The 97,136-nt window shown below is 70.8% G+C and carries 95 protein-coding genes, 3 tRNA genes and 1 riboswitch (1 of these 99 cut by a window edge); of the genes, 41 read left to right on the top strand and 57 right to left on the bottom strand.

Annotated elements, in window-relative coordinates:
• Positions 1–127 precede the first annotated feature (127 nt).
• Positions 128–1,225, bottom strand: a complete 1,098-nt coding sequence (locus ACFVFH_RS30280; protein WP_383774402.1) for an LLM class flavin-dependent oxidoreductase — start codon at positions 1,223–1,225, stop codon at positions 128–130.
• Positions 1,226–1,461: 236 nt separating this feature from the next.
• Positions 1,462–2,256, bottom strand: a complete 795-nt coding sequence (locus ACFVFH_RS30275) for a decarboxylase (RefSeq protein ID WP_383774400.1) — start codon at positions 2,254–2,256, stop codon at positions 1,462–1,464.
• A gap of 175 nt (positions 2,257–2,431) precedes the next feature.
• Between ACFVFH_RS30275 and ACFVFH_RS30270 the strand changes: the two genes are divergently transcribed.
• The 8 genes from ACFVFH_RS30270 to ACFVFH_RS30235 all read left to right on the top strand — a co-directional run bounded on the left by ACFVFH_RS30270 (position 2,432) and on the right by ACFVFH_RS30235 (position 9,529).
• Positions 2,432–3,391, top strand: a complete 960-nt coding sequence (locus ACFVFH_RS30270) for a D-2-hydroxyacid dehydrogenase (RefSeq protein WP_383774398.1) — start codon at positions 2,432–2,434, stop codon at positions 3,389–3,391.
• Between the two features lie 254 nt (positions 3,392–3,645).
• Positions 3,646–4,548, top strand: coding sequence for an ectoine/hydroxyectoine ABC transporter substrate-binding protein EhuB (ehuB, locus tag ACFVFH_RS30265; protein ID WP_383774396.1), 903 nt, complete (start codon positions 3,646–3,648; stop codon positions 4,546–4,548).
• A gap of 19 nt (positions 4,549–4,567) precedes the next feature.
• The gene (gene ehuC / locus ACFVFH_RS30260) at positions 4,568–5,308 is read left to right on the top strand and encodes an ectoine/hydroxyectoine ABC transporter permease subunit EhuC (RefSeq protein WP_383774394.1); all 741 of its coding nucleotides are present in this window, start codon (positions 4,568–4,570) and stop codon (positions 5,306–5,308) included.
• Entirely contained in the window at positions 5,305–5,946 is a 642-nt protein-coding gene (ehuD, locus tag ACFVFH_RS30255) for an ectoine/hydroxyectoine ABC transporter permease subunit EhuD (RefSeq protein WP_383774392.1), read from the top strand. The genes ehuC and ehuD overlap by 4 nt, the downstream gene beginning before the upstream one ends.
• A complete protein-coding gene (gene ehuA, locus ACFVFH_RS30250) occupies positions 5,936–6,769 on the top strand; it encodes an ectoine/hydroxyectoine ABC transporter ATP-binding protein EhuA (RefSeq protein ID WP_383774390.1) in 834 nt (277 codons plus the stop codon). The genes ehuD and ehuA overlap by 11 nt, the downstream gene beginning before the upstream one ends.
• Before the next feature lie 168 nt (positions 6,770–6,937).
• Positions 6,938–7,696 carry an IclR family transcriptional regulator gene (locus tag ACFVFH_RS30245; RefSeq protein WP_383774388.1) on the top strand — a complete coding sequence of 253 codons (759 nt, stop codon included), beginning with the start codon at positions 6,938–6,940 and terminating at the stop codon, positions 7,694–7,696.
• 72 nt (positions 7,697–7,768) lie between these two features.
• Positions 7,769–7,842: transfer RNA gene (locus ACFVFH_RS30240), tRNA-Lys, on the top strand.
• A 148-nt stretch (positions 7,843–7,990) separates the two neighbouring features.
• Positions 7,991–9,529 carry an MFS transporter gene (locus ACFVFH_RS30235; RefSeq protein WP_383774385.1) on the top strand — a complete coding sequence of 513 codons (1,539 nt, stop codon included), beginning with the start codon at positions 7,991–7,993 and terminating at the stop codon, positions 9,527–9,529.
• 29 nt (positions 9,530–9,558) lie between these two features.
• On the opposite strand, the gene ACFVFH_RS30230 is transcribed toward ACFVFH_RS30235, so the two are convergent.
• The 4 genes from ACFVFH_RS30230 to ACFVFH_RS30215 all read right to left on the bottom strand — a co-directional run bounded on the left by ACFVFH_RS30230 (position 9,559) and on the right by ACFVFH_RS30215 (position 14,934).
• Positions 9,559–11,298, bottom strand: coding sequence for an AMP-binding protein (locus ACFVFH_RS30230; RefSeq protein WP_383774383.1), 1,740 nt, complete (start codon positions 11,296–11,298; stop codon positions 9,559–9,561).
• Positions 11,299–11,324: 26 nt separating this feature from the next.
• Positions 11,325–11,915 (bottom strand): lytic polysaccharide monooxygenase, encoded by a 591-nt coding sequence (locus ACFVFH_RS30225; RefSeq protein ID WP_383774381.1) that lies wholly within the window; start codon positions 11,913–11,915, stop codon positions 11,325–11,327.
• 159 nt (positions 11,916–12,074) lie between these two features.
• Positions 12,075–13,577 carry an SPFH domain-containing protein gene (locus ACFVFH_RS30220; RefSeq protein ID WP_383774379.1) on the bottom strand — a complete coding sequence of 501 codons (1,503 nt, stop codon included), beginning with the start codon at positions 13,575–13,577 and terminating at the stop codon, positions 12,075–12,077.
• 25 nt (positions 13,578–13,602) lie between these two features.
• On the bottom strand, positions 13,603–14,934 hold the full coding sequence (locus ACFVFH_RS30215; protein ID WP_383774377.1) for a peptidoglycan-binding protein: 1,332 nt from the start codon (positions 14,932–14,934) through the stop codon (positions 13,603–13,605).
• 184 nt (positions 14,935–15,118) lie between these two features.
• On the opposite strand from ACFVFH_RS30215, the gene ACFVFH_RS30210 reads away from it, so the two are divergent.
• Positions 15,119–15,192 (top strand) — tRNA-Lys (locus tag ACFVFH_RS30210).
• Between the two features lie 594 nt (positions 15,193–15,786).
• Here the strand turns inward: ACFVFH_RS30210 and ACFVFH_RS30205 are convergent.
• The 13 genes from ACFVFH_RS30205 to ACFVFH_RS30145 all read right to left on the bottom strand — a co-directional run bounded on the left by ACFVFH_RS30205 (position 15,787) and on the right by ACFVFH_RS30145 (position 29,300).
• The gene (locus ACFVFH_RS30205) at positions 15,787–16,419 is read right to left on the bottom strand and encodes a class F sortase (protein WP_383774426.1); all 633 of its coding nucleotides are present in this window, start codon (positions 16,417–16,419) and stop codon (positions 15,787–15,789) included.
• A gap of 124 nt (positions 16,420–16,543) precedes the next feature.
• Positions 16,544–17,110, bottom strand: coding sequence for a hypothetical protein (locus tag ACFVFH_RS30200; RefSeq protein ID WP_383774375.1), 567 nt, complete (start codon positions 17,108–17,110; stop codon positions 16,544–16,546).
• 127 nt (positions 17,111–17,237) lie between these two features.
• Positions 17,238–18,026: an HAD-IIA family hydrolase gene (locus tag ACFVFH_RS30195; protein ID WP_329920907.1), complete on the bottom strand. Its 789-nt coding sequence runs from the start codon at positions 18,024–18,026 to the stop codon at positions 17,238–17,240.
• A 110-nt stretch (positions 18,027–18,136) separates the two neighbouring features.
• A complete protein-coding gene (locus ACFVFH_RS30190) occupies positions 18,137–19,624 on the bottom strand; it encodes an alkaline phosphatase family protein (RefSeq protein ID WP_383774424.1) in 1,488 nt (495 codons plus the stop codon).
• A gap of 153 nt (positions 19,625–19,777) precedes the next feature.
• Positions 19,778–20,839, bottom strand: a complete 1,062-nt coding sequence (locus ACFVFH_RS30185; protein WP_383774373.1) for a 2-aminoethylphosphonate ABC transporter substrate-binding protein — start codon at positions 20,837–20,839, stop codon at positions 19,778–19,780.
• Positions 20,840–20,905: 66 nt separating this feature from the next.
• Positions 20,906–21,703: an ABC transporter permease gene (locus ACFVFH_RS30180; protein WP_383774371.1), complete on the bottom strand. Its 798-nt coding sequence runs from the start codon at positions 21,701–21,703 to the stop codon at positions 20,906–20,908.
• Positions 21,690–22,622, bottom strand: coding sequence for a 2-aminoethylphosphonate ABC transporter permease subunit (locus ACFVFH_RS30175; protein WP_383774369.1), 933 nt, complete (start codon positions 22,620–22,622; stop codon positions 21,690–21,692). Before ACFVFH_RS30175 ends, ACFVFH_RS30180 begins: the two co-directional genes overlap by 14 nt.
• The gene (locus ACFVFH_RS30170) at positions 22,615–23,715 is read right to left on the bottom strand and encodes an ABC transporter ATP-binding protein (protein ID WP_383774367.1); all 1,101 of its coding nucleotides are present in this window, start codon (positions 23,713–23,715) and stop codon (positions 22,615–22,617) included. Before ACFVFH_RS30170 ends, ACFVFH_RS30175 begins: the two co-directional genes overlap by 8 nt.
• A complete protein-coding gene (locus ACFVFH_RS30165) occupies positions 23,712–24,419 on the bottom strand; it encodes a phosphonatase-like hydrolase (RefSeq protein WP_383774365.1) in 708 nt (235 codons plus the stop codon). Before ACFVFH_RS30165 ends, ACFVFH_RS30170 begins: the two co-directional genes overlap by 4 nt.
• Positions 24,416–25,540 carry a TIGR03364 family FAD-dependent oxidoreductase gene (locus tag ACFVFH_RS30160; RefSeq protein ID WP_383774363.1) on the bottom strand — a complete coding sequence of 375 codons (1,125 nt, stop codon included), beginning with the start codon at positions 25,538–25,540 and terminating at the stop codon, positions 24,416–24,418. Before ACFVFH_RS30160 ends, ACFVFH_RS30165 begins: the two co-directional genes overlap by 4 nt.
• 161 nt (positions 25,541–25,701) lie before the next feature.
• On the bottom strand, positions 25,702–26,472 hold the full coding sequence (locus tag ACFVFH_RS30155; RefSeq protein WP_383774361.1) for a GntR family transcriptional regulator: 771 nt from the start codon (positions 26,470–26,472) through the stop codon (positions 25,702–25,704).
• 63 nt (positions 26,473–26,535) lie between these two features.
• The gene (locus ACFVFH_RS30150; RefSeq protein WP_383774359.1) at positions 26,536–27,867 is read right to left on the bottom strand and encodes a hypothetical protein; all 1,332 of its coding nucleotides are present in this window, start codon (positions 27,865–27,867) and stop codon (positions 26,536–26,538) included.
• A 236-nt stretch (positions 27,868–28,103) separates the two neighbouring features.
• On the bottom strand, positions 28,104–29,300 hold the full coding sequence (locus ACFVFH_RS30145) for an ROK family protein (protein ID WP_383774357.1): 1,197 nt from the start codon (positions 29,298–29,300) through the stop codon (positions 28,104–28,106).
• Between the two features lie 56 nt (positions 29,301–29,356).
• Between ACFVFH_RS30145 and ACFVFH_RS30140 the strand changes: the two genes are divergently transcribed.
• Complete coding sequence (locus ACFVFH_RS30140; protein WP_383774355.1) at positions 29,357–30,469, top strand: Gfo/Idh/MocA family oxidoreductase; 1,113 nt, start codon at positions 29,357–29,359, stop codon at positions 30,467–30,469.
• A gap of 156 nt (positions 30,470–30,625) precedes the next feature.
• Here ACFVFH_RS30140 and ACFVFH_RS30135 read toward each other — a convergent pair whose 3' ends face one another.
• The 6 genes from ACFVFH_RS30135 to ACFVFH_RS30110 form a co-directional block, all read right to left on the bottom strand.
• On the bottom strand, positions 30,626–31,486 hold the full coding sequence (locus ACFVFH_RS30135; RefSeq protein WP_383774353.1) for a fumarylacetoacetate hydrolase family protein: 861 nt from the start codon (positions 31,484–31,486) through the stop codon (positions 30,626–30,628).
• A 136-nt stretch (positions 31,487–31,622) separates the two neighbouring features.
• Positions 31,623–32,393, bottom strand: coding sequence for a YidC/Oxa1 family membrane protein insertase (locus ACFVFH_RS30130; protein WP_383774351.1), 771 nt, complete (start codon positions 32,391–32,393; stop codon positions 31,623–31,625).
• 117 nt (positions 32,394–32,510) lie between these two features.
• A complete protein-coding gene (locus tag ACFVFH_RS30125) occupies positions 32,511–32,843 on the bottom strand; it encodes a DUF6412 domain-containing protein (protein ID WP_383774349.1) in 333 nt (110 codons plus the stop codon).
• A gap of 141 nt (positions 32,844–32,984) precedes the next feature.
• Positions 32,985–34,526 (bottom strand): sodium:solute symporter, encoded by a 1,542-nt coding sequence (locus ACFVFH_RS30120; RefSeq protein WP_383774347.1) that lies wholly within the window; start codon positions 34,524–34,526, stop codon positions 32,985–32,987.
• Positions 34,523–34,681, bottom strand: a complete 159-nt coding sequence (locus ACFVFH_RS30115; protein WP_093540511.1) for a DUF3311 domain-containing protein — start codon at positions 34,679–34,681, stop codon at positions 34,523–34,525. The genes ACFVFH_RS30120 and ACFVFH_RS30115 overlap by 4 nt, the downstream gene beginning before the upstream one ends.
• A 55-nt stretch (positions 34,682–34,736) precedes the next feature.
• Positions 34,737–35,558, bottom strand: a complete 822-nt coding sequence (locus ACFVFH_RS30110) for a class E sortase (RefSeq protein ID WP_383774345.1) — start codon at positions 35,556–35,558, stop codon at positions 34,737–34,739.
• Positions 35,559–35,745: 187 nt separating this feature from the next.
• Here ACFVFH_RS30110 and ACFVFH_RS30105 point away from each other — a divergent pair, with 187 nt between their 5' ends.
• The 3 genes from ACFVFH_RS30105 (at position 35,746) to ACFVFH_RS30095 (ending at position 40,643) form a co-directional block, all read left to right on the top strand.
• Positions 35,746–36,747 (top strand): SEC-C metal-binding domain-containing protein, encoded by a 1,002-nt coding sequence (locus ACFVFH_RS30105; RefSeq protein WP_383774343.1) that lies wholly within the window; start codon positions 35,746–35,748, stop codon positions 36,745–36,747.
• 152 nt (positions 36,748–36,899) lie between these two features.
• A complete protein-coding gene (locus tag ACFVFH_RS30100; protein ID WP_383774341.1) occupies positions 36,900–37,409 on the top strand; it encodes a GNAT family N-acetyltransferase in 510 nt (169 codons plus the stop codon).
• 93 nt (positions 37,410–37,502) lie between these two features.
• Entirely contained in the window at positions 37,503–40,643 is a 3,141-nt protein-coding gene (locus ACFVFH_RS30095; RefSeq protein ID WP_383774339.1) for a DUF3427 domain-containing protein, read from the top strand.
• Here the strand turns inward: ACFVFH_RS30095 and ACFVFH_RS30090 are convergent.
• Both ACFVFH_RS30090 and ACFVFH_RS30085 read right to left on the bottom strand, forming a co-directional pair.
• Positions 40,640–41,614, bottom strand: a complete 975-nt coding sequence (locus ACFVFH_RS30090; RefSeq protein WP_383774338.1) for a YDG/SRA domain-containing protein — start codon at positions 41,612–41,614, stop codon at positions 40,640–40,642. The genes ACFVFH_RS30095 and ACFVFH_RS30090 overlap by 4 nt on opposite strands.
• 123 nt (positions 41,615–41,737) lie before the next feature.
• Positions 41,738–42,127, bottom strand: coding sequence for a hypothetical protein (locus ACFVFH_RS30085; protein ID WP_383774336.1), 390 nt, complete (start codon positions 42,125–42,127; stop codon positions 41,738–41,740).
• A 192-nt stretch (positions 42,128–42,319) separates the two neighbouring features.
• Here ACFVFH_RS30085 and ACFVFH_RS30080 point away from each other — a divergent pair, with 192 nt between their 5' ends.
• The 4 genes from ACFVFH_RS30080 (at position 42,320) to ACFVFH_RS30065 (ending at position 46,042) form a co-directional block, all read left to right on the top strand.
• On the top strand, positions 42,320–42,631 hold the full coding sequence (locus tag ACFVFH_RS30080) for an ArsR/SmtB family transcription factor (protein WP_383774334.1): 312 nt from the start codon (positions 42,320–42,322) through the stop codon (positions 42,629–42,631).
• A 99-nt stretch (positions 42,632–42,730) separates the two neighbouring features.
• Positions 42,731–43,993, top strand: coding sequence for an MFS transporter (locus tag ACFVFH_RS30075; RefSeq protein WP_383774332.1), 1,263 nt, complete (start codon positions 42,731–42,733; stop codon positions 43,991–43,993).
• 280 nt (positions 43,994–44,273) lie between these two features.
• Entirely contained in the window at positions 44,274–45,308 is a 1,035-nt protein-coding gene (locus tag ACFVFH_RS30070; protein ID WP_383774330.1) for a hypothetical protein, read from the top strand.
• A 251-nt stretch (positions 45,309–45,559) separates the two neighbouring features.
• A complete protein-coding gene (locus tag ACFVFH_RS30065) occupies positions 45,560–46,042 on the top strand; it encodes a GNAT family N-acetyltransferase (RefSeq protein ID WP_383774328.1) in 483 nt (160 codons plus the stop codon).
• Positions 46,043–46,175: 133 nt separating this feature from the next.
• Here ACFVFH_RS30065 and cpt read toward each other — a convergent pair whose 3' ends face one another.
• Positions 46,176–46,697, bottom strand: coding sequence for a chloramphenicol phosphotransferase CPT (gene cpt, locus ACFVFH_RS30060; protein WP_383774422.1), 522 nt, complete (start codon positions 46,695–46,697; stop codon positions 46,176–46,178).
• A gap of 284 nt (positions 46,698–46,981) precedes the next feature.
• Here cpt and ACFVFH_RS30055 point away from each other — a divergent pair, with 284 nt between their 5' ends.
• Positions 46,982–47,329 (top strand): hypothetical protein, encoded by a 348-nt coding sequence (locus tag ACFVFH_RS30055; RefSeq protein ID WP_383774326.1) that lies wholly within the window; start codon positions 46,982–46,984, stop codon positions 47,327–47,329.
• Positions 47,330–47,620: 291 nt separating this feature from the next.
• Here the strand turns inward: ACFVFH_RS30055 and ACFVFH_RS30050 are convergent, their stop codons facing one another.
• On the bottom strand, positions 47,621–48,481 hold the full coding sequence (locus ACFVFH_RS30050) for an alpha/beta fold hydrolase (RefSeq protein ID WP_383774324.1): 861 nt from the start codon (positions 48,479–48,481) through the stop codon (positions 47,621–47,623).
• 144 nt (positions 48,482–48,625) lie between these two features.
• Here ACFVFH_RS30050 and ACFVFH_RS30045 point away from each other — a divergent pair, with 144 nt between their 5' ends.
• Positions 48,626–49,192 carry a MepB family protein gene (locus tag ACFVFH_RS30045; RefSeq protein ID WP_383774322.1) on the top strand — a complete coding sequence of 189 codons (567 nt, stop codon included), beginning with the start codon at positions 48,626–48,628 and terminating at the stop codon, positions 49,190–49,192.
• A gap of 28 nt (positions 49,193–49,220) precedes the next feature.
• Here the strand turns inward: ACFVFH_RS30045 and ACFVFH_RS30040 are convergent, their stop codons facing one another.
• Positions 49,221–50,051, bottom strand: a complete 831-nt coding sequence (locus ACFVFH_RS30040; protein WP_383774320.1) for a TetR family transcriptional regulator — start codon at positions 50,049–50,051, stop codon at positions 49,221–49,223.
• A complete protein-coding gene (locus tag ACFVFH_RS30035) occupies positions 50,048–51,553 on the bottom strand; it encodes an MFS transporter (protein WP_383774318.1) in 1,506 nt (501 codons plus the stop codon). The genes ACFVFH_RS30040 and ACFVFH_RS30035 overlap by 4 nt, the downstream gene beginning before the upstream one ends.
• A gap of 235 nt (positions 51,554–51,788) precedes the next feature.
• Between ACFVFH_RS30035 and ACFVFH_RS30030 the strand changes: the two genes are divergently transcribed.
• A complete protein-coding gene (locus ACFVFH_RS30030) occupies positions 51,789–52,091 on the top strand; it encodes a hypothetical protein (RefSeq protein WP_383774316.1) in 303 nt (100 codons plus the stop codon).
• Between the two features lie 342 nt (positions 52,092–52,433).
• Here ACFVFH_RS30030 and ACFVFH_RS30025 read toward each other — a convergent pair whose 3' ends face one another.
• The gene (locus ACFVFH_RS30025; RefSeq protein ID WP_383774314.1) at positions 52,434–53,822 is read right to left on the bottom strand and encodes a DUF445 domain-containing protein; all 1,389 of its coding nucleotides are present in this window, start codon (positions 53,820–53,822) and stop codon (positions 52,434–52,436) included.
• A 146-nt stretch (positions 53,823–53,968) separates the two neighbouring features.
• Between ACFVFH_RS30025 and ACFVFH_RS30020 the strand changes: the two genes are divergently transcribed.
• From ACFVFH_RS30020 to ACFVFH_RS30010, 3 genes are all read left to right on the top strand, one after another.
• The gene (locus ACFVFH_RS30020; RefSeq protein ID WP_383774312.1) at positions 53,969–55,219 is read left to right on the top strand and encodes an SGNH/GDSL hydrolase family protein; all 1,251 of its coding nucleotides are present in this window, start codon (positions 53,969–53,971) and stop codon (positions 55,217–55,219) included.
• Positions 55,220–55,619: 400 nt separating this feature from the next.
• On the top strand, positions 55,620–56,498 hold the full coding sequence (locus ACFVFH_RS30015; protein ID WP_383774310.1) for a helix-turn-helix domain-containing protein: 879 nt from the start codon (positions 55,620–55,622) through the stop codon (positions 56,496–56,498).
• Positions 56,499–56,501: 3 nt separating this feature from the next.
• Positions 56,502–56,714, top strand: a complete 213-nt coding sequence (locus ACFVFH_RS30010; RefSeq protein WP_383774308.1) for a DUF397 domain-containing protein — start codon at positions 56,502–56,504, stop codon at positions 56,712–56,714.
• A gap of 129 nt (positions 56,715–56,843) precedes the next feature.
• Here ACFVFH_RS30010 and ACFVFH_RS30005 read toward each other — a convergent pair whose 3' ends face one another.
• The 4 genes from ACFVFH_RS30005 to ACFVFH_RS29990 all read right to left on the bottom strand — a co-directional run bounded on the left by ACFVFH_RS30005 (position 56,844) and on the right by ACFVFH_RS29990 (position 60,373).
• Entirely contained in the window at positions 56,844–57,548 is a 705-nt protein-coding gene (locus tag ACFVFH_RS30005) for a DUF1707 domain-containing protein (RefSeq protein WP_383774306.1), read from the bottom strand.
• 92 nt (positions 57,549–57,640) lie between these two features.
• A complete protein-coding gene (locus ACFVFH_RS30000) occupies positions 57,641–58,627 on the bottom strand; it encodes an ATP-binding cassette domain-containing protein (protein WP_383774304.1) in 987 nt (328 codons plus the stop codon).
• Between the two features lie 32 nt (positions 58,628–58,659).
• Positions 58,660–59,520 (bottom strand): ABC transporter permease, encoded by an 861-nt coding sequence (locus tag ACFVFH_RS29995; RefSeq protein WP_383774420.1) that lies wholly within the window; start codon positions 59,518–59,520, stop codon positions 58,660–58,662.
• Between the two features lie 52 nt (positions 59,521–59,572).
• Positions 59,573–60,373, bottom strand: a complete 801-nt coding sequence (locus ACFVFH_RS29990; RefSeq protein WP_383774418.1) for an ABC transporter permease — start codon at positions 60,371–60,373, stop codon at positions 59,573–59,575.
• Positions 60,374–60,588: 215 nt separating this feature from the next.
• Here ACFVFH_RS29990 and ACFVFH_RS29985 point away from each other — a divergent pair, with 215 nt between their 5' ends.
• Positions 60,589–63,006, top strand: coding sequence for a transglycosylase domain-containing protein (locus ACFVFH_RS29985; protein ID WP_383774302.1), 2,418 nt, complete (start codon positions 60,589–60,591; stop codon positions 63,004–63,006).
• Here the strand turns inward: ACFVFH_RS29985 and ACFVFH_RS29980 are convergent.
• The 3 genes from ACFVFH_RS29980 to ACFVFH_RS29970 form a co-directional block, all read right to left on the bottom strand.
• Positions 63,000–63,320, bottom strand: coding sequence for a DMT family transporter (locus tag ACFVFH_RS29980; protein WP_383774300.1), 321 nt, complete (start codon positions 63,318–63,320; stop codon positions 63,000–63,002). The genes ACFVFH_RS29985 and ACFVFH_RS29980 overlap by 7 nt on opposite strands.
• A 39-nt stretch (positions 63,321–63,359) precedes the next feature.
• Positions 63,360–63,419: riboswitch (guanidine-III (ykkC-III) riboswitch) on the bottom strand.
• Positions 63,420–63,650: 231 nt separating this feature from the next.
• Complete coding sequence (locus tag ACFVFH_RS29975; RefSeq protein ID WP_030923137.1) at positions 63,651–63,989, bottom strand: co-chaperone GroES; 339 nt, start codon at positions 63,987–63,989, stop codon at positions 63,651–63,653.
• Between the two features lie 60 nt (positions 63,990–64,049).
• Complete coding sequence (locus ACFVFH_RS29970; RefSeq protein WP_383774298.1) at positions 64,050–64,370, bottom strand: DUF3618 domain-containing protein; 321 nt, start codon at positions 64,368–64,370, stop codon at positions 64,050–64,052.
• Positions 64,371–64,498: 128 nt separating this feature from the next.
• Here ACFVFH_RS29970 and bcp point away from each other — a divergent pair, with 128 nt between their 5' ends.
• The 5 genes from bcp to ACFVFH_RS29945 all read left to right on the top strand — a co-directional run bounded on the left by bcp (position 64,499) and on the right by ACFVFH_RS29945 (position 68,240).
• A complete protein-coding gene (bcp, locus tag ACFVFH_RS29965) occupies positions 64,499–64,966 on the top strand; it encodes a thioredoxin-dependent thiol peroxidase (RefSeq protein WP_383774296.1) in 468 nt (155 codons plus the stop codon).
• Between the two features lie 143 nt (positions 64,967–65,109).
• Positions 65,110–66,606: a glycine betaine/L-proline transporter ProP gene (gene proP, locus ACFVFH_RS29960; protein WP_383774294.1), complete on the top strand. Its 1,497-nt coding sequence runs from the start codon at positions 65,110–65,112 to the stop codon at positions 66,604–66,606.
• A 184-nt stretch (positions 66,607–66,790) separates the two neighbouring features.
• On the top strand, positions 66,791–67,447 hold the full coding sequence (locus ACFVFH_RS29955; protein ID WP_383774292.1) for an HNH endonuclease: 657 nt from the start codon (positions 66,791–66,793) through the stop codon (positions 67,445–67,447).
• Positions 67,444–68,178 carry an HNH endonuclease signature motif containing protein gene (locus tag ACFVFH_RS29950; RefSeq protein WP_383774290.1) on the top strand — a complete coding sequence of 245 codons (735 nt, stop codon included), beginning with the start codon at positions 67,444–67,446 and terminating at the stop codon, positions 68,176–68,178. Before ACFVFH_RS29955 ends, ACFVFH_RS29950 begins: the two co-directional genes overlap by 4 nt.
• Positions 68,158–68,240: transfer RNA gene (locus ACFVFH_RS29945), tRNA-Leu, on the top strand. Before ACFVFH_RS29950 ends, ACFVFH_RS29945 begins: the two co-directional genes overlap by 21 nt.
• Positions 68,241–68,282: 42 nt before the next feature.
• Here the strand turns inward: ACFVFH_RS29945 and rdgB are convergent.
• The 4 genes from rdgB to ACFVFH_RS29925 form a co-directional block, all read right to left on the bottom strand.
• Positions 68,283–68,885 (bottom strand): RdgB/HAM1 family non-canonical purine NTP pyrophosphatase, encoded by a 603-nt coding sequence (rdgB, locus tag ACFVFH_RS29940; RefSeq protein WP_329198218.1) that lies wholly within the window; start codon positions 68,883–68,885, stop codon positions 68,283–68,285.
• A gap of 20 nt (positions 68,886–68,905) precedes the next feature.
• Positions 68,906–69,298 carry a hypothetical protein gene (locus ACFVFH_RS29935; protein WP_383774288.1) on the bottom strand — a complete coding sequence of 131 codons (393 nt, stop codon included), beginning with the start codon at positions 69,296–69,298 and terminating at the stop codon, positions 68,906–68,908.
• A gap of 181 nt (positions 69,299–69,479) precedes the next feature.
• A complete protein-coding gene (gene rph, locus ACFVFH_RS29930) occupies positions 69,480–70,220 on the bottom strand; it encodes a ribonuclease PH (protein ID WP_383774286.1) in 741 nt (246 codons plus the stop codon).
• Between the two features lie 311 nt (positions 70,221–70,531).
• Entirely contained in the window at positions 70,532–70,765 is a 234-nt protein-coding gene (locus ACFVFH_RS29925) for a glucose PTS transporter subunit EIIB (protein WP_014156020.1), read from the bottom strand.
• 222 nt (positions 70,766–70,987) lie between these two features.
• On the opposite strand from ACFVFH_RS29925, the gene ACFVFH_RS29920 reads away from it, so the two are divergent.
• Together ACFVFH_RS29920 and ACFVFH_RS29915 are read left to right on the top strand one after the other, a co-directional pair.
• Entirely contained in the window at positions 70,988–72,298 is a 1,311-nt protein-coding gene (locus tag ACFVFH_RS29920) for a PTS transporter subunit EIIC (RefSeq protein WP_383774284.1), read from the top strand.
• Positions 72,299–72,567: 269 nt separating this feature from the next.
• Positions 72,568–73,833 (top strand): PTS transporter subunit EIIC, encoded by a 1,266-nt coding sequence (locus ACFVFH_RS29915; RefSeq protein WP_383774282.1) that lies wholly within the window; start codon positions 72,568–72,570, stop codon positions 73,831–73,833.
• 77 nt (positions 73,834–73,910) lie between these two features.
• On the opposite strand, the gene ACFVFH_RS29910 is transcribed toward ACFVFH_RS29915, so the two are convergent.
• Positions 73,911–74,663, bottom strand: a complete 753-nt coding sequence (locus ACFVFH_RS29910) for an MBL fold metallo-hydrolase (protein ID WP_383774280.1) — start codon at positions 74,661–74,663, stop codon at positions 73,911–73,913.
• A gap of 183 nt (positions 74,664–74,846) precedes the next feature.
• Between ACFVFH_RS29910 and ACFVFH_RS29905 the strand changes: the two genes are divergently transcribed.
• Positions 74,847–75,359: a type II toxin-antitoxin system PemK/MazF family toxin gene (locus ACFVFH_RS29905; protein WP_383774416.1), complete on the top strand. Its 513-nt coding sequence runs from the start codon at positions 74,847–74,849 to the stop codon at positions 75,357–75,359.
• Between the two features lie 152 nt (positions 75,360–75,511).
• Here ACFVFH_RS29905 and ACFVFH_RS29900 read toward each other — a convergent pair whose 3' ends face one another.
• The 7 genes from ACFVFH_RS29900 to clpS form a co-directional block, all read right to left on the bottom strand.
• Positions 75,512–76,462, bottom strand: coding sequence for a PLP-dependent cysteine synthase family protein (locus tag ACFVFH_RS29900; protein WP_383774278.1), 951 nt, complete (start codon positions 76,460–76,462; stop codon positions 75,512–75,514).
• Positions 76,462–76,740, bottom strand: a complete 279-nt coding sequence (locus tag ACFVFH_RS29895; RefSeq protein WP_383774276.1) for a MoaD/ThiS family protein — start codon at positions 76,738–76,740, stop codon at positions 76,462–76,464. Before ACFVFH_RS29895 ends, ACFVFH_RS29900 begins: the two co-directional genes overlap by 1 nt.
• A 105-nt stretch (positions 76,741–76,845) precedes the next feature.
• The gene (locus ACFVFH_RS29890) at positions 76,846–76,971 is read right to left on the bottom strand and encodes a putative leader peptide (RefSeq protein ID WP_256088703.1); all 126 of its coding nucleotides are present in this window, start codon (positions 76,969–76,971) and stop codon (positions 76,846–76,848) included.
• Positions 76,972–77,117: 146 nt separating this feature from the next.
• Positions 77,118–77,549 (bottom strand): Mov34/MPN/PAD-1 family protein, encoded by a 432-nt coding sequence (locus ACFVFH_RS29885; protein WP_383774274.1) that lies wholly within the window; start codon positions 77,547–77,549, stop codon positions 77,118–77,120.
• A gap of 99 nt (positions 77,550–77,648) precedes the next feature.
• Positions 77,649–79,088: an amino acid permease gene (locus ACFVFH_RS29880; protein ID WP_383774272.1), complete on the bottom strand. Its 1,440-nt coding sequence runs from the start codon at positions 79,086–79,088 to the stop codon at positions 77,649–77,651.
• 327 nt (positions 79,089–79,415) lie between these two features.
• A complete protein-coding gene (locus ACFVFH_RS29875) occupies positions 79,416–80,000 on the bottom strand; it encodes a DUF2017 domain-containing protein (protein WP_383774271.1) in 585 nt (194 codons plus the stop codon).
• Between the two features lie 46 nt (positions 80,001–80,046).
• Complete coding sequence (gene clpS / locus ACFVFH_RS29870; RefSeq protein WP_124723297.1) at positions 80,047–80,361, bottom strand: ATP-dependent Clp protease adapter ClpS; 315 nt, start codon at positions 80,359–80,361, stop codon at positions 80,047–80,049.
• A gap of 78 nt (positions 80,362–80,439) precedes the next feature.
• Between clpS and ACFVFH_RS29865 the strand changes: the two genes are divergently transcribed.
• On the top strand, positions 80,440–81,768 hold the full coding sequence (locus tag ACFVFH_RS29865) for a nicotinate phosphoribosyltransferase (RefSeq protein ID WP_383774268.1): 1,329 nt from the start codon (positions 80,440–80,442) through the stop codon (positions 81,766–81,768).
• Between the two features lie 185 nt (positions 81,769–81,953).
• A complete protein-coding gene (locus tag ACFVFH_RS29860; RefSeq protein WP_383774266.1) occupies positions 81,954–82,538 on the top strand; it encodes an isochorismatase family protein in 585 nt (194 codons plus the stop codon).
• A 41-nt stretch (positions 82,539–82,579) separates the two neighbouring features.
• Here the strand turns inward: ACFVFH_RS29860 and ACFVFH_RS29855 are convergent, their stop codons facing one another.
• On the bottom strand, positions 82,580–82,915 hold the full coding sequence (locus ACFVFH_RS29855) for a hypothetical protein (protein ID WP_383774264.1): 336 nt from the start codon (positions 82,913–82,915) through the stop codon (positions 82,580–82,582).
• A 124-nt stretch (positions 82,916–83,039) separates the two neighbouring features.
• Complete coding sequence (locus ACFVFH_RS29850) at positions 83,040–85,439, bottom strand: immune inhibitor A domain-containing protein (protein WP_383774262.1); 2,400 nt, start codon at positions 85,437–85,439, stop codon at positions 83,040–83,042.
• A gap of 367 nt (positions 85,440–85,806) precedes the next feature.
• On the opposite strand from ACFVFH_RS29850, the gene ACFVFH_RS29845 reads away from it, so the two are divergent.
• Positions 85,807–86,160 carry a hypothetical protein gene (locus ACFVFH_RS29845; RefSeq protein WP_383774260.1) on the top strand — a complete coding sequence of 118 codons (354 nt, stop codon included), beginning with the start codon at positions 85,807–85,809 and terminating at the stop codon, positions 86,158–86,160.
• An 88-nt stretch (positions 86,161–86,248) separates the two neighbouring features.
• Here the strand turns inward: ACFVFH_RS29845 and ACFVFH_RS29840 are convergent, their stop codons facing one another.
• Together ACFVFH_RS29840 and ACFVFH_RS29835 are read right to left on the bottom strand one after the other, a co-directional pair.
• The gene (locus ACFVFH_RS29840; protein ID WP_383774258.1) at positions 86,249–86,905 is read right to left on the bottom strand and encodes an RDD family protein; all 657 of its coding nucleotides are present in this window, start codon (positions 86,903–86,905) and stop codon (positions 86,249–86,251) included.
• Positions 86,906–87,016: 111 nt separating this feature from the next.
• Positions 87,017–88,825, bottom strand: coding sequence for an RDD family protein (locus tag ACFVFH_RS29835; RefSeq protein WP_383774256.1), 1,809 nt, complete (start codon positions 88,823–88,825; stop codon positions 87,017–87,019).
• A 212-nt stretch (positions 88,826–89,037) separates the two neighbouring features.
• On the opposite strand from ACFVFH_RS29835, the gene ACFVFH_RS29830 reads away from it, so the two are divergent.
• A complete protein-coding gene (locus ACFVFH_RS29830; protein ID WP_383774254.1) occupies positions 89,038–89,514 on the top strand; it encodes an SsgA family sporulation/cell division regulator in 477 nt (158 codons plus the stop codon).
• Between the two features lie 125 nt (positions 89,515–89,639).
• Here ACFVFH_RS29830 and ACFVFH_RS29825 read toward each other — a convergent pair whose 3' ends face one another.
• Positions 89,640–91,007, bottom strand: a complete 1,368-nt coding sequence (locus ACFVFH_RS29825) for an FAD-binding oxidoreductase (RefSeq protein WP_383774252.1) — start codon at positions 91,005–91,007, stop codon at positions 89,640–89,642.
• Between the two features lie 97 nt (positions 91,008–91,104).
• On the opposite strand from ACFVFH_RS29825, the gene ACFVFH_RS29820 reads away from it, so the two are divergent.
• The gene (locus tag ACFVFH_RS29820) at positions 91,105–92,688 is read left to right on the top strand and encodes a tetratricopeptide repeat protein (protein WP_383774250.1); all 1,584 of its coding nucleotides are present in this window, start codon (positions 91,105–91,107) and stop codon (positions 92,686–92,688) included.
• Between the two features lie 36 nt (positions 92,689–92,724).
• Here ACFVFH_RS29820 and hppD read toward each other — a convergent pair whose 3' ends face one another.
• Positions 92,725–93,870, bottom strand: a complete 1,146-nt coding sequence (gene hppD / locus ACFVFH_RS29815; RefSeq protein WP_383774248.1) for a 4-hydroxyphenylpyruvate dioxygenase — start codon at positions 93,868–93,870, stop codon at positions 92,725–92,727.
• A gap of 133 nt (positions 93,871–94,003) precedes the next feature.
• On the opposite strand from hppD, the gene ACFVFH_RS29810 reads away from it, so the two are divergent.
• The 4 genes in view from ACFVFH_RS29810 to ACFVFH_RS29795 are tightly spaced (at most 15 nt apart) and all read left to right on the top strand, a layout consistent with a single transcriptional unit that may run on beyond the window.
• A complete protein-coding gene (locus tag ACFVFH_RS29810; RefSeq protein ID WP_093540567.1) occupies positions 94,004–94,477 on the top strand; it encodes an Lrp/AsnC family transcriptional regulator in 474 nt (157 codons plus the stop codon).
• Between the two features lie 15 nt (positions 94,478–94,492).
• Positions 94,493–95,140, top strand: coding sequence for an ABC transporter permease (locus ACFVFH_RS29805; RefSeq protein ID WP_383774246.1), 648 nt, complete (start codon positions 94,493–94,495; stop codon positions 95,138–95,140).
• On the top strand, positions 95,133–96,404 hold the full coding sequence (locus ACFVFH_RS29800; RefSeq protein ID WP_383774244.1) for an ABC transporter ATP-binding protein: 1,272 nt from the start codon (positions 95,133–95,135) through the stop codon (positions 96,402–96,404). The genes ACFVFH_RS29805 and ACFVFH_RS29800 overlap by 8 nt, the downstream gene beginning before the upstream one ends.
• Positions 96,401–97,136: the 5' portion of an ABC transporter permease gene (locus ACFVFH_RS29795; protein ID WP_383774242.1), read on the top strand. Its footprint extends 164 nt past the window's final position; only the first 736 of its 900 coding nucleotides appear in the window; the start codon lies at positions 96,401–96,403; its stop codon lies beyond the right edge, outside the window. The genes ACFVFH_RS29800 and ACFVFH_RS29795 overlap by 4 nt, the downstream gene beginning before the upstream one ends.

The following is a 97,136-nucleotide window of genomic DNA, read 5'->3' as shown; positions in this document are numbered from 1 at the left end:
CCGCGCGGGCGGGGCGCGCGGGGGCCGGCCGGGGGGCGCCGCGGGGGGGCGGGCGGCGGGGGCCCCCCCGCTGCTGGGGGCGCGGGGGCCCCCCCCCCCCCCCCCCCCCCCCCCCCCACGACCGGGATCAGCGCGTGGGCAGTCCGTAGGCGTCCGCGATCAGCTCGTAGCTGTGCAGCCTGGCCTCGCCGCCGTGGGCGTTGGCGGTGATCATGAGCTCGTCGGCGCCGGTGCGCTTGGCCAGGTCGTCGAGGCCGGTGCGGACCTGGTCCGCCGTGCCGTGGACGATGTTGGCGAGCCAGCCGTCGACGAACTCCCGCTCCATGGGGCTGAAGGCATACGCCTCCGCCTCCTCGGGCGTCGGGACCAGGCCGGGGCGGCCGGTGCGCAGCCGCACCATGGACAGGGCGCCGGAGAGCACCTGGCGGCGGGCCTCGCGCTCGTCGTCGGCGGCCAGGGCCGCGACACCGATCAGGGCGTACGGGGCGTCGAGCACCGCGGACGGGCGGAACGACTCGCGGTAGAGGTCGAGCGCCGGAATCGTGTTCTGGGCCGAGAAGTGGTGGGCGAAGGCGAAGGGCAGGCCGAGCACCCCGGCCAGCCGGGCGCTGAAGCCGGAGGAACCGAGCAGCCAGAGCGGCGGGCGGGCGGGTGGCTGGACGCCGCCCTCGGCCGTGGCCTGGACGGGTCCGGGGACCGCGTGGATCCGGGCGTAGGGGTGACCGTCGGGGAAGTCGTCGTCCAGGAACCGGGTGAGCTCGGCGAGCTGCTGCGGGAAGTCGTCCGCGCCCTCGTTGAGCCGGTCGGTGCGGCGCAGCGCGGCGGCCGTCGCGCCGTCGGTGCCGGGGGCACGGCCGAGGCCGAGGTCGATCCGGCCCGGGGCCATGGCCTCCAGGGTGCCGAACTGTTCCGCGATGACGAGCGGGGCGTGGTTGGGGAGCATCACGCCGCCGGAGCCGAGCCTGATGCGCTCGGTGCGGGCGGCGAGGTGGGCCAGGATCACGGCCGGGGAGGAGGAGGCGACGCCGGGCATGGAGTGGTGCTCGGCGACCCAGTAGCGGTGGAATCCGCGCCGCTCGGCGAGTTGCGCGATGTCCACGCTCGTGCGCAGCGCCTGGGTGGCGGTGCGGCCCTGCCCCACGGTCACCAGGTCGAGCACGGAGAGCGGCACACCGGCCGTCCCTTCCGCCCTGCCTCGGATCTCGTCGCCTCGAATCTCGTCCACGTCCTGGCCTCTTTCGGTGGTGCGCCTGCGTCCGGCTCGTACGTCCTCAGCGCGTAACAGGAGGTGGTCTCCGTTTTATTCCCGGCCGCTTCGTCCCCGGCCGTTCATTCCCGGCCGCTTCGTCCCCGGCCGTTTATTCCCGGCCGCTTCGTCCCCGGCCGCCGCCGCGGGGCCTCCGCCGGGCGGGGTCCCCCGCGCGGGGCCGTTGCGGGGTCGCCCGGACCCGGCCCGCCGGGCTACTTCGCGGGCCGTCCGCGCGGGCGGCCGTGGGCGCGTTCCCGGCCCGCGCCCCAGGCGGCCACCGGGGCGGGCGGCGCCTCCCGGTCGGCGAAGAGCCTGCCCAGCGCCGGGGACCACGCGCGGCGCCCGGCCAGCCGCAGCCCCTCCCGGACGGTGACCTGGTTCCCGGTGAGGACGGGTTTGCCGAGGAGTTCCTCCAGCTCCGCCTGGTGCCCGGCGGTGTGCAGCGCCGTGTCGGGCAGCAGCACCGCGTCCGCCTCCGGCCGGTCGGCGGCCGTGACGAGTTCCTTCACCCGGCCCAGGTCCCGGGCGGCGGCCTCGGTGGCCGATCCGAGGGGTTCGGCATGGACCGCGGCCACCTCGACGCCCCCGGCGCGCAGGAAGTCGGCGAACAGCCCGGTGAGGCGCTCGGGGTAGCCGGAGGCGACGGCGACCCGCCGGGCGCCCAGCTCCCGTACCGCGTGGACGAAGCCGAGCGAGGTGCTGGAGGCGGGCACGCCGACCGCCCGCGCCAGGGTGGCGCCCTGTTCATGGGCGCCCTCCCAGCCGTAGAGGAAGCTGCCGCCGCCGCTCGCCCAGACGACCGACTCGACGCCCGCGCGCTGGAGCTCCTCCACCCCGGCGGCCAGGCGCTCGGGGGCTCCGGTGCGCGTCAGCGCGTCGGCCGTGTAGGCGTCCTCGTCGACATCGGTGCGGTGGACGACCAGCCTGACGGCGTCGAGCAAGACCTCCATCCGCGGGAAGTCGTCCTCCGCGCCATGGCCCGGGTAGAGAATTCCGACGGTCGTCATGTCACCTTCCCGTTCCGTCCGGGGCGCGGCGGAACGGCCCGCGCCCGTCCATCCCGTTCCCTACCAGTATTCCCCCATATGGCATGACTCCCGAGGTGCCCTGTTGACGGCTCCGGGGCCGGGTGCGAGCGTGGTCAATCCGCACATCCCAGAGGCAGCGGAGCGACGGTCCCCCATGTCAGTGCCCACCCTGCTCGTCCTGGACACCGACCCGTCGCCGCGGCTCGGCCGGCTGACCGGGCGGGCCCGGATCCGGTACACGGACGCGGCCGGACTCGCCGCGCGGCTCCCGACGGCCGATGTGCTGCTGGTGTGGGACTTCACCTCCGACGCGGTACGGGCCGCCTGGCCCGGCGACGGACCGCGTCCGGCCTGGGTGCACACGGCGAGCGCGGGCGTGGACCGGCTGCTCTGCCCGGAGCTGACGGCCTCCGGCACGGTGCTGACCAACGCCCGGGGCGTCTTCGAGCGGCCGATCGCCGAGTACGTGACCGGTCTGGTGCTGGCGTTCGCCAAGGATCTCCCCGGCACGCTGGACCTCCAGCGGCGGCGGCAGTGGCGCCACCGCGAGAGCACCCGGCTCGCGGGCAGCCGCGCGGTGGTCGTCGGGGCGGGCCCGATCGGGCGGGAGATCACCCGGCTGCTGATCGCGCTGGGCGTCCAGGTGGCGCTCGTGGGGCGCACGGCGCGGCGCACCATCCACGGCCCCGAGGACCTGGACCGGCTGACCGCCCTGGCCGACTGGGTGATCTGCGCGGCTCCGCTGACCGAGTCGACCCGCGCGATGTTCGACGCCCGGTTCTTCGGGCTGATGCAGCCCTCGGCCCGCTTCATCAACGTGGGGCGCGGACCGATGGTCGTCGAGGACGATCTGGCCGAGGCCCTGCGCAGACGGTGGATCGCGGGCGCGGCACTCGACGTCTTCGAGCGGGAACCGCTGGAGCCGGAGAGCCCCCTGTGGGACGTACCGGATCTGATCGTGTCCCCGCACATGAGCGGGGACACCGCGGGCTGGCGGGACCGGCTGAGCGAGCAGTTCGTGGCGATGTTCGAACTCTGGGCGGCCGGGGAGCCGCTGCCCAACGTCGTGGACAAGCAACGCGGTTACGTCCCCGTGCGGGAGCCCGGCGAGTGACCCGCCCCGGTCCGGTCCGCCGACCGCACCGCCCGCCGGCCACCGTCCAGGCCACTGACTGACCGTCACCACGACGTGTGCGTACGGGCGATGGGCCCGGCGGCAGCCACCCGCCGCACATCCGGACAGAACACGGGAAGGTCACCTTCCGGACACCGTTCTATTACATGCGGCCGTCTCCTGCATAGACGTACCGGATCGGGCAGGCGCTCACCCTGTCCGGACTGTTCGACCCCTCCAGGAGATTGCGAACCATGGCTGACTTCACGAATCTGTCCCGCCGGGGCTTTCTGAACCGATCGGCAGCCGTGGGCGGACTGCTCGTCGTTCCCGGTCTGCTCTCCGCGTGCAGCAAGACCGACGCGGGTTCCGCGGACGGGGCGGGGGCGCTCGACAAGCTCCGCAAGCAGGGCTTCGTCCGGGTCGCGTACGCCAACGAGGCCCCGTACGGCTATCTGGAGGGCAAGCAGCTCAAGGGCGAGGCGCCGACCCTGCACCGGGAGATCTTCAAGGCGCTCGGTGTCGACGAGCTGAGGCCCACGCTCTCCGAGTGGGACGGCCTGATCCCCGGGCTCCAGGCGGGCAAGTACGACGTGGTCAGCGCCGGGATGGCTATCACCCCCGAGCGCTGCGCCAACGCCCTCTTCTCCGAACCGGAGTTCATCTCCCCCACCGCCCTGATGGTCAGGAAGGGCAACCCGAAGAAGGTCACCGACCTGGCGTCCGCGAAGGCCGCCGGGATCACCGTCGGCGTGATGTCGGGCGCCGTCGAGGCCAAGTACGCCGAGGGGGCGGGCATCCCCGGCGGCAAAATCAAGACGTTGCAGAAGCCGCAGGACGGAGCCGACGCGGTCAAGGGCGGCCGGATCGACGCGTTCCTGCTCACCGGGATCTCGCTGCGCTGGCTGGCGAAGACCAACCCGGACACCGAGGTGACCGACGCCTTCCTGCCGGAGCTGGACGGCACCAAGCAGTACAGCCCCGGCGGCGCCGTCTTCCGCAAGGGCAACGAGGACCTGCGGGACGCCTTCAACCGCGAGCTGAAGAAGATCGTCGCGGACCGGTCGCGCTATGTGGGCCTGCTCCAGGAGTACGGCTTCGGGGCCTCCGAGCTCCCCCCGGCCACCTTGAAGACGGCCGCTCTGTGCAAGGGCTGACGGGGACGGACCGCACCGCATGAGTGACTTCTTCTCCGCCTTCGTCGACGATCTGCCGCAGCTGCGCTCCGGGTTGTGGGTGACTCTCCAGGCCACCGTCCTGGGCGCGCTGGCCGCCCTGTTCCTGTCGTTCGTCCTCGGCCTGATGTCGGTCTCCCGGCCGCTGGTGCTGCGCGGGGTGTCGCGCGTGGTCGTGGAGTTCTTCCGCGGCACCTCGCTCTACATCCAGCTGTTCTGGCTCTACTACGCGATGCCGACCCTGACGGGGTACGAGCTGGACCCGCTGCTCTGCGGTGTCGTCGCCTTCGGTCTCAACTACGGCGCGTACGGCGCCGAGGTGGTGCGCGGGGCGATCGGTTCCGTGCCGCGCGGCCAGTACGAGGCGGCCGTCGCACTGAACATGTCGCCGCTGCACCGGATGCGCAAGGTGATCCTTCCGCAGGCCTGGGTGCAGATGATCCCGTCCTTCACCAATCTGCTGATCCAGCTGCTGAAGTGCACCCCGCTGCTCTGGCTGATCTCCGCCGCCGACCTGATGACCGTGGTCCAGCAGCTGCGCGACCGCACCGGTGAGACGCTCACCGCGTATCTCACCCTGCTGGCCGTCTACTTCGTGCTGGCCTACGCGCTGACCCTGCTGATGAACCTGCTGGAGCGGAGCGCCAAACGGCGGCTCGGGCTGCACACCGGCGCGGGCTCGCTGCTGCGCAGCCGCAGCGCCACCGAGGCCGTCGCCTCGACGGCGGGAGGTGCCCGGTGAACGGCTTCGACTGGAACGCGGCCGGGGACGCCCTGCCCCTGCTGCTCGGGGGCTTCCGGACCACCCTGCTGGCGACCGTCCTCGGTACGCTCGTCGCCGCCGTCCTGGGGCTGGCCATCGCGGTCGCCGGACGGGCCCCGAGCAAGTGGGTGACGGTGCCGGTGCGGGTGGTGATGGAGTTCATCCGGTCCACCCCGCTGCTCGTCCAACTGGTCGGCGCGGCCGCCCTGTTCAGCTCGGTCGAGCCGCTGACCATCGGCATCGTGGTGCTGGGCGTCCACTACGCCACGTACACCTCCGAGGTGTACCGCGCCGGGATCGACGGCGTGCCGAAGGGGCAGTGGGAGGCCTGCCGGGCGCTCTCGCTCGGGCCCCGGCGGACCTGGCAGGCCGTGATCCTGCCGCAGGCGGTGCGCAATGTGCTGCCCGCGCTCGGCAACTACGCGATCTCGATGTTCAAGGAGACCCCGTTCCTCGCCGTGATCACGGTGCAGGAAATGGTCTTCGAGGCCCGGAAGTACGGCGCCGACCACTTCGCGTACACCGAGGCATTCACCCTCGCCGGCCTGGCCTTCCTGGTCGCGAGCTACCCCACCTCGCTCCTGATGAGAAAGCTGGAGAAGCGCCTTGGCCACTGAACCACTCCCCCTGGACGCCGTGCCGGCCGTCGTGCCCGGAGCCGCGCCGGAGACCGGCCCGCCGCTGGTCCGCTTCGACGACGTCGTGAAGCGGTACGGCGACCATGTCGTGCTCGACCGGCTGAACTTCTCGGTACGACGCGGCGAGCACGTCACGCTGATCGGTCCCAGCGGCTCGGGCAAGACCACCATCCTGCGGCTGCTGATGACGCTGGAGAAGGTCAGCGACGGTGTGATCTGGGTGGACGGCAGTCCGTTGTCCCACGTCGCGGCGGCCGACGGATCACTGAGACCCGCGAGCGAGAAGCACCTGCGCGAGGCCCGGAAGAAGATCGGCATGGTCTTCCAGCAGTTCAACCTCTTCCCGAACATGAAGGTGCTGCAGAACATCACCGAGGCCCCGGTCAACGTACTGGGCATGGAGCGCGCCGAAGCGGAGGAGCGGGCCCGCGAACTGCTCGATCTGGTGGGGCTCTCGGGGAAGACCGACGCGCATCCGTCCCAGCTCTCCGGCGGTCAGCAGCAGCGGGTGGCGATCGCCCGCGCGCTGGCGATGCGCCCGGAGATCCTGCTGCTGGACGAGGTGACGTCGGCGCTCGACCCGGAGCTGGTGGCGGGGGTGCTGGACCTGCTGAGCGACATCGCCAGGAACACCGACATCACCATGGTCTGCGTGACCCATGAGATGAACTTCGCCCGGGACGTCTCGAAGAAGGTACTCATGTTCGATGCGGGACGTGTGATCGAATCCGGGCCGCCGGAAAAAATGTTCACCGATCCGGAGCACGCACGCACCCGCGCGTTCCTCGACGCGGTGCTGTGACCTCGCCACTCGTCGCCCGACAGTGACGCAGACATATGCCGGACGGATGCGCCCCAGCTCACGTCGGCGGGGCGCTCCGCCGGGTCGCCGCACAGCCGCCCGCGCGGGCGACCTCGGCGGCTATCGTGAGGACGGAGCTTGCGGTCACAACCTGGCAGGGGGGAAGCCGTGGCGTCGAAGCCCGAACCGACCGCACCGTTCCATACGGTGCAGTACGCCCTTCGCGTTCTCGAAACGGTCGCCGAGCACGGCGACGGTGTGACGGCCGCCCAGATCTCCCGGGAGACGGGACTGCCCCTCGGCCCCCTCTCCCCGCTGCTGCTGACCCTGCGCCGCGAGGGCCATGTGGAGCAGGTCACCGACGGCGCGTACGTCATCGGCTCCTCGCTCCTGCTGATCGGTTCCGGACCGGCCCGGCGGCAGGCCCTGGAGGCCAGGCTCCAGCAGACCCTGGCGCAGCTGCGCGACTCGGTCGGCGCGGCGGTCTACATCAGCCGGTACGTGGACGGCGAGATCCGGGTCACGCAGTACGCCGACGGCCCGCGCACCCCCGCGGTCAACGAGTGGGTGGACTTCCGGTCCGCCGCGCACGCCTCCGCGGTCGGCAAGTGCCTGCTGGCCCAGCTCGACCGGGACGGCCGCCGCGACCACATCTCGCGCCACCGCACGCCCCGGCTCACCTCGCGGACGATCACCAACGAGAAGGTGCTCTTCTCCAAGCTGGACAGCCAGCCCGCGACGGTCCCGGTGCTCGATCTCCAGGAGTACGCGGTCGGGACGGTGTGCGCGGCGGTGCCGCTGACCGCCGGGGCGTCGGCGGGCTGCCTGGCGCTGTCGCTGCCCGTCGAGGACGCGCACCGGCTGCGCGCGGCGGCGGAGACCCTGAACCGGCGGGCGGCGCCGGTCCTCCTGTCGATGGCGCTCTAGCCGCGCCGGGGGCCGTCCGGCAGGGGTGTCATCAGCACCCCTCGGGAGCAGGTATTATTTTCGAGTCAGCAGGCGCCGCTAGCTCAGTTGGTTAGAGCAGCTGACTCTTAATCAGCGGGTCCGGGGTTCGAGTCCCTGGCGGCGCACAGACAACGCACTGGGCGGTTCACGTACACACGTGGACCGCCCAGTGCGTTTTGTGCTGCCCTCAGGAACAGACGAGCGTCTTAGACATCCGTATGTTTTACACAGGCGTACTAGACAAGCGTTTTAAACAGCCGTACATTCCTTGGCATGACGAACGCAACGAGCACCACCGCCGAGCGCGGCCCCCTCGCCGGTCGCCGGGAATGGACCGCCTTCACGGTCCTCCTGCTCCCTCTCCTCCTCGTCTCGATGGACATCTCCGTCCTCTTCTTCGCGATCCCGGCCATCGACCGGGACCTCGCCCCCAGCGCCACCCAGCAGCTCTGGATCTTCGATGTGTACGCCTTCGCCCTGGCGGGGCTGCTCATCACGATGGGATCGCTCGGCGACCGGATCGGCCGTCGCAAGCTGCTCCTCCTGGGCGCGGTCGCGTTCAGTGCCGCGTCCGTCGCCGCCGCGTACGCCACCAGTCCCGAGATGCTGATCGGGGCCCGCGCCCTGCTCGGGATCGGCGGGGCGACGCTGATGCCGTCGACCATGGGCCTGGTGCGGAACATGTTCCGTGACGAGCGGCAGCGCGGCCGGGCCGTGGGCATCTGGTCGGGGGCCATGGCGGGCGGGATCGCGCTCGGCTCGGTGCTCAGCGGGGTCATGCTGGAGCACTTCTGGTGGGGCTCCGTCTTTCTGATCAACGTGCCGGCGATGGTGCTGCTGCTGGTCCTGGTGCCGGTGCTGGTCCCGGAGTTCAAGGACCCGGAGCCCGGCCGGTTCGACTTCCTGAGCGTGCCGCTGTCGATGGGCGCCGTGCTGCCGGTCGTCTACGGCATCAAGGAGAGCGCCGCGCACGGGCTCGACGTACGCAACGGCCTGATCATCGCCGCCGGGCTGCTCGTCGGCTGGTTCTTCGTCCGGCGCCAGCGCCGCCACACCGACGCGATGATCAGCCGGGAACTCTTCCGCGACCGCCGTTTCTCGGTGGGCATCGGGCTGAATGCCCTGGCCGCGTTCGCGATGATGGGCGCCTCCTTCTTCACCACGCAGTACCTCCAGTCGGTGCTCGGCATGGGCACGATGGAGGCGGCGCTGTGGAGCCTGGCCCCGTCGCTGGCGGTGGGCGCCGCGGCCCCGACGGCCACGGCGGTCGCCGAGCGGACCGACCGTGCGCGGGTGATCTGCGCCGGCTTCGTCATCGCCGCCGCCGGTTACGCCGTCCTCTCCCTGACCGGTACGGACTCCCTGGCGCTGCTGCTCGTCGGCTGCGCCGTGATGAGCTGCGGCATCGTCACCGTGATGGCGCTCGTCTCGGACCTGGCGCTGGCCACGGCCCCGACGGCGAAGGCCGGTTCGGCGGCCTCGCTGCTGGAGACCGGCCAGGAGTTCGGCGGGGCGACGGGGATGGCCCTGCTGGGCGCGGTGGCCACCGCGATCTACACCGCGGACATGCCGGACTCCGCTCCCGAGACCGCCCGCAAGACGCTGGCCGGTGCGGTGGCCACGGGCGACGGCTCGCTGATCACCGTCGGCCGGGAGGCGTTCGTGCACAGCATGCACTACGCCTCGGTGACGGGGGCCGCGCTGCTCCTGGTGGGCGCGGTGCTGGCCGCGACGCTGCTGCGGAGGTCCGCGGCAGGGGAGACGGCCGCGGCGGAGAGGGCCGCGCGGGAGGAACTGGCCCTGACGAACTAGGACTTCCGTGCGGACCGGGCCGGGTCGGATCAGGTCGTACCTGATCCGGCCCGGCCCGGTCCGTACGAGGCGCCCCGGGAGTCCTGCTCCTTTCGCCCCGTCGCCGCCGCGTCCCCGCCCGGCAGTGGTGTCCCCCGCGCCCCGTACTCGTCCAGCAGGGCGGCCAGCCGCTCGGCGCCGAGCGGGGCGTAGCCGCCGTCCGGGGCCCGCCGCCACACGGGCCCCCCGGACCAGAACCCCTCCCGGCGCAGCCCCACCCGGTGCACCTTGTTCGTCGCCGTCACCGGCATCACCGGGACGATCCGTACGAAGGCGGGGGCCATCTTCGTGCCCAGGTCCGTCTGCGCCGCGAGGAACGCGGTGAAGGCGGCCGGGTCGAAGGCGGCCCCCTCGCGCAGTGCCAGCGCCGCCATCACCTGGTCCCCGGCGACCGGGTCGGGCACCGCGTACACCGCCACGGCCGCCGCCTCGGCCCAGCGGGCCAGGATGTTCTCGATCATCGCGGCGGCCAGGTTCTCGCTGTCCACCCGCAGCCGGTCGTCGGTGCGGCCCGCGAAGTAGAGGAAGCCCTCGGCGTCGCGGAAGAAGAGGTCCCCGGTCCAGTACCAGCCGCCGCGCACCCGCTCCGCGTCCGCCCGCTCGTTGCGCCAGTAGCCCTCGAAGGGGGTGCGCCCCCGGTTGACCAGTTCCCCGATCGCCTCGGCCCCGTTGGTCAGCCGGCCGGTCCCGTCGAAGACCGCGGTGGCCCGTTCCTCGCCGGTCTCCGGGTCCACGACCGCGAGATCGTCACCGGCCGACGCCCGCCCGATCGCCCGCGCCGGGGTGTCCCCGGTCCGCTGGATCGCCGCGCCGCCCTCGGAGGAGCCGTACCCCTCGACCAGCCGCACCCCGAACCGCTCCCGGAACCGGGCCGCGTCCACCGCGCCCGCCTCGGTGCCGAAGCCCAGCCGGAGCGGGTGCTCGCGGTCGTCCGGGCGCTCGGGGGTGGCCAGCAGATACTGCACCGCGCGGCCGACATAGGTGAAGTAGGTCGCGCCGTGCGCCCGTACGTCGTCGAGGAACCCGGAGGCCGAGAAGCGGCGGCGCAGCGCGACGGCGGCCCCGCCGGCCAGCGCGGGCGCCCAGTCGGCGATCACCGCGTTGCCGTGGAACATCGGCATACAGATGTAGTGGACGTCCTCGCGCCGGACGCCGAAGTGGTCGACGAGCGACCGGCCGGCCGCCGCCAGCCGCCCCTGGGTGCAGATCGCGGCCTTGGGGGCGCCGGTGGAGCCGGAGGTGAAGTAGAGCAGCATCCGGGTCGCGGGGCCGATGCCCGGCCGGACCGCGTCGCCCGGCTCGGCCCCGGCGTACGGGGCGAGGAGTCCGGCGTACGCGTCGGTGTCGGTCACCAGCATCCGGACGCCCGGGAGGTCCAGGCCGTCGAGCAGCGGCAGATGGGCGCGTTCGGTGACCAGGACCTGGCAGTCGGTGTGCCGGATGTCGCGGGCCAGCTCGGCACCGCGCCTGGTGGGGTTGATACCGGCCACGGCGGCCCCGGCCAGGGCCGCCGCGCTCAACCAGAGTGGAAATTCAGGGGTGTTGTCCAGCAGCACCCCGATGTGCGGTTCGCCGTCCGCCGACAGCAGATCCGCCAGGAGCGCGGCCCGCGCGGCAGCGCCCGAGGCGACCTGGTGATGAGTGAGGACGGTGTCCCGATGTCTCAGTCCGGGCCGGTGGTCGCCCCATTGGCGCTGTACGAGCTCCGCTACGGTGCCTGCGCTCCTCATGGCGCCGCACGGTAACTGACTATGCGTCAGAACTGAACATCGGAGCAGGCGTAGAACGCGTTCCCCGTGTCGGCGATGTTCCAGACGCTCAGGATGATGTGCTTCCCGCTCTTCTGGGTGGGGATGGTGCCCTGCTGGGTCAGGGTCGCCGGCGGCTGCTTGCCGCCGTACGGCACCGTCATGAAGGGCTGCGACTCCAGGGCGGCCCTGGTGAGCGGCTTGGTGGGGTCCCAGCCGTCCTTGGTGATGTAGTAGCGGAAGTCCGTCGTCGCGTGGCGCGCGGTGAACTGCCAGCGGAAGTTGAAGCCCTGGCCGCCGGTGACCTGGGTGGCGGGCCAGTTGCCGCCGCGCGGGTCGTCGAGCTGGGCGAACTCTCCATGACCGCCGGAGCAGATCGAGCCGTCCGCCGGACCCGCCGCCGGGAAGCCCTTCGGGCCCTCGACGCTCTGCGGCTCCCACTGGATGTTGCCGCAGCCCGTCACGGTGCCGTTGGCACAGAGCTTCTGACGGCTGATGGGGTTGTCGGTGTAGCCGTGGCTGCTGGCACTGCTCGTCGCGAACATCGAGACGCCCGCGATTGCCAGGCCGACCACGGCCGCGCTTGCCCTTTTACGCATTGCTGTCGCTCCTCAAGAACGTGGGGGAGGTTCCATGAGCTGTGCTGCACGCGTGTCCTGCGGTCTAGACCAAGACTTAGATTATTGACGGGATATGAACATGTCCAGACCAATGAGAACTGGATTCCGCTTGACCGGACCGCCCGCCCCGTGCGTCCCTCAGGCCCCCTCTCCGCCGCTGCGTCCGGTGTAGAAGGCCACCGTCAAGTCCTTGACCAGGCACTTGCGTTCGTAGTCGTCCAGCTCCACCAGGCCCCGCGCGGTCAGTCGGCTGACCGTGTCGTCGACCGCGTCGACCACCGAAGTCAAGACACTGTCGCGGTGTTTGGCGTCGATGGCCGCGATCCGGCGGCGCTGCATCGCCGCGGCGACCTCCGGCGCGTACTCGATGCCGGTCGGCTGCGCCGAGTACACCTCGATGCCCACGGGCTCGCAGTCCGCCTTCAGCATCCGGGTCAGCGCGTCGCCGACAGCCTCGGCGTTGCGCAGGGTGTGCGCGTCCTCGTGGAAGGCGTCGGCGGGCAGCTGCGAGAGCACCCTGGCCATCGCCGCCTCGACCTGCTCGCGCAGATACTCCTCGTGGTCGGCGACCCCGAGCGCCGCCCGCGCCGTGTCCGCGATCCGCCACACCACGAGGACGACGACGCGCAGCGCCGTGCCGTTGGCGTCCACGGCGGGAAGCGGCTCGCTGCGCCAGTGCCGCAGCCGTACGTCGATCCGGCGGCGCAGCAGCAGCGGGCTGATCCACATCAGCCCGGTCCGCCGCACGCTCCCCCGGTACTCGCCGAAGAGCGTCAGCACCCAGGCGTACCCCACGCGTCCGCGGCTCAGGCCGCCGAGCGCGAAGAGCACCAGCGAGATCAGCGCGGCGAGCGCCGCCCAGGCACCGAGCCCGATCCCGTCGTACGGGCGGGGAACGATCCCGAAGCGGGCGAGCGCGGCGGCGGGCAGCACACCGGTCCACCAGAGCACGGCGCCGCCCCCGGCGACCCCGGTCGACGCGGTGAACAGCGCCAGCCAGCCGGGGAGCGCGGGCCCCGGCCGCTCGGTGAGGCGCGGGTCGCCGACCGGTGCCGGGCGCGTCGGGGGCCGTACCTGCGGCCCCCTCGGCGAGGGCGGCCGCCGCGCCCCCACCGACGGGCGGCCGCCCGCGGCTCCCCGCCCCGGCCCCCCGGCCGGCAGCGCGGCCGCGTCGGCCCGCGCGGCGTCCTCGCGGAAGAGCAGGTGGACGGGGATGGTCGCGGTCCGCTCGTTGGCGATGACCGCCTGGCGCCGCCCGGTCCCCCACGGCGTGCCGCCGGACCGCCCGCCCCCGTCGCCGCCGGAGACGGGGAGGGAGTCGAAGACGGTCTCGGGGGCCGTACGGGCCGAGGGCGAGGACGGGATGACGGCCGCGGCCCCCGGCACCGACACCGAGGCCGAGGTAGCGCCGAAGACGGAGTCCGGCTCCTCGCCGGGGACCAGGTCCAGCACCAGATCGACCACGGAGTCCGGTCCGCCGCCCGGTTCGGGCCCCGCCCCCGTACCCGGACCGCCGCCCTCCCGTCCGGGCGGCACCACCCGGCCCGCTCCGCCGGCCCCGGCCGGCTCCCGCCCCCGCTCCCCCTTCTCCGGCCTTCCGTTCTCCGGGGTCCCGGAGCTGTCCGACACCGTGGATCGCATACCCGCCTCCGTCATGTCCGTCGTGTCACCCGAAGAGTCGCCGCCAGGTCTCCGGGCCGGGGTAGCCGTCGGCCGCTCCGCCCCGCCAGCCCTGAGCCCGTTGGAAGGCCTCGACATTGCGCCGGTCCGCCTCGGTCCACCGGGGTCCGGGTCCCGAGGTGTAGTACGTGCCGAAACCCTTCTTCACCAACTGCTTGCCGAGCCTGTCGACATGGCTGTTGGACTGTCCGGGCCGGAAAAGACCCCGCCCGGGGAACTTCGCATCCGCGTTCGGATCGCTGTGACCGGCCGGCTTTCCGTTCCTGTCGCCGCTTCCGCCGCCGGGGATGTCACGGCCGGTGCCGGACGCCAGCAGCCGCCAGGTGGCGGGGCCGGGGATGCCGTCCGCCTCCTTGCCCTTCCAGCCCTGGGCCTTCTGGAACGCCTGGGTCGCGCGCCGGTCGGCGTCGCCCCAGCCCGGCCCGGGGCCGACCGTGTAGAAGCGCTTGCCGCCCCGGCCCACGAGCATCCTGCCGAGCTGGGTGACGTAGGCGTTGCTGACGCCGGGGCCGAACTTCCCGGCGCCCGGGAACCCCGTCGACGACGAGCCGCCGCCCGCGCTCGCGCCGCTGAGGCCCTTGTAGCGGTACGCGACATAGCTGCCGGAGTTGCTCCAGTACGCCATGGGCGTCGTCTGCTTGCGGGTGTGCGGCTTCGTCTGCTCGTACGCCGTGTAGTGGGAGTGCGTGTAGTCGGTCCAGCCGCCGAAGATCGTGACGTGCGATCCCTTCGAGGGGTCGGCCGGGTTGTGGAAGAGCAGGATGTCTCCGGGCTGGAGCTCCGCCCGCGAGATCCGCGTCCCGAACGCGGCGAGACTGCCGGTCCACTCGTTGCCCGGAAGGTTCCAGGCCATCGACACGAACCCGGAGCAGTCCTGCCGGTAGCCGTCGTTCCAGTACTTGACCATGCTGTACGGAACTTGCGCCGACACCCACTTCTTCGCGCGGTTGATGATCTCGGCCCGGCTGGTCGTGCGCAGCTTGGGCGTGGTCGTCGTGGTCGAGGGCGGTCCGGAGGCACCGCCGCCGCGCAGCGGTCCGGGCCCGCCCTGCGGGCTGTCCCCGCTCGTGTCCTTCCGGGCGGCCCCGGCCGCCTCCGCGACCCGGTCGCCCGGCGCGCCCACCGCCTCGGCGGCGCCGGTGCTCAGCACCACACCGGCGGCGGTGGCCAGCACCAGGGCGCGGCGTGCGCCGTGTGCGGCCGGATGACCTCCGTACCGCACGGGCAGAGCACCGGCGGCGGTCCGCCGCTGCGCGGCGCACCCCGCACAGGCGCAGTCGATGGCGGGCACGTACTCCTCGAAAGCCGGCACAGTCATGCGATTCCCCTCCGCACTCGTCAAGATCTTTGGGCGCATCTGCACGGGCGCCAGTGTCTCAACTCTCCTGACATATCGCATTTTGACGGACAGAAGTGAAAAAACGACCATCCGACAGGCCGTGATGGACGGTAAATGGTCAGGAGCACTCCCCGTCTTCGGGTAGAGTTCTCCAGGTCAGCAGGCGCCGCTAGCTCAGTTGGTTAGAGCAGCTGACTCTTAATCAGCGGGTCCGGGGTTCGAGTCCCTGGCGGCGCACGCAGAGTCAAAGCCCCCTCACCACGCGTGAGGGGGCTTTGCTCGTCGGTGAGCCCTTCGCGCCGAAGCCTCCCGCACCGAAGCCTCGCGCCGGGCCTGCGCCCCGCGGCGCCTTCCGCGACGCCACCTTGAACCACTACCCGCACGGGCGGCGCACAGTCATCGCACAACTGTCATACAGTCACCAACCGGTCACGGAGCGGCGCGAAGCCCGTTTCCGTACGCTGCCGCGCACGGCTTGCGCAAGGGGGTCGCATACCGCACATACGTCGGGCAACTCACTCTTGGCTCCGCCTCGTCTCCGCGTGACTCTCCCGCGCGAGGCTTCTGCGCGAGTGGGACCGGGCGGGAACCGGGGCCGGGGTGCGGGATCGGCACCCGGTGCCGTGGTCGGCCGCGCCAACCGGGCCTGGGAGAAGTGCAGTTGGGGCCGGGCGCGCAAGCGTTCCGCCGTCCGCTCCGGACCGGGGGTACGCACCGGCCGCGGCCACCGGCGCAGTTGACCGAGGGGGGTGCCCGAGGAGTTACCCGGGGGGGGTGCCGGGCGCGGGCTCGCCCCGCGGCAGCCGACGCCGGGGTCCCTGACCCCGGGTCTCAGCCCTTGTCGCCCGTGGACCTCTCGCCGGTCAGGTAGGCGGAGACGACCACGTTCGCGTCGTACGCGTGCGACGTCCGGTCGAAGGTGCCGCCGCAGGTGATCAGGCGGAGCTCGGCCCGGCCGTCCTGGCGGGGACCGTACGCCTTGTCGGCGTCGAAGCGTGCCCGGGTGAAGACCTGGACGTCGTCGACGGTGAATTCGGCGACGGTGCCGTCCGTTCGGGTGACCTCGACCTTGGCGCCGGGGCGGACCGCGCTCAGTCCGTAGAAGACGGCCGGCCGGGTCTCGGTGTCGACATGGCCGACGAGGAGCGCGGGGCCCTTCGCCCCGGGCTCGGTGCCGCCGCCGTACCAGCCGACGGTCCGGGGCGTGTCGAACGGGGGCGGTTCGATCGCCCCGTTCCCGTCCAGGCCCCGGGCGACCACGGGCGCCCGGACGCCGATCGAGGGGATCTCCACCCGCTCCGGCACGGCGCCCTCGATCGGGTCGTGAGGCGGGGGAAGCGGGACGCCGAGGGGGCGGCCCACTGCGGCGACGTCGCCGGTGATGGGGGCGGAGCCGGCTCCGGAGCCGTCGGTTATGCCGCGCCCCCAGAGCCACAGGCCCAGCAGCAGGACCGCCCAGACCACTCCCGCGAACAGCCTGCCGTGACCCGCAGCGCCGTGGCCCGCGGCGCCCTGGCCCGCGCTGCCCTGGCCCGCAGTGCCGTGGCCCGCAGCCCCCTGGCCCGCGGTGCCGTCCGGGGCGGACATGTCAGTCCGTGGCCGGACGGCGGCGGGAGGTGCGGAACGCGACGGCGACGGCCGCGACGGCCGCCAGGGCCAGTCCGATCACCGCGTGCACGGTGCCGGGGCCCTCCTGCCGGGCGTCCCGGCCGGCGAACAGGGTGGCGCCGCCGCCGCCCGCCGCGACCGGGGCGAGCGGAGTGGCCCGGCCCCGGTCGACGACGGTGAGCGTGCTGGTGGCGGTGGCTCCCGCGGTGCCCGCGCCGTCCTCGCAGTCGACCCGGATGTCGTAGTCGCCCGGGGAGGCGTCCGAGCTGATCCGGGCCTCGGCGAAGAGACCGCCGTCCGCCGCGGGCGAGAAGCGCGCCTCGGAGACGAAGGCGTCGGACCGGCCCGTGGCCGCGCGGCCCTCGCAGCCCTCCAGCCGCAGATCCGTCCCGCCGCCGGGCACGAGGGAGGACGGGGTGGCCGTCAGGGAGACGCGGCCCTTCTCCTGGGCGGACCCGGAGTCGGAGTCGGCCAGTGCGGCCGAAGCCGGCACCAGGGTCGCCGCGACGACCGCGGCGGCACAGAACGTGAGGGGTATGGAACGCATCGTCAACCTCCTCAGTGAAGGTTCACGCCTCCGGGAGGTTTCCGCATCCGCAGAGGCGCGGAGCGCGGGCCCCCGGCGCCGCCCGGCCCCGCCCCTTCGCGCCCTGCCCGCCGCGTCCGGGTGTGGTTCAGCCCGCTTCGACGAGACCGACCAGATCGGCGATCGAGTCGACGACCGTGGACGGCCGGAAGGGGTACTTGTCGATGTCGGCGACCGTGGTGAGCCCGGTGAGGACCAGGAAGGTCTGCATCCCCGCCTCCAGACCAGCCAGCACATCGGTGTCCATCCGGTCTCCGATCATGGCGCTGGACTCGGAGTGGGCGCCGATCGCGTTGAGCCCGGTGCGCATCATCAGCGGGTTGGGCTTGCCCGCGAAGTACGGGGCCTTGCCGGTGGCCTTGGTGATGAGGGCGGCGACGGACCCGGTGGCGGGCAGCGGGCCCTCGGCGGACGGGCCGGTCTCGTCGGGGTTGGTGCAGATGAAGCGGGCGCCGCCGTTGATCAGCCGGATCGCCTTGGTGAGCGCCTCGAAGCTGTAGGTCCGGGTCTCGCCGAGGACCACGTAGTCGGGCTCGTGGTCGGTGAGGACGTAGCCGATGTCGTGCAGGGCGGTGGTGAGACCGGCCTCGCCGATGACATACGCCGTGCCGCCGGGCCGCTGGTCGTCCAGGAACTGGGCGGTGGCCAGGGCGGAGGTCCAGATGTTCTCCACGGGCACGTCCAGGCCCATGCGGTTCAGCCGGGCGTGCAGGTCACGGGCGGTGTAGATGGAGTTGTTGGTGAGGACCAGGAAGGGGAGACCCGAGTCGCGCAACCGCTTGATGAAGGCATCGGCTCCGGGGATCGGGGTCCCCTCATGGATCAGGACTCCGTCCATGTCGGTGAGCCAGGACGAGATCGGCTTGCGCTCTGCCATGTGTGGGACTCCTGCCGTACGCCGTGTGCGGGGACGCCGGCGGCACCGCGTTGTGCAGCGCCGACGCCCCTGATTTTAGGCCGTTCGTTCGACGGGCCGGAACGGCCGGATCACTGCGCCGTGAGTGTCACCCCGTCGATCGCCCAGAACCAGTTGTTGCCGCCGGTGTAGCGGAAGCGGACCTGTGCGGTGGTGGCGCCCGGCGGGACCTGGAGGGTGAGCGACTCGGCCGTCGCGACGGTGTCGGTGGTGTACGTCTTCACGACGACCGGGGCGCCTGTGTCGTAGGAGACGAGCACCTCGCCCTTCTGCGGGGCTTCCTGGCGGTAGTGGGTGGTGTAGGCGAGGGTGGCGGCGCGGCCGCCGGTGACCGGCCAGGCGGGGCTGATCAGGGTGGAGTCGAAGGTGCCGGTGACGCTCCTGTCGCTCCACTCGTCGCCGTCGGCGACCGCGAAGACATTGCGGGCCCGGACGTTGGTCTCGCGCCACTGGCCGCGCTCGGCGGATGTCCAGAACTCGTCGGTGGTGAACGTCCAGCCGCGCCATTCGGTGACGCCGCCGGTGCCCATCGCGCTGTTGTCGACCGACCATCCGGCGGGCGGGGTGTGGGTGAAACCGACGACTCCGGCGCCGATTCCCGTCTCGTCGACGCGGGTGCCGAGCTGCGGGCGCAGCGCGTCGAAGGCGTCGGGGACGGGCTGCTGGAGCGGTCGGCCGTCCAGGCCCCAGGCCGGGTCGACGGCTATGCCGAGGTGGGCGAGGGCGGAGGCGGCGACGTCGGGCATCCTGATGTCGTGGCGGATGGAGCCCGGGGTGACGGTGCCGCCGCTCGCGATGAGGAAGGTCTGCCGCTCGGCCGCGCTGGAGCCGCCGTGGCCGCCCGCGTCGGTGTGCCCGTGGTCCGCGGTGATCATGATGAGCCAGTCCTCGGAGCCGTGGGTGGCCCGGCCCCGTACGGCGGCGACCAGCTGTCCGACCTGGGCGTCCACGCCGTGGATGGCGTCCAGGTACTGCGTGGACGCGGCGCCGTGGCTGTGTCCGGCGTGGTCGACGTTGTCGAGGTGGACGAAGACCGCGTCCCGGTCGCCGCCCGCCAGTTCGGCGACGGCCCTGCTGGTGGTGCCGGTGTCGTACTCGGCTTCCGGGGTGGAGACCCGGGTGTCGACCTTCGCGGAGAAGATCGTGTCGGTGACGGGGTTCCAGGAGGCGACCGCGTACGCGGACAGCCCCGGCTTCGCGGTCTCGATCCGGGTGAGGAAGTCGGGGTACCGCGCGAAGGCGTTGCCGGTGAAGGCGTTGTCCTTGACGCGGTGCTTGTCGGGCCATACGCCGGTGATGATCGTGGACCAGCCGGGGCCGGACAGGGTGGGCGCCATCGGCTCGGCGTAGAGCGGGCTGACCGAGGTGAGCCCGGCGGCCATCAGCGCGTCGAGATGGGGTGCGTCCGCGTCCTTGATCCGGTTGAGCAGGGCGCCGTCCAGGCCGATGACCAGCACCTTGGGCGTACGGGCGGCGGCCCGTGCCGTGGTGGCTGCGGCCAGCGGCCCTGCGGCGGCGGCGAGGGCGGCCGCGCTCATGAGGAGAGTGCGGCGGGACATGCCTGTGGTCACGGGTCCTCCGTCGGGACGGTGGGGGGCACAGATGCAACTCCCCTCCGATCGAAGGGGAGTTGCACCTGGGACTAGACCCGTTATCATTCCGCGATGATCCGCCGGAGGTCCATACCCCTGCGGTGAATCGTCGGGCGTCGGTCAGCTGCCGGTGGCCGACTTCCAGGCCCCGACATAGGTGTCCAGGTTGGTGCCGATGTCCGACCAGTCGGGCTCGAAGACCTCCACGCCGTCCATCAGCTTGGCGAGCTCGATGGCGTTGGCGTCGGTGCCCTTGACGTCCTTGCGGGCGGAGAAGCCGCCGCCGACCGCGCTGACGTCCTTCTGGGCCTGCTCGGAGAGCATGAAGTCGAGCAGCTTCTTGCCGTTGGCGCTGTGCGGGGCCTTGTCGACCAGGCCGGCCGCGTACGGCAGGGCGAAGGTGGTGGCCTTGCCGCCCTGCTTCGCGGGGAACCAGATGCCGAGGTTCGGCATGTCCTTGGACTGCGCGAAGTTCATCTGGACGTCGCCGTTGGCGGCGAGCAGCTCGCCCTTGTCGACCTTGGGGGCCAGCTTGCCGGTGGAGGCGGACGGGCCGACGTTGTTGGCCTGGAGCTTCTTCAGGTACGCCATCGCCGGCTCCTTGCCGCCGAAGTCGTGCATGGCCTTGATCAGCACGGCCGTGCCGTCACCGGCGACTCCGGGGGTGGAGTACTGGATCTTGTCCTTGAACTTCGCGCCGGTCAGCTCCTCCCAGGTGGTGGGCGCCGACTTCAGCTCCTTCTTGTTGTAGATGAATCCGAAGTAGTTGTTGACGACCGAGGTCCACTTGGAGTCGGACGCCTTGTCGGCGCCGTCGACCTGGTCGGCGCCGGCCGGGTCGTACGCGGTGAGGAGGCCCTTGCTGTCGGCCTGCTGGATGAAGGGCGGCAGGGTGACCAGGACGTCCGCCTGGGTGTTGGACTTCTCGCGGACGGCGCGCTGCACCATCTCGCCGGAGCCGCCCTCCACGTACTTGACCTTGATGCCGGTCTTCTTCTCGAAGTCCTTGAAGACCTTGTCGTACCAGCCGTCGCCGTTCTCGCCCTTGAGGCCGTCGGCGCTGTAGACGGTGACGACCTTCTCGTCGGAGGCGGCCGAGGAGCCGCCGCAGGCGGAGAGGGTGGCGGCGAGGGCGAGGCAGCCGGTGACGGCGGCGATGGGCTTGAGGTGGTTCTTGCGCATGGCGGTCGTATCTCCTGGATGTCGGCCGGGGAGCCGGCCGGAGTCAGTACGGGGGGTGTCGGCGGATCAGCGGTACGAGGCCCTGGTGCGGATCCGGGAGACGCCGAGCAGTACGAGCAGCGTCGTTCCCATCAGGACCACGGCGACGGCCGCTCCGGTGAAGAGCGAGCCACGGTCGGTGGCCGCGAAGATCTGCACCGGGAGCGGTGTCCAGTCCGGCGGGTAGAGCATCATCGTGGCGCTCAACTCGCCCATGGACAGCGCGAAGCAGAGCCCTGCGGCCGCCGTGAGGGACGGCAGCAGGAGCGGCAGCTTGATGCGCCACAGGACGTAACCGGGGCGGGCGCCCAGACTGGCCGCCGCCTGTTCGTACATCGGGTCGAGACGCACTATTGCCGCCGAAACCGACGAATAGGCGAACGCGGTGACAAGAATGGTGTGCGCCAGGATCACGATCCAGCGCGTCCCGTTCAGCAGCATCGGCGGTTTGCTGAACGCGACGAGCACCGCGAGCCCGACGACGACCGAGGGCACGGCGACCGGCAGCATGAACAGCGCGTCGAGGAACCTCCTGCCGCGCCTGCGCAGCGAGGCGGCGGCGAGCGCGGCCCAGGAGCCGATGGTCAGGGCGAGCAGGCTGGCGCTGACGGCGGTGATCAGGCTGGTGGTCAGCGCCTGGAGGGAGTCCCCACCGGTCGCCGCGGTGTAGTGCTTGGCGGTCGGCCCGGAGGGGAAGGCACCGGACCAGTTGGTGGTGAACGACGCCGCGAGGATGACCAGCAGCGGCACCGCGAACAGCGGGACGAAGAGGACGAAGAACACGGCCCAGGTGGCCCATTTCCCCGTACGGCTATGCACCAACACGGCGGCTCACCATCCGATACAGGCTGTAGAGACCGACGGAGATCGCGATGTTGACGACGGCGACGACACAGGCCGCCGGGTAGTCGGACTCCAGGATCGCCTTGCTGTAGACGAGCATCGGCAGGGTGGTGACGCCCTTGGCGCCGGTGAAGAGCACGATGCCGAACTCGTTGAGGCACATCACCAGGACGAGGCTGCCGCCCGCGGCGAGCGCGGGGAGCGCCTCGGGGAGGATCACCTGCCGCACGATCCGGGCCGGCCCCGCGCCCAGCGAGGACGCCACCTCCAGCTGCGCGCTGTCGAGCTGCGAGAACGCGGCGAGCAGCGGGCGCATCACGAACGGGGTGAAGTAGGTGATCTCGGCGAGCAGTACGCCCCACGGGGTGGTGAGGAAGTCGAAGGGGCCGTGGGCCGCCCCGGTGAGGTCCGTCCAGACGCCGTTGGCCATGCCGACGTTGCCGTAGATGAACAGCAGGGCCAGCGTGATCAGGAACGACGGGAAGGAGAGGAAGACGTCGATGAACTTGGCGACCGCCCGGCCGCCGGGGAACGGCACGAACGCGATGACCATGGCCAGGACGAAGCCCAGCACCAGGCAGCCGACGGTGGAGCCGACCGCGAGCCAGACGGTGGTGGTCAGCGCCGAGCGGAACGACTCGGAGGCGAACACGTCGCCGTACGGGGCGATCGAGGTGCCGCCCTCGTCGGGGCTGAAGGACTGCTGGACGACGAGGGCCAGCGGGTAGAGGAAGACGAGGGCGAGGACGGCGACGGGCGGCAGCGCCCAGACGAACCGGGGTATCCGGCGGGCCTCGCGGGCGGGGGCGTGCGGGGGCGTCGTCCCGGCCGGGCCGGTGCTCCGGCGGGGTGTCCTCGTCGCCGTGACGCCCGGTGCGGCGGGCTGTGCGGTGCTAGCCATCGGCCTCTCCCCCGGCTCCCGGCGCGGCGCCCGCGGGCAGCAGCACCGCGTCCTCGGCCGCGAAGTGCAGGGTGACCCGGTCGCCCAGCGCCGGGGTCTCGCGCAGCTCCTTCAGGTCCGCCTTGACCCGGTGCCCGTCGATGTCGACGTACAGCCGGTGGGTGGAGCCGCGCCACTGGACCTCGGTGATGGTGCCGTTCAGGGCGTTGGGCCCCTCGCCGAGGCCGACCAGATGGGGCCGGACGCAGAGGGTGGCGGTGGCCCCCCGGGAGACCTCGCCGGTCGGTACGTCGAGTGCGCGCCCGGCGAAGTCGACGGTGTCGGCGCCGTCGGCGACGGTGACCGACAGCAGGTTCGCGTTGCCGACGAACGAGGCGGTGAACTCGGTGCGGGGGCGGCGGTACAGGTCCTGCGGGGTGCCGCAGTCCTGGAGCCGCGCCTTGTCCATGACCGCGATCCGGTCGGCGAGGGTGAGCGCCTCGACCTGGTCGTGGGTGACGTACAGGATGGAGACGTCCGGCAGCTCCCGGTGCAGCCGCGCCAGTTCGGCGAGCATTCCGGAGCGCAGCTGGGCGTCGAGCGCGGAGAGCGGTTCGTCGAGCAGCAGGACGCCGGGCCGGATGGCGAGCGCGCGGGCGATGGCGACGCGCTGCTGCTGGCCGCCGGAGAGCTCGCGCGGGTAGCGCTTGGCGTAGGCGGCCATGCCGACCATGTCGAGGGCCTCGGCGACCCGCTCCGGGATGCCGTCCTTCGCGGCCTTGCGGGCCTTGAGCCCGAAGGCGACGTTGTCCTGGACCCGCATGTGCGGGAAGAGTGCGTACTGCTGGACGACCATGCCGATGCCCCGCTTGTGCGGCGGCAGCGCGGTGACGTCGCGGTCACCGAGGTAGACCCGGCCCGAGACCGGCCGGACGAACCCGGCGACGGCCCGCAGTGCGGTGGTCTTGCCGGACCCGGAGGGGCCGAGCAGGGCCATGACCTCGCCGGGCTCGACGGTCAGGTCGAGCCGGTCGAGGACGGTGTTGCCGCCGTACGCGACGCTGACCTGGTCGAACCTGATTCCGCTGCGGACGGACCGCCCTCCGCCCGTCATGCCTCGGCCCGCGCGATGAGGTCCGGGAGCTCGGCGACCGAGCCGAGCACCTGCGTGGCGCCGTGGCGGGCCAGCTGGTCCTTGTCGTGGGCACCGGTGAGCACCCCCGCGACGATCCCCGCTCCGGAGCGCACGCCGCTGAGCATGTCGTACGAGGTGTCGCCCGCGACCACGATCTGCTGGACGCCGTCGACGGCTCCGGTGCGCAGGAAGGCGGCGAGGACCATGTCCGGGTAGGGGCGGCCGCGGCCGCCCGCGTCGGCCGGGCAGAGGGTCAGGGCGACGAGGTCCTGCCAGCCGAGCGCGGCCAGGATGGCGTCCTGGGTGGTACGGGCGAAGCCGGTGGACAGGACCACGGTCCGGCCCTCTCCCTTGAGTCGCTCGATGGCCTCGCGGGCGCCGGGGATCGGGGCGATGCGGCCGCCGTCGACCAGCTCCCCGTACGCCTCCTCGAAGGCGGTGTTGGCCTGCTGGGCCCGGTCCTCGTCACCGAAGAGGTGGCGGAAGACGGAGATCTTGGACTCGCCCATGGTGGCGCGCACGTAGTCGAGCTTCTCGGCGTGGTCGGCGGAGCCGGGCTCGACGCCGAGGCGTCCGGCGGCGGCGGAGAACGCCTGCTCGACGAGGCCGCCGTCGGCGACGGTGGTGCCGGCCATGTCGAGGACGATCAGGTTGTGGAGGTTCTGCGTGGTCAACTTCTTCACCAGCCCAGTTCGTTGGCGGTCGTTTCGGCGATGGCGGGCGAGCAGGTCATTCCCCGGCCGCCCGGTCCGGTGACCAGCCAGACGCCGTCCTGTACCTGCTGGCGGTGGACGACCCGGCTGGTGTCGGTGCACTGGGCGTAGACCCCGGCCCACCGGTGGCGGATCCTCGGCAGCGGGCGGCCGAGGAAGGACTCGACGACGCCGGTGAGGTGCTCGTACGGCTCCTCGACGGTGTCGAAGGAGAAGGGGTGCTCGTACTCGTGGGTGTCGCCGATGGTCAGTCCGCCGTCGCGACGCTGCACCATCAGCAGCTGCATCTTGTGCGCCGCGGCGGTGGGCGCCTGGGCCTGCCCGGCGTCGAGGGCGTCCAGCGCCGGGCTCTTGTACGCCGGGTAGTAGCGGAAGCTGTCCGCGTCGGCGACGGAGGTGGTGAGCGGCTCGCCGAGCGGGTCGGTCTGCATCATCTGGAGTCGGACGCGGCGCACCGGGAGGTCGGGGCCGGCCAGTTCGCGGACGAGGCCGCCGAGCCAGGCGCCGGTGGCCAGGATCACCGCGTCGCCGGTGTGCACGTCGCCGTGGTCGTCGCGGACGGAGGCGGTGCCCACGACTTCGCGGACCTCGCGGCCGCCGAGGAAGGTGTACCGGCCGGACTTCAGCAGCTCCTGCTTCAGGGCGAGCTGGGCGGTGCGCGGCTCGACCGCGGCGTCCCGCCCGCACCACAGCGCGCCGGCGAAGTCGCCGCGCAGCGCGGGGTTGATCGCGCGGGCCTGGTCGGCCGTGAGCAGCTCGTACCCGCGGGCCGTCGCGTCGGGGCGGGCGACGGCCGCCTCGGCGACGGCGGTCTCCAGCTCGGTGCGGAGCGGGGTGAGCGAACCGCAGGCGCGGAACCCGAGCCCGGGGACCCGCGCCCCGATGCCCTCCCACAGCTCACGGGCGCGCAGCGCGGTCTCCAGCTCCTCGCCGCCGGCCCGGCCGCTGACCCATATCTGTCCGAAATTGCGGAGCGATGCCCCGCGCGCCTCGCTCTCGCGCTCGATCTGTACGACCTCGTGGCCGCGGTCCACTGCGTGCCAGGCGTGCATGGTTCCCACCACGCCGGCTCCTACGACGATGACTCTCACGACGGCTACGCTCCTCGGAGCGGGTGACCCGTACGGATCGGCACGGCAACGGGACGGTGAACTGGGCCCCAAGGTTGGCCTAGACCCGTTACGTTCCCGTTATCCGGAGGGCCGGTTCGCGTGGTGCCGCGGGCCGGGCGCCCTCCGTCCGGCGCGGCCGTTCAGTGACCGGCCTGCGGGCCCAGGTGCGCGGTGAAGGAGAACCGGTCGCCGCGGTAGAGGGTCCGTACGCGTTCCAGCGGCTGCCCGGCCGTGTCGCGCGAGATCCGGTGCATCAGCAGCATGGGCAGCGCGGGCGGCGTACCGATGAGCAGCGCCTCGCGCGGTGTGGCGAGCACCGTCTCGATCCGCTCGTCGGCGTCGCCGAAGGGAATCCGGAGCCGGTCGCGGAGGTAGCCGTAGAACGACGAGTCGGGGTCGAACTCCGTGTCCAGGCGGGGCACCCGGGCGACGGAGACATAGGTGCTCTCCAGCCCGACCCGGTCGTCGTCGGCGAGCAGCACCCTCTCCAGGTGCCAGACCGGTTCGCCGCGCTCCGTCCCGATGTCGGCGGCGAGCGCCTCGGGGCAGGGGAACCGCTCCAGGCCGATGAGGTGACGGCCCGGCTTGCGGCCCTGGCGGCGCACCCCCTCCGTGTAACTCGCCAGCGAGAGCGGCTGCTCCAGCTTGGGCCCGGCCACGACGGTGCCGCGCCCCTGGCGGGCGAGCCGCCCCTCCAGCAGGAGTTCGCGCAGCGCCTGGCGCACGGTCTCGCGCGAGACCTCGTAGCGCTCGGCGAGGTCGCGTTCGGTGGGCAGCATGCCGCCCTCGCCCAACTCCTCTATGAGTACGGAGACATGGGCCTTGACGGCGTAGTACTTGGGAATACGGCCGTGCTCGGGGATGCCGGAACGGATGGGTGCGCCAGGTACCTGGTCGTGCGGATAGTCCACGGCCCGATGGTGGCAGACGGACATGAACAACGGTGAACGTCCGGGCGCGCGGTGGAGGGGAGTTCAGGGGCGCGCGCGGCGCAGCCGCCGGGCCTTCACCACCATCGCCCCGCCGCCGATCAGGAGCGTGGTGACGGCGAGACCGGCCGGGGGGACGGAGCCCGCGCCGGTCGCGGCCAGCTCCGGGCGGCCGTCCTGCTCCGGGGACCGGCCGGGCTCGTCGGGCTGCCGGGAGCCGTCGGCGGCGGAGCCGCTGGGCCGGGTTCCGTCCGGCAGGGCCTCGCCCGGACCGTCCCCGGCGCCGTCGGCCTCGCCGGTGCCTTCGGTGTCATCGGTGCCGGCCGCGTCATCGGCCTCTGTGTTCTCGCCGGTCCGTGCGGTCCCACCGGCCTCCGAGGTGTCACCGGTTCCTGCGGTCTCGCCGGTTCCCGTGGTGTCACCGATTCCCGTGGTGTCACCGATTCCCGTGGTGTCGCCGGTCTCGCCGCCGTCGCCGTCCTCGACGACGGTGAAGGGGTACTCCTCCGACTCGCCGACCCAGGCCCCGTCGTCCTTGCCGCCCGCCGTGCGCTGCCGCTGGACGACGGCGGCGTTGGCGGTGATCCGGCCGGGGCTGGTGTCGGAGGTGAACGCCATCCGGACCCGGATGGTGACGGTGCGGCCCGCCGGGACGGTGAAGCCGCCGAAGGAGTCACCGGCCGTGCCACCGAAGACACCGATGTGCTCGTCCCGGTCGGTGGTCTCCCAGGTGACGCGGTGCTCCGTCTCGGGGCGGGCCTGCTCGGCGAACTCCAGCTGGATCTGGTCGGAGGTCAGCTTGCGGTCCTCGTCGGTGAGGACGAGGACGGGGTGGATGGCCCGGCACGGCTCGGTGGTGGTGTTGGTCAGCTCCAGGAACCAGGTTCCGTAGCCGCCGCCGGACGCGTACGTGTCCGGGCCGCCGTGGATGCGGGTGCTGATGGGGAAGTCCCGCGCCGCCGGATCACCGCAGGCGGGCTGCTGGTCGGCGGCGGGGGAGCCGGGCGACGAGACCGGGGCGGCCGAGGAGGAGGCGGCGGAGGCGGGCGCGACGGATGTGCCGCCGAGCACAACGGTCGCGGCGGCCAGGCCGAGCGCGAGCCCATGGCGGGGCCGCCCGGTCGGCGCCGGGTGCGGGGCGGCGGAGGACGGCGCCGAGGCCGGGCGAGGCCGCGCGGAGGCGGTGAACACGGGGATGGACGCGGCCGTGACGATGGGGACGGACGTGGGGCTGGCGGTGGGGAAGGACGCCGGGCCCGACGTACTCAGGGGCCGTACGGCGGGGGCGGGCCCGGCGGGACGGCCGGGCAACGCACCGAGCACGCGGCCCTGCGCGGGGCCGGAGGGCGTGCCGGACGGGGGCGGGGTGGGGGACATCGGGGAGCTCATCCTTCGCTGCCGGCGAAACGGTCGGCTCACCCCGTGCGCCGGAGTTCACCGGTTCTGGGCCGCGACGCTGTCACGCACGCGCGAGGCGGCCCGTGCCGACATGCCGAGGGACCGCCCGCCCGGCCGCCGGATTCCCACCGATCGGCCCAGCCGTCGAGCGGCGGGGGGTGTCTCCGCGGGGTGGGGCGGGGAGCGCGGTGGGGTGCGCGGCGCGGTGCGGGGTCCTATCCGCCCGCGCCACCCCCGCCGCTCACGCCATCCGCCCGCCCGAACAGCGGGGCCAGGACCAGTTGGGCGGCGCCCTCCGCGACCGGCCGGTCGCCTCCCCCGGCGGCGGAGACCGGCACGCCGACACCGCCCCGTCCTCCCCGCCCGCCCCGTCCCGCGCGCTCGTCGAGCACGGCGCGGACCCCCCGTACGTACGTGTCGGGGTCCTCGGCCACCGTCCGGCCGCCCAGCACCACCCGGTCGATGTCCAGCAGCCCGACGAGGTTGGCGGCGCCGGTCCCCAGCACGCGGGCGGCCTCCGCCGCATCGCCCCGGGCGACCGCGGCGAGACAGAGCGCCTCGATGCAGCCGCGTCCCCCGCAGCCGCAGACCGGCCCGTCCAGCTGAAGGGTCTGGTGCCCGAACTCACCGGCCCCGGTACGCGCCCCGCGATGCAGCGCCCCGCCGAGGACCAGTCCCGCGCCGAGCCCGGTGCCGAGGTGCAGGTACGCGAAGTCGCCGCCGCCCGCCGCCCGCAGGGCGAGCCCGAGGGCGGCGGCGTTGGTGTCCTTGTCGACGACGACGGGCAGCCCGGTCCGTACGGCCAGGGCGTCCCGCAACGGATAGCCGTCCCACTGCGGGAACCCGGTGACCCGGTGCAGCACCCCGTCCCGGTGGTCGAGCGGGCCCGGCACCGCGACCCCCATCCCGAGCACCCGCCGGTCCCCCGGCCCCGCGCTCCCTCCCGGTACGGCCGTCGCGGCATCCGGCGCCACGTCCGGGTCCGCGTCCGGGCCCGTCAGCAGCTCCGCCACCGCGTCCGTCGCCGCCGCCAGCACCTCGTCCGCCGGGGCACCGAGGTCCAGCCGGGCGGTGCGGCTCCCGGCGACCGTGCCGGACAGGTCGACGAGCACCGCCGCCAGGCCGTCGCGGTCCAGGTGCAGGCCGACCGCGTACCCGGCCTCGGGCACCAGCCGCAGCACGGTGCGCGGCTTGCCCCCGGTGGACGCCCGGTGGCCCGCCCCGGCCACCAGGCCCTCGGCCCGCAGCCTGGCGGTGATCTTGCTGACGGCCTGCGGCGTGAGCCCCGTGCGCTCGGCGAGTTCGAGCCTGCTGATGCCGCGCACGCCCGCCACCCGCAGCAGATCCAGCACCAGCGCCGCGTTGTGGCTGCGCAGCGCGGGCAGGTTCGCACCGCTGTTGCTCCTGTTCACCACCCCATTGTCCCGGTCGCTTGCACTATGGCAACAGCGTTGCTTAAGTGGCGGACATGACTGGCAACGCGACTCACGAGACGCTCCGACCGTCCGGCACCCCCCTGCGCGTCGGACTCGTCGGCTACGGCCTGGCGGGCTCCGTCTTCCACGCCCCGCTGATCGCCGCCACCGACGGTCTCGTCCTGGACACCGTCGTCACCTCGGACGAGGAGCGGCGGGCACGGGCGCGCGCCGAGTTCCCCGGGGTGCGGTTCGCCCGGTCGCCGCAGGAGCTGTGGGAGCGTGCGGACGCCCTCGATCTGATCGTGATCGCCTCGCCGAACAAGACCCATGTCCCGATCGCGACCGCCGCGCTGGAGGCGGGCCTGCCGGTCGTCGTGGACAAGCCGATCGCCGGTACGGCGGCCGAGGCGCGCGGGCTCGCGGCCCTGGCCGAGCGGCGCGGGCTCCTGCTCTCGGTCTTCCAGAACCGCCGCTGGGACAACGACTTCCGCACCCTCGCCCGTCTGGTCGCGGACGGCGAGCTGGGCGACGTACAGCGCTTCGAGTCCCGTTTCGAGCGGTGGCGCCCGCAGCCGAAGGGCGGCTGGCGCGAGTCGGGCGACCCGCAGGAGATCGGCGGGCTGCTGTACGACCTGGGCAGCCATGTCGTGGATCAGGCGCTCACCCTCTTCGGCCCGGCGGCACGGGTGTACGCGGAATCCGACGTACGCCGCCCCGGCGCCGCCGCCGACGACGACACGTTCCTCGCGATCACCCATGTGAACGGGGTCCGCTCGCATCTGTACGTCAGCGCCACGGCGGCCCAGCTCGGCCCGCGCTTCCGGGTGCTGGGCCAGAAGGCCGGTTATGTGAAGTACGGCCTCGATCCTCAGGAGGCCGCGCTGCGCGCGGGCGAGCGCCCGACGGCGGACCGGCCGTGGGGCGAGGAACCCGAGGAACAGTGGGGCCGGATCGGCTCGGGCGAGTCCCCGCTGACCGGCGGCGGCACCCCGGTCCGCACGCTGCCGGGCGACTATCCGGCGTACTACGCGGCGGTCGCCGACGCGTTGCGCGGCAAGGGCGAGAACCCGGTGACCGCCCTTCAGGCCGCGGCGGCCCTGGATGTCCTGGAAGCGGCCCGCCGCTCGGCCCGCGAGGGCGTCACCGTGGAGCTCTCCTCGTGAGAGCCCGACGTGTACGGGACCGACGTGTACGGGACCGACGCGTACGGGACCGACGCGTACGGGACCGACGTGTACGGGACCGGCGCGTGCGAGCTCCCGTCGTATGGTCCGCACCCCGGGCGCGGGGCCCGCGCCCCGCGCCCCGAACGCACCCCGCTACGCGTCCTTGAGCTCCTGCCGCTGACGGCCCAGCCCGGCGATCTCCAGCTCCACGACGTCCCCGGCCCGCAGATACGGCTTGGGCTCGGGCTGCCCCAGGGCGACCCCGGCCGGTGTGCCGGTGTTGATCACGTCGCCCGGGTACAGCGTCATGAAGTGGCTCAGATACCGGACCACCTCGCCCACCGGGAAGATCTGATCGGCCGTCGTGCCGTCCTGCTTCAGCTCACCGTTGACCCAGAGCTTCAGCGACAGCGCCTGCGGGTCGGCGACCTCGTCCGCCGTCACCAGCCACGGGCCCAGCGGGTTGAACGTCTCGCAGTTCTTGCCCTTGTCCCAGGTGCCGCCGCGCTCGATCTGGAACTCGCGCTCGGAGACGTCGTGCGCGGTCGCGTATCCGGCGACGTGCGCAAGCCCCTCCTCGGCGGACTCCAGATAGCGCGCGGTGCGCCCGATGACCACCGCGAGCTCGACCTCCCAGTCGGTCTTGACGCTGCCGCGCGGCACCAGCACCGTGTCTTCGGGCCCGACGACGGTGTCCGGAGCCTTGAAGAACAGGATCGGCTCGGTGGGAATCGCCGCTCCGGTCTCGGCGGCGTGGTCGTGGTAGTTCAGCCCGATGCACACGATCTTGCCGATCCGGGCGAGCGGCGGCCCGACCCTCAGCCCCTCGGCGTCGAGCTCGGGCAGCTCGCCGGGCGCGGCCGCGGCGGCCCGCACCCGGGCGAGCGCCGGCTCGTCGGCGAGCAGCGCGCTGTCGATGTCGGCGACGACGCCCGACAGGTCGCGCAGGGTTCCGTTCCCGTCCAGCAGGGCCGGTCGTTCCGCGCCTGCCGTACCCACACGAAGCAGCTTCAACTCTCTGTCTCCCCTTGGTCGAGATCGGGCCCGTCGATTGGGTGGCGGCCATCGCAGGCTTGTCCGATCGTCCAAGACATCCGATCACTCCACAAGACCCTGTTCACACACTGGACCGGCGCACCCGCCGCTCCGCTCACACCGCGGGGGCCACGGCGGTCCCGGCGGCGGGCATGTCGCGGTAGAGGACGGCCCGTTCGATCGCGGTCCAGGTGGTGCTCGTGACGACGTACAGCGCGGCGGCGAGCGGCACCACGGACACGGTGAAGAGGGTGGCGAAGGACATCAGCGGCATCAGCTTCGTCATCGCACCCATGCCGGGCACCGGCTGCCCGTCGGGGCCGGTGGTCGGGGTGACGGGGTTGGCGGCCATCTGCCGCTTCGTACGCCGGAAGTTGAACGTGGCCACGGCGGCGACGATCGCGAACAGCCCGAGGTAGACCAGGCCCTGCGCGCCGAACAGCCCGCCGTGCGCGAGTGCGTCGTGCCAGCGCTCGCCCAGCGGGGCGTCGAGGAGCTGGTGGCCGAGCAGTTCGTTGGGGCCGCCGCCGATCTTCTGGCTGGAGAAGAGGTGGTAGAGCAGGAAGAAGGCGGGCATCTGCAACAGGCTGGGCAGGCAGCCGGAGAGCGGCGAGACCTTCTCCTCCTTGTGCAGCTCCATCAGCGCCTTCTGCATGCGCTCGGGGTTCTTGCCGTGTTTCTTGCGCAACTCGGCGATCTGCGGCTGGAGCCTGGTGCGGGCCTTCTGCCCGCGCGCCGCGGCCCGCGAGAGGGGGTGCACGGCGAGCCGTACGAGTGCGGTGAAGAGCACGATGGCGGCGGCGGTGGAAGCGGACTGGAAGAGCGGGTGCAGCGCGTCGGCCAGCGCGCCGACCAGACCGGCGAATGCGGACATGAAGACGGACATGGATGAGCCCTCCGAGGGTCTCGTCGTGCCGGGAGGAAGTACGGACTCGGCATGACGGACCGCGCGGGACGCCCATGGCGCACCTACGGGAGAAGTGGCTGCTGTTGCTGGGAGCCCCTACGCGGCCGTCGGAAGGGCACGGCCGGGGGCTCGGGGGCGCCTGCGCCCCTTGGCGTCCGGATCCCGCTGCGGGAGGAACGCGGTGCGTTTCTCCCGGTCGCGGATGGCGGTGCGGACCCGGGTGCGGGGCACCGGGGCGGCACAGCGGGCACTGATGAGCGAGGCGACGGCGAGCGCGGAACCGGCGGCGGCGGTCGCGGCGAGCGCGACGGCGGCGGAGAGGCTGCCGCCCTCGGCAAGGAGGACCTCGGTGACGAGGAAGAGCAGCAGCCCGGCGGGGCGGAGCAGCCGGGCGAGGCCACCACGCAGACGGCTGGTGTCACCGCTCATCGGCCCCTCCCCTCTTCCCCTTCACGGCCGGTCGGCCGGTTTCGCGGCCCGTGTGTCGCGCTGTCGTTCGCACACGCGCGCGCCCGATGCTCTCCAGCCGTTATACACGATGGTCGGGGCGGACCGTCCGGCCCGGCGGGGTCAGCGGCCCGTTCCCGCAGGAGCGCCGTCCGGCTCCGCCTCCCGTTCCGGGGCCCCGATCTCGTCCCGCGCGAGCACCTCCTCGTCCGGCCGGTCGTCGCGGTCGCGCGGGCCCGCGTACGTCACGGCGAGCGCGACGACGAGGTTGGCGCCGAGCGCCACGATGCCCGCGTTCACCCCCCACACCGGATCGTTCTCCGTGAACACGAACCCGCACACCACGGCCACGCCGACGACCAGTCCGCTCATCGCCCCGAGCAGCGTCAGCCGCCGCCACATCAGCCCCAGCAGCACCATGGGGAGCAGCTGCGCCATCGCCTCGTACGAGATGAGGGAGAGCCGCACCAGTGTGTTCGGCGCGGTGTACGTGAGCAGCAGCGCGAGGCTCCCCGCGACCACCACGACCACCTGCGCGGCGCCCTTCTGCCGCCGCTCCAGGCGCGGTACGAGCGAGAGCACACTGCGCCCCCACATCGTGCCGATGACCAGCATGAAGACGGCCATCGGCACGATCGAGGACAGCGCGGCCGCCACCCCGATGACGCCGACCGCCCAGGCCGGCAGCGAGTCCACGACGAGCTTGAAGAGCGCCAGGTTGGACTCGGCCCCGACGAGCCCCGGCACGACGAAGAGGGCCGCCATGCCGAGCAGCATCGGCACGAAGAGCAGCACGTTGTAGGCGGGCAGCAGCATCGCGTTGCGGCGCAGGACGTCGGCGTTCTTCGCGCCGAGGTACCCCGCGACGGTCGTCGGGAAGATCACCACGGTGAGCGAGTTGAGGAACGAGGTGGTGATGAACCAGGCCTGCCCGAGCCCGCTGTCCCCGTGCCCGGGGAAGGTCAGCCACTCGCTCTTCTCGGTGACGAGCCGGTCGAGGAACGGCCCGTACCCGTCGAAGTAGTGCAGCGGCACGTAGAACGCGAGGAACCCGAGCGTGGCGATCACCAGCACGTCCTTGAGCACCGACACCCACGCGCTGCCCCGCAGCCCGCTCACCACGACGAAGCCGGTGGTGACGGCGAAGGCGATGAAGTAGGCCTGGTTCAGGCTGATGGCACCGTAGGAGATGGTCGAGACGACCACGCCCATGCCGGTGATCTGGAGCTGGACGTACGGCAGCAGGAAGACGGTGGCGAGGACGGCGACGAGGGCACCGAGCCAGGGCCGCCCGAAACGGTGGGCCACCATGTCGGTGATCCCGACCAGTCCGTGCTTGCGCGCGTACGCCCAGAGCATCGGTCCGACGACATAGCCGATGGCGTACCCGCAGGACATGTACGCCACCACGTAGAGCACCGGGGCCCCGTAGTTGTAGCCCCAGCCCGCGGCGCCCAGGTAGCTGAAGCTGGTGTAGCCCTCACCGGCCATCAGCACCCAGATGAACGCCGTCCCGAGACTGCGCCCGCCCACGGACCACTCGGCGAGCCCGCCGCCTTCCCCGTTCGCCCGGCCCTTGCGCCGCCCGCGCGTCGCGAGCAGCCCGAGGGCGACGGTGGCGGCCATGAAGACCCCGAAGACGGAGGTCGCGACCGTGGCGTTCACCGGCGGTCCCCCCGCCGGGTCAGCCATACGGCGACGGGCGTCAGGAGGGTCGCCCCGAGCAGCCACACGAAGAGGAACGGCAGCCCGAGGACCACCGGATGGACCCGGTTCACGAGCGGCAGCACCCCCAGGTACAACACGTAGGGGACCAGCAACCACAACAACTGCGGACGTCGTCTGAGCACGTCAGGGAACCTTAGTGCGACACCGCTACCGCGACCGGACATCCACGAGTTTTCCCCATACGACAAGCCGGTACCGGGAGGTGAATTCGGGCGTGCACGTAGTGAGGGTCACATAGGAACCGGCCTCGGTGTACCCCGTGTACGGCTTCGCGTTGCTGCGCGGGACGGCCGCGATGACCCCGCCGTCGCGCGGGCTCGTGCGCGCGAGCGTCCGGTCGACGGTGTACGTGTACACGGCGTCCCGGGTCTCGATGCCGATACGGTCCCCGCGCCGCAGCCGGTTGATGTACCGGAACGGCTCGCCGTGGGTGTTGCGGTGCCCGGCGAGCGCGAAGTTCCCGGCCCGGCCGGGCTGCGCGGTGCCCGGGTAGTGCCCGACGTACCCCTTGTCGAGCACACCGCTCTTGCCGACGCCCTGGGCGACGGGGGCGACGAGCCCGAGCCGCGGGATGCGGATGACGGCGTACGCCTGGTCCCAACGGGGCGCGGAGCCCCCGGCACCACCGCCGGCCGGCCGACCACCGGCCCCACCGCTCGCCCCGGCCCCACCGCTCCCTCCGGCCCCACCGCCGGAATCACCGTCCCCCGCATTCCCCGCGGAGCCCGCGCCCCCCGCGTCCCCACGCTCCTGCCCCCGCTGCTGCCCCCACTCCCGCTCAAGGGCCCGTACCTGGTGCTCGGCTCCGGCGCGGGCCTGCCGGTTGGTCCACCACAGCTGATGAACAACGAGCAACAACAGGACGACGCCGAGGGTCACCACCAGTTCGGCGCCCACCCAGAGCCCGCGCGCGGCGACCCTGCGCCCGCGCGCGCTCCGCTGTACCACCACCGGAATCCGCTCCCGCACGGCCCGCACGATAGGCCCCCGGCCCGCAACTCTCCAGGCCCACAACACCCCAGGGCCCAACCACCCCGCCCCTCCCGGAACAACGGCCGGCCCACGACGCCCGGCGCCCGTGACTCTCCGCACCCGTAACTCTCCGCGCCCGGAACAAGCCTCCGCCCCGGAGCCGTACAGCAGTACGGTGTGGTCCATGCGCCCCGACACGCCTGCCGACCACACCACCGAAGCCGAGCGCCTGCTACGCGCCGCGGCGCGGTACCCCGAGGACCGTGAGCCACTGCTTCTCCAGGCCGCGGCCCATCTGGAACTCGCCGGCGACCGCGCCCGCGCCACCACCCTGTACGACGAGCTCCTCGCCGTCCCCGACCTCGACCACCCCCACCTGGTCAAGGCCCTGAACGCGGCCAACCTGTGGGAGTACGGTCACGAGGCGGAGGCCCGCGCGATCATCGAAGGCATCCGCACCGCGGGCCCGCTCGACCCCGGCCCCTGGGAGATCGCGGCCGAGACCTTGGAAGCCCACGACGAGCTCGAAGCCGCCCACGACTACTTCTCGACCGCGCTGACGCTGCTCCTGGCGCCGGGCGAGGAAGTCCCGTACGCCACCCAGTCGCTGCTGTTCGGCCGCCACCGGGTGCGCAGGCTGATGGGCGTCGGCCACGACTCCTGGGACGAGCTGGCCGACACCCTCCACACCGCCGCCGTCCCGCTGGACGAGCTCCACGACCCGAAGCGCCTGTGGTCGCTGGGCTCCTCGGACCCGGGCGAGCTCCAGGCCGAGATCACCCGCCTCCGTGCCGAGTTGGGCACCTACCGGACCGCGCTGTCCCGGCCCTTCCCGGTCGCGGTCCTGCACTGGCCCGCCGCCGAACTCGCCGAACTCCTCGCCGCCTACCCGGACCTGCGCGACGAGTACCCCTCCCACCCCGAGCACCTGGCCCGTCTGGAGGCCGCCCTCCGCGACCTCCACCAGGCCGGCACCCCGAACCTCGGCATCGTGACCGGCACGGTCCCGTCGTACGAGGCCTTCGCGGCCTCGGAGGCCACCTCCCCGACCGACCCGGACCTCCTCCCCCAGTACGCCACCACCCTCGCCGCCCGGGGCCGCGCGACCCCCTGGCCCCCGGCCCGCAACGCGGCCTGCTGGTGCGGCTCGGACCGGGCCTACCGGGAGTGCCACGGAACGGACTGAACGTGCGGCGGTGCGGTGGTGGGGGGGCGGCCCCAGCCCCCCACCGCCCACAACGCGCGAACGGACACGAACACGGACACGGACACGGAAGCGGTACGCGCTCCGGACAAAAATCCCCGCACCCCCGGAAGCCGCGTACATAGAGTTCTGCCATGCCCGAGCTCCAACGCCTCCGCCCCGACCACGCACCCGCCCTGCTGGCCTTCGAACAGGAGAACCGCGCGTTCTTCGCCGCGTCCGTCCCGGACCGTGGCGACGCCTACTTCGCCGACTTCGACGCCCGCCACGCCGCCCTGCTCGCGGAACAGGCCGCCGGGGTCTGCCACTTCCACGTCCTGGTCGACACCGACGGCGAGATCCTGGGCCGCTTCAACCTGGTGGACGTCACGGACGGCACGGCCGACCTGGGATTCCGCATGGCCGAGAAGGCCACCCACCGCGGCCTCGCCACGGCCACCGTCCGCCACCTCTGCACCCTGGCAGCCACGGAGTACGGCCTGACCACCCTCCGCGCGGCAGCCGCCCTCACCAACACCGCCTCCCGCACGGTCCTGGCCCGCACGGGCTTCGTCCCCACGGGAGAAGAGATCCAGCTGAGCGGCAAACCGGGCTTGGGCTATGTACGGGACTTGCAGAGAGGGCCTGAGGAAGGCGGCTGGTAGCTGAGCCCTGCGTAAAGGCGCAGGCGACCAGTGGGGTGTCCGTCTCCTTTGATACAACTGCATGTGTAGCTGGCCAGGTAAGGGGATTTCGTCATGCCCAACAAGGTGGCAGAAAATTCAGCTCCGGTTGCTGGGTTGTACGAGACACTGATCACCCAACGCCTCCAAGATCGCATGAAACAGTTGGACTCCTCCGGCTGGCGCTCAATCGATGAAGTGGTCGGCGCTGAATCTTCTCCGGCTGTACTAACGCGCCATATTGCGAGCGTTGTACGACGAGTTCTCCAGGGCCTCTCACCTGCCGAGCAGGTAGTCGCCGCGAACCACATCCTGAATTCGCTCAGCACCATCGAAGGCGCGGCCGAGTGGATCGATCTTGTCATCGAGGGGCCGCGACAACTACTCGCAGTTGCAGAGCAGGAAGCTCCGGGTGTCCATGCCATTCGTCCGGCGACTCCCCTCTCCGAGACAGCGCTGATCACCAACTCGCCGGAGGACCCGAGCCTTGGATTCGAACTGCGAGCCGAGTTGGCTACGGCAGACCGAGTCGACCTCCTCTGCGCTTTTGTGAAGTGGCACGGACTGCGAGTCCTTGAGCAGTCTCTCGCCTCCGCACGCGATCGCGGCGTGCCCATCCGCGTGCTGACCACCACCTACATCGGAGCAACCGAGCGCCGCGCGTTGGATCGTCTGGTCCACGAATTCGGCGCTGAGGTGAAGGTCAACTATGAGCTTCGCTCGACCCGTCTGCACGCCAAGGCGTGGCTGTTCCGCCGCAGCAGTGGGTTCGACACGGCCTACGTAGGCAGTTCAAACCTGTCCAAAGCTGCGTTGCTCGATGGGCTCGAATGGAACGTACGGCTGTCGTCGGTTGCCACCCCCTCCGTCATCCGTAAGTTCGAGGCAACATTCGACGCGTACTGGAGCGAGCGCTCCTTCGAACCGTACGACCCCGACAGCGACGCGACACGACTTGACGACGCGCTCCGTCAAGCTGGCGGATCAGGGCGGGACGGGGGCGCCACCATCACACTCTCTGGACTCGAAGTCCGTCCCTACCCCCACCAGCGCGACATGCTGGAACGCCTCGACGTGGAACGCATCGTTCACGACAGGCACCGCAATCTCCTCGTTGCAGCTACGGGCACTGGCAAGACCGTGATGGCGGCGCTGGACTTCAAGCGTCTCCGGCAGACGCTGGGCCGCGATTTGCGGCTCCTCTTCGTCGCTCATCGCAAGGAGATCCTGGAACAGTCCCTGCGCGTCTACCAGAACGTATTGGTGGATGCGAACTTTGGCGAGCTCCTGGTCGGTGGGGAGATCCCACAGAGTTGGACGCATGTCTTCGGCAGCGTCCAGTCGCTCAACTCGCGTGCGCTGGAGCGCCTTCCCTCAGATCACTTCGATGTCATCGTGATCGACGAGTTTCATCACGGCACCTCTCCGACATACCGCAGGATCCTAGACCACTTCAATCCACAGGAACTTCTTGGGCTCACTGCTACCCCAGAGCGCATGGATGGCCTAAACATCCAGGATGAATTCTTTGGCGGTCGGATCGCCGCAGAGATGCGCCTCTGGGAAGCTCTGGAGAACGATCTCCTCAGTCCCTTCCACTACTTCGGCGTCACTGACAACACCGACATGAGCGCCATCGCATGGAAGCGCGGATCGTACGACGCCACGGACCTCAGCAATCTCTTCACCGGCAATGACGCGCGAGCCCGGCTTGTCGTCCAGGCCGTGAAGGACAAAGTTGCCGACCCGGGATCGATGCGCGCATTGGGCTTCTGTGTGTCAGTAGCACATGCAGTCTTCATGGCCGACTTCTTCCGACGGGCTGGCCTCAACGCGGTCGCCCTGTCCGGCGAGTCCCCGCGTCATGAGCGCAAAGACGCCCTGGACCGGCTTAAGGCCGGGACGCTTCACGTCATCTTCTCTGTCGACCTGTTCAACGAAGGGCTCGACATTCCTGATGTTGACACCCTGCTTCTCCTGCGCCCCACATCTAGCGCCACGGTGTTCCTCCAGCAGCTGGGGCGCGGCCTGCGACGGACTGAAGGAAAGGCTGTCCTCACTGTCCTGGACTTCATCGGTCAGCACCGCAAGGAGTTCCGATTCGAGGAGCAGTTCCGGGCACTCACCAATCTCACCCGTAATCGTCTCCTCGCCAATATCGAGCACGACTTTCCTCAGCTTCCTTCTGGCTGCCAGATCATCCTTGAGTCGAAGGCCAAGGAACTGATCATTGACAACATCCGCAGCCAGATCAGCGTCAACGTCACCCAGCTTGCCCGCGAGGTCGCTGACTATGCCGAGCCGCGGCTCGGCCCCTACCTCCAGGAAAGCCGTCGCGAGCTCAAGGAGCTATACCGGGGCAACGGAAATTCCTGGACCGGCCTGCTCCGTAGGGCCAAGCTTCTTACCGAGTCCGGACCGGAGGGCGAAGATGCGCTGCTGAAGCGCATCTCAGCCTTCCTCCATGTTGATGACCCACTCCGAGTAGCCGCTTACAGCAAGCTACTCATGGACGATGCCCCCGCCTACAGCGAACTCAACGAACAAGACCAGGCCTATGCCCGCATGTTCTTCTTCTCACTGTGGCCACTAGGCGGCGGGTTCACCAGCTACCAGGAGGGCTTCGACACCCTCCGCCCCCAGCATGCCGTGCGCGACGAGCTCCGCCAGGTGCTCGCGCACGTTCTGGACCAAGCTGACCACGTACCTGTCCCGCTGCTCGGTGAGCATGCAAGCCTGCCGTTGTCTGTCCACGCCTCGTACAGCCGTGAAGAGATCCTTCCTGCCCTCGGAGTTTCCTACGTAGGCGGCTTCATGCCTGGGCACTTCCGCGAGGGCGTGAAGTGGTGCGAGAAAATCCAGACTGATGCACTTCTCATTACCCTAGAAAAGGACGAGAAGGACTTCTCTCCGGAAACTCGATACAAGGACTACGCCCGGAACGAGCATCTCTTCCACTGGGAGTCCCAGAACCAGACCTCAGAGACGTCACCCACTGGAATCCGCTACCAAAACCATAAGGAGAAGGGCACCCACGTCCTCCTCTTTGTTCGCCGCTACAAAAAGACCGATATCGGCGGACCGCAGCCATGGATGCTCCTTGGCCCCGCCGAGTATGTCGAGCACAAGGGCAGCAAACCCATGGGCATCGTCTGGGACCTTCGCCACGAGATGCCAGCTGACGTGTGGACCTACTCAGCGATCGCTGCGAGTTAGCACGGCCGCTCGTTTATGCGCCAGAACCGACGATGCGCTCGCAGGAATCGCTTCCCAATGCGATGTTGCTCCACCATCCTCAGTGGAACTGATTGCGCGGCCAGACCCTCTGCGTAACGGTCCACCACGTGGAACTTATCGGTCACGTAGAGGGCACCCCGGTCGAGTCTCACATGGCAGTTAGGGCAGAGGCACAGCACATTTCCTTCGACGTCAGGTCCACCCGCTGAACCGCCAAGCGCTTGGATGTGCGCCCCCTCCGCATAGCCCTTGCCATCAGCTCCAACAGTGAGCGCTAGGCCACAGATCTGGCATGTGTGCGCATGCCACCGCTTGACCCGGCGAACAACAGCCGTGTCTCGAATGATGCGCTCAACCGTGGTCGTTCGGCGCTGCGCAGGCACATCAGCACTATTCCCGCCAGCTTCATTTTGATCTTGCTGATCGAGAATGTTACGGACCTGCTGCTCAACGGATGTAAGTTCCTGCGCTACAGCCGGCATACGACGCAGTCTAAATCGACAGATGCGAAATCCAGCCTTGCCTACTTCGGTCCATTCTTCGACAATCTCATAGAGACCGTCATACCGGTACCCACTTACCGGAGAATAATCCTTCTCCCCTTCACTACCTCGAATGACCCGTATAGGGTTTGCCGATATTCGACTTCGCCGAAGACCTGCGTTCCCACGATTTTCCCAGGTCTGATCTTCGATCTGCCGCCCAGTATTTCGATCCCGACCACCAGCGCCCGTGTAGACAACCTCGTCCCAGTTATCGAGATCGTCTTCATAGCCCTGGTTAAGTACGATCGCGTCGGCCGCCCTTTCTTCGTCCGCATCAAGTCCCCACGAGATACCCGCCTCGCGCTCCTTGTGAAGCTTGGCATCCTTGACGGCCTGCCGGGAATCAAAGTGGGAGCCCGGAAGAAACTCACCTACATGTCCGAAGAATGCTCTGTACGCAGCCATGTATACATGCTTCCGATCAGTCGATCATTTGCAATCACTCTCGCCACCCCACGAGGTCAAGTGGCCGGAAAGCGATCCTACTTGGCCTGAAAGAAACCGCTGGCTGGCAGGGGCACAGGATGTTCAGGCCAGCCAGAGTTCGCCGTGGCGGTGGTTCGCCGGCGGGATGTCGATGGTGTCCGCGGCTTCGAGGGAGAGTGCTCCGGCGGGGGTGTTCACCAGGCTCCGGAGGAGGGTTGTGCGGGCTCGGAGGCGTTGGCGGGCTTGGCGTTCCGCCAGGGTGGCGGCGCGGGAGATCCCGCCGTCGCGGTTGTGGCGGGCGAAGTGGTGGACGTCCGTACGGCGGCGGATGGGCTGGGGCCACGGTCTGCGGGCGTCGGTCGCCGCCTCGGTGAGGCTTCGGGTGCTGTAGCGGAGGTCGTTCAGGATCGCGGAGTGCCAGGGGGCGCCCGGACTGTCGTCGTGGCTCTTCCTGGTCTGCGAAGGGGGGAGGTGGTGGGCGGTGCGTGCCATGGGGCTCCCTCGGTGGGGCCGCCGGGAATCTCCTGACGGGCTACCTGAAGCCCGTCGGTCCGGTCGCGCGCCTGCTGTCTCCCATGCGGCTGAGCCTAGCGCCCGGACTGGGCGATTTGACTCGGCACTACATATCACGAAAGATGGATATGTACTATCGAGAAGGCGAGCGGGAGTGAGAGGGTGGCGTACATGGACCCCCTGGCCGTACACAAGGCGCTCGCCAATCCCGCGCGCCTGCAGTTCATGCGGTGGCTGAAGGAGCCCGAGAAGCATTTCGACGAGGGCTCCTACCGACAGCAGGGGCTCGGATTCCACATCGGTGTGTGCGTCGGCGACATCCAGAAGCGGTCCGGGCTGGCGCAGTCGGTGGTGTCCGGCTATCTGCAGACCCTCAGGGACGCGGGGCTGCTCACCTCGGAGCGCATCGGCAAGTGGACGTACTACCGGCGCAACGAACCGGTGATCGACGCGTTCGCCGCGTACGTCCGCGACGAGCTGTAGCCCCCCTAGCCCCCCCTGCGCGTACACGCACGTGCGGTGTCGAGCCGTCGCCTTATGTATCTACTTTTCTAGATTCGATGAAAGGTTCCGATCGTTCCGATGAGAAAGACCTCCCTGACCGTCCTCGTGCTCGCCCTCGGCGTCTTCGGGATCATCACCACCGAGATGGGCATGGTCGGTGTGCTGCCCCGGGTCTCGGCCGAGCTCGGTGTCACACCGTCCGCCGCCGGCTGGCTCGTCGGGGTGTTCGCCCTGGTCATCGCGGTGACCGGGCCGTTCACCACGCTGCTCGCCTCCGGCGTCGACCGGAAGAAGGTGCTCGCCGCCGCGATCGCGGTGTTCGCCCTCTCCAACGCGGTCTACGCACTCACCACGCAGTACGAGGTGATGCTTGCCTTCCGTGTCGTTCCCGCGCTCTTCCATCCCGTGTTCTTCGCGGTCGCGCTCGCCACCGCGGCGCGACTGGTGCCCGCGAAGGACGCGACCCGGGCCACGACGACCGTGTTCGCGGGGGTCACCGTCGGGTTCGCGTTCGGTGTGCCGCTGACCTCGTACCTCGCCGAGCACCTGTCGCTGGCTTCGGCCTTCTGGTTCGGGGCGCTCGTCAACCTGATCGCCTTCCTGGGCATCCTGCGGTTCGTGCCGTCGATGCCCGTCGGACAACGGCTGTCCTACGGCGCTCAGTTGAACGTGCTCAGGCGGACGCGGATGTGGCTGACCATCACCTCGGTCGTCCTGGTCTTCGCGGCGATGTTCTCGGTCTACGGCTACTTCGCCGAGTACCTGGGCCGGGTCACGCACATGGACGGTACGTGGGTCAGCGCCATGCTGATGGCGTTCGGCATCGTGATGATCCTCGGGAACTTCGCCTTCGGCAGCCTGCTGCGGCGCAGCCTCGTCCGTACCGCCGTCGCCTATCCGCTGCTGTGCCTGCTGGTCTACGTCCTGCTGTACGCGGTCGGCCCATTGCTCGCGCCCATGGTTCTGGTGGTCCTCGTCTGGGGTGCCGTGCATTCCGGCGGGCTCGTCGTGAGCCAGAGCTGGCTGGGGCGGGACGCGAGTGACGCGCCCGAGTTCGGCAACAGCCTCTTCATCTCGTTCTCCAACCTCGGCATCACCGTGGGAACGGCGGTGGGTGGCTGGGTGCTTGCGGAGTACGGGGCGCGTCAACTCCCTTGGGTCGGCGGCGGGTTCGCGGTGGCCGCCGTGATCGTGATGGGTCTGCGGCTGCGGCTGCGTGGGGAGCGCGACGGTGAAGGGCGAGGGGTGGAGGGAGTGGCCGGGGCCGGTGCCGCCGGTGCCTCCGACGGGGATGTCCTTGATGCCTCCGGTGACGGCGTCGTCGGTGTCGCGGGCGACTGACCGGGCCTGCCGTCAACTGCGTTGCCCAGGTCGCGGGGTACGGGGTGTGAAGTGAGGGGTGTGCGGGAGTGCGGGGTGCTGGGTGCTGGGTGCGGCCAAATGAGTGCTCCCCGGGCCAACTCCTGGGCGTGATGCCACGACTTTCGGGAGACTGACGGTCATTGCCGGCGGCGCGCCTTGAACAGCTCACAGCGAGAGGCGATTTCCGGCCACAACACAACACCCCTTACCCTGCGATACATCGGTCACCAACGGTCGGCCGGAAAAGAAGGGCGACAACATGACCTCCGAGACCACCACTCTGGTCACCATCGATGCCACAACTTCCTTGCTGGAGGCGGAACTTCCGCGCCTGGAGCAGCACCAGCAGGCTCTGGAGACGGAGCTCGCGACGGTCACCGAGCGCCTGGAGTCGGTACGGACCGCGCTGACGGCGCTGCGTGCGCTGTCGGCTGCCCCGTCTCCCGTCGCCGCCGAGCGCGCGAACGCGTCGGCGGAGCCGAAGGCGTCGGCGCCGGTCGAGACCACGGCCGACGAGGCCCCGGCGGCGACCGTTGCCGCTCCCCGGATCCCGCAGCAGGCTCAGGACTCCGTCGACGCCGCCGGTTCCGCTGCTGCCGCCCCCGCCGAGTCGGCGGAGCCGACCGAGCCTGCCGAGTCCGCCGGCTCCGCCGTCCAGGAGGAGGCCCCGCAGAAGCAGGCGTCGGCCGCCCCCGCCCGCCGTGCCGCGCGCAAGGCGCCCGCCGCCCCCAAGGGCCGCAAGCAGGCCGCCGCCAAGCCGAGGACCGCGCGCGGCCAGGCCAAGAAGACCGTCGCCGCCAAGTCCGTCGAGGTCACCAAGGACGCCGCGAACGCCGACGACACCAAGGTCTCGGAATCCGCCGCACCCGCCCCGGCCGCCAAGGCGACCAAGACGGCCAAGGCGACCAGGGCGACCGGGGCCGTCAAGACGGTCAAGGACAGCAAGCCCGCCGCACCCGCCAAGGCCGCCAAGTCCGCCGCACCCGCCAAGCCCGCCAAGCCCGCCAAGGCCAAGGCGCCGAAGAAGGCGGCCAGCACCCCTGCGGCCACCACCGCCCCGGCCGACACCAGCACCCCGGCCACCGACGACAGTGGCAGCCTCACCGAGCTGACCATGAAGGTGCTGGCCGAGTCCGGCGACACCCCCGTGCGCGCCCGTGACGTGACGAAGGCCCTGGGGCGCGAGCTCACCCCCAACGGCATCAACACCGTCCGCAGCACCCTCGACCGGCTCGTCGCCACCTCCCGCGCCCACCGCGCCGGCCGTGGCCTCTACCAGGCCCCCGCGAACTGACCGCACCGCAAGGGGATTTGACCGAATGCCCGGTGCCGCCACCTCGGCGGCACCGGGCATCCCCGCGTTCCGGGCGCCCCTGCGTGCCTGGCATCCCCACGTTCCGGGGAGAGCCGGTGCGGACGGGTGGTGACGGACGAAGGTCCCGTCCGTGACGGATGGAAATCCCGTTCATGACGGAGAAAACATCCGGTCGCGACGGAGGAGATATCCGTTCGATTCGACAGGTCATCGCTCTGTAGATTGCCCGCATGCCCTCCCCGTCACTGCACCTTGAAGAGGTCACGGCGGACAACGTCGAGGCCGCCTGTCGGCTGCACGTACGTCCCGACCAGGACGGGCTCGTGAAGCCGGTCACCTGGTCGCTCGCCCAGGCCTACGCGACCCCCGACATCGCCTGGCCCCGGCTGGTCTTCGACGGCGAGCAGCTCGTCGGCTTCGTGATGGCCTTCTTCGACGTCCGGTTCTACCCGGACGACCCGAACGACAACAGGCTCCGCTCCGGGCTCTGGCGGCTGAACATCGACGCCGGTCACCAGGGGCGCGGTTACGGCCGCTTCGCCGTGGAGGCGGTGTGCGAGGAGATCCGGCGACGAGGAGGGACGCGGGCGACCGTGAGCTGGGTTCCCGGTGAGCACGGGCCCGAGAAGTTCTACGCCAAGCTCGGGTTCCGGCTGACCGGGGAGACGAGCGGGGACCAGGTCGTCGGCGAGCTGGAGCTCGCCAACGCGTAGTGCTGTGGCCGGAAACGGTCAGTGGAGGGCTGAAGAGGGGCGGGGAGCGCCGGCGGCGTCGGGGGGTGTCGGTGGCGTCGGGGGGGGTGTCGGTGGGACTGCGCGGGTGGGTGGGCGGGCGGTGCCGGGCCCGTCACCCGAGGTGTGCCGCGATGATCCGTGCGCACTCCATCGGTTCGCGCCGCGTCGTGTCCACCTCGATGTCGTACCTCACGCCCTGATGGACCAGGTCCGCCTGTGCGGCCGCCATACCGGGCACCCGGTCGCCCCGTGCCGCCTCCCTGGCGGTGGCGACGGCGCTCGCGCACCGGATGCCGACCCACAGCACGCGGACCCCGTCGAGCGCCTTCTCCCACCGCTGCTGGGAGTCCGCGCCGCCGAGGAAGACCTCGTCGACGATGACCCCGGCTCCCGCACGGGCCATCGTGGTGACCCCCTCGATCCACGCCGTCTCCAACGTACGGAACTCGGGGCCGACGACCACCTCGCCGTCCGGCGCGAACTCGATGCCCGTCTCCGACTCCGTCAGGGACACGGGCATCGCCTCGACCAGTGTGTCCGTCCCGAGGGTCAGCCATGGGTCCGGCAACACTTCCTGGAGGCACCGGGCGATGCTGGACTTCCCTGAGCTGGAGCCACCGTTGAGCACGATCATCCGGGTCTTCACCCGGTCACACTAGAACCTGGTGGCGGGCCTGGTGGCGGGCCTGGTGGCGGGCCTGGTCGGCCGTTCCGCCCGGCAGCCATACCACCACACCGTCACGCAACGGCGGGAACCCGGTGGTCAACGAAGCGGGGGCTGCTCTTCCCCCGTTCAGCCTCAGCAGAATCGATTCAGCAGCTCCCATCCGGGTGACGGGACCCCGCAGGGGACGAGGAGACGCGCGCCGGGGAACAGGCTTGGGCCGTTTCCGACCCCCCACACAAGGAGTTCCCTCCATGCGTCTTCGTTCCACCGTCGCTGCCGCGCTCGGCGCGCTCGCACTCATCGCCGCCGTGCCGACCTCGGCCGGTGCGGCCACCGGAGACTTCACGTACGTCTACACCGGTCTCGACGGCTCGGCGCAGACCGGGTTCCTCGTCGACCCGGAGAGTCGGGTGTGCATCACCCTGCCCGAGGTGGCCGACCCCGCTTCGACCAACCCGGCGCACTCTCCGCTGAACCTCACGGGTTCCACCGCGACGGTCTTCGCCGGCCCCGACTGCGAGGGCCCCTACTTCACCCTCCGGCCGCACGGTGGCCACGCCTCCGAGCGGCTGAAGCTCCGCTCGGTCGTCTTCAGCTGACCGCACCGCGCAGCTGACCGCACGCGCAGCCGATCGCCCGGGGAAAGTCGCCGCCCCGGGCGCGGCCAGGGTGCGGCCAGGGTGCGGCTGCCACGCTGCGTACGGTGTTGGGCCACACCGGTACGGACATCATGGGGCCGGCCCGCGTACGTGTCTCGCGTACGTGGGCGGGGCAGGGCGGTGTGAGCCCGGCCCCCCTGCTCCGCACTGCCCCACCTCGTCCCGCCTCTCCCCGCCCCACCTCGTCCCACCCCGCCTCATCCCGTACCCGTCCCAGCTCGTTTTCCCTGATCAGTTCCTCAAGGTCTTGCGCAGCGCCTCGGCGAAGCCCTCCGGGTCGCCCAGGAAACCGGCGTGGTCGCCGGGGAACTCGACCGGGCGGGTGCCGAGCAGTTCCGCCAGCACGAGGGACGTCCGGTACGTGATCAGCCCCTGCGAGTCGGCGCCGACCCCGACGAGGACTCGGGTCGGCGCGGCCGTCAGCGCGGCGATGTCGGGTACGTAGCGGGCCGTGCCCCGCAGGTCGTGGCCGAAGAAGCGGGCACCGTTGGCGAGGTCCTGGGCCGTGGGCTCACCGAACGGCCCGGCAGGTGCCCCCTCGCCACCATCGCCACCGCCATCACCCGCGCGGCCACCGTCATCGCCCTCGCCGCCCTCGGCGACGAATCCGGCGCCGGCCATGAACTTCATCCATGCCGCGCCCTGCCCCTCCTTGTGGAAGGTGGCGATGATGTCCTCGGTCATCGCACGCTGTTCGGCCGCGTCCGGGAGGATCTCCATGACGGGCGGCTCGTGCGCGACCAGGGTCCGTACCCGGCCGGGGTGCCGCGCGACGAGTGCCAGCCCGGTCACCGCGCCTCCGCTGCTCCCGAACACATCCGCCGAGTCCGCCCCGAGCGCGTCCAGGATCGCCGCCACGTCGTCCGCCCGCCGGTCCGGAACGGTGTCCTCCTCGGGGTCGTCGAGGGTGCTGCCGGAGATGCCCCTCGGGTCGTGCGTGACCACGGTGTGGTCGCTCGCGAGCGCGTCGGCCAGAGAGGCGAAGGCCTCGGCCTCCATGGGTGAGCCCATGAGCAGCAGGAGCGGTCCCGCGCCGCGCACCTCGTAGTGCAGGTGCGCGCCGGGGACTCTGAGGGTGTGGGTGGCGGCCATGCCGGTGGTCCTTTCTCGATCGGCACCCCGCGGTCGCGGTGCCGTTGTGGTGACGGAGAAAGGACTCCGGCCGCCGGGGAAACTCATCGCCGGTCCGGCCACCCCCGGCCCGGCTGCGGGACAGCCACTGCCAGAATGGGCGAAATGGCAACACACTCTGCTCCCCGGCCCCCTTCCCGGTCCTCCGAGCCCTGGCCGGACGGCGTGTCCCTGCATGCCGATCTCCTCGCGGCGAAGGCCCTCGTCTACGACCCGAGCGGATTCGTGTGCACGCGGCCGGTGCCCGAGGCGGAGAGCGCCGAGTACGGGGCGCACGCGTTCACCGTGGACGGCTCCGCCGTCCGGTTCCGGGTGGCCAGGACCACGCCGACGAAGGCCGGGCAGTTCGTGACGGTCTGGAAGCGGGCTCCGGGTGGTGGGCCGATTCAGCCCTACGACTCCGCGGACCCCGTCGACCTCTTCGTCGTCAGCAGCCGTGACGCCGACGGCTTCGGGCAGTTCGTGTTCCCGCGGGACGTGCTCTGCGAGCGGGGCGTCGTGTCGAGGAACGGGGTCGGCGGGAAGCGCGCGTTCCGCGTCTATCCGCCGTGGGTGACGGCGCCCAACCGCCAGGCCGAGCGTACGCAGGCGTGGCAGGTGGCGTACTTCCTTCCGGTCCGCGACGACGAGGCACTCGACCAGGACCGGTGCCGGGCGCTCTACCACCCGTGACGCCGGAGCCCGGCCGGGCTCCGGCGGGTCAGCCGTCGATCAGGGACTGCAACGCCGGTGCGTAAAGGTCCGCGATGTGTTCGGAGGTGGCCTCCGCACCGGCGCCCTCGCGGTGGAGACTGAGCGTGGCGCCGAGGCCGAGGAGGTGGCCGGCGATCAGTTCGGCGCGCAGGGCGCGTTCACGGCCGTGGAGCCGGGCGGTCAGGGCGTCCGTGACCTGTTCGTGGAAGCGGTCGCGCAGCAGGGAGCGTTCGTCGCGGTTGCCGAGAGAGAAGACGACGCGCAGCAGTGGGTCGGACTGCCGTTCGCGGCGGTGGCTCACCAGCGTCACCACGAGGTGGCGGCCCAGGGTGGCGAGCGGCGCGTCGAGGAGCTCCGCGGCGGCGGGGCCGAAGTCGGCGACCGTGTTGAAGAGTTCTTCCTTGCGGCCGAAGTGCTTGACCACCAGGGACGGGCTCACTCCCGCGTCTGCCGCAATCCCCCTGATGGTGACCTCGGCGTACGGGCGCTGCGTGAACGCCCGGCGGGCCGCGCGCAGGATCGCATCCCGGCCACTGCCCTGACCCGGATCGGCAGCGGACCGGGCCGGAGCGGAAGCGGAGGCCGGAGCCGGAGCGGAGGTCGGCGCGGAATCAGCGGCCGGGGCGGAAGGGGAAGCGGAAGCAGCGGCGGAAGCCGTTGCCGGTGTCCTCTCCGACCCGGGACCCGAACCCGAACCCGGTACCGAGCCCGAGCCTGGTACCGAACCCGAACCCGAGCCCGAACCCTGGCCCGGCGCCGAAGCCCGAGCCCGCGCCGGTGCAGCAGCCCGCGCCGAAGCCCGTACCGAAGCCGAAGCGGTGGCCTGGCCGCTGATCATGCGCCCTCCTGGATCGGGATCGTCCGCACACCGTCCTTACGGTCGCCCGGGACGTCGCGGTTCCTTTCGACCGTACCCGTCGCGGGTGTACGGCCGCCCGGCAGGAACAGCGTGACCAGCAGCGCAGCGAGCGCCGCCCCCGCCGCGACCAGGAAGACCAGCTGGTACGCGTGGAGCGTCGGGGCCGTCCGGCCGCCCACCCGGAACGTGACGTTGGCGAGGACCGCGGCCACGGTCGCACTGCAGAACGCCTGCCCGATCGAGCGCATCAGCGTGTTGAGGCCGTTGGCCGCGCCCGTCTCGCTCACCGGGACGCCGCGCATGACGAGCGCGGGGAGCGCCGAGTACGCGATGGCCGTGCCCGAGGCGACGACCGTCGCGCCGGCGATGATCAGCCAGAGGTTGTGGCTGGTGAAGTAACGCACCACGTAACCGGCCGCGATCACCCCCGCCGCCAGCGCCAGGCTGACCTTCGGGCCGTACTTCGCGGAGATCCGCGCCGAGACCGGTGAGAGGGCCACCATCATCACGCCGCCGGGCAGCAGGCAGAGACCGCTGACGACGAGCGAGGCGCCCAGCCCGTAGCCCGTCTCCTTGGGCTCCTGCACCATCTGCGCGGTGACCAGGGAGTTCGCGTAGAAGGCGAAACCGATCAGCAGGGCGGCGATGTTGGTGAACAGGACCGCGGGGCGGGCCGAGACCCGCAGGTCGACCATGGGCGAGGCGACCCGGAGCTCGTACGCGCCCCAGAACAGCGCCACAACCACGGCCGCCACCAGCAGGCCGACCGTCCGGGCCGAGGTCCAGCCCCAGTCGGCGCCCTGGGTGACGGCGAGCAGCAGGCAGACCAGGGCCCCGGACAGCCCCAGCGCGCCGAGCGCGTCGAAGCGGCCGCGGGTGCGCTGCGGCGACTCCGGTACGCACCACAGCACCAGCACGATGTCGACGACACCGATCACGCCGGAGACCCAGAACATCGTGTGCCAGTCGAAGTTCTCGACGACGAGGGCCGCGACCGGCAGTCCGACCGCCGCGCCAATGCCGAGCGTCGAGCTCATCAGCGCCACGGCGGACAGCACGCGCTCGGGCGGGAGTTCGTCGCGCAGGATGCTGATGCCCAGGGGCAGGACGGCGAGCGCCGCGCCCTGGAGCGCCCGGCCGGTGATCAGTACCCCGATGTGGGAGCTGACCGCGCACAGCACCGACCCCACCACCAGCACCATGAGCGAGGCGACCAGCACCCGGCGCTTGCCGTACATGTCACCGACCCGGCCCAGGACGGGCGTGAAGACGGCGCCGGTCAGCAGGGTGACGGTGACCAGCCAGCTCGCGGCGGCCGGACTGGCGCCGGTGAGGGCCGGGATGTGCGGGAGCAGCGGGACGACGATCGTCTGCATCACCGCGACCACGACACCGCAGAACGCCAGCACGGCGACGGCGAAACGGGGGTGGTGCGGGACCTCTTCGGCGGCGGTGGCCGGGGCGGGTATGTCCGCGGGCATGGCTCTCCGTACGGTGCTCGGCGGCGAGGGGCGTCGTGCGGGACGCGAGGGTGCTGCGCGGGCTCGCGTCCCGCACGAACGTCACCCCAGGGCCTGCCCTGGGGTGTACGCGTGTTCACCCCAGGGTAAACGCTTGTGCACCCCCTCGGCGACCGAAACCCGGAGCACCGCGTTAGCCTCGGAGTCCCGGGCCGCGGGCCCGGAACACACGGATGAGAAGGCGAAGGTGGCTGCGATGGCGAAGGTTCCGGCAGCGGCGGTGGCGGCGAGCGGGCTGGTCGGCGGGTACGCGGTGGCGCGGTGGACCAGGAAGCGGCCGCTGGGCGGGGTCGCCCTCGCCGCCGCGGGCTCCGTCGCCGCGTACGAGTGGAACCGGCAGGCCGGACCGCGCGCGGCCGCCGGGCTGACCGCGGCGTACGTCGCCGCGTTCGCCGGTTCGCACCCGCTGGCCAAGAAGCTCGGCGCCTGGCCCGCCGTCTTCACCGTGGCGGGCACCATGGCCGCCACGTCCTGGGCGGTCACCCGCCGGGCCGCCTGAAGCACGTACGGGCGTACGGGCGCGCGTCCGCGTACGGGCGTACCGGCGCGCGGGCGTACGCGTCCGCGCGCGGGCGTGCGGGCGTACGTATCCGCGTGCGGGCGTGCAGGTGCACGTGTCCGCGTACCGGCGTGCAGGCGTACGGGCGTATCCGCGTCCCCCGGCACGCGGACATACGCATCCGCATACCGGGGTACGGGCGCACGCGCGCGGGCGTACGTATCCGCGTACCGGCGCGCGGACAAGCGCATCCGCGCACGCGGACACGCGGGAGGGGCGGGGGTCCGAAAGCCCCCGCCCCTCCCGCGTCCGTACGCTCGCCCCGTCCGGGGCCAGGTGCTTCTACGCCCCCAGCGCCCACGAGACCGTATAGATCAGCAGCCCCGCCAGCGCGCCCACCACCGTGCCGTTGATCCGGATGAACTGGAGGTCGCGGCCGATGTGCGCCTCGATCTTCTTCGACGTCTGGTCCGCGTCCCAGCTCGCGACCGTCTCGCTGATCAGCGAGGTGATCTCCGTGCGGTACGTCGTGACGACATAGACCGCCGCGTCCTCCAGCCAGCCGTCCAGCTTCGCCTGAAGCCGGTCGTCGGTCGCCAGCCGCGCGCCCAGCGCCATCAGTGAGGACCGCGCCCGCAGCCGCAACTCGCTCTGCTCGTCCTCCGCCGCCGCGATGATCATCGTGCGTACGGACGCCCAGGCCGAGGCGATGACGTCCTGCACCTCGCCGCGTCCCAGGATCTCCGACTTCAGCCGCTCCACCCGGGCCCGGGTGTCCGAGTCCGTCTGGAGGTCGGCCGCGAAGTCGGTGAGGAACGTGTCGATCGAGGCGCGCGCCGGGTGACCCGGCATGTCCCGCATCTCCGTGACGAAGCGCAGCAGCTCCTTGTAGACCCGCTCCCCCACCCGCTTGTCGACGAACCGCGGCGTCCAGCCCGGGGCCCCGCCCTGCACCGCGTCCATCACCGAATCACCGTGCAGCACCAGCCAGTCGTGAGCGCGTGCGCAGATCAGGTCCACCACCTTGCGGTGCCCCCCGTCCGCGACGATCCGGTCCAGCATCTTGCCGAGACCGGGCCCGATCTCCGCCGCGTTGGCCCGTCGGGTGATCGCCTCGCCCACCACGGCCTGCACATCGGAATCCCGCAGCACCCTCAACGCACCGCGCAACGCGGTCGACAACTCGGCGGTGACCCGGTCCGCGTGCTCCGGCTCGGCCAGCCACGCGCCGACGCGGCGGCCGACGCCGAGGGCGTGGATCCGGCCCCGTACGACATCACCGGAGAGAAAATTCTCGCCGACGAAGGAACCCAGGGAGGCCCCGAGCTGGTCCTTCTTGGTGGGAATGATGGCGGTGTGCGGGATCGGCAGGCCGAGCGGACGCTTGAACAGCGCCGTGACGGCGAACCAGTCGGCCAGCGCACCCACCATCCCCGCCTCGGCGGCCGCGGCGACGAAGCCCGGCCAGCCACCCACACCCGCGCTCTTCGCCCAGGTGGCGAGCACGTACACGAGCGCGACCAGCAGAAGGAGGCCCGTGGCCGTGGTCTTCATCCGGCGCACCCCGCGCCGCTTCTCCTCGTCGGCCGCGGTGTACGCGAACGACGCCAGCGGAGCGGACCGGCCACCGGGGACGGAACGGGCCTCACCCGCCGTCAGCTCCCCGGCGCTCGGCCGCTCCTGCTTCCGCGCCCCCGGCTCCCCGGGGCCCGTCCGATCGATCCGTTCCATCCGCTCCACCCGTCCGCGTGCGTCTCGCCCCCGGTGTCCCGTACACATTGTCCCCGCCTGACCTACTCCCGGGCCGCACGTCGAGTTCCCGAGGACCTGCCCCATCATGGGATCAGTCCGATTGATCATGAGGAGACACACCGCCCATGCCCAGGCGCCAGGGGTACGCCCTGCTCATCGCCCTCGTGGCGGGCACCGCCGCGCTCGCCGCCGCCGTGGCGTTCGCCGGCTCCCTGCTGTTCGCGGGCTCCGGCACCCGGCCGCAGCCGCTCACCGCACCCGACCCGCGCTCCGTGGCCCGCACGCCCGCCGCGCCCGCGCACTCCACCGGCCTCTGGGCCGCCACCTGGACGGCCGCGCCCATCGACGGGGTGACCGACTCCGCCGACACCGGCGCCCTCAACCGGCGCACCATCCGTAACGTCGTGCACACCAGCATCGGCGGCGACGCGGCCCGCATCACCCTCTCCAACGTCTTCGGCGACCATCCGCTGGTCGTGGACCACGCCACCGTGAGCAGCCGCCCCGTGACCTTCGGGGGCTCGCGCACCGTGACCGTCCCGGCCGGCGGGCGGACCGTCAGCGACCCCGTCGCCGTCCCGGTCGCCGCCGACTCCGATCTCGTGGTCACCCTGCGCACCCCCACCGCCGAGGGCCCCGTCACCGTCCACGAGCGCAGCCACCAGACCTCGTACGTGGACACCGCGTGGGGCAGCCGGAAGACCGAGGGCTGGCGCTACCTCACCGCCGTCGACGTGCACACCGCGACCGCCGCCGGAACGATCGCCGTGATCGGCGACTCGCTCACCGCGGGCACCGGCTCCACCCTCGACACCAACAGCCGCTGGCCCGACGTGCTCGCCGACCGGCTGCGCGGCCGGTACGGGGTGGCCAACGCGGGCATCGCGGGCAACCGCCTGCTGCGCGACGGGACCGGCGTACGGGCGACCGCCCGCTTCGAGCGCGACGTACTGGACGTCGCCGGGGTGAAGACCGTCATCGTCGCGCTCGGCATCAACGACGTGCAGCGCCCCCCGCAGGAGACCGACCCGCAGCGCATCGCGGACGGCCTGCGCTCCCTGACCCAGCGCGCCCACGCCCGCGGGCTGCGGGTCGTCGGGGCGACGCTGATGCCGTACGAGGGGTACCGCAGCTGGACGCCCGCGAGCGACGGGGTACGGGAACGGGTCAACGCGCTGATCCGCGCGGGCGGGGTCTTCGACCACGTCATCGACTTCGACGCCGCGGCCCGGGACCCCTACCACCCGACCCGGCTCCGGGCCGCCTACGACAGCGGCGACCACCTCCACCTGAACGACGCGGGCTACCGGCTGCTGGGCTCGCTGGTGGACCTGACGGCGCTGGTGCGTGAGCAGCCCCGGTCAGACCAGCTCTGACGGGCGGGCAGGCCGCAGAAGCGGTGAGACCGGCACACCCGGGGCGGGGCCCAGGGCGGGGAACGCCGTCCTGAGCACCGTGCTCGGGGCGGCGTCGGCATGCGCGATCGTCGGACCCGTTCAAGCCCAGTGAGCACACACGGCAGATCCCCGGTGTCCGGCTGTATCACTGGGCCGACCGCAGAACACCCTGAACTCCGCCGTTCCGGCCGCGCAGTTGATCGCGGCGGACGAACCTCCAGCTCCGCCCACGCCACCTTGCCGCCTGGTATGCAAGACTACGTTTTTAAATATCCAATCCGTAGTACACGAACAATCGTGCGACATTGCGGGCAGGAAGCCGCGCCGACTACATTCCGGATGCAAGAGGCATCCGTATTGAAGGAAGGCGGGGCCGCCCGTGAACAGCGCGACGACTGGTTCAACGGTTCCTCGACGACAACTCGGTCGGCATCTGCGCGACCTGCGCAACGCCTCGCGCCTGACGGTGCGCGCCGCCGCCAAGCAGTTGGAGTGGTCGGAACCCAAGATCTGGCGCATCGAGACCGGCCAGGTGTCGCTTCGGAGCCTGGACGTCGAAGCGATGTGCAAGGTCTACGGGGCGGACGGCGAACTGACCAAGGGCCTGATGGGTCTGGCCAAGGAGACGAAGAACCGGGGCTGGTGGCATGCGTACGGCGATGTCATCCCCGAGGGTTTCGACCTCTACATCGGACTCGAAGAAGCCGCCGAACGTCTGTCGTGGTACTCATCCGAACTGGTTCCGGGGCTTCTCCAGACACCGGCATATTCCGAGACCTTGATCCGCAACGACAACCCCGGCGTGCCCGACGAAGAAATCGCGCGGCGCGTGGAGGTGCGCATCGCACGGCAAGCACTCCTGACCAGGGTCACGGCGGCGCCCGCGGTGGAAGTCGCTCTCAATGAGGCCGTTCTTCGCCGCCCCGTAGGGGGCACCAAAGTGATGGGCGACCAATTGCAACGCTTGGTCGAGCTGAACGAGCTGGACAACGTGGCCGTCCGCGTCGTGCCGTTCGGTGCGGGCCTGCACGCGGGCATCATGTCCGGCCCGTTCGTCAAGATGCGTTTCCCAACCACCGGCGACGGTCGGGACACTGAGCCGCCCACGGTCTATGTGGAGGGCTTCACCGGGGCTCTGTATCTCGACAAGCCCCATGAGATCGATCGCTACGACACAGCCTTCAAGGCGATCTGGGGCTCTGCCTTGAACCACGAGGAGACACAGAGCCTTCTACTCCAAGCAACAAGGGAGCTGTAGAAAGTGAAGAGTTCCGACCTGACGGGCGCGGTGTGGCGCAAGAGCAGCCGCAGCAACGGCCAGGCCGAGTGCGTCGAGGTCGCGTTCCTCGACGATGGCCGCGTGGCCATGCGTGACAGCAAGGACAACGGGAACGGCCCCGCTCTCGTCTTCACACCCGGCGAGTGGACCGCGTTCGAGGGCGGCGTAGTGGACGGCGAATTCAAGCGGCGGTAGCACGAGCACCCGCACTCAGCGGCACGAGTGCCCGGCCAGTCGTCCTGGCCGGGCGCTCTTCGGCCGCGAGATCGCGTGGGGTGAACGTCCGCCTTCCCGTGCGGCCGGGATCACCGCGCGGCCCCCGTACTAACGACCGTCCTGCTCGCCCTTCTCCAGCCGCCCCCGCCCGCGCCCGCGCTCCCGGTCCAACTCCCGCAGCCGCTCCCGCTCCGCGTCCTTCAGCCGCTGCCGCTCCGCCTTGCTCCGCTTGCGCTCCACACCGACACCGCCCATCAGGGCGAACCCGGTGATCCGCACCCGCGGGGCGTCCGGCGACGGGACCCCGTCGTCCTTCGAGCGCTCCCCGAAACCGCCCATGATGCCGATCCCCCGGACCTCCACATTCAGCTCCGGCGGAACCGTCACCTGCATGCCGCCCATGATCGCGAAACAGCGGATGACGACCTCGCGGTCCTCGAAGTTCGCCTCGCGCAGGTCGATCTCGCCGCCGCCCCACATCGCGAACGCGGTGAACTTCCGGCCCACCGTCCAGTTCCCACGGCGCCCGAAGCCGCCCCAGAACGCGAACGCGCCGCCCGACGTGGCGGGCTTGCCGATCCGGTCCGCCCAGCGCTTCTGCGAGCCGGTCCGCGCCGGAGCCGCCCCCACCGGGGCCACCGCCGCGCCCGGCGCCGGAAGGTCCCGGACCAGCGGTTCCAACTCCCCGTGCGTACGGGCCTTGTAGGTCGCGTCGAGCCGCTGCTCGAACTCGTCCATCTCCAGCCGGCCCTCGGCAACCGCCTCGCGCAGGATCTCGGCGACACGCTCGCGCTCGGCATCGGAAGCACGCATTTCCGGAAGGTCACTTGTCATACCGCGCAGCCTATTGAACGCCCCACGCCCGTCACAGCCCCACGCGCCGCGCCCCCGCGTCCCGCGAGGCCCTACATCCCGCCCGCCGACTCGTACATCTTCGCGATCACTGCCTCGATGTCCGGCTCCCGCACCGACAGGTCGACCAACGGGTACTCCGCCGCGATCCGGGCGACCAGCGGGGCGGCCGACTCCGAGGCCGGGAAGGCCAGCCACTGCCGTGGTCCCTCGACCTTCACCGTACGGACCGAGGGCGCCGACTCCAGTCGTATCGGCGGGAGTTGGCGCTCCAGATCGACCACCAGCATCCGCTCGCTCTCACCCACCTCGTGCAGGCCGGTGAGGGCACCGTCATACATCAGCCGGCCGTGGTCGATCACCATCACCCGCTTGCAGAGCTGCTCGATGTCCGTCAGGTCGTGGGTCGTGAGCAGCACCGTCGTACCGCGTTCGGCGTTCAGGTCCCGCAGGAATCCACGGACCCTGGACTTGGAGACGACGTCCAGGCCGATCGTCGGCTCGTCCAGGTACAGCACCTCGGGATCGTGCAGCAGCGCCGCCGCGATGTCGCCGCGCATCCGCTGGCCCAGCGAGAGCTGCCGCACGGGAACGTCCAACAGCTCGCCCAGATCGAGGAGTTCGACGCAGCGGTCCAGATTCTCCCGGTAGCGCGCGTCGGGAATCCGGTACATCCGGTGCATCAGACGGTACGAGTCGCGCAGCGGCAGGTCCCACCAGAGCGTGGTGCGCTGGCCGAACACCACACCGATCCGGTGCGCCAGCCTCGTACGCTCCCTCGAAGGGTCGATGCCCGCCACCCGCAGCCGGCCACCGCTCGGGGTGAGGATGCCGGTCAGCATCTTGATCGTGGTCGACTTCCCCGCGCCGTTGGGACCGATGTAGCCGACCATCTCACCGCGCGCGACACGGAAGCTGATCGAGTCGACCGCCCGTACGCTGCGGCGTTCGCCGCGCAGGAAACCGGTCTTGCGACGCACGTCGAAGACCTTCTCCACGTGGTCGAGTTCGATGAATCCGGTGGTGTTTTCCGCGTCCATGTCCAATGCCCCGCCTCGCTCGATGTTCCGGATCAGCTTCCCGTGCTGCGGTACGCCCGCAGGCCCGAGCGCCAGGCCAGGCCCGCCAGCAGCCAGCACAGCCCCGCCACGACCGGCGGCAGGAAGGCCACCCAGTCCGGCAGGTCCAGCGGGTAGTCCCGGCCCAGCACGTACAGCGCGGGCAGCCAGTTCGCGAAGGCCAGCGGCACCACGAACGTCACCCCCCGCACCAGCTCCTTCGCGAAGACCGACGGCGGGTACTGGAGCAGGGTGTTTCCGCCGTACGTGAAGGAGTTCTGCACCTGGGCGGCGTCCTGCGCGATGAACTGGAACGCTCCCCCGGCCACGAACAGCGCCCCGAAGACCCCCGCACCGCTCAGCAGCATCATCGGCACCATCGCCACCTTCAGCGGCGTCCAGGCGATGTCCAGCGTCACCAGCGCGTACCCCAGCACCAGCGCCCCCTGGACCACCCGCCCCAGCCTGCGCAGCGCGAACCGGTCCGCCGCCACCTGGGCGAGCACCGGGACGGGCCGCACCAGCAGGGTGTCCAGCGTGCCGTCGCGCACCCGCTGGCCCAGCCGGTCCATCGAGCCCAGCAGCAGGTCGGCGAGACCGAACGCGGTGCCCGACACCCCGTACAGCAGGGCGATCTCGGGCAGCGTGTAGCCGCCCAGCTCGTCCACGTGCGAGAACATCAGCAGGATCGCGACGAAGTCGAAGGCGGTCGCCGCGAAGTTCCCGAACGCCGTCATGATGAACGAGGCGCGGTACGCCATCGTCGAGCGCAGCCACATCATCACGATCAGCCCGTACGCCCGGAAGCCCTCGACGAGCCCCGGCCGTTCGGGGAACGCCACCCCGGACCGGCCCGCCGCAACGGCCCCGTCCACCGCGCCCGGCCCGTCCGCCACACCGACACCGTCCACCGCGCCGGTCGTGCTGTCAGCCACCCTGGACCACCACCCTCCTCGTCGCCACCGACTGCACCATCCGCCCCACCAGCAACAGCGCCAGTGCCCAGCCCCCCTGGAAGGCGTACGCCTCCAGCAGCTGCCACCCCGGGTACTTGCCGAGGAACACATCCGCCGGGACCTGGAGCAGCGACGACCACGGCAGCGCTCGCGCCACGTCCCCCAGCACCCCGGGGAACAGCGTCAGCGGGAGCAGCATCCCGGAGAAGAACATCGCGGCCAGCCAGGCCATCTGGGCCGTCCCCGCCCCGTCCAGCAGCCAGAACGCGGAGAGCGCCACCAGATAGCGGATCGCGAAACTGACCACGACGCCGAGCGCCACCGAGACGAGGAAGGCCACCCAGACCCCCGGCGAGGAGGGCAGCGCCAGATCGAAGGCCAGCGATCCCACCAGCATCGGCACGATGCCGCGGCCCAGCAGATGGAAGGCGGCGCGGCCCAGGTCTCCCGCGAGCCACCACAGTTGCAGATCGGCGGGCCGGTAGAGGTCGACCGCGATGTCCCCGGTGCGGATCCGCTCGATCAGCTCGTCCTCGAAGCCGCCGCCCATCATGGAACAGGTCATCAGCAGGGCCTGCCCCAGCCAGACGTAGCTGAGCGCCTGGGACAGGTCGTAGCCGCCGAGCTGCGGGCGCTCGTCCCACAACGCCACATAGGTGTACGCCAGGATGAAACCGAAGACGGTGTTGGTGAACACCCCCGCCGCCGTGGCGGTCCGATAGGTGGCGTGCCGCCGGAAGCCTCCCGCCGCCACCACCGCGTAGAGCCGCACCGTACGCACCCCCATCGCCCGGGTGCCCAACGGCTTCGGACACCAAAGCGCACGACCCTAGTCCACCGGGAACGGCCCGCGCGACCGCTTTTCGGGGGTTGATCCGGGGTTGATTCGGGGCGATCCGGGGGCGATCCGGTGCTTATTCCGCAGAAAAGGGCACTATGAGGGAACTGACCGAGGGAACTGACCGCGGCCGAGGAGTCTGCACGGACATGAGCGACGAGCCACAGCAGCCGAGCGGGGACCAGGGCCCCCGGGGCTGGACCCCCAGGGATCCGGCTGCCCACGGCCCCGCCGGCGCGTCCGGCGATCCCGGCGACGGCACCGGAGCCGGGAGCGGAAGCGGAAGCGGAAGCGGAAGCGGGAAGGCCAGGAAACCCAAGCGCCCCAAGCGCACTGGATGGCGGCGCGCCGTCCCCACCTGGCGGATGGTCCTCGGCGCCGTCCTCATCGCCGTCGTACTCCTGATCGGCGGCTTCATCGCCGGGTACGAACTCGTCGACATCCCGCCCGCCAACGCCAGCGCCACCGCGCAGTCCAACGTCTATCTGTACAAGGACGGCAGCGTCCTGGCCCGCTCCGGCGAGATCAACCGGGAGAACGTCCAGCTCGCCCAGGTACCGCTCACCGTCCAGCACGCGGTCCTCGCCGCGGAGGACCGCGACTTCTACTCCGAACGGGCCGTCGACCTCAAGGCCATGACCCGCGCCGCCTTCAACACGCTCACCGGCAAGGGCAAGCAGGGCGGCTCGACGATCACCCAGCAGTACGTCAAGAACTACTACCTCGGCCAGGAACAGACCGTCATCCGCAAGATCAAGGAGTTCTTCATCGCGGTCAAGCTCAACCGCGAGGAGACCAAGGGCCAGATCTTCGAGGGCTACCTCAACACCAGCTACTTCGGTCGCAACGCCTACGGCATCCAGGCCGCCGCCCAGGCCTACTACTCCAAGGACATCGGCCACATCACCACCGCCCAGGGCGCCTACCTCGCCTCCCTCCTCAACGCACCCAGCGCGTACGACGTCGTCGTCCACCCCGCGAACAAGCCCGCGGCCGTCGCCCGCTGGAACTACGTGCTCGACGGCATGGTCAAGGAGAAGTGGCTCGGTGCGGGCGAACGCGCCGCGATGAAGTTCCCCGTGCCCGGCAAGGTCAAGCCCTCCACCGGGCTCTCCGGGCAGCGCGGCTACCTCGTCCAGGCCGTCGACGACTACCTCACCGCCCACGACGTCATCGACGAGGACACCCTCGCCACCGGCGGCTACCGGATCACCACCACCCTGGAGAAGAAGAAGCAGGACGCCCTGGTCAAGGCCGTCGACGACAACGTCATGTCCCAGACCAGCCCCGACCGCCCGGCCGACCGCAACGTCCGCGTCGGCGGTGCCTCCATCGACCCCGGCACCGGCCGGGTCCTCGCCATGTACGGCGGCATCGACTACACGAAGCAGTACGTGAACAACGCGACCCGCCGCGACTACCAGGTCGGCTCCACCTTCAAGCCCTTCGTCTTCACCTCGGCCGTCGCCAACCGCTCCACCACCCAGGACGGCCGGCGCATCACCCCCAACACCCTCTACGACGGCACCAACAAACGCATGGTCCAGGGCCCCGGGGGATCCACCGGATACGCCCCCGCCAACGAGGACGACATCGACTACGGGCCCATCACCGTCTCCACCGCCACCGACAAGTCCGTCAACGCCGTCTACGCCCAGATGGCCGAGGACGTCGGCCCGGAGAAGGTCAAACAGACCGCCATCGGCCTCGGCATCCCGAAGAACACCCCCGACCTCACCGCCACCCCGTCCATCGCACTCGGCGTCTCCACCGCCAGCGTCCTCGACATGACCGAGGCGTACGCCACCCTCGCCAACCACGGCCGGCACAGCGCGTACGTCCTCGTCGACCGGATCAGCAAGGACGGCGAGGACCTCGACGTCCCGGACGGCAGGCGCAGCGACCAGGCGGTCAGCCGCGAGGCCGCCGACACCACGACCGCCGTCCTCCAGAGCGTCGTCGAGGGCGGCACCGCCACCGCCGCCCAGGCGGCGGGGCGCCCCGCCGCGGGCAAGACCGGCACCGCCGAGGAGGACAAGGCGGCCTGGTTCGCCGGCTACACCCCCGACCTCACCACCGTCATCGCCGTCATGGGCCAGGACCCCGAGACCGGCGTGCAGAAACCGCTGTACGGAGCACTCGGACTCGCCCGCATCAACGGCGGCGGCGCACCCGCCCAGACCTGGGCCCAGTACACCGAGGCCGCCCTGCGCTCCACCCCGGCCACCGACTTCGATCTGGAACTCGAAAGCGGCGCCGAGGAATCCGCCCCGCCCACCGACGAGCAGACCAGCCCCGAGGGCACCACCACACCCTCCGGGACCACCTCGAACACCCCGCCGCACACCCCCGGCTCCACCGCGCCGGGCGAGTCCGAGACCCCCGGCTCCAGCGAACCCGCCACCGGCGGCACGGACACCGGAACCCCCACCGAGGGCACCGCGGACAACGGCGGCGCACAGAACGGCGGCGGGGACCTCGGCGGCGCGGGCGGAGGGGAAGGCGGCAACGGGGACGGCTACGGCTTCTTCCCCGGCCCCCGCGGCACCCCGGCCGCGCCTCAGTGACCCGAGGTCGCCTTCAGCCCGACGACGGCGACCAGCAGCAGACAGACGAAGAAGATCCGGGCGGCCGTCACCGGCTCGCCCAGCACCACCATGCCCAGGATCGCCGCACCGGCCGCGCCGATACCGACCCACACGCCGTACGCCGTACCGATCGGCAGCGTCCGGGCCGCATGGGACAGCATCACCATGCTCGCCACGATCCCGAGGCCGGTGAACACGCTCGGCCACAGCCGGGTGAACCCCTCGGTGTACTTCATCCCTATCGACCAGGCCACTTCCAGCAGACCGGCGACAACAAGCAGAACCCACGCCATGACGGCACCTCCGACGAGACAGAACACGCGAACAACACGGGTGCGTCGTCTTTTCGAAGCCCGGTACGGCGCGTCTCGTCGGGGTGGTCCAACCGTAGCAAAGTACATACGAGGGGCCTGGTGACACCGGTCACCAGGCCGAACAGGGACCACGGCCGGAACGGAAACCACGGCCCGGACGAGGCCCCGGACCGGGCGCGGACCACAGATCCCGGGAGCCACAGACGTCAGGAGCCGCGGACCTCGTGGGCCACAGACGTCAGGAGCCGCGGACCTCGTGGGCCACAGACCTCATGGTCTACAGACCTCGTGGACTACAGACCTCGTGGTCTACAGATACAGCCCGGTCGAATCCACCGAGCCCTCGAACCGGTCCGCCGCCACCGCGTGCAGATCGCGTTCACGCATCAGCACGTACGCCACACCACGCACCTCGACCTCGGCACGGTCCTCGGGGTCGTACAGCACCCGGTCGCCCGGCTCCACCGTCCGCACGTTCTGGCCCACGGCGACCACCACGGCCCAGGCCAGCCGGCGGCCGACCGCGGCCGTCGCCGGAATCAGGATGCCGCCGCCGGAACGCCGCTCGCCCTCGGGCGTATCGGACCGCACCAGCACACGGTCGTGCAGCATGCGAATGGGCAGCTTGTCGTCGGTGTTCTCGCTCACGCCCCGCAACCTACCTGCCCGTCGCGCCCGCGCACCCCTCCGGGGTGCACGGACCGCGCGTCAGCCCTTGCGACGCCGCTTCGACGCCACGACCAGACCCACGACACCGACCGCGAGCAGCGCCGCCGGAATCACCCGCTCCATCCGCGGGGCGCCGTCCTCGGACACGAACTGTGCCCTCACGTCCGACACCGCCCGGTTCACCGCGACGAACGCCCGCCCGGCCGTCCGGTCCACGGCCTCGACGGCCTTGGCCTTCACCTCACCCATGATCGTATCCGGGTGCACCCGCACCCCGATCTCATCGAGCACCACCGCGAGCTGCTCGCGCCTGCTGATGATGTCCGCCTCGATCTGCGCAGGGGTCCTGGCATCCGACACTGCGCCGCCTCCGTGGTCCTCGTCCGGTAAACCTTCGTCGACAGTCTGTCAGCTCGACCGCCCGCGCACCCGGCGGCACCCCTATTACGCTCGGTCCCGTACACCCCACGCGCCACCCGAGGAGAACCATGAGCGAGCGACTCCAGCCCGGCGACACCGCCCCCGCCTTCACCCTTCCCGACGCCGACGGCAAGGAGGTCTCGCTCGCCGAGCACAAGGGCCGCAAGGTCATCGTCTACTTCTACCCGGCCGCCCTCACCCCCGGCTGCACCAAGCAGGCCTGCGACTTCACCGACAATCTGGAGCTGCTCGCCGGCGCCGGATACGACGTCATCGGCGTCTCCCCGGACAAGCCCGAGAAGCTCGCCAAGTTCCGCGAACAGGAGAACCTCAAGGTCACCCTGGTCGGCGACCCGTCCAAGGAGACCCTTGAGGCCTATGGCGCCTTCGGAGAGAAGAAGCTCTACGGCAAAACGGTGACGGGCGTCATCCGCTCCACGGTCGTCGTGGACGAGGAGGGCAAGGTCGAGCACGCCTTCTACAACGTCAAGGCCACCGGCCACGTAGCCAAGATCATCAGGGACCTCGGCATCTGACCCCGGCCCCGGCCCGTCGAGGACCGCCCCGGACGGCCGAGCCGATGTGAGGGACGTCCCAATCGGTCATCGAACCGGTTTGCAGCCGCCATGACCGCGCAGAAGCCCTTTCTGGAACATCCACCCGAGGAAAGGACCCGGCCATGGCGGCCTCCGACCCCCATCAGGCGGCCGATCCGGAAGCGGTCAAACGGCACCCGGCCCTCTTCCGCGCCATCCGGCAGCGGAAGAATCCGAAGCTGCGCCGGACGGACATCACCGTCACCGACGACCGGGCGGTCAAGCGGGCGGTGAAGGCGGCATCGCTCGGGAACGCCATGGAGTGGTTCGACTTCGGGATCTACTCCTACCTGGCCGTCACCCTGGGCCATGTCTTCTTCCCGTCCGGGAACGACACCACCCAGCTGCTCTCCTCCTTCGCCACCTTCGCCGTCGCCTTCCTCGTACGGCCCCTCGGCGGAATGTTCTTCGGCCCCATGGGTGACAAGATCGGCCGCAAGAAGGTCCTCGCCCTCACCATGATCATGATGGCGGTCGGCACCTTCGCGATCGGGGTCATCCCCTCCCACGACTCCATCGGGCTCTGGGCCCCCGTCCTGCTGATCTTCTTCCGCCTGGTCCAGGGCTTCTCCACCGGCGGCGAGTACGGCGGCGCCTCCACCTTCATCGCCGAGTACGCCCCCGACAAACGGCGCGGCTACTTCGGCAGCTTCCTCGAATTCGGCACGCTGGCCGGTTACGTCGGCGCCGCCGGACTGGTGACCGCGCTGACCGCGGTCCTGGACTCCGGCCAGATGGAGGCCTGGGGCTGGCGCGTACCGTTCCTCGTCGCGGGCCCCCTCGGCCTGGTCGGCCTCTATCTGCGGCTGCGCCTCGACGAGACCCCCGCCTTCCAGAAGCTGGAGGGCGGCACCGCGCACGCGACCGAGGCCGCCGACGGCGTCGAGACCACGGCCAAGGGCGACCTGGGCAAGATCTTCCGCCAGTACTGGCCGACGCTGATCCTCTGCATCTGCCTGGTCGGCGCGTACAACATCACCGACTACATGCTGCTGTCGTACATGCCGACCTATCTCTCCGACGAACTCGACTACAGCGAGACCCACGGTCTGCTCGTCCTGCTCGCCGTGATGGTCTTCCTGATGCTGATCATCAGCCAGGTCGGCAAGCTCTCCGACCGCTTCGGCCGCAAGCCGCTCCTGATGACCGGCATGCTCGGCTTCTTCTTCCTGTCCCTCCCCGCCTTCCTCCTCATCCGCCAGGGCAGCATCCCGGCCGTCACGACGGGCATGCTGATGCTGGGCCTCTCCCTGGTCTGCATGCTCGGCACCATGTCCGCCGCCCTCCCGGCCCTCTTCCCCACCCACGTCCGCTACGGCTCCCTCTCGGTGGGCTACAACCTCTCGGCCTCCCTCTTCGGCGGCACGACCCCGCTGGTGATCACGGCCCTGATCAGCTGGAGCGGCACCAACCTGATGCCCGCCTACTACGCGATGGCGGCGGCCCTGGTCGGCGTGATCGCGGTGGCCTGCATGAAGGAGACCGCCCAGAAGCCGCTGGCCGGTTCCCCTCCGTCGGTGGAGACGGAGGAGGAGGCGGCAGAACTGTGCGCCTCCCAGACACCGGATCCGAAGTTCTGACCTGGGGGATGGTCCCGGGCGACCAGGACGGCCGCACTCCGCACGGAATGGTCCGTGCCGCTTCAGCTGTCCCCGAAGCGGCGCGGGACGTTCCACATCTTGTCGGACATCGGACGTGACACACCGATAAATGACTCGTTGATCCGTACGAGGCCACGAACACGCGGCCGGATACGGAGGGGACGTGCCGGAAAGCCCGTACACACGAGAACGGCTCGCAGAGGCGGCCTCGTCCTCGCGAACCCTGTCCGAGGCACTGACAAAGCTCGGAGTGGACCCGAAAAGCCCGACGCGGAGCTATATCCGCGAACGCATGCGAAAGTTGGGCATAGAAACCAAGCACTTCGAACGCGAAGGCTCTCGCTGGACCAGGGAGATTCTTGAGCCTGCGGTCGCTGCCTCGAAAAGCGTGCATGAGGTACTGCGGCGCCTCGGCCTTGAGGCGGTGGGCGGACACCACACCAACATCAGTCGCCGCATCAAGACGTACGGCCTGGACACGTCACACTTCGCCCAGCCGCCGAGAACCGGGGCGAAGCGGCCCCGCCGCACACCCCGCGAACTTCTGGTGGAGGACCGTTCACCGCACGCCCGCCGCACTCCTGGTGCCCGCCTCAAGCCCGCCATGGCCGCGCTCGGCGTTGCGCAGCGGTGCGCGGTCTGCGGCACAGAACCAATGTGGCGCGACCGACCGCTACCTCTTGAGGTAGATCACATCAACGGCGACTGGCGCGACAACCGGTTGGAAAATCTGCGGCTGCTGTGCCCCAACTGCCACTCGGTGACCGACACATACCGCGGTCGCGCCAAGGGGCGTCGCGCAGAAGTCGGTGACACATGAGCCAGAGCCCCAAGTACACGCGCGAGCTGCTGATCGAGGCGGCGGAGCGGCATTCCGACATTGACGCGGTCATCGAATTCTTCGGGACACGCCCGTACGGCAAGCTCAGGAGATATCTGCTCCGGCGCTTCGCCCACTTCGACATCGACATCTCGCACTTCCGCCCACACGTCTCCGGCAGCGCTGCCACTCGTCCGTCAGCAAGCACCCTCCACAAGGCTGTGACAGGCTCTCGTTCCTTTGCCGAGCTGCTCCGCGCGCTCGATCGGCCGGACAACCAGCGGCAGCGAGCCCTGCTGCGCCAGTGGATCACCGAAGACGGCCTCACGACCACACACTTCCTGGGCCAGGCTCATCAACGCGGTCTACCGGGCACAACGCCAACGAAGCGCCCCGAAGCGATATTGGTGAAGCACGAGGGCACGCATCGTACAAGGACCACGATGCTGCGGCGGGCGCTTGCTGAGACCGGCGTACCCCAGAGGTGCGCGGAGTGTGGAACCGGTCCGCGCTGGCAGGAAAAGCCCCTGACCCTGGAGATCGACCACATCAACGGCGACTGGAGCGACGACCGCGCCGAGAACTTGCGGCTGCTGTGCCCCAACTGCCACGCCATCACAGACACCTGGTGCCGAGGGGGCGCCGCCGAAGCCTCCGTTGACAAACCCTCTCCCCTACTCGGCGCCTTGCCCGATACGATGATGCAGCAGGCGGCCGTGTCGGAACGGTAGACGATCGGCGCTTAGAACGCCGTGGGAGAAATCCCGTGTGGGTTCGAATCCCACCGGCCGCACATGGCAATGGGCCGCCCCACAAGGCGGCCCATTGCCATATCTCACCCCACCAGCTCCCGCACCACCGGCACCAGCGCCCGGAACGCCTTGCCCCGGTGGCTGATCGCGTTCTTCTCCGCCGGGGTCAGTTCCGCGCAGGTGCGGGTGTCGCCCTCGGGCTGGAGGATCGGGTCGTAGCCGAAGCCGTTGGTGCCGGACGGGGTGTGGCGCAGGGTGCCCGTCAGGCGGCCCTCGACCACGCGTTCCGTGCCGTCGGGGAGGGCCAGGGCGGCCGCGCAGGCGAAGTGGGCGCCGCGGTGGGGTGCGTCGATGTCGGAGAGCTGGGCCAGGAGCAGGTCCAGGTTGGCCCGGTCGTCGCCGTGGGTGCCGGCCCAGCGGGCGGAGAAGATGCCGGGGGCGCCGCCGAGTACGTCCACGCAGAGGCCGGAGTCGTCGGCGACGGCGGGAAGGCCGGTGGCCTCGGCGAGGGCGTGGGCCTTGAGCAGGGCGTTCTCGGCGAAGGTGACGCCGGTTTCCTTGACGTCGGGGATGTGGGGGTACGCGTCCGCGCCGACGAGCTCATGGGTGAGACCGGCGTCGGCGAGGATCGCGTGGAGTTCGGTGATCTTCCCGGCGTTGCGGGTGGCAAGGATGAGGCGGGTCATGCCACCAGTATCGGGGGTGGTCAGGGCGTGCAGACCTTGCCGATCTCCGTGGCGGCGTCGGTGACCGGGGTGATGTCGGGGGTGGCGTCGCCCTTGTCGAGGGAGTCGCGGACGTTGCCGACGCCCGCCTGGAGGTCGTCGACGGCCTTGCCGAGGTCGGCGTTGTCGGTCTTGTCGCCGAGATCGTCGAGCGACTTCTGGATGTCGTCGAGGGCCTCGGAGGCCTGGGTGGGGTCGCTGGTGGCGTTGGAGACGGCCTGCTGGAGGTTGTCGACGCTGGTGGCTATGGCGTCGGCGGTGCGGACGCAGTCCAGCGCCTTGTCGACGGCACCGCAGCCCGCGGCGGCGGTGAGGGTGAGGGCGGTCAGGGTCAGCGCGACGGTGATGCGGCGGTGGCGTGCGGCCTTGGCCATGGTGCGGTTCCTCCCCGGGTGCGGATACGCGGACGGGCGCACGGTTCGACCCGTGCGCCCGTGTTCGTAACGACGCGCTGTGGTGCGTATTTGGTTGCTTCTTTACCTGTGACCCGCGACTTGTGACCCGCGACTTGCCACTTGCGGCCCGCCGGCCCGTGGCCCCCGCGGGACGTGGGGGCTACTCGCCCAGGGCGTGGGCGAGGACCTCGTGCTGGATGGCGGTCAGGTCGGCGCAGCCGGTGGTGGCGAGGTCGAGGAGGGCGCCCAGTTCCTTGCGGTCGAAGGGGGTGGCCTCGGCGGTGCCCTGGACCTCGACGAAGCGGCCGTCGCCGGTGCAGACGACGTTCATGTCGGTCTCGGCGCGAACGTCCTCCTCGTAGCAGAGGTCGAGGAGGGGGGTGCCGTCGACGATGCCGACGCTGATCGCGGAGACGGTGTCGGTCAGCGGCTTGCGGCCGTGCTTGACGATCTTCTTGTGCTGGGCCCAGGTGACGGCGTCGGCGAGGGCGACGTAGGCGCCGGTGATGGCGGCGGTGCGGGTGCCGCCGTCGGCCTGGAGGACGTCGCAGTCCAGGACGATGGTGTTCTCGCCGAGCGCCTTGTAGTCGACGACGGCGCGCAGGGAGCGGCCGATGAGGCGGCTGATCTCGTGGGTGCGGCCGCCGATCTTGCCGCGTACGGCCTCGCGGTCGCCGCGGGTGTTGGTGGAGCGGGGCAGCATGGAGTACTCGGCGGTGACCCAGCCTTCGCCGCTGCCCTTGCGCCAGCGCGGGACGCCTTCGGTGACGGAGGCGGTGCAGAAGACCTTGGTGTCGCCGAAGGAGACGAGCACGGAGCCCTCGGCGTGCTTGCTCCATCCGCGTTCGATGGTGACGGGGCGGAGCTGTTCGGGGGTGCGGCCGTCGATACGAGAAGACATGGCGTCGACTTTATCGGGTGCGGGGGTGGCGGCCGTTCGGGTGCGAGGGCGGTCCCGGTCCCCCCGCCGTGCGGGTGCAAGGGCGGGCCCGGTCCGCCGCCGTCCGGGTGCGGGGGTGGCGGCCGTTCGGGTGCGAGGGCGGTCCCGGTCCCCCTCCGTACGGGTGCAAGGGCGGACCCAGTCCCCCGCCGTCCGGGTGCAAGGGCGGACCCGGTCCCCCCTCCGTACGGGTACGGCACAGGCCCCGTCCGAGGGCGGCGGGGCCTGTACGGGGGCCGAGCGGTGGGCTCAGCGGTGGGTTCGGTGGCCGGTCACATCATGTCTTCGATGTCGGCGGCGATGGGGTCGGCGTCGGTGCCGATGACGACCTGGATCGCGGTGCCCATCTTGACGACGCCGTGGGCTCCGGCGGCCTTGAGCGCGGCTTCGTCGACCTTGCTCGGGTCGTGGACCTCGGTGCGGAGGCGGGTGATGCAGCCTTCGATCTCGTCGATGTTCTCGATACCGCCGAGCCCGGCGACGATCTTCTCAGCCTTGCTGGCCATGGCCTTCTCCCTGGTTGTTCCCATGCGTGCGACGGCCCACCCTGGGTCCGTTTCGTCACCGTAACGCACGTTTGGCCCAGCTTCGCGGGCGGGTGGCCGGACCGTCCCCAATGATGACGATCACTGGTGACCTGTCTTCCAGGCGGGTTACGCACCGTACCTCAACTGGTCTACACCAGTCTGCAACGACCGCCGACCGCGCCGTGTTCCGGGAGGACGCCGATGAGCTCAAGCAGCGCCGCCGTGCCACAGAAGACATGGTGGAACGGCCTCTTCCAGGGCCTCCAGAAGATGGGCCGCAGCCTCCAGCTCCCGATCGCCGTGCTGCCGGCGGCCGGCATTCTCAACCGGTTGGGCCAGCCGGACGTATTCGGCGACGAGGGGCTGGGCTGGAACAACATCGCCAAGGTCTTCGCGGCCGCGGGCGGTGCGCTGCTCGACTCCGGACTCGGCCTCCCGCTGCTGTTCTGCATCGGTGTCGCGATCGGCATGGCGAAGAAGTCCGACGGCTCGACCGCGCTCGCCGCGGTGGCCGGCTTCCTCGTCTACTACGCGGTGCTGCACGCCTTCCCGGTGGACTGCGCCCCGGGCTCGACGTTCACCTCGGGGGGCACCTGGTTCGGCACCTGTGTGACCGGCGACGCCAAGGTCACGGCCGCCGAGTACCAGAACCCCGGGGTGTTCGGCGGCATCGTGATGGGCCTGCTGTCCGCCTGGTTCTGGCAGCGGTACCACCGGGTCAAGCTGGTGGACTGGCTGGGCTTCTTCAACGGGCGCCGCCTCGTGCCGATCATCATGGCGTTCGTCGGCCTCCTCTTCGCGGGCCTGTGCGCCTGGCTGTGGCAGCCGATCGGCGACGGCCTGACCAGCTTCTCCAAGTGGCTGGTGGACCTGGACTGGGTGGGCTCCGGCATCTTCGGTCTGGCCAACCGCGCACTGCTGGTCATCGGCCTCCACCAGTTCCTGAACACCTTCGTCTGGTTCCAGTTCGGCGACTTCACCAAGCCGGACGGCACGGTCGTGCACGGTGACATCAACCGGTTCCTGGCGGGCGACCCGACGGCCGGGCAGTTCACCTCGGGCTTCTTCCCGATCATGATGTTCGCCCTGCCCGCGGCGGCGCTGGCGATCTACCACTGCGCCAAACCGCACCGCCGGAAGGCGGTCGGCGGCATGATGCTCTCGGTCGGGCTGACCTCGTTCGTGACGGGCATCACCGAGCCCATCGAGTACTCCTTCCTCTTCGTCGCCCCCCTGCTGTACGCGATCCACGCGGTGCTGACCGGTGTCTCGATGGCGGTGACATGGGCGCTCGGAGTGAAGGACGGCTTCAGTTTCTCGGCGGGGCTGATCGACTACGTCATCAACTGGAGCCTGGCGACCAAACCCTGGCTGATCATTCCGATCGGACTGGTCTGCGCCGCCGTGTACTACGCGATCTTCCGGTTCGCGATCACCAGGTTCAACCTCCAGACACCGGGCCGCGAGCCCGACGAGGTGGAGGAAGAGATCGAGAGGAACCTCACGAAATAGCAGGTCGGACGGGTCACGAGCCCGTCCCGAGCAGACCCCCGAAGGCCCTTGGACCGCTGCGGTCCGGGGGCCTTCGGCATGTCACCGAGCGTCGGTGATAACTCATGCGAAGTAGTCGGGATGCGTAGGTTCCTTATCCGTACCTCACCGTGCTACAACTGGTCTACACCACTGAGTGGTCCAGACCACGCGGCGTTCTGTCGCGATTGTCGAGTCGCCGCCTCCCCCCTCAACGACCTGGGCGGCGCCTTGCCCCATGGAGGAAGTTGATGTCCACGGCAGACACCGCGCCCGCGGTCAGCAAGAAAAAGGGTGCCGGCGTGATGTCGGTCATGCAGCGCATCGGCCGCAGCCTCATGCTGCCGGTCGCGGTGCTGCCCGCGGCCGCGCTCCTGGTGCGCCTCGGCCACGACGACATGCTCGGCAGGGCCTCGTTCCCGGACTTCATCACCAAGATCGCGAGCTTCATGGACGCGGGTGGCAACGCCATCCTCGACAACATGGCGCTGCTGTTCGCCGTGGGCATCGCCATCGGCTTCGCCAAGAAGTCGGACGGTTCGACCGCGCTCGCCGCCGTCACCGGCTACCTGGTCTTCCAGAAGGTGCTCGCCACCTTCACCGACAGCAACCTTCCCCAGGTCGCCACGGTGGTCGACGGCAAGATAGTCATGGTCGACGCCCCCGTGGACGCCAAGGTTCTCGGCGGTGTCGTGATGGGCATCGTCGTGGCGCTGCTCTACCAGAAGTTCTACCGGACGAAGCTGCCCGCCTGGGCGGGCTTCTTCGGCGGCCGCCGCCTGGTCCCGATCCTCTCCGCCTTCGCCGGTCTGGTCATCGGTGTCGTCTTCGGATACATCTGGCCCGTGCTCGGCACCGGGCTGCACAACTTCGGCGAGTGGCTGGTCGGTTCGGGCGCCGTGGGCGCGGGCATCTTCGGCGTCGCCAACCGTGCGCTGATCCCCGTCGGCATGCACCACCTGCTGAACTCGTTCCCGTGGTTCCAGGCCGGTGAGTACCACGGCAAGAGCGGCGACATCAACCGCTTCCTGGCCGGTGACCCGACGGCCGGACAGTTCATGACCGGCTTCTTCCCGATCATGATGTTCGCCCTCCCGGCGGCCTGCCTCGCGATCGTGCACTGCGCCCGCCCGGAGCGCCGCAAGGTCGTCGGCGGCATGATGTTCTCGCTGGCGCTCACCGCGTTCGTGACCGGTGTCACCGAGCCGATCGAGTTCACGTTCATGTTCATCGCCCCGGTGCTGTACGCGATCCACGCGGTGCTCACCGGAGTCTCGATGGCCCTCACCTGGGGGCTCGGGATGAAGGACGGCTTCGGTTTCTCCGCGGGTGCCGTCGACTTCTTCCTGAACCTCGGCATCGCGAGCAAGCCATGGCTGCTGGTGCTGGTCGGCCTCTGCTTCGCGGTGGTCTACTACGCGGTCTTCCGCTTCGCGATCACCCGGTTCAACCTGCCCACTCCGGGCCGTGAGTCCGACGAGGAACTCGCCGAGCTCCTCAAGGCCGAGGCGAAGTAGGCCCCGCCCGGCCGTACGACGAAGCCCTCATCTCCCACGACGGGAGGTGAGGGCTTCGCGCATGTCCGGACGAAAGGCTAGATCTCGTACACCGCTCCCGGCACCGCCACCTCCGCCGGTCCGTGGAAGACCGTGCGGGCGTCCGCCAGGTTGCGGCCCGCGTCGGTCCACGGCGGGATGTGGGTCAGGACGAGGCGGCCCACTCCGGCACGGGCGGCGGTCTCGCCCGCCTCGCGGCCGTTGAGGTGGAGGTCCGGGATGTCCTCCTTGCCGTGGATGAACGATGCTTCGCACAGGAACAGATCGACCCCTTCGGCGAGTTCGTCCAGGGCCTCGCAGGTCCCCGTGTCGCCGGAGTACGCCAGCGAGCGGCCGCCGTGCTCGATGCGGATCGCGAAGGTCTCGACGGGGTGGCAGACCTTCTCCGTACGGACCGAGAAGGGGCCGATCTCGAACGATCCGGGCTTCAGCGTGTGGAAGTCGAAGACCTCGCTCATCGCGTGCTCGGACGGAGTGTCGGCGTGGGCGGTGGTCAGCCGCTGCTCGGTGCCGTCCGGGCCGTAGACCGGGAGGGGGGCGGGGCGGCCCCCGTCGTGCCGGTAGTAGCGGACGACGAAGTACGCGCACATGTCGATGCAGTGATCGGCATGGAGGTGACTGAGGAAAATGGCGTCGAGGTCGTAGAGACCGACATGGCGCTGCAACTCGCCGAGGGCGCCGTTGCCCATGTCGAGGAGCAGCCTGAAGCCGTCGGCCTCTACGAGGTAGCTCGAACACGCTGATCCCGCGGACGGGAACGAGCCGGAGCAGCCGACGACGGTGAGCTTCATGGAGCGTGAACCTCCGAGACGTGGGAACGGGGAGGGTCCGTGCGGTCTGTTGAGCGGTTTGTCGAGCGTAAGGCGCGAAACAGCCGGTCGCTCCTCCACGGCCGTCCGTTGTGGGGGAACTCACCTGCGCTGTCACCGGTTCGATGGAAGCGGCGGGACCGCCGGTACGGTCGGAGCATGGACATGTCCTGGTGGTGGTGGATCGCGCTCGTTCTTGTCGTGCTGCTCGCGCTGGTCGCGGCGGTCGCCGATGGCCGGGGGCGGAGCGGCCGCCGGCCCCGTGGCCGTTCCGGCGGGCCGGGCGGTGCGCCGGAACGGCGCTCCGGTGGGCGTCCGGGCGGACGGACCCGTCCGCCGGCGGGCCCCGGGCGCGGGGCGGGGCCGGAGCGGCGGCCGCGGGCGGGCGAGATCTGGTGGGCCGAGGTGCCGTACGAGGACGGGCCCGGGGCGAAGGACCGGCCCTGTCTGGTGCTGTCGGTGCGGGGCGACTCGGTGCTTGTCGCGAAGATCACCAGCAAGCACCACGCGGAGCGCCCCGGAGTGATCGCGCTGCCCGCAGGAACGGTGGGCGACGCGCGGGGCCGGGCGAGCTTCCTGGAGACGGACGAGTTGCGGAAGGTCGCGGTGCGGGGGTTCCGGCGGCGGGTGGGTGTCGTGGACGCGTCGGTGTGGGAGCGGGTGCGGGGGCTCGGCTGAGGCCGGACACGCGAACGCCGGACGGGCTGGGTTCCAGCGCGTCCGGCGGGGCGGGGCGTAGCGGGGCGATCCGGGTCCGGTCGGTGGGGGCGGGCCGGGGCGGCTCCGGTTCCTGCCGGTGCGCCCCCGCCCTTCCCGCCGCCGGGCCGGGGTCATGCCCAGAGCTGGCCGTGGAGTGTTTCGATGGCCGCTGCCGTGGTCGGGGCCGTGTAGACGCCCGTCGAGAGGTACTTCCAGCCGCCGTCCGCGACGACGAAGACGATGTCGGCGCTCTCCCCCGCCTTGACGGCCTTGTTGCCCACGCCGATCGCCGCGTGGAGCGCGGCGCCGGTGGAGACTCCGGCGAAGATGCCCTCCTGCTGGAGGAGTTCGCGGGTGCGGGTGACGGCGTCCGCCGAGCCGACGGAGAAGCGGGTGGTGAGGACCGAGGCGTCGTAGAGCTCGGGGACGAATCCCTCGTCGAGGTTGCGGAGCCCGTAGACCAGGTCGTCGTAGCGCGGCTCGGCTGCGACGATCTTGACGTCCGGCTTGTGTTCGCGCAGGTAGCGGCCGACGCCCATGAGCGTCCCGGTGGTGCCGAGGCCCGCCACGAAGTGGGTGACGGACGGGAGGTCGGCCAGGATCTCCGGGCCGGTGGTGGCGTAGTGGGCGCCCGCGTTGTCCGGGTTTCCGTACTGGTAGAGCATGACCCAGTCGGGGTGCTCGGCGGCCAGTTCCTTGGCGACGCGCACCGCGGTGTTGGAGCCGCCCGCCGCCGGGGAGGGGATGATCTCGGCGCCCCACATGGCGAGCAGGTCGCGCCGCTCCTGGGAGGTGTTCTCCGGCATGACGCAGACGATGCGGTAGCCCTTGAGCTTGGCCGCCATGGCGAGCGAGATGCCGGTGTTGCCGCTGGTGGGCTCCAGGATGGTGCAGCCGGGGGTCAACCGGCCGTCCTTCTCCGCCTGTTCGACCATGTGGAGCGCGGGGCGGTCCTTGATCGAGCCGGTGGGGTTGCGGTCCTCCAGCTTGGCCCAGATGCGGACCTCGTCGGAGGGTGACAGCCGCGGCAGGCGGACGAGCGGGGTGTTGCCCACCGCGGCGAGCGGGCTGTCGTACCGCATCAGTTCATGCCGCCGGCGACGGCCGGGAGGATGGTGACGTTGTCGCCGTCGCTGAGCTTGGTGGAGATGCCGTCGAGGAAGCGGACGTCCTCGTCGTTGAGGTAGACGTTCACGAAGCGGCGGAGTTCGTCGCCGTCCACGATGCGCTCGCGGATGCCGTTGTGGCGGCTCTCCAGGTCCGTGAAGAGGTCGGCGAGGGTCTCTCCGTTGCCTTCGACGGCCTTGGCGCCGTCGGTGTAGGTGCGGAGGATGGTCGGGATGCGGACCTCGATGGCCATGGCGTGGGCTCCTGTCGGAAGCGGAGAGGTGGCGTGGGGCGCGCGGCTCAGCCCCCGCGCGGGGGTCGGTGCGTGTACGTGTGCTGCTGGGGCCGCGGGCCCGGCTCAGGCCTTGCGGCCGGCGGGCAGGCGGCAGGTACAGATCGCGCTGGAGAGCCTGCACAGGTCGACGTGCAGGCGCGCGACGAGCAGCATGCCCGGCGTCTTGTCGCTCACGTCATGGGGAACCATGCGCTCATCGTATCGATTCCCGGTCCGTGATCCCGAGTGTGATCTCACCTGGTGGATGGCCGGCGTTCGACAGGCGGACGGGACCGTGGTGGACCCGGTCCCGTCCGGCCGGTGGGGCGGCCTGCCGATGTCCGGCGGTACGGCGGTCAGGCCGGTTCGTGGGCCTCGATGACCCGGACGTCCTCCTCGGTGATCTCGCCGTCCACGATGCGGTACGAGCGGAACTGGAAGGGTCCCGCCCCGTCGGTGTCCGCCGTGGAGACGAGCACGTAGTGGGCGCCGGGTTCGTTGGCGTAGGTGACATCGGTGCGGGAGGGGTAGGCCTCGGTCGCGGTGTGGGAGTGGTAGATGATCACCGGCTCCTCGTCGCGGTCGTCCATCTCGCGGTAGAGCTTGAGGAGGTCGGCCGAGTCGAACTCGTAGAAGGTGGGCGAGCGGGCGGCGTTGAGCATCGGGATGAACCGCTCGGCGCGGCCGGTCCCCGCCGGACCGGCGACCACGCCGCACGCCTCGTCGGGGTGGTCGGCGCGGGAGTGCGCGACGATCTGGTCGTGGAGGGCCTGGGTGATGGTCAGCATGGCGCCAGGATAGGCATGCGGCCCCACGTGTACCGAGGGGTGGTACGGGCGAGCCCGCATGGTGGACACGGCGGTGGGGGCGGCCGGTGCCGGGGCGGCTCAGTTCCTGGCGAAGGCCCGGTTCTCCGGGTCGCGTGACCTGAGGAACCGGTAGGAGATCCCGAGGAGGGCGGCCCAGAGCGGGGCGCAGTACAGCGAGATCCTGGTGTCCTCGTCGATGCCCATCATCACGACGACCACCGCGATGAAGGCCAGGGCGAAGACGCTGGTGTACGGGGCGCCGGGGGCCCGGAAGGCGGACTGCGGGAGCACGCCGCGGTCGGCGAGGCGCCGGTAGCGGAGCTGGCTGACCAGGATCATGATCCAGGCCCACATCCCGGAGATGGTGGCGAAGGAGACGACGTAGGTGAAGGCGTCGCCGGGCCACTGGTAGTTGATCCAGACGCCGACGAGCATCAGGGCGGCGGAGAAGGTGGTTCCGACGAGCGGGGTGCCGCCGCGGGTGAGCCGGGTGAAGAGCGCCGGCCCCTGCACGTTGAGCGCGAGGTCGCGCAGCATGCGGCCGGTGGAGTACATGCCGGAGTTGCAGGAGGAGAGCGCCGCGGTCAGCACCACGAAGTTGACGATCCCGGCGCCGAGGCCGAGGCCCATCCGGTCGAAGGCTTCGACGAACGGGGAGACGTCCGGCGAGAACGCGGTCCACGGGACCACGGAGAGGATCATGACGAGGGCGCCGACGTAGAAGACGGCGATGCGCCACGGCACGGTGTTGATGGCCCTGGGCAGCACGGTCTCGGGGTCCTTGGACTCGCCCGCGGTGACGCCGACGAGTTCGACGGCGAGGAAGGCGAACATCACGATCTGCAGGGTCATCAGGGTGCCCTTGACGCCGTGCGGGAAGAATCCTCCGTCGGACCAGAGACGGGTGACGGACGCGGTGTCCCCGGCGTCGGAGAAGCCCAGGGTGAGGATTCCGGCGCAGATGAGGATCATGCCGACGATGGCGGTCACCTTGACCATGGAGAACCAGAATTCGAGTTCGCCGAAGAGTTTCACCGAGATCAGGTTCACGCCGTAGAGGACGACGGTGAAGACCAGCGCCGAGACCCACGGGGAGACGCTGAACCAGAAGGTCATGTACTGGGCCGCCGCGGTGACTTCGGTGATTCCGGTGACGACCCAGAAGAGCCAGTAGGTCCAGCCGGTGACGAATCCCGCGAAGGGGCCGACGAATTCACGGGCGTACTCGGAGAAGGAACCCGAGACCGGGCGGTACATGAGGAGTTCGCCGAGGGCCCGCATGATGAAGAAGATCACCAGGCCCGCGACGGAGTAGGCCAGGATCAGGCTGGGTCCGGCCTTGGCTATCGCCTTTCCCGCGCCGAGGAAGAGTCCGGTGCCGATGGCTCCGCCGATGGCGATCATCTGGATCTGACGGGCACCGAGGGCCCGCTGGTACCCCTCGCCCGCCGGGCCTGCGTCCGCGACTTCCGCGGGCCGTCGGCCGTCCTGCCCATGGTCGACCTGTGCCGATGTCATGTGCCGCGCCTTTCTCCACGCCGATCCGCGCCGTCGGGGCCGCGCATCGGGTCCTGAGCCCCCCGGATACGGATGGAGTGCCGCCGGTGGTGGCCGGCTCGTGGCGCCCTCGGGAAACAGGTGTGGCGTCCCCGGGCGGCCATGAGGGTTTCTCACGGCCGTCCGAGGGGGCCACCGGACGTTATGTGGTGCACACCACAGTAGAAAGCGGACAGGGGGTCCCCGCCCCGGCAGGAAGGCCGTTCGGGTGACGGGACCGCCGTGCGGGTCCGAGCCTCCGCCGGGTCGCCGGCGGTGGGCGTCCGGCGGTGGGCCGGGCGGGTGCCGCTACGGCATCAGCGTCTCCACGAGCGTTTCCTGGAGCGCGCCGAGCCAGAGGTAGGCCATGACCATCGGCTTGCGCGGGTCGCTGTCGGGGAGCCGGTAGAGCGATCCGGAGTCGCCCTCGTCCTCGTCGGACACCTCCAGCCGGGTGCCGATGGTGAGCCGGAGGTCGTTGAGGGCGCCGAGCCAGTGGCGGCACTCGTCGCCGGTCAGCTCCAGCACGGCGCCGCCGTCGTCGGCGACCGTGAGCCCGTCCAGGGTGCGTACGACGGCGAGGGCGTCGTCGCGCTTGCGGGCGCGCAGATCGTTCTCGGTGAAGCGGCGGAATTCGGCGGAGGCGGCCCGCAGTTCGCCGTCCTCGTCGCCGTACGCCTCGGGGAAGAGGCGGGCCAGGGCGGGGTCGGCGGGCGGCTCGCTGGGCCCCTCCGCGAAGAGGGCGGCGAGCGGGTCCGCGCCCTCGGCGGGTTCGTCGCCGGGGCCGATCAGCTCCAGCAGCTGGACGGCGAGGGAGCGCAGGATCGCGATCTCCACCTCGTCGAGCGCGACGGCCGCGCCGCCGCCGGGGGTGGCCTCGAAGTGGCCGGCCATGGGTTCTCTCCGATGGTGGGTCGGGCGGGGCGGGGGACGGACCGGGCTAGTTGCGGTCCTGCGTGAGCGTGGCCCACAGGCCGTAGCCGTGCATGGCCTGGACGTCGCGTTCCATCTCCTCGCGGCTGCCGCTGGAGACGACCGCGCGGCCCTTCTGGTGGACGTCCAGCATCAGCTTGTGCGCCTTGTCCTTGGAGTAGCCGAAGTAGGCCTGGAAGACGTAGGTCACATAGCTCATGAGATTGACCGGGTCGTTGTGGACCAGCGTCACCCAGGGAACGTCGGGCTCGGGGACGACAAGACTCTCCTCGGCCGATTCGGGACGCGTGATCTCTGTGGGGGCGACACTCACCCACCCCATGCTGCCACCCGGGAGGTCGCATCGCACAAACGACCCGAGATCTCGTCACTCTGACGAAATAGGGGTAGCATCCGGAACATGAACTCTGCGGACCTTGGGCGACGGGTCGGTGTGCCGTCGACCGCGCTCTTCACCGACCAGTACGAGCTCACGATGGTGCAGGCCGCGCTGAAGGCCGGCACGGCCGACCGGCGCTCGGTCTTCGAGGCGTTCACGCGCCGGCTCCCCGAGGGGCGGCGCTACGGCGTCCTCGCGGGCATCGGACGGGTACTGGACGCGGTGGAGAACTTCCACTTCGACGACGAGATGCTGACCTTCCTGCGCGAGCAGGACGTCGTGGACGGGCCCACGCTCGCCTGGCTGGCCGACTACCGCTTCAGCGGTGACATCTGGGGCTACCCCGAGGGCGAGGTGTACTTCCCCGGCTCGCCGGTCCTGCGGGTCGAGGGCTCCTTCGCCGAGTGCGTGCTGCTGGAGACGGTGATCCTCTCGATCCTCAACCACGACTCGGCGATCGCCGCCGCGGCCTCGCGGATGTCGGCCGCGGCCGGCGGGCGCGGCCTGATCGAGATGGGTGCACGACGCACCCATGAACTCTCCGCGGTGGCGTCGGCGCGGGCCGCGTACATCGGCGGCTTCCACACCACCTCCGACCTCGCGGCGGGCTTCCGCTACAACATCCCCACCGTCGGGACCAGCGCCCACGCCTTCACACTGCTCCACGACACCGAGCGCGACGCGTTCCGGGCCCAGGTCGACTCGCTGGGCCGGGGCACGACGCTGCTGGTCGACACGTACGACGTCACCGAGGCGGTCCGTACGGCGGTCGAGGTCGCCGGGACCGAGCTGGGCGCGGTACGGATCGACTCCGGCGATCTGCTGCTGGTCGCGCACCGGGTGCGGCAGCAGCTGGACGAGCTGGGCGCCACGGAGACCAAGATCGTGGTGACCTCGGACCTGGACGAGTACGCCATCGCCTCCCTGGCCGCGGCGCCGGTCGACGCGTACGGGGTGGGCACGCAGCTGGTGACCGGCAGCGGGCAGCCCACCTGCTCGATGGTCTACAAGCTGGTCGCCCGCGCCGGGTCCGCCGATCCCGCGGAGCCGCTGCGTCCGGTCGCCAAGAAGTCGCTCGGCGCGAAGTCGTCGATGGGCGGTCGCAAGTGGGCCGCGCGGCGGCTGGACGAGCACGGGGTGGCCGAGGCGGAGGTGGTCGGCACCGGCCCCGTGCCCCCGGAGCTGGCCGGCCGGGAGCTGCTGGTCGAGCTGGTCCGGGAGGGCGAGGTGATCGCCCGGGAGCCGCTGGACGCGGCGCGCGAGCGGCACATCGCGGCACGGGCGGGGCTGCCGATGTCGGCGTTGCAGCTGTCCCGCGGAGAGCCGGTGATCCCCACGGAGTACGTCTGATCGCGGGGCCTCGCGGCGGCGGACCCGCCCCGCCGCCGCACGGACCCCGTCCCGTGCCTTCCCCGTCCGGCACCGGAGTCCCTAGGCTCGGAACACATCCCGACAAAGGGCTCGGGCACACCCCCACGACAGGCTCGGGCTCGCCCCCACGACCGCCGACCGACCCCCACAGAAGGACACCCGCCATGCACCGCGCCTTGATCGTCGTCGACGTTCAGAACGACTTCTGCGAGGGCGGCAGCCTCGCCGTGGCGGGGGGCGCCGATGTCGCCGCCGCCATCACCGACCTGATCGGGGAGACCCAGGCCGGGTACCACCATGTGGTGGCCACCCGTGACCACCACATCGACCCGGGCAGCCACTTCTCCGCCCAGCCGGACTTCGAGCACTCCTGGCCGGCCCACTGCGTGGCCGGTACGGAGGGCGTCGGCTTCCACCCGAACTTCGCCCCCGCGGTCGCCTCCGGGTCGATCGACGCGGTGTTCGACAAGGGTGCCTACGCCGCGGCGTACAGCGGCTTCGAGGGCCTCGACGAGAACGGCGTGGGCCTGGCCGACTGGCTGCGCGGCCACCGGATCAGCGAGGTCGACGTCGTCGGCATCGCCACCGACCACTGCGTCCGGGCGACGGCGCTGGACGCCGTCCGGGCGGGCTTCACGACGCATGTGCTCCTCGACCTGACCGCGGGGGTCGCCGAGACGACCACGGAGCGGGCTCTGGAGGAGCTCCGCAGGGCGGGCGTGCGGCTCTCCGGCAAGCCGGTGGTGTAAGCCCCGACCCGCCCGGCCCCGGAGCGCCGGGCGGACCCGCCTCAGGCCGGCCGCCGCACGGGCACGGCGGGGCGGAGCAGGGCCCGGATCGGGTGCCAGAGCTCCTGCGCCCGCTCGGGTCTCGCCCGCCACAGCAGCCCGTCCGGGTGGTGCAGCACGGCGGTGATCTCGTCGGGGGTGGGCGGCTCGGCGTTGCCGCGGAGGTAGACCGCGCGCAGCCCCTCGTTGCGCAGCCGGGTCAGGGCGCGGGCCCGGTTGGCGGCGTGCACCAGGACCCGGACCGGGGCGCCGGGACCGGCTCCGTCGGCCGGGCCCGCGAGGGTGATCGCCACCACCACACTGCCGTTCGGCAACGTACAGAATCCTCCGCCTGCCATGCTCCGCGCTCCCCCGTGAGACGTTGTGTCAATAAGTATCTGAACAAGACGCACCTAAACACGATCGGCCGCCGCCCGCTAGAGGGCGACGGCCGATCATGCTTTGACCTGCGGTTATGCGGAACTACTTGTGCGAAGGACCGACCTTGACGGTGATCGTCGAGCCACTGCGGGGCTCCTTGACGATCGAGATCCGGGTGTTCGTGTCAGGGACCTGAACACTTCCGGTCGGGTTCTCCTTGTACCAGTAGGTGCCCTTGTGGTCGTCGAAGGCCGGGACCCCGCGCTGCGACTTGATCCGGACCGGGACGTCCGCGTTGTGCAGCGTGAAGGCGTCGGTCGCGTACCAGCTGAAGGGTGCGTCGAACGGCTGGATCTTGTTGCGGATGATCGAGCCGTCGGCCCACTTCAGGGGCTTGGCGTGCGCGTCGACCGGCAGGATCAGGCCCTGGCCCGGGTGCTGGGAGACGTTGTTGTCCTTCTGGGACTTGTCCCAGAGCCAGACGAGCAGACCGTTCTGGTACGGGAAGTGCTCGACCCAGTCCGGACGGGTCTTGGAGAAGCCGAAGTTGTACGGGCCGACCTTGAGGGTCTTGTCGTAGCTGACGTACTGGCGGTTCTCCGCGATGTAGTACTGCGGGTAGTCCTTGGTGAAGGACTCGCCGACGCGGGAGAAGCCCTTGGCGGTCCAGCCGTTGTCGTCGCCCTCGGCGTTGTCCGAGAAGAGCGTGGCGCCGTCGGCGGTGACCGAGATGGTGTCGGCCGCGAAGCCGATGCCGCCCGCGCCGCCGTCGGTGGCGTAGCGGAAGCGGATGTCGATCTTCTTGCCCGCGTAGGCGTCCAGCGGGAAGGAGAGCTTCTGGTACTTGCCGGAGACGTCGGTCAGGGCCGGCTTGTCACTGGCGTCGCGCGGGATCGCCTTGCCGTCGGCGGTGCCGTCGATCGCGGTCCAGCTGGTGCCGCCGTTGTCCGACACCTCGGTGTAGAGGAAGTCGTAGTCCTTCTCGATGTCCCACCAGCCGGCCAGGTCCAGGGAGGCCTTGGACTTGCCGGTCAGGTCGACCGAGCGGGAGAGGGTGTTGCTCAGGTTGTCGCCCATGTCGCTCCACCACTGCTTGGAGCCCTCCGCCGGCTTGGTGACGGCGGTGGTGACAGGCTTCTCGGGCAGCGTGACGACGAGCGCCTGCTTGTTCTTGGTGTTGTACTCGGAGACGCCCAGCTTGTGGGTGGACTTCTTCGAGGCCTTGGCCTGCGCGTAGTCCAGCCAGCCCAGCTGGAGCTTGTCCCAGGCGGTCATGTCGCCGGGGAGGTCGCCGATCGAGTTCTTGCCGGTGCCGAGCCAGGAACCGGCCGACATCAGGGACCAGAAACCGACCGAGTTCTCGGCGGTGTTGGTGGTGTCGTACAGGTCCGGCAGGCCCAGGTCGTGGCCGTACTCGTGGGCGAAGACGCCCAGGCCGCCGTTCTCGGGCTGTGCGGTGTAGTCACCGACCCAGATGCCGGTGTCACCGATCTCGGTGCCGCCGGCCTTGTTGTTGGCCGGTCCGGTCGCGCCGGCGTTGGAGCCGTAGGCGTACCAGCGGTGGGCCCAGATGGCGTTCTTGCCCTCGGCGCCGCCACCCGCGGACTCGTCCTCACCGGCGTGGACGATCTGGAAGTGGTCGATGTAGCCGTCGGGCTCGTTGAAGTCGCCGTCGTTGTCGTAGTCGTTGCGGTCCCACTGGTCGTACTGGGCGAGATCGGTCTTGATCTGCTCGGGCGTACGGCCCTTGGCCTTCTGGTCGGCGGCCCAGGCGTTGACGCCGTCCCGGATCATGTCCCAGGCGTTGGCGCAGTTGGTCGAACCGCAGTAGTTCGAGCCGTAACGGGCCTCGTTGTACGGGACCTTGACCCAGTCGGAGACCTCGCCGTCGACCGAGTAGCGCCCGGAGGACGTCTTCTCGTAGTAGGTCTTCAGCGAGTCCTTGCCTGCGCCCTCACCGAAGTAGAGGTCCTGGAAGTGGGCCTGGTTGTAATCGGCCTGCCAGGCGGTGCTGTTGTCCTTCTTGGGGTCCGGCTTGGCTATCTTGTTGTGCAGCGGGCCGGGCGTGCCCCCGTACTTCGGGACGGCCGGCAGCGGGCCGTCGCCGTCCGGGTCGTACATGGTGGTGTTGTCGACCTTGTCGCCGAACTCCACCAGGATCGTGAAGATCTTGTCGGTCTTCTCGCGGCCGAGCTCGACGTACTTCTTGTCGTCGAGCTTGACGACCTGTGAGCCGCCCCGCTTGGTGACCTTCTTCTTGCCCGATATGACCTGTTCCAGGGCTGCCTGACGCTGTGCGTCCTGCTTCTCGGTGAACGGGCCCTTCAGGTCGTGCTCGTTGCCCTTGGCCGACCCCGGGTCGCGGCGGTCGACGATGGTGCTCTTGGCCCCCGACGCCGTGTCGTCGGCCTGGGCCGTGGCGAAGGCCGACGCCGTGGCGGCGGTCGCAGCCATGGCCACGACAACCGCGGCAGCGCGAAGCGCCCGTCTGTTCTTGGTCACTTGATGCAGTCCTCCCCGGCACTCGCCGCTGCGGCCAGGGTGTGTGTGGGGCCGCGCGCGAATACGCGTCACAAGTGACGACATTCGACCGGAGTTACGCGAGAAAAGACAGATCTTGACTTGGACAGGCCAAGTGCACTATGCAGGAGATCGCTTCCGTTATCCGGACGTTCACCGACCGGGTATCGGCGCGTCCAGGGCCCCGCATGGAGCCGCATATGACTCCGTGCGCCCCCTGTGCACCGGCATCGTGGGTGAGGCCACGCTTACTTCTGGCCCCTCTCGGGCATCCACCGTCGTAGAGTCGATTGACAGTGCGACCGTGTTGAGAGACTGCCCATCCGATGCCCCGAGGACGGATACCGCCATGCCGCGTCCCACCGCCGCACAGCTCTCCTACGGTTCGGTCACCGTCGTCTTCGCGACCCTCGCGATGCTGCTGCTCTCGCGCACCGGCTCGGGCCTCGGCATCGCCGCCATCGGGACCGCGGCGCTCGCGCTCGGCCTGCTGGTGGCCGTGACCGTACCCCAGCCGTCCCGCGCGAAAACCACGAAGCGGGCCAAGGCGCGCCCCGCGCTCCGGGTGAACCAGGACGCGGTCTCCGCCGCGGTCGAGGCCGAGGGCCTCGCCCACGACGCCACCCGGCCCCGCGAATCCGCGCGGCGCTCCCCGGCCTCCGCGGAGCGGCGCGTGGACCAGCAGCACTCCGTACGCCGCTGAACGACCCCCCGGCCCACGAACGCGCACGATGTCCGGGGCCCGGACGCGGGCCCCGGGTCCCGGCCGGCGCAACGGGGCCGACGGATCCTCAGTTGGTCTGGACGACCACGGTCTTCGCCGCCTTGTCCTGGAGGCCCTGCCGGTACGGCTTGTCCGTGAACATGAGCACGATGTTGATCAGCCACCACAGGCACGGGCAGCACAGCAGCGCCGGCAGCCACAGCACCACGGCCCGCAGGAACGACGCACCGGTGTCCGGCACCCGCCCGTCGTTGAGCATGGCGACCCGCAGCTTCAGCATCCGCTTGCCGAGGGTCCGGCCGTCCTTGTGCGTGAAGTACGTGTCGTACGCGACGTAGACCACCAGCCCGATCAGCGACCACACCAGCTGGTGCCCGCTGTACGTCTGGCTGAAGACATCGCTGACTCCGCTGCCGTTGCCGTTGTTGTCCGACACCTCGACCGCGCCGCCCCAGGGCAGCGAGATCAGATAGAGCGGGATCGAGATGATCAGGAAGTCGATCAGCCGGGCCAGGATGCGCTTGCCCGGCTCCGCCAGCGGCGGCATACCGGCCAGCGGATCCGTACCGCCGTACGGTCCGCCACCGCCGTAGGGCCCCGGATCGTACGGCGGCGGGGGCGGCGCGCTGTCGTACGGAGAACCCGACGGCGGCGGCTCGTGCGGCTGCTTGCGGAACGGGTCGTCCTCGGGCGGCTGACCGGACGTCGGCTGATCGTTGCTCATGGGGGCAGTGCACCCCGGCCCCGGGGTGCCCGCAACGGCTCAGGTGCGTTCGGGGGAACGGGCGGCCGCGACCGGACCTCACCCGATGGGCCGTCGGCCGGACGAGTGCGCTCAGCCCGCCACGAAGGTGTGGGCCGCCTTGTCGTGCCAGCACTGGCGCCACGGCCGGTCGATCAGGCACCACACCACGTTGACCACCCCGATCACGAGGATGCCCAGCACGCCGTAGACCAGCCAGCGGCGCAGCGCGGCGCCGAAGGTCGGGGCGCCGTGGGACTCGATGTCCCGCACTTCGAGCCCGCAGAGCTTCTTGCCGAGCGTGCGCCCCCACTTGGCGGTCGGCAGCGCCTCCAGCAGGACGCCGAGCACGAGGAAAGCGCCGAGCACCCCGCCGAACAGGCCGGCCGTGGTGGAGTCCACCAGCCAGACGGTGACGGTCTCGCCGGACAGCTTCGCCGCGTCGATCTTCCCGTCGATGTGGTCCAGCGCCCGCGAGACGAGCGGGAAGCCGGCCGCCCCGACGAGCGCCATCAGCACGACGGTGTCGATCAGCCGGGCGGCGAACCGCTTGCCGAGCCCGGCGGGCCTGGCCGCCGCCTGCGCCTGCGCGAGCTGCTGGAAGGGGTCGTCGACCGGCGGCTTCCAGGGCACCACGGGCTGGTCCGGCCCGGCGGCCTGCGCCCCGAACTGCCGCTGGGGCTGGAGCTGAGGCTGGGAGGACTGCGGGGACTGCGGGGACTGCTGAGGATGTGACTGCTGGGGCGGGAACTGCTGCTGCGCCTGCGGCCGGTGCTGCTGGGCCGGGAGCTGGGGCTGGGGCCCGGCCGCCTGGTTGGGCGGGGCGAACTGGGCGGACTGGGCGGGCGGACCGGCCTGTTGCGCCCAGGGGGCGGGGCTCTGCGCGGGAACCTGGTTCTGCGCGGCGGGCCGGCCCTGCGCCGGGGGCTGGTTCTGTGCCGGGGGCTGGTTCTGGTGTGCGGGGGGCTGGTTCTGCGCGGGGGGCTGGTTCTGCGCGGGGGCGGCCGGGGCGGGGGCCTGCGGGTTCGTGCCGGGGGTGATCGCGCGGATCGCCATCGTGCCTTCCGCGGCGGCCGGTTCGGGCGCCCTGCGGGCGGACCGGCGGCCGACCCGGATCGCCACCGTGTTCTCGGGGAGCTGCACCCCGCCGTCCCGCGCCCCCGGCACCGCACCGGCCGCCGGGTCCTGCGCCGGGGAAGGGGCCGCGGACGCGGCAGGGGGAAGCGCGGCGGGCCGCCGCGGGTCCGCCGGGGCCCGGTCGACGGGCGAACGGTCCCCGGGGGCCCGGCCGTCCGGCGTCCGCCCGGCCCGGCCCGGGTTCTCCTGGGCGGGGTTCACCGGGACGAGGTCGGCGGGAGCGCGGCGCGCCGGAGCGCGGTCGACGGGCGTACGCGGATCGTGGCCGGGCTCCGCACCGGCCCCGGCCTCCGGCGCCGACGGCCGGGAAGGCCCCGACGGCTGGGAGGAACCCGGTGGCTGGGAGGAACCCGACGGCAGGGAGGAACCCGACGGCTGGGAAGGTCCGCCCGTTCCGGCCGGTCCGCTCCGGTCGCCGGGCTGTCCGGTGCCGCCCCAGGAGACCCGGCGGTCGTGTTCCCCGCCGAAACCGGTCTGCCGGGAGGCGTCGGCCTGCCAGGCGGTGGCCGGTTCGGGGCGGTTGCCCGTGTCCGGCTCCTCGTCCAGGAAGACCGGGCCGGTCTCGTCCACCGCCGCCGGGGCCGGGGGCTGCGGCTCGTCCGCGGGTGCCGCGGGCATCGACTCGCCCTGCCGGGGAGCGGGGCGGCTCGTGCCGGGCACCCACGAGGCGCCGTTCCAGTACCGGACGTATCCGGGGATGGACGGGTCGGGGTAGTAGCCCTCGCGGGGGCTTTCGTCACCGGGTGCCGGGGTTGGGGCGCTCATCACCGTGGTCCCGTATCTCGTCGAGGCCTGAATGCAACGGGTCCACATCTACCAGACGCCCGCGTACCCCTGGGCCACTCCCGGGGTTTGAGGCACTTTCCCGTCGCCCGGAAATTTTTTCCGGAAGTCGCGTAATAGAAGGCGGGGAGGGCGCTCTCTCCCTGTGCGGGCCGGTCGTGGGACCGGTCCACCCGCACCGGAAGGACGCCCTCATGCACACCGTCGTGGAACGCGAGCTGGAGCTCAAGCTGGTCCTGTCGCCCGAGCGCAGCATCCCCGTACCCGCCCGTCTGACGTACCGCACGGAGGACCCGTACGCCGTGCACGTCGCCTTTCACATCGGCTCCGAATTCCCGGTCCACTGGACCTTCGCCCGTGATCTGCTGGTCGAGGGGGTGTTCCGGCCGTGCGGCCACGGGGACGTCCGGATCTGGCCGACCAAGGTCGAGCGGCGCAACGTCATCTTCGTCGCGCTGACCTCGCCCGACGGGGACGCGCTCCTGGAGGTGCCGTCCGCCGCGGTGGCCGCCTGGGTGGAACGGACGCTGCGGGTGGTCCCGCCCGGCACGGAGGCCGAGCTGCTCGGGATCGACGAGGGCCTCGCCGAACTGCTCGCGCCGCTGCCGGCCGACGACCTGTGGATGCGCGACCCGTGGCCCTCGGACGAGTCGCAGGACGGCGAGGCGTGAGCGGGCACGGCTCCGGCCGGCCGTCGCACCCGCCGCACCGGACGCTGGACCCGCCGTGCCGTCCTCCGCATCGGCCGTCGCACCCGCCGTCGTACCCGCCGTTCCGGCCTCCGCGCCGGCCGTCGTCAGAACACCTTGCCGGGGTTGAGGAGCCCCAGCGGGTCGAAGGCCTGCTTGATGCCCCGGTGCAGTTCGATGCCCACCTCGCCGAGTTCGCGCGCGAGCCACTCCTTCTTCAGGACACCGACGCCGTGCTCGCCGGTGATCGTGCCGCCGAGCTCCAGGCCGAGCGCCATGATCTCGTCGAACGACTCGCGGGCGCGCCGCGACTCGTCGGCGTCGGTGTGGTCGAAGCAGACGACGGGGTGGGTGTTGCCGTCGCCCGCGTGCGCGCAGACGCCGATGGTGAGGCCGTACTTCTCGGCGACGGCCGCGGTGCCCTCCAGCATGGCGCCGAGCTTGGAGCGGGGTACGCAGACGTCGTCGATCATCGTGGCCGACTTGACGGTCTCCAGCGCGGTGAGCGACATCCGCCGGGCCTGGAGCAGCATCTCGGACTCGGCGGCGTCCTCCGCGGGGACCACCTCGGTGGCGCCCGCCGCGGTGCACAGTTCCCCGACCGCGGCCAGATCGGCCGAGGGGTCCGGGGTGTCGAAGGCGGCGAGCAGGAGCGCCTCGGTGGTGTCGGGGAGCCCCATGGCGGCCATCCGGTTGACGGCCTGGACCGTTGTACGGTCCATCAGTTCGAGGAGTGACGGAGTGTGACCACGCTCCATGATCCGGCAGATCGCGTCGCAGGCGGTCGCCGCGCTCGGGAACTCCGCGGCCAGCACCAGCTGCCGCGGCGGCTGCGGCTTCAGCGCGAGCACGGCCTTGACGACGATTCCGAGGCTGCCCTCCGAACCCACGAAGAGCCGCGTCAGGTCGTATCCGGCGACGCCCTTCGCGGTGCGGCGGCCGGTGGTGAGCAGTCGCCCGTCGGCGAGGACGACCTCCAGGCCGAGCACGTACTCGGCGGTGACCCCGTACTTCACGCAGCACAGGCCGCCGGACGCGGTGCCGATGTTGCCGCCGATGGTGCACATCTCCCAGCTGGAGGGGTCCGGCGGGTAGTACAGACCGTGTTCGCCGACCGCCCGGGAGAGCACCGCGTTGACGACGCCGGGCTCGACGACGGCGATCCGGTCGACCGGGCTGATCTCCAGGATCCGGTCCATCTTCACCAGGGACAGCACGATGCAGCCGTCGGAGGCGTTGGCCGCGCCCGACAGGCCGGTGCGGGCGCCCTGCGGGACGACCGGGACGCGCAGCGCGGTGGCGGTGCGCATGACGTGCTGGACCTGCTCGACCGTGCGCGGGAGCACGACGACCGCGGGCGCGCCCGCTTCGCAGAAGCTCGCCATGTCGTGGGCGTACGAGGCGGTGACGTCGGGATCCGTGACCAGGGCCTCGGCGGGCAGACCCGCACGCAGTTCTTCGAGAAGACCGTTCATGATCTCAGCGTGGCACCCGGGCCCATTGGTGTGAACCCGTCTGCCGCGGCCTTCGCAAGGCGCGGTGTGCTCGTATTACTGACGCAGAGTGATCGGCATGGACGTCATGCCGCAGCAGCCTCCGCAGCCCCCCGATCCGAGCCGCCGCCGCCCTCTTGAGGTCTCCGACTTCTCCGGCGCCTCCGCGCTCTCCGCGCTCTCCGATCCGGCGTCGCCGTCCGATCTCCCGCCCCTCTCCCTGCGCACGACCCTGCGCAGGGCGGCCCTGGGCGCGGTGGCGGGTGCGGTGCTGGTGACGGGTGCCGTGGTGGCCGTACCGGAGGACGGGAGGAATGCCTCGCCGCCCGTGCCCGGACCGGTCTCGCGTGCGCTGGGGGCGACCGCCGCGGGCGCCCCGGCCGCGCTCTCCGACCTGACCGCGCTGATCGAGGACCGGCAGCAGTGGCTGGGCACCCACCCGTCCGACGCGCGGACCTGGGCGGAGCTCGGTACGGCCTACGTGGAGTGGGGGCGGCGCTCGGCCGACACGGCGTACTACGGGCGGGCCGAGCGGGCGCTGAAGCGCTCCCTGGACATCCAGCCGGGTGAGAGCGGGAACACGGCGGCCTGGACGGGGCTCGCAGTACTGGCCGACGCCCGGCACGACTTCGGCGCGGCGAAGAAGTGGGGCGAGGCGGTGCGGGCACGGCGGCCGGAGGAGTGGGCCGTGTATCCGGCGCTGATCGACGCGTACGGCGGTCTGGGGGACAGCGGTTCGGTGAGCCGGGCGGTGGAGAGGTTCACGGCGCTGCGCGCGGGCGTCCCGGCGCTCCTCCGGACGGCGAGGATGCATCTGGACCGGGGCCGGCACGAGGAGGCGCTGGCCGAGGCACGGGACGCGGCGGGCCGGGCGGCCACCCCCGAGCAGAAGGCCGAGTGCCTGTCCCTGCTGGGCGAACTGGCCTGGGAGCGGGGCGATCCCGGGGAAGCGGTCCGGCAGTACGACGCGGCGCTGCGCACCGACCGCGAGCACCGTCCGTCGCTGGCGGGCCGGGCCAGGGCGCTGGTGGCGCTCGGCCGTACGGACGAGGCGCAGCGCGACTACCGGGCGGCACTGGCGCGGCTGCCCCGGCCCGAGTACCTGCTGGAGCTGGGTGAGCTGTACGAGTCGCTGGGCCGGGACGCGGATGCCGACGACCAGTACGCGCGGCTGCGCCGGGCGCTCGCCCGGGACGAGGGCCAGGGGGTGGACAACGCCCTTCTGCGCGGCCGTTTCGAGGCCGATCACGGGGATCCGGCGACGGCGGTCGAGGTGCTGGACGCCGCGTGGCGGCGCGCGCACCGCAGCCCGGCGGTGGCGGACGCGCTGGGCTGGGCCCTGCACCGCTCCGGCGACCCGTCCGCCGGGCTGGAGTACGCGGCCCGCGCGGCCGAGGCGGACGGGCGGAACGCCTCGTACGCGTACCACCTGGGCGTGATCCAGCGGGCGTTGGGGAAGTACGACGCGGCGCGCCGTAGTCTGGCGGGGGCGCTGCGCTCCAACCCGCGGTTCTCGCCGCTGGCCGGTCCGGCCGCCCGGGAGGCCCTGGACGACCTGACCGCTCCCCCGGTGGACGTTCCGGCGGACGCGCGGCCCGCGCCGGAGCCGTCGGCGGAGCAGCAGCAGTCCGCCACCACGCCGAGGGCCCCGGGCAGCCGTTGAGCTGCCCGGGGCCCGGGGCACACCGGCCCGCGGGGGTCAGAGGTTGCCGCGCTTCTCCTGCTCGCGCTCGATCGCCTCGAACAGGGCCTTGAAGTTGCCCTTGCCGAAGCCCATCGAGCCATGGCGCTCGATCATCTCGAAGAAGACGGTCGGGCGGTCCTGGACCGGCTTGGTGAAGATCTGGAGCAGGTAGCCGTCCTCGTCGCGGTCGACGAGGATCTTCTGCTCGCGCAGGATCTCCACCGGCACCCGGGTCTCGCCCGCCCACTCGCCGAGGGTGTCGTAGTACGAGTCCGGCGTGTCCAGGAACTGGACGCCCGCCGCGCGCATCGCCCGTACCGAGGCGACGATGTCGTTGGTGGCCAGCGCGATGTGCTGGACGCCCGCGCCGCCGTAGAACTCCAGGTACTCGTCGATCTGGGACTTCTTCTTGGCGATCGCCGGTTCGTTGATCGGGAACTTGACCTTGAGGGTGCCGTCGGCGACGACCTTCGACATGAGCGCGGAGTACTCGGTGGCGATGTCGTCGCCCACGAACTCCTTCATGTTGGTGAAGCCCATGACCTTGTTGTAGAAGCCGACCCACTCGTTCATCCGGCCGAGTTCCACGTTGCCGACGCAGTGGTCGACGGCCTGGAAGGTGCGCTTGGCCGGGGGCTCGACGATGGGGTCGGCCGCGGCGTAGCCGGGGAGGTAGGGGCCGTCGTAGCCGGAGCGCTCGACGAGGGTGTGCCGGGTCTTGCCGTACGTGGCGATGGCGGCGAGCACGACGGTGCCGTGCTCGTCCTTCACCTCGTGCGGCTCGTCGAGGCCGTGGGCGCCGTGCTCGACCGCGTAGGCGTAGGCCGCGCGGGCGTCCGGGACCTCGATGGCCAGGTCGACGACGCCGTCGCCGTGCTCGGCCACATGGGCGTCGAGGAAGCGGCCGTGGTCGGTGACGGCCTTGATGACGGAGGTGAAGACGAAACGGGCCGACCCGTTGGTCAGTACGTAACTCGCCGTCTCGCGGCTGCCGTTCTCCGGTCCGGAGTAGGCGACCAGCTTCATGCCGAAGGCCGTCGAATAGTAGTGCGCGGCCTGCTTGGCGTTGCCGACGGCGAAGACGACCGCGTCCATTCCCTTGACCGGGAAGGGGTCGGCCTGCCGGGCTGTTTCGGGGGTGGTGTGCAGAGTCTCAGTCATGTCCGAAGGCTCTCGCCGCTTCGCAAGGTGCGCAATAGTTTGCGAATCTGCTGGGCAATCTGTACAGCGGATAGGGATGATGGGCGGGCTATCTGTACATGATGACCATCACATCGACCCTCCGGAGAAGACCATGGCGATCGATCGGCTGGACGGCCGGCTCATCGTGCTGCTGGCCCGCGAACCCCGCATCGGCGTCCTGGAGGCATCGCGCAGGCTCGGCGTGGCCCGCGGGACGGTGCAGGCCCGACTCGACCGGCTTCAGTCGAATGGAGTCATCCGCGGATTCGGTCCGGCGGTCGATCCGGCGGCGCTCGGTTATCCCGTGACCGCCTTCGCCACACTGGAGATCAAGCAGGGTCAAGGAGCCGATGTACGGGCCCACTTGGCGGGCGTACCGGAAGTGCTGGAGCTGCACACCACCACCGGGCACGGCGACATGCTCTGCCGTCTCGTCGCGCGGTCCAACGCCGATCTCCAACGGGTGATCGACCGGGTTGTCGGTTTTGATGGCATCGTCCGGGCCTCCACGGCCATCGTCATGGAGAACCCGGTACCGCTGCGGATCATCCCGCTCGTCGAGCAGGCCGCGGAGGACCACGACTGAGCCGAGGAGTGACGCGTGAGCTTCTGGGAGTACCTGGGCAACCGGCACCAACAGCTGCTCACCGACGCGTACCAGCACGTCAGCGCCGTGTTCCAGTGCATGGTCATCGCCACCGTGCTGGGCATCCTGATCGGGATCGTCACCTACCGCAGCGGCTGGGCGGGTTCACTGGCCATCACCTCGACGGCGACGATCCTCACCATCCCCTCCCTCGCCGCGATCGGTCTGCTCATCCCGCTCGTCGGGCTCGGTGTGGCGCCCACGGTGATCACCCTGACGCTGTACGGGCTGCTGCCCATCGTCCGCAACGCCATCGTGGGACTGCGCGGTGTCGATCCGGCGCTGGTCGACGCGGCGAAGGGGATCGGGATGTCGCGGCTGGCCCGGCTGTGCCGGGTGGAACTGCCGCTCGCCTGGCCGCCGATCCTCACCGGCATCCGGGTCTCCACCCAGATGCTGATGGGCATCGCCGCCATCGCCGCGTACGCCTCGGGGCCCGGCCTGGGCAACGAGATCTTCCGCGGCATCGCCTCGCTGGGCAGTGCCAACGCGCTCAATCAGGTCCTCGCGGGCACGCTCGGCATCGTCGTCCTCGCCCTGCTCTTCGACGCCGCGTACGTACTGCTCGGGCGGCTCACCATTCCAAGGGGGATTCGTGTCTGAGACCGCCACCGGGAGCACGGCCGCCGACGGGGCCGCCGACCAGCGGACCACGTCCGGCGCCACCATCCAGCTGGAGGACCTGACCAAGCACTACCCGGGCAATCCGAACCCGGCGGTGGACAGCGTCTCGATGGACATCAAGGCGGGCGAGACGGTGATCTTCGTCGGCCCGTCGGGCTGCGGGAAGTCCACCACCCTGAAGATGATCAACCGGCTGATCGAGCCGACGTCCGGGCGGATCAGGATCGGCGACGAGGACGTCACCGACATCGACCCCGTGAGGCTGCGCCGCAAGATCGGGTACGCGATCCAGTCGTCCGGGCTCTTCCCGCACATGACGGTCGCCGAGAACATCGGCCTGGTGCCGAAGATGGTCGGCTGGTCGAAGTCGAAGGTGAAGGACCGGGTCGAGGAGATGCTCGATCTGGTGGGGCTCGACCCGAGGGAGTTCCACGGGCGCTATCCCCGCGCGCTCTCCGGCGGTCAGCAGCAGCGGGTGGGCGTGGCGCGGGCGCTGGCGGCCGATCCGCCGGTGCTGCTGATGGACGAGCCCTTCGGCGCGGTCGACCCGATCACCCGTGACCATCTCCAGGACGAGCTGATCCGGCTCCAGCACGAGCTGCACAAGACGATCGTCTTCGTCACCCACGACTTCGACGAGGCGATCAAGCTGGGCGACCGGATCGCCGTGCTGCGGGAGCGTTCGCACATCGCGCAGTTCGACACCCCGGAGGCGATCCTCACCAATCCGACGGACGACTTCGTCTCGGGTTTCGTCGGCGCCGGTGCGGCGCTGAAGCGGCTCAACCTCACCCGCGTACGGGATGTGGAGATGGCCGCGTTCCCGACGGTGACGGTCGACGACCCGCTCCAGTCGATCTTCAACAAGCTGCGCAGCGGGCCGCACAACGAACTGCTGATGCTGGACCGCAGGAGCCGCCCGTACAAATGGCTGCGGCGCGGCGATCTGATGCGGGCCCGGGGTTCGCTGGCGCGGGCCGGGCAGCTGGTCCACGACACGGTGACGCGGGACGCGACGCTGCACGACGCGCTGGAGGCGGTGCTGACCGACAGCGGCGGGCGGGTCGCGGTGACCGGGCGGCGCGGCGAGTTCATCGGGGTCGTCGACATGCAGACCCTGATGAACTCCGTCCATGAACTGCTGGAGGCCGACCGGCTGGCCGCCATCGAGCACCAGCACGATCTGGAGGAGCTGCGCAGCCATCAGACCGAGGCGGAGCTGGAGGGCGGTGCGGGCGCATGACTCCCCCCTCGTCGCGCAACCCCGAGTCCTCCCGCCGGACGCGCTCCGCCGCTGCCGTGCCCTCCTCCGACAAGGACCGCCCGCCCGGCGAGCACGACGTCAAGGGCCATGCCTTCCGGGACGAGGAGGAGGAGCCCGCGCCGCCGCCGACCGGTCCGCCACGCCGGTTCACCTGGCGCAAGCTGGTGGTGATGCCCCTGGTGCTCGTGGTGGTGCTGGCCCTCACCTATCTGTGGATCACCAATATCCACCTGGACTCGATCGCACGGAACGCGCTCACCGGCGGCAATGTGCAGCTGCGCTGGTGGCAGCATGTGCGGCTGACCGCGATCTCGACGTTCTGGGTGCTGATCATCGCGATTCCGCTGGGCATCGCGCTGACCCGGCGCGGGCTGAGCAAGGGGGCCCCGGTGGTCACGGCGGTCGCCAACATCGGGCAGGCGACCCCGGCGATCGGTCTGCTGGCGCTGCTGGTGATCTGGCTGGGCATCGGGCCGTCGACGGCGATCATCGGCATGGTGATCTACGCGGTGCTGCCGGTCTTCTCCAACACGGTGGCCGGTCTCCGGGCGATCGAGCCGAATCTGGTCGAGGCCTCGCGGGGCATCGGCATGTCGGCGACGGGGACGCTCACCAAGGTCGAACTGCCGCTCGCCGTACCGCTGATCCTGGCCGGTGTGCGCACGGCGCTGGTGCTCAACGTCGGCACGGCGACCCTGGCCACCTTCGTCG

The organism is Streptomyces sp. NPDC057697 (assembly GCF_042799335.1).
GTDB lineage: Bacteria > Actinomycetota > Actinomycetes > Streptomycetales > Streptomycetaceae > Streptomyces.
This window is presented reverse-complemented; position numbering and strand designations above follow the sequence as displayed.

What these genes read in the sequence shown, in the direction of transcription:
- ACFVFH_RS30130 (WP_383774351.1), bottom strand. Translation starts at nt 32,393, where the DNA reads ATGTCCGTCTTCATGTCCGCATTCGCCGGTCTGGTCGGCGCGCTGGCC.
- ACFVFH_RS30080 (WP_383774334.1), top strand. Translation starts at nt 42,320, where the DNA reads ATGGACCCCCTGGCCGTACACAAGGCGCTCGCCAATCCCGCGCGCCTG.
- ehuC (WP_383774394.1), top strand. Translation starts at nt 4,568, where the DNA reads ATGAGTGACTTCTTCTCCGCCTTCGTCGACGATCTGCCGCAGCTGCGC.
- ACFVFH_RS30200 (WP_383774375.1), bottom strand. Translation starts at nt 17,110, where the DNA reads ATGCGTTCCATACCCCTCACGTTCTGTGCCGCCGCGGTCGTCGCGGCG.
- ACFVFH_RS30000 (WP_383774304.1), bottom strand. Translation starts at nt 58,627, where the DNA reads ATGGACGCGGAAAACACCACCGGATTCATCGAACTCGACCACGTGGAG.
- ACFVFH_RS30100 (WP_383774341.1), top strand. Translation starts at nt 36,900, where the DNA reads ATGCCCGAGCTCCAACGCCTCCGCCCCGACCACGCACCCGCCCTGCTG.
- ACFVFH_RS30195 (WP_329920907.1), bottom strand. Translation starts at nt 18,026, where the DNA reads ATGGCAGAGCGCAAGCCGATCTCGTCCTGGCTCACCGACATGGACGGA.
- ACFVFH_RS29865 (WP_383774268.1), top strand. Translation starts at nt 80,440, where the DNA reads ATGAACTCTGCGGACCTTGGGCGACGGGTCGGTGTGCCGTCGACCGCG.
- ACFVFH_RS30170 (WP_383774367.1), bottom strand. Translation starts at nt 23,715, where the DNA reads ATGACGGGCGGAGGGCGGTCCGTCCGCAGCGGAATCAGGTTCGACCAG.
- ACFVFH_RS30050 (WP_383774324.1), bottom strand. Translation starts at nt 48,481, where the DNA reads ATGGCCGCCACCCACACCCTCAGAGTCCCCGGCGCGCACCTGCACTAC.
- rph (WP_383774286.1), bottom strand. Translation starts at nt 70,220, where the DNA reads ATGTCTTCTCGTATCGACGGCCGCACCCCCGAACAGCTCCGCCCCGTC.
- ACFVFH_RS29895 (WP_383774276.1), bottom strand. Translation starts at nt 76,740, where the DNA reads ATGGCCATCGAGGTCCGCATCCCGACCATCCTCCGCACCTACACCGAC.
- ACFVFH_RS30090 (WP_383774338.1), bottom strand. Translation starts at nt 41,614, where the DNA reads ATGGCTGCGTACAGAGCATTCTTCGGACATGTAGGTGAGTTTCTTCCG.
- ACFVFH_RS30105 (WP_383774343.1), top strand. Translation starts at nt 35,746, where the DNA reads ATGCGCCCCGACACGCCTGCCGACCACACCACCGAAGCCGAGCGCCTG.
- ACFVFH_RS30005 (WP_383774306.1), bottom strand. Translation starts at nt 57,548, where the DNA reads ATGCGTGCTTCCGATGCCGAGCGCGAGCGTGTCGCCGAGATCCTGCGC.
- ACFVFH_RS29830 (WP_383774254.1), top strand. Translation starts at nt 89,038, where the DNA reads ATGCACACCGTCGTGGAACGCGAGCTGGAGCTCAAGCTGGTCCTGTCG.
- ACFVFH_RS30185 (WP_383774373.1), bottom strand. Translation starts at nt 20,839, where the DNA reads ATGCGCAAGAACCACCTCAAGCCCATCGCCGCCGTCACCGGCTGCCTC.
- ACFVFH_RS30150 (WP_383774359.1), bottom strand. Translation starts at nt 27,867, where the DNA reads ATGTCCCCCACCCCGCCCCCGTCCGGCACGCCCTCCGGCCCCGCGCAG.
- ACFVFH_RS30075 (WP_383774332.1), top strand. Translation starts at nt 42,731, where the DNA reads ATGAGAAAGACCTCCCTGACCGTCCTCGTGCTCGCCCTCGGCGTCTTC.
- ACFVFH_RS30175 (WP_383774369.1), bottom strand. Translation starts at nt 22,622, where the DNA reads ATGGCTAGCACCGCACAGCCCGCCGCACCGGGCGTCACGGCGACGAGG.
- ACFVFH_RS30125 (WP_383774349.1), bottom strand. Translation starts at nt 32,843, where the DNA reads ATGAGCGGTGACACCAGCCGTCTGCGTGGTGGCCTCGCCCGGCTGCTC.
- ACFVFH_RS30045 (WP_383774322.1), top strand. Translation starts at nt 48,626, where the DNA reads ATGGCAACACACTCTGCTCCCCGGCCCCCTTCCCGGTCCTCCGAGCCC.
- ACFVFH_RS30030 (WP_383774316.1), top strand. Translation starts at nt 51,789, where the DNA reads ATGGCGAAGGTTCCGGCAGCGGCGGTGGCGGCGAGCGGGCTGGTCGGC.
- ACFVFH_RS29860 (WP_383774266.1), top strand. Translation starts at nt 81,954, where the DNA reads ATGCACCGCGCCTTGATCGTCGTCGACGTTCAGAACGACTTCTGCGAG.
- ACFVFH_RS29920 (WP_383774284.1), top strand. Translation starts at nt 70,988, where the DNA reads ATGAGCTCAAGCAGCGCCGCCGTGCCACAGAAGACATGGTGGAACGGC.
- ACFVFH_RS30225 (WP_383774381.1), bottom strand. Translation starts at nt 11,915, where the DNA reads ATGCGTAAAAGGGCAAGCGCGGCCGTGGTCGGCCTGGCAATCGCGGGC.
- ACFVFH_RS29980 (WP_383774300.1), bottom strand. Translation starts at nt 63,320, where the DNA reads ATGGCGTGGGTTCTGCTTGTTGTCGCCGGTCTGCTGGAAGTGGCCTGG.
- ACFVFH_RS30215 (WP_383774377.1), bottom strand. Translation starts at nt 14,934, where the DNA reads ATGACTGTGCCGGCTTTCGAGGAGTACGTGCCCGCCATCGACTGCGCC.
- ACFVFH_RS30235 (WP_383774385.1), top strand. Translation starts at nt 7,991, where the DNA reads ATGACGAACGCAACGAGCACCACCGCCGAGCGCGGCCCCCTCGCCGGT.
- ACFVFH_RS29880 (WP_383774272.1), bottom strand. Translation starts at nt 79,088, where the DNA reads ATGACATCGGCACAGGTCGACCATGGGCAGGACGGCCGACGGCCCGCG.
- ACFVFH_RS30275 (WP_383774400.1), bottom strand. Translation starts at nt 2,256, where the DNA reads ATGACGACCGTCGGAATTCTCTACCCGGGCCATGGCGCGGAGGACGAC.
- ACFVFH_RS29825 (WP_383774252.1), bottom strand. Translation starts at nt 91,007, where the DNA reads ATGAACGGTCTTCTCGAAGAACTGCGTGCGGGTCTGCCCGCCGAGGCC.
- clpS (WP_124723297.1), bottom strand. Translation starts at nt 80,361, where the DNA reads ATGGGGTGGGTGAGTGTCGCCCCCACAGAGATCACGCGTCCCGAATCG.
- ACFVFH_RS30025 (WP_383774314.1), bottom strand. Translation starts at nt 53,822, where the DNA reads ATGGAACGGATCGATCGGACGGGCCCCGGGGAGCCGGGGGCGCGGAAG.
- ACFVFH_RS29885 (WP_383774274.1), bottom strand. Translation starts at nt 77,549, where the DNA reads ATGCTGACCATCACCCAGGCCCTCCACGACCAGATCGTCGCGCACTCC.
- ACFVFH_RS29910 (WP_383774280.1), bottom strand. Translation starts at nt 74,663, where the DNA reads ATGAAGCTCACCGTCGTCGGCTGCTCCGGCTCGTTCCCGTCCGCGGGA.
- hppD (WP_383774248.1), bottom strand. Translation starts at nt 93,870, where the DNA reads ATGACTGAGACTCTGCACACCACCCCCGAAACAGCCCGGCAGGCCGAC.
- bcp (WP_383774296.1), top strand. Translation starts at nt 64,499, where the DNA reads ATGAGCGAGCGACTCCAGCCCGGCGACACCGCCCCCGCCTTCACCCTT.
- ACFVFH_RS29875 (WP_383774271.1), bottom strand. Translation starts at nt 80,000, where the DNA reads ATGGCCGGCCACTTCGAGGCCACCCCCGGCGGCGGCGCGGCCGTCGCG.
- ACFVFH_RS30230 (WP_383774383.1), bottom strand. Translation starts at nt 11,298, where the DNA reads ATGAGGAGCGCAGGCACCGTAGCGGAGCTCGTACAGCGCCAATGGGGC.
- ACFVFH_RS29935 (WP_383774288.1), bottom strand. Translation starts at nt 69,298, where the DNA reads ATGGCCAAGGCCGCACGCCACCGCCGCATCACCGTCGCGCTGACCCTG.
- ACFVFH_RS29835 (WP_383774256.1), bottom strand. Translation starts at nt 88,825, where the DNA reads ATGAGCGCCCCAACCCCGGCACCCGGTGACGAAAGCCCCCGCGAGGGC.
- ACFVFH_RS29905 (WP_383774416.1), top strand. Translation starts at nt 74,847, where the DNA reads ATGTCCTGGTGGTGGTGGATCGCGCTCGTTCTTGTCGTGCTGCTCGCG.
- ACFVFH_RS30065 (WP_383774328.1), top strand. Translation starts at nt 45,560, where the DNA reads ATGCCCTCCCCGTCACTGCACCTTGAAGAGGTCACGGCGGACAACGTC.
- ACFVFH_RS29845 (WP_383774260.1), top strand. Translation starts at nt 85,807, where the DNA reads ATGCCGCGTCCCACCGCCGCACAGCTCTCCTACGGTTCGGTCACCGTC.
- ACFVFH_RS30085 (WP_383774336.1), bottom strand. Translation starts at nt 42,127, where the DNA reads ATGGCACGCACCGCCCACCACCTCCCCCCTTCGCAGACCAGGAAGAGC.
- ACFVFH_RS29950 (WP_383774290.1), top strand. Translation starts at nt 67,444, where the DNA reads ATGAGCCAGAGCCCCAAGTACACGCGCGAGCTGCTGATCGAGGCGGCG.
- ACFVFH_RS29890 (WP_256088703.1), bottom strand. Translation starts at nt 76,971, where the DNA reads ATGGTTCCCCATGACGTGAGCGACAAGACGCCGGGCATGCTGCTCGTC.
- ACFVFH_RS30040 (WP_383774320.1), bottom strand. Translation starts at nt 50,051, where the DNA reads ATGATCAGCGGCCAGGCCACCGCTTCGGCTTCGGTACGGGCTTCGGCG.
- ACFVFH_RS30190 (WP_383774424.1), bottom strand. Translation starts at nt 19,624, where the DNA reads ATGTCCCGCCGCACTCTCCTCATGAGCGCGGCCGCCCTCGCCGCCGCC.
- cpt (WP_383774422.1), bottom strand. Translation starts at nt 46,697, where the DNA reads ATGATCGTGCTCAACGGTGGCTCCAGCTCAGGGAAGTCCAGCATCGCC.
- ehuB (WP_383774396.1), top strand. Translation starts at nt 3,646, where the DNA reads ATGGCTGACTTCACGAATCTGTCCCGCCGGGGCTTTCTGAACCGATCG.
- ACFVFH_RS30070 (WP_383774330.1), top strand. Translation starts at nt 44,274, where the DNA reads ATGACCTCCGAGACCACCACTCTGGTCACCATCGATGCCACAACTTCC.
- ACFVFH_RS30095 (WP_383774339.1), top strand. Translation starts at nt 37,503, where the DNA reads ATGCCCAACAAGGTGGCAGAAAATTCAGCTCCGGTTGCTGGGTTGTAC.
- ACFVFH_RS30055 (WP_383774326.1), top strand. Translation starts at nt 46,982, where the DNA reads ATGCGTCTTCGTTCCACCGTCGCTGCCGCGCTCGGCGCGCTCGCACTC.
- ACFVFH_RS30220 (WP_383774379.1), bottom strand. Translation starts at nt 13,577, where the DNA reads ATGCGATCCACGGTGTCGGACAGCTCCGGGACCCCGGAGAACGGAAGG.
- ACFVFH_RS29810 (WP_093540567.1), top strand. Translation starts at nt 94,004, where the DNA reads ATGGCGATCGATCGGCTGGACGGCCGGCTCATCGTGCTGCTGGCCCGC.
- ACFVFH_RS29900 (WP_383774278.1), bottom strand. Translation starts at nt 76,462, where the DNA reads ATGCGGTACGACAGCCCGCTCGCCGCGGTGGGCAACACCCCGCTCGTC.
- proP (WP_383774294.1), top strand. Translation starts at nt 65,110, where the DNA reads ATGGCGGCCTCCGACCCCCATCAGGCGGCCGATCCGGAAGCGGTCAAA.
- ACFVFH_RS29985 (WP_383774302.1), top strand. Translation starts at nt 60,589, where the DNA reads ATGAGCGACGAGCCACAGCAGCCGAGCGGGGACCAGGGCCCCCGGGGC.
- ACFVFH_RS30035 (WP_383774318.1), bottom strand. Translation starts at nt 51,553, where the DNA reads ATGCCCGCGGACATACCCGCCCCGGCCACCGCCGCCGAAGAGGTCCCG.
- ACFVFH_RS29855 (WP_383774264.1), bottom strand. Translation starts at nt 82,915, where the DNA reads ATGGCAGGCGGAGGATTCTGTACGTTGCCGAACGGCAGTGTGGTGGTG.
- rdgB (WP_329198218.1), bottom strand. Translation starts at nt 68,885, where the DNA reads ATGACCCGCCTCATCCTTGCCACCCGCAACGCCGGGAAGATCACCGAA.
- ACFVFH_RS30140 (WP_383774355.1), top strand. Translation starts at nt 29,357, where the DNA reads ATGACTGGCAACGCGACTCACGAGACGCTCCGACCGTCCGGCACCCCC.
- ACFVFH_RS30020 (WP_383774312.1), top strand. Translation starts at nt 53,969, where the DNA reads ATGCCCAGGCGCCAGGGGTACGCCCTGCTCATCGCCCTCGTGGCGGGC.
- ACFVFH_RS29915 (WP_383774282.1), top strand. Translation starts at nt 72,568, where the DNA reads ATGTCCACGGCAGACACCGCGCCCGCGGTCAGCAAGAAAAAGGGTGCC.
- ACFVFH_RS29840 (WP_383774258.1), bottom strand. Translation starts at nt 86,905, where the DNA reads ATGAGCAACGATCAGCCGACGTCCGGTCAGCCGCCCGAGGACGACCCG.
- ACFVFH_RS29820 (WP_383774250.1), top strand. Translation starts at nt 91,105, where the DNA reads ATGGACGTCATGCCGCAGCAGCCTCCGCAGCCCCCCGATCCGAGCCGC.
- ACFVFH_RS29925 (WP_014156020.1), bottom strand. Translation starts at nt 70,765, where the DNA reads ATGGCCAGCAAGGCTGAGAAGATCGTCGCCGGGCTCGGCGGTATCGAG.
- ACFVFH_RS30270 (WP_383774398.1), top strand. Translation starts at nt 2,432, where the DNA reads ATGTCAGTGCCCACCCTGCTCGTCCTGGACACCGACCCGTCGCCGCGG.